This window comes from Kineococcus sp. NPDC059986 (assembly GCF_040702905.1).
GTDB lineage: Bacteria > Actinomycetota > Actinomycetes > Actinomycetales > Kineococcaceae > Kineococcus.
In genome coordinates, this window is the sequence record NZ_JBFBND010000015.1 from 1 (window position 1) to 109,148 (window position 109,148).

General features: G+C 73.3%; 97 protein-coding genes, 1 tRNA gene and 1 riboswitch. Of the genes, 65 read left to right on the forward strand and 33 right to left on the reverse strand.

All coding sequences use genetic code 11. The annotated features are described in order from the left end of the window. Window positions 1-170 precede the first annotated feature (170 nt). Window positions 171-539 carry an MmcQ/YjbR family DNA-binding protein gene (locus AB0637_RS12890; RefSeq protein ID WP_366172714.1) on the reverse strand — a complete coding sequence of 123 codons (369 nt, stop codon included), beginning with the start codon at window positions 537-539 and terminating at the stop codon, window positions 171-173. Window positions 540-577: 38 nt separating this feature from the next. Here AB0637_RS12890 and AB0637_RS12895 point away from each other — a divergent pair, with 38 nt between their 5' ends. The 7 genes from AB0637_RS12895 to AB0637_RS12925 all read left to right on the forward strand — a co-directional run bounded on the left by AB0637_RS12895 (window position 578) and on the right by AB0637_RS12925 (window position 6,109). Then, complete coding sequence (locus tag AB0637_RS12895; RefSeq protein ID WP_366172716.1) at window positions 578-1,021, forward strand: SRPBCC family protein; 444 nt, start codon at window positions 578-580, stop codon at window positions 1,019-1,021. Between the two features lie 18 nt (window positions 1,022-1,039). Then, the gene (locus AB0637_RS12900) at window positions 1,040-1,903 is read left to right on the forward strand and encodes a uracil-DNA glycosylase (protein WP_366172718.1); all 864 of its coding nucleotides are present in this window, start codon (window positions 1,040-1,042) and stop codon (window positions 1,901-1,903) included. A gap of 9 nt (window positions 1,904-1,912) precedes the next feature. Beyond that, entirely contained in the window at window positions 1,913-3,232 is a 1,320-nt protein-coding gene (locus tag AB0637_RS12905) for an FAD-dependent oxidoreductase (RefSeq protein ID WP_366172720.1), read from the forward strand. Between the two features lie 88 nt (window positions 3,233-3,320). Further along, a tRNA-Leu gene (locus AB0637_RS12910) sits at window positions 3,321-3,404 on the forward strand. Window positions 3,405-3,524: 120 nt separating this feature from the next. Then, complete coding sequence (locus AB0637_RS12915) at window positions 3,525-4,349, forward strand: Bax inhibitor-1/YccA family protein (RefSeq protein ID WP_366172722.1); 825 nt, start codon at window positions 3,525-3,527, stop codon at window positions 4,347-4,349. Between the two features lie 11 nt (window positions 4,350-4,360). Next, window positions 4,361-4,708 carry a hypothetical protein gene (locus tag AB0637_RS12920; RefSeq protein ID WP_366172723.1) on the forward strand — a complete coding sequence of 116 codons (348 nt, stop codon included), beginning with the start codon at window positions 4,361-4,363 and terminating at the stop codon, window positions 4,706-4,708. Window positions 4,709-4,744: 36 nt separating this feature from the next. After that, window positions 4,745-6,109, forward strand: coding sequence for a cystathionine beta-synthase (locus AB0637_RS12925; protein ID WP_366172725.1), 1,365 nt, complete (start codon window positions 4,745-4,747; stop codon window positions 6,107-6,109). Between the two features lie 31 nt (window positions 6,110-6,140). Here the strand turns inward: AB0637_RS12925 and AB0637_RS12930 are convergent, their stop codons facing one another. Continuing rightward, window positions 6,141-7,169: a LacI family DNA-binding transcriptional regulator gene (locus tag AB0637_RS12930; protein WP_366172727.1), complete on the reverse strand. Its 1,029-nt coding sequence runs from the start codon at window positions 7,167-7,169 to the stop codon at window positions 6,141-6,143. Between the two features lie 134 nt (window positions 7,170-7,303). Between AB0637_RS12930 and AB0637_RS12935 the strand changes: the two genes are divergently transcribed. The 6 genes from AB0637_RS12935 to manD all read left to right on the forward strand — a co-directional run bounded on the left by AB0637_RS12935 (window position 7,304) and on the right by manD (window position 14,197). Further along, a complete protein-coding gene (locus AB0637_RS12935; protein WP_366172729.1) occupies window positions 7,304-8,380 on the forward strand; it encodes a Gfo/Idh/MocA family oxidoreductase in 1,077 nt (358 codons plus the stop codon). Next, a complete protein-coding gene (locus tag AB0637_RS12940; RefSeq protein ID WP_366172731.1) occupies window positions 8,377-9,546 on the forward strand; it encodes a Gfo/Idh/MocA family oxidoreductase in 1,170 nt (389 codons plus the stop codon). Before AB0637_RS12935 ends, AB0637_RS12940 begins: the two co-directional genes overlap by 4 nt. A gap of 159 nt (window positions 9,547-9,705) precedes the next feature. Beyond that, window positions 9,706-10,668, forward strand: coding sequence for a sugar ABC transporter permease (locus AB0637_RS12945; protein WP_366172733.1), 963 nt, complete (start codon window positions 9,706-9,708; stop codon window positions 10,666-10,668). After that, on the forward strand, window positions 10,661-11,563 hold the full coding sequence (locus AB0637_RS12950) for a carbohydrate ABC transporter permease (protein ID WP_366172735.1): 903 nt from the start codon (window positions 10,661-10,663) through the stop codon (window positions 11,561-11,563). The genes AB0637_RS12945 and AB0637_RS12950 overlap by 8 nt, the downstream gene beginning before the upstream one ends. Before the next feature lie 61 nt (window positions 11,564-11,624). After that, window positions 11,625-12,983: an extracellular solute-binding protein gene (locus AB0637_RS12955; RefSeq protein WP_366172737.1), complete on the forward strand. Its 1,359-nt coding sequence runs from the start codon at window positions 11,625-11,627 to the stop codon at window positions 12,981-12,983. After that, entirely contained in the window at window positions 12,980-14,197 is a 1,218-nt protein-coding gene (gene manD, locus AB0637_RS12960; protein WP_366172852.1) for a D-mannonate dehydratase ManD, read from the forward strand. The genes AB0637_RS12955 and manD overlap by 4 nt, the downstream gene beginning before the upstream one ends. Window positions 14,198-14,212: 15 nt before the next feature. Here the strand turns inward: manD and AB0637_RS12965 are convergent, their stop codons facing one another. The 4 genes from AB0637_RS12965 to AB0637_RS12980 form a co-directional block, all read right to left on the reverse strand. Next, window positions 14,213-15,445, reverse strand: coding sequence for an ABC transporter permease (locus AB0637_RS12965; RefSeq protein WP_366172739.1), 1,233 nt, complete (start codon window positions 15,443-15,445; stop codon window positions 14,213-14,215). After that, a complete protein-coding gene (locus AB0637_RS12970; RefSeq protein ID WP_366172741.1) occupies window positions 15,445-16,200 on the reverse strand; it encodes an ABC transporter ATP-binding protein in 756 nt (251 codons plus the stop codon). Before AB0637_RS12970 ends, AB0637_RS12965 begins: the two co-directional genes overlap by 1 nt. Beyond that, complete coding sequence (locus AB0637_RS12975) at window positions 16,197-17,258, reverse strand: efflux RND transporter periplasmic adaptor subunit (RefSeq protein ID WP_366172743.1); 1,062 nt, start codon at window positions 17,256-17,258, stop codon at window positions 16,197-16,199. Before AB0637_RS12975 ends, AB0637_RS12970 begins: the two co-directional genes overlap by 4 nt. Before the next feature lie 126 nt (window positions 17,259-17,384). Further along, window positions 17,385-18,161, reverse strand: a complete 777-nt coding sequence (locus AB0637_RS12980) for a TIM barrel protein (protein ID WP_366172745.1) — start codon at window positions 18,159-18,161, stop codon at window positions 17,385-17,387. Between the two features lie 80 nt (window positions 18,162-18,241). On the opposite strand from AB0637_RS12980, the gene AB0637_RS12985 reads away from it, so the two are divergent. Further along, on the forward strand, window positions 18,242-19,390 hold the full coding sequence (locus AB0637_RS12985) for a Gfo/Idh/MocA family oxidoreductase (protein ID WP_366172747.1): 1,149 nt from the start codon (window positions 18,242-18,244) through the stop codon (window positions 19,388-19,390). Between the two features lie 53 nt (window positions 19,391-19,443). After that, on the forward strand, window positions 19,444-20,598 hold the full coding sequence (locus AB0637_RS12990; RefSeq protein WP_366172854.1) for a dihydrodipicolinate synthase family protein: 1,155 nt from the start codon (window positions 19,444-19,446) through the stop codon (window positions 20,596-20,598). A 21-nt stretch (window positions 20,599-20,619) separates the two neighbouring features. Here the strand turns inward: AB0637_RS12990 and AB0637_RS12995 are convergent, their stop codons facing one another. The 4 genes from AB0637_RS12995 to msrA all read right to left on the reverse strand — a co-directional run bounded on the left by AB0637_RS12995 (window position 20,620) and on the right by msrA (window position 24,724). Beyond that, complete coding sequence (locus AB0637_RS12995) at window positions 20,620-21,759, reverse strand: hypothetical protein (RefSeq protein ID WP_366172749.1); 1,140 nt, start codon at window positions 21,757-21,759, stop codon at window positions 20,620-20,622. Next, entirely contained in the window at window positions 21,756-23,036 is a 1,281-nt protein-coding gene (locus AB0637_RS13000; RefSeq protein WP_366172751.1) for an ATP-binding protein, read from the reverse strand. The genes AB0637_RS12995 and AB0637_RS13000 overlap by 4 nt, the downstream gene beginning before the upstream one ends. Window positions 23,037-23,051: 15 nt before the next feature. Continuing rightward, the gene (locus AB0637_RS13005) at window positions 23,052-23,792 is read right to left on the reverse strand and encodes a response regulator transcription factor (RefSeq protein ID WP_366172753.1); all 741 of its coding nucleotides are present in this window, start codon (window positions 23,790-23,792) and stop codon (window positions 23,052-23,054) included. 260 nt (window positions 23,793-24,052) lie between these two features. Further along, entirely contained in the window at window positions 24,053-24,724 is a 672-nt protein-coding gene (gene msrA, locus AB0637_RS13010) for a peptide-methionine (S)-S-oxide reductase MsrA (protein ID WP_366172755.1), read from the reverse strand. Between the two features lie 60 nt (window positions 24,725-24,784). Between msrA and AB0637_RS13015 the strand changes: the two genes are divergently transcribed. Then, window positions 24,785-25,984 (forward strand): cystathionine gamma-synthase, encoded by a 1,200-nt coding sequence (locus AB0637_RS13015; protein ID WP_366172757.1) that lies wholly within the window; start codon window positions 24,785-24,787, stop codon window positions 25,982-25,984. 26 nt (window positions 25,985-26,010) lie between these two features. On the opposite strand, the gene AB0637_RS13020 is transcribed toward AB0637_RS13015, so the two are convergent. Both AB0637_RS13020 and AB0637_RS13025 read right to left on the reverse strand, forming a co-directional pair. Then, a complete protein-coding gene (locus AB0637_RS13020) occupies window positions 26,011-27,267 on the reverse strand; it encodes an MFS transporter (protein WP_366172759.1) in 1,257 nt (418 codons plus the stop codon). Window positions 27,268-27,496: 229 nt separating this feature from the next. Next, window positions 27,497-29,512, reverse strand: coding sequence for a hypothetical protein (locus tag AB0637_RS13025; RefSeq protein ID WP_366172760.1), 2,016 nt, complete (start codon window positions 29,510-29,512; stop codon window positions 27,497-27,499). Between the two features lie 272 nt (window positions 29,513-29,784). Between AB0637_RS13025 and AB0637_RS13030 the strand changes: the two genes are divergently transcribed. The 3 genes from AB0637_RS13030 to AB0637_RS13040 are packed head-to-tail and all read left to right on the forward strand — an operon-like array spanning window position 29,785 to window position 32,322. Beyond that, complete coding sequence (locus AB0637_RS13030) at window positions 29,785-31,275, forward strand: CoA-acylating methylmalonate-semialdehyde dehydrogenase (RefSeq protein ID WP_366172856.1); 1,491 nt, start codon at window positions 29,785-29,787, stop codon at window positions 31,273-31,275. Between the two features lie 16 nt (window positions 31,276-31,291). Then, window positions 31,292-31,621 carry a hypothetical protein gene (locus AB0637_RS13035; RefSeq protein ID WP_366172762.1) on the forward strand — a complete coding sequence of 110 codons (330 nt, stop codon included), beginning with the start codon at window positions 31,292-31,294 and terminating at the stop codon, window positions 31,619-31,621. 59 nt (window positions 31,622-31,680) lie between these two features. Beyond that, entirely contained in the window at window positions 31,681-32,322 is a 642-nt protein-coding gene (locus AB0637_RS13040; protein WP_366172764.1) for a rhomboid-like protein, read from the forward strand. Between the two features lie 56 nt (window positions 32,323-32,378). On the opposite strand, the gene AB0637_RS13045 is transcribed toward AB0637_RS13040, so the two are convergent. Beyond that, the gene (locus tag AB0637_RS13045) at window positions 32,379-33,806 is read right to left on the reverse strand and encodes a sigma 54-interacting transcriptional regulator (protein ID WP_366172766.1); all 1,428 of its coding nucleotides are present in this window, start codon (window positions 33,804-33,806) and stop codon (window positions 32,379-32,381) included. Between the two features lie 127 nt (window positions 33,807-33,933). Between AB0637_RS13045 and AB0637_RS13050 the strand changes: the two genes are divergently transcribed. After that, window positions 33,934-35,127, forward strand: coding sequence for an AI-2E family transporter (locus AB0637_RS13050; RefSeq protein ID WP_366172768.1), 1,194 nt, complete (start codon window positions 33,934-33,936; stop codon window positions 35,125-35,127). A 70-nt stretch (window positions 35,128-35,197) separates the two neighbouring features. Here the strand turns inward: AB0637_RS13050 and greA are convergent, their stop codons facing one another. Both greA and AB0637_RS13060 read right to left on the reverse strand, forming a co-directional pair. Next, the gene (greA, locus tag AB0637_RS13055) at window positions 35,198-35,695 is read right to left on the reverse strand and encodes a transcription elongation factor GreA (RefSeq protein ID WP_366172770.1); all 498 of its coding nucleotides are present in this window, start codon (window positions 35,693-35,695) and stop codon (window positions 35,198-35,200) included. A 123-nt stretch (window positions 35,696-35,818) separates the two neighbouring features. Beyond that, the gene (locus AB0637_RS13060; protein ID WP_366172772.1) at window positions 35,819-36,247 is read right to left on the reverse strand and encodes a DUF4307 domain-containing protein; all 429 of its coding nucleotides are present in this window, start codon (window positions 36,245-36,247) and stop codon (window positions 35,819-35,821) included. Window positions 36,248-36,382: 135 nt separating this feature from the next. Between AB0637_RS13060 and mca the strand changes: the two genes are divergently transcribed. Both mca and AB0637_RS13070 read left to right on the forward strand, forming a co-directional pair. After that, window positions 36,383-37,267 carry a mycothiol conjugate amidase Mca gene (gene mca / locus AB0637_RS13065; protein WP_366172773.1) on the forward strand — a complete coding sequence of 295 codons (885 nt, stop codon included), beginning with the start codon at window positions 36,383-36,385 and terminating at the stop codon, window positions 37,265-37,267. After that, window positions 37,264-37,539, forward strand: a complete 276-nt coding sequence (locus AB0637_RS13070; RefSeq protein WP_366172775.1) for a hypothetical protein — start codon at window positions 37,264-37,266, stop codon at window positions 37,537-37,539. Before mca ends, AB0637_RS13070 begins: the two co-directional genes overlap by 4 nt. Here the strand turns inward: AB0637_RS13070 and AB0637_RS13075 are convergent. Next, complete coding sequence (locus AB0637_RS13075) at window positions 37,530-38,501, reverse strand: Gfo/Idh/MocA family oxidoreductase (RefSeq protein ID WP_366172777.1); 972 nt, start codon at window positions 38,499-38,501, stop codon at window positions 37,530-37,532. The two genes, AB0637_RS13070 and AB0637_RS13075, sit on opposite strands and share 10 nt — an antisense overlap. 58 nt (window positions 38,502-38,559) lie before the next feature. On the opposite strand from AB0637_RS13075, the gene AB0637_RS13080 reads away from it, so the two are divergent. Beyond that, on the forward strand, window positions 38,560-40,608 hold the full coding sequence (locus tag AB0637_RS13080; RefSeq protein WP_366172779.1) for a thioredoxin domain-containing protein: 2,049 nt from the start codon (window positions 38,560-38,562) through the stop codon (window positions 40,606-40,608). A 4-nt stretch (window positions 40,609-40,612) separates the two neighbouring features. Here the strand turns inward: AB0637_RS13080 and AB0637_RS13085 are convergent, their stop codons facing one another. Both AB0637_RS13085 and AB0637_RS13090 read right to left on the reverse strand, forming a co-directional pair. Next, window positions 40,613-41,314 (reverse strand): hemolysin III family protein, encoded by a 702-nt coding sequence (locus AB0637_RS13085; protein WP_366172781.1) that lies wholly within the window; start codon window positions 41,312-41,314, stop codon window positions 40,613-40,615. An 82-nt stretch (window positions 41,315-41,396) separates the two neighbouring features. Continuing rightward, window positions 41,397-42,728 (reverse strand): extracellular solute-binding protein, encoded by a 1,332-nt coding sequence (locus tag AB0637_RS13090; RefSeq protein WP_366172783.1) that lies wholly within the window; start codon window positions 42,726-42,728, stop codon window positions 41,397-41,399. A 204-nt stretch (window positions 42,729-42,932) separates the two neighbouring features. On the opposite strand from AB0637_RS13090, the gene AB0637_RS13095 reads away from it, so the two are divergent. The 3 genes from AB0637_RS13095 to AB0637_RS13105 all read left to right on the forward strand — a co-directional run bounded on the left by AB0637_RS13095 (window position 42,933) and on the right by AB0637_RS13105 (window position 46,645). Continuing rightward, entirely contained in the window at window positions 42,933-43,694 is a 762-nt protein-coding gene (locus AB0637_RS13095) for an isoprenyl transferase (protein WP_366172785.1), read from the forward strand. 438 nt (window positions 43,695-44,132) lie between these two features. Next, entirely contained in the window at window positions 44,133-45,482 is a 1,350-nt protein-coding gene (locus AB0637_RS13100) for a PhoH family protein (protein ID WP_366172858.1), read from the forward strand. Window positions 45,483-45,928: 446 nt separating this feature from the next. Further along, complete coding sequence (locus tag AB0637_RS13105) at window positions 45,929-46,645, forward strand: lytic transglycosylase domain-containing protein (RefSeq protein ID WP_366172787.1); 717 nt, start codon at window positions 45,929-45,931, stop codon at window positions 46,643-46,645. A 74-nt stretch (window positions 46,646-46,719) separates the two neighbouring features. On the opposite strand, the gene AB0637_RS13110 is transcribed toward AB0637_RS13105, so the two are convergent. Further along, window positions 46,720-47,568, reverse strand: a complete 849-nt coding sequence (locus tag AB0637_RS13110) for a DUF2470 domain-containing protein (RefSeq protein ID WP_366172789.1) — start codon at window positions 47,566-47,568, stop codon at window positions 46,720-46,722. Between the two features lie 212 nt (window positions 47,569-47,780). Between AB0637_RS13110 and rpsD the strand changes: the two genes are divergently transcribed. After that, on the forward strand, window positions 47,781-48,389 hold the full coding sequence (gene rpsD, locus AB0637_RS13115; RefSeq protein WP_366172791.1) for a 30S ribosomal protein S4: 609 nt from the start codon (window positions 47,781-47,783) through the stop codon (window positions 48,387-48,389). Window positions 48,390-48,467: 78 nt separating this feature from the next. On the opposite strand, the gene AB0637_RS13120 is transcribed toward rpsD, so the two are convergent. Then, window positions 48,468-50,066 (reverse strand): cation:proton antiporter, encoded by a 1,599-nt coding sequence (locus AB0637_RS13120; protein ID WP_366172793.1) that lies wholly within the window; start codon window positions 50,064-50,066, stop codon window positions 48,468-48,470. Between the two features lie 37 nt (window positions 50,067-50,103). After that, a complete protein-coding gene (locus AB0637_RS13125; protein WP_366172795.1) occupies window positions 50,104-51,528 on the reverse strand; it encodes a class II fumarate hydratase in 1,425 nt (474 codons plus the stop codon). Between the two features lie 196 nt (window positions 51,529-51,724). On the opposite strand from AB0637_RS13125, the gene AB0637_RS13130 reads away from it, so the two are divergent. The 5 genes from AB0637_RS13130 to AB0637_RS13150 all read left to right on the forward strand — a co-directional run bounded on the left by AB0637_RS13130 (window position 51,725) and on the right by AB0637_RS13150 (window position 57,704). Then, window positions 51,725-53,026, forward strand: coding sequence for an extracellular solute-binding protein (locus AB0637_RS13130; protein ID WP_366172797.1), 1,302 nt, complete (start codon window positions 51,725-51,727; stop codon window positions 53,024-53,026). An 8-nt stretch (window positions 53,027-53,034) separates the two neighbouring features. After that, complete coding sequence (locus AB0637_RS13135; RefSeq protein WP_366172860.1) at window positions 53,035-53,979, forward strand: sugar ABC transporter permease; 945 nt, start codon at window positions 53,035-53,037, stop codon at window positions 53,977-53,979. An 8-nt stretch (window positions 53,980-53,987) separates the two neighbouring features. Then, the gene (locus tag AB0637_RS13140; protein WP_366172862.1) at window positions 53,988-54,821 is read left to right on the forward strand and encodes a carbohydrate ABC transporter permease; all 834 of its coding nucleotides are present in this window, start codon (window positions 53,988-53,990) and stop codon (window positions 54,819-54,821) included. Window positions 54,822-54,841: 20 nt separating this feature from the next. Continuing rightward, entirely contained in the window at window positions 54,842-56,104 is a 1,263-nt protein-coding gene (gene ugpC, locus AB0637_RS13145) for a sn-glycerol-3-phosphate ABC transporter ATP-binding protein UgpC (RefSeq protein ID WP_366172798.1), read from the forward strand. A 238-nt stretch (window positions 56,105-56,342) separates the two neighbouring features. After that, complete coding sequence (locus tag AB0637_RS13150) at window positions 56,343-57,704, forward strand: GNAT family N-acetyltransferase (RefSeq protein ID WP_366172799.1); 1,362 nt, start codon at window positions 56,343-56,345, stop codon at window positions 57,702-57,704. On the opposite strand, the gene AB0637_RS13155 is transcribed toward AB0637_RS13150, so the two are convergent. The 3 genes from AB0637_RS13155 to glpX are packed head-to-tail and all read right to left on the reverse strand — an operon-like array spanning window position 57,663 to window position 60,500. Next, window positions 57,663-58,496, reverse strand: coding sequence for a PrsW family intramembrane metalloprotease (locus tag AB0637_RS13155; protein ID WP_366172801.1), 834 nt, complete (start codon window positions 58,494-58,496; stop codon window positions 57,663-57,665). The two genes, AB0637_RS13150 and AB0637_RS13155, sit on opposite strands and share 42 nt — an antisense overlap. A gap of 19 nt (window positions 58,497-58,515) precedes the next feature. After that, a complete protein-coding gene (locus tag AB0637_RS13160) occupies window positions 58,516-59,445 on the reverse strand; it encodes a carbohydrate kinase (protein ID WP_366172802.1) in 930 nt (309 codons plus the stop codon). A gap of 11 nt (window positions 59,446-59,456) precedes the next feature. Next, entirely contained in the window at window positions 59,457-60,500 is a 1,044-nt protein-coding gene (glpX, locus tag AB0637_RS13165; RefSeq protein WP_366172803.1) for a class II fructose-bisphosphatase, read from the reverse strand. 120 nt (window positions 60,501-60,620) lie between these two features. Here glpX and AB0637_RS13170 point away from each other — a divergent pair, with 120 nt between their 5' ends. Next, the gene (locus AB0637_RS13170) at window positions 60,621-61,244 is read left to right on the forward strand and encodes a DUF4245 domain-containing protein (protein ID WP_366172804.1); all 624 of its coding nucleotides are present in this window, start codon (window positions 60,621-60,623) and stop codon (window positions 61,242-61,244) included. Window positions 61,245-62,345: 1,101 nt separating this feature from the next. Continuing rightward, window positions 62,346-65,627, forward strand: a complete 3,282-nt coding sequence (locus AB0637_RS13175; protein ID WP_366172805.1) for a SpoIIE family protein phosphatase — start codon at window positions 62,346-62,348, stop codon at window positions 65,625-65,627. A 142-nt stretch (window positions 65,628-65,769) separates the two neighbouring features. On the opposite strand, the gene AB0637_RS13180 is transcribed toward AB0637_RS13175, so the two are convergent. Then, window positions 65,770-66,003: an exodeoxyribonuclease VII small subunit gene (locus AB0637_RS13180; RefSeq protein WP_366172806.1), complete on the reverse strand. Its 234-nt coding sequence runs from the start codon at window positions 66,001-66,003 to the stop codon at window positions 65,770-65,772. Between the two features lie 34 nt (window positions 66,004-66,037). Continuing rightward, window positions 66,038-67,288 (reverse strand): exodeoxyribonuclease VII large subunit, encoded by a 1,251-nt coding sequence (gene xseA / locus AB0637_RS13185; RefSeq protein WP_366172807.1) that lies wholly within the window; start codon window positions 67,286-67,288, stop codon window positions 66,038-66,040. A 125-nt stretch (window positions 67,289-67,413) separates the two neighbouring features. Between xseA and AB0637_RS13190 the strand changes: the two genes are divergently transcribed. Continuing rightward, window positions 67,414-68,451, forward strand: a complete 1,038-nt coding sequence (locus AB0637_RS13190; RefSeq protein ID WP_366172864.1) for a 4-hydroxy-3-methylbut-2-enyl diphosphate reductase — start codon at window positions 67,414-67,416, stop codon at window positions 68,449-68,451. A gap of 16 nt (window positions 68,452-68,467) precedes the next feature. Here AB0637_RS13190 and AB0637_RS13195 read toward each other — a convergent pair whose 3' ends face one another. Further along, window positions 68,468-69,664: a DNA recombination protein RmuC gene (locus tag AB0637_RS13195; protein WP_366172808.1), complete on the reverse strand. Its 1,197-nt coding sequence runs from the start codon at window positions 69,662-69,664 to the stop codon at window positions 68,468-68,470. 94 nt (window positions 69,665-69,758) lie between these two features. Here AB0637_RS13195 and ychF point away from each other — a divergent pair, with 94 nt between their 5' ends. From ychF to AB0637_RS13240, 9 genes are all read left to right on the forward strand, one after another. After that, the gene (ychF, locus tag AB0637_RS13200) at window positions 69,759-70,844 is read left to right on the forward strand and encodes a redox-regulated ATPase YchF (protein WP_366172809.1); all 1,086 of its coding nucleotides are present in this window, start codon (window positions 69,759-69,761) and stop codon (window positions 70,842-70,844) included. Between the two features lie 654 nt (window positions 70,845-71,498). Further along, a complete protein-coding gene (locus AB0637_RS13205; protein ID WP_366172866.1) occupies window positions 71,499-73,094 on the forward strand; it encodes an ABC transporter substrate-binding protein in 1,596 nt (531 codons plus the stop codon). A gap of 147 nt (window positions 73,095-73,241) precedes the next feature. Continuing rightward, a complete protein-coding gene (locus AB0637_RS13210; RefSeq protein ID WP_366172810.1) occupies window positions 73,242-74,168 on the forward strand; it encodes an ABC transporter permease in 927 nt (308 codons plus the stop codon). Beyond that, window positions 74,161-75,141: an ABC transporter permease gene (locus tag AB0637_RS13215; protein WP_366172811.1), complete on the forward strand. Its 981-nt coding sequence runs from the start codon at window positions 74,161-74,163 to the stop codon at window positions 75,139-75,141. Before AB0637_RS13210 ends, AB0637_RS13215 begins: the two co-directional genes overlap by 8 nt. Further along, a complete protein-coding gene (locus AB0637_RS13220; protein ID WP_366172812.1) occupies window positions 75,138-76,877 on the forward strand; it encodes an ABC transporter ATP-binding protein in 1,740 nt (579 codons plus the stop codon). The genes AB0637_RS13215 and AB0637_RS13220 overlap by 4 nt, the downstream gene beginning before the upstream one ends. Window positions 76,878-76,972: 95 nt before the next feature. Further along, window positions 76,973-77,131 (forward strand): hypothetical protein, encoded by a 159-nt coding sequence (locus AB0637_RS13225; protein ID WP_366172813.1) that lies wholly within the window; start codon window positions 76,973-76,975, stop codon window positions 77,129-77,131. A gap of 115 nt (window positions 77,132-77,246) precedes the next feature. Beyond that, entirely contained in the window at window positions 77,247-77,885 is a 639-nt protein-coding gene (locus AB0637_RS13230; RefSeq protein WP_366172814.1) for a DUF3105 domain-containing protein, read from the forward strand. After that, complete coding sequence (locus tag AB0637_RS13235; protein WP_366172815.1) at window positions 77,885-78,526, forward strand: DUF305 domain-containing protein; 642 nt, start codon at window positions 77,885-77,887, stop codon at window positions 78,524-78,526. Before AB0637_RS13230 ends, AB0637_RS13235 begins: the two co-directional genes overlap by 1 nt. A gap of 22 nt (window positions 78,527-78,548) precedes the next feature. Further along, entirely contained in the window at window positions 78,549-78,962 is a 414-nt protein-coding gene (locus AB0637_RS13240; RefSeq protein WP_366172816.1) for a (deoxy)nucleoside triphosphate pyrophosphohydrolase, read from the forward strand. Between the two features lie 75 nt (window positions 78,963-79,037). Here AB0637_RS13240 and AB0637_RS13245 read toward each other — a convergent pair whose 3' ends face one another. Continuing rightward, window positions 79,038-80,738 carry a BCCT family transporter gene (locus tag AB0637_RS13245; protein ID WP_366172817.1) on the reverse strand — a complete coding sequence of 567 codons (1,701 nt, stop codon included), beginning with the start codon at window positions 80,736-80,738 and terminating at the stop codon, window positions 79,038-79,040. Between the two features lie 251 nt (window positions 80,739-80,989). On the opposite strand from AB0637_RS13245, the gene typA reads away from it, so the two are divergent. The 6 genes from typA (at window position 80,990) to AB0637_RS13275 (ending at window position 90,416) form a co-directional block, all read left to right on the forward strand. Beyond that, window positions 80,990-82,882: a translational GTPase TypA gene (gene typA / locus AB0637_RS13250; protein WP_366172818.1), complete on the forward strand. Its 1,893-nt coding sequence runs from the start codon at window positions 80,990-80,992 to the stop codon at window positions 82,880-82,882. A 362-nt stretch (window positions 82,883-83,244) separates the two neighbouring features. Next, window positions 83,245-84,312 carry an N-acetyl-1-D-myo-inositol-2-amino-2-deoxy-alpha-D-glucopyranoside deacetylase gene (gene mshB, locus AB0637_RS13255; protein WP_366172819.1) on the forward strand — a complete coding sequence of 356 codons (1,068 nt, stop codon included), beginning with the start codon at window positions 83,245-83,247 and terminating at the stop codon, window positions 84,310-84,312. 168 nt (window positions 84,313-84,480) lie between these two features. Beyond that, a complete protein-coding gene (locus AB0637_RS13260) occupies window positions 84,481-86,508 on the forward strand; it encodes an AAA family ATPase (protein ID WP_366172820.1) in 2,028 nt (675 codons plus the stop codon). A gap of 244 nt (window positions 86,509-86,752) precedes the next feature. Beyond that, window positions 86,753-86,864, forward strand: a riboswitch (SAM riboswitch). A gap of 65 nt (window positions 86,865-86,929) precedes the next feature. Further along, window positions 86,930-88,207, forward strand: a complete 1,278-nt coding sequence (locus AB0637_RS13265; RefSeq protein ID WP_366172822.1) for an acyl-CoA dehydrogenase family protein — start codon at window positions 86,930-86,932, stop codon at window positions 88,205-88,207. A 38-nt stretch (window positions 88,208-88,245) separates the two neighbouring features. Beyond that, window positions 88,246-88,908, forward strand: a complete 663-nt coding sequence (locus AB0637_RS13270) for a response regulator transcription factor (protein ID WP_366172823.1) — start codon at window positions 88,246-88,248, stop codon at window positions 88,906-88,908. Window positions 88,909-89,066: 158 nt separating this feature from the next. After that, entirely contained in the window at window positions 89,067-90,416 is a 1,350-nt protein-coding gene (locus tag AB0637_RS13275; RefSeq protein WP_366172824.1) for an MFS transporter, read from the forward strand. A 44-nt stretch (window positions 90,417-90,460) separates the two neighbouring features. On the opposite strand, the gene AB0637_RS13280 is transcribed toward AB0637_RS13275, so the two are convergent. Further along, complete coding sequence (locus AB0637_RS13280; protein WP_366172826.1) at window positions 90,461-91,483, reverse strand: GNAT family N-acetyltransferase; 1,023 nt, start codon at window positions 91,481-91,483, stop codon at window positions 90,461-90,463. A gap of 98 nt (window positions 91,484-91,581) precedes the next feature. Between AB0637_RS13280 and fdxA the strand changes: the two genes are divergently transcribed. The 3 genes from fdxA (at window position 91,582) to AB0637_RS13295 (ending at window position 94,481) form a co-directional block, all read left to right on the forward strand. Next, window positions 91,582-91,908 carry a ferredoxin gene (gene fdxA / locus AB0637_RS13285; protein WP_366172827.1) on the forward strand — a complete coding sequence of 109 codons (327 nt, stop codon included), beginning with the start codon at window positions 91,582-91,584 and terminating at the stop codon, window positions 91,906-91,908. A gap of 1 nt (window position 91,909) precedes the next feature. Next, window positions 91,910-93,091 carry a succinyldiaminopimelate transaminase gene (dapC, locus tag AB0637_RS13290; RefSeq protein WP_366172828.1) on the forward strand — a complete coding sequence of 394 codons (1,182 nt, stop codon included), beginning with the start codon at window positions 91,910-91,912 and terminating at the stop codon, window positions 93,089-93,091. 103 nt (window positions 93,092-93,194) lie between these two features. Continuing rightward, window positions 93,195-94,481: a citrate synthase gene (locus AB0637_RS13295; RefSeq protein WP_366172829.1), complete on the forward strand. Its 1,287-nt coding sequence runs from the start codon at window positions 93,195-93,197 to the stop codon at window positions 94,479-94,481. Window position 94,482: 1 nt separating this feature from the next. Here AB0637_RS13295 and AB0637_RS13300 read toward each other — a convergent pair whose 3' ends face one another. Together AB0637_RS13300 and dapD are read right to left on the reverse strand one after the other, a co-directional pair. Then, complete coding sequence (locus AB0637_RS13300) at window positions 94,483-95,346, reverse strand: hypothetical protein (RefSeq protein WP_366172830.1); 864 nt, start codon at window positions 95,344-95,346, stop codon at window positions 94,483-94,485. A gap of 94 nt (window positions 95,347-95,440) precedes the next feature. Then, window positions 95,441-96,430: a 2,3,4,5-tetrahydropyridine-2,6-dicarboxylate N-succinyltransferase gene (gene dapD, locus AB0637_RS13305; protein WP_366172831.1), complete on the reverse strand. Its 990-nt coding sequence runs from the start codon at window positions 96,428-96,430 to the stop codon at window positions 95,441-95,443. Window positions 96,431-96,536: 106 nt separating this feature from the next. Between dapD and dapE the strand changes: the two genes are divergently transcribed. From dapE to AB0637_RS13340, 7 genes are all read left to right on the forward strand, one after another. Further along, entirely contained in the window at window positions 96,537-97,634 is a 1,098-nt protein-coding gene (dapE, locus tag AB0637_RS13310; protein ID WP_366172868.1) for a succinyl-diaminopimelate desuccinylase, read from the forward strand. Beyond that, window positions 97,631-98,248, forward strand: a complete 618-nt coding sequence (locus tag AB0637_RS13315; RefSeq protein WP_366172832.1) for a TIGR00730 family Rossman fold protein — start codon at window positions 97,631-97,633, stop codon at window positions 98,246-98,248. The genes dapE and AB0637_RS13315 overlap by 4 nt, the downstream gene beginning before the upstream one ends. Then, window positions 98,245-98,526: a DivIVA domain-containing protein gene (locus AB0637_RS13320; RefSeq protein ID WP_366172833.1), complete on the forward strand. Its 282-nt coding sequence runs from the start codon at window positions 98,245-98,247 to the stop codon at window positions 98,524-98,526. Before AB0637_RS13315 ends, AB0637_RS13320 begins: the two co-directional genes overlap by 4 nt. An 8-nt stretch (window positions 98,527-98,534) precedes the next feature. Further along, the gene (locus tag AB0637_RS13325) at window positions 98,535-99,032 is read left to right on the forward strand and encodes an SRPBCC family protein (RefSeq protein WP_366172835.1); all 498 of its coding nucleotides are present in this window, start codon (window positions 98,535-98,537) and stop codon (window positions 99,030-99,032) included. Further along, the gene (locus AB0637_RS13330) at window positions 99,029-100,270 is read left to right on the forward strand and encodes a hypothetical protein (RefSeq protein ID WP_366172836.1); all 1,242 of its coding nucleotides are present in this window, start codon (window positions 99,029-99,031) and stop codon (window positions 100,268-100,270) included. Before AB0637_RS13325 ends, AB0637_RS13330 begins: the two co-directional genes overlap by 4 nt. Before the next feature lie 155 nt (window positions 100,271-100,425). Then, complete coding sequence (locus tag AB0637_RS13335; RefSeq protein WP_106210338.1) at window positions 100,426-100,593, forward strand: DUF3117 domain-containing protein; 168 nt, start codon at window positions 100,426-100,428, stop codon at window positions 100,591-100,593. A 103-nt stretch (window positions 100,594-100,696) separates the two neighbouring features. Further along, on the forward strand, window positions 100,697-102,253 hold the full coding sequence (locus AB0637_RS13340) for a leucyl aminopeptidase family protein (RefSeq protein WP_366172837.1): 1,557 nt from the start codon (window positions 100,697-100,699) through the stop codon (window positions 102,251-102,253). A gap of 10 nt (window positions 102,254-102,263) precedes the next feature. Here AB0637_RS13340 and AB0637_RS13345 read toward each other — a convergent pair whose 3' ends face one another. Further along, window positions 102,264-102,920: an O-methyltransferase gene (locus tag AB0637_RS13345; protein ID WP_366172838.1), complete on the reverse strand. Its 657-nt coding sequence runs from the start codon at window positions 102,918-102,920 to the stop codon at window positions 102,264-102,266. Between the two features lie 241 nt (window positions 102,921-103,161). Here AB0637_RS13345 and sigE point away from each other — a divergent pair, with 241 nt between their 5' ends. Genes sigE through AB0637_RS13365 form a run of 4 tightly spaced genes read left to right on the forward strand, consistent with a single transcriptional unit; the run spans window position 103,162 to window position 106,345 of the window. Next, entirely contained in the window at window positions 103,162-103,881 is a 720-nt protein-coding gene (gene sigE, locus AB0637_RS13350) for an RNA polymerase sigma factor SigE (protein WP_366172840.1), read from the forward strand. Continuing rightward, window positions 103,878-104,489 carry a hypothetical protein gene (locus AB0637_RS13355; protein ID WP_366172842.1) on the forward strand — a complete coding sequence of 204 codons (612 nt, stop codon included), beginning with the start codon at window positions 103,878-103,880 and terminating at the stop codon, window positions 104,487-104,489. The genes sigE and AB0637_RS13355 overlap by 4 nt, the downstream gene beginning before the upstream one ends. Then, a complete protein-coding gene (locus AB0637_RS13360; protein ID WP_366172844.1) occupies window positions 104,486-105,946 on the forward strand; it encodes a trypsin-like peptidase domain-containing protein in 1,461 nt (486 codons plus the stop codon). Before AB0637_RS13355 ends, AB0637_RS13360 begins: the two co-directional genes overlap by 4 nt. A 9-nt stretch (window positions 105,947-105,955) precedes the next feature. Continuing rightward, the gene (locus tag AB0637_RS13365) at window positions 105,956-106,345 is read left to right on the forward strand and encodes a Sec-independent protein translocase TatB (protein ID WP_366172846.1); all 390 of its coding nucleotides are present in this window, start codon (window positions 105,956-105,958) and stop codon (window positions 106,343-106,345) included. 38 nt (window positions 106,346-106,383) lie between these two features. On the opposite strand, the gene AB0637_RS13370 is transcribed toward AB0637_RS13365, so the two are convergent. After that, complete coding sequence (locus AB0637_RS13370) at window positions 106,384-107,538, reverse strand: P-loop NTPase (RefSeq protein WP_366172848.1); 1,155 nt, start codon at window positions 107,536-107,538, stop codon at window positions 106,384-106,386. A gap of 122 nt (window positions 107,539-107,660) precedes the next feature. Here AB0637_RS13370 and AB0637_RS13375 point away from each other — a divergent pair, with 122 nt between their 5' ends. Then, a complete protein-coding gene (locus AB0637_RS13375; RefSeq protein WP_366172850.1) occupies window positions 107,661-109,040 on the forward strand; it encodes a Gfo/Idh/MocA family oxidoreductase in 1,380 nt (459 codons plus the stop codon). Window positions 109,041-109,148: the final 108 nt, after the last annotated feature.

Below are 109,148 nucleotides of genomic sequence, written 5' to 3' on the forward strand. Positions count from 1 at the left end.
TGCCTGGCCAACCGCACCCGGCCCGCGGACGTCCTGCGCGCCGTCGAGGAGGTCGCCTCGACCGGGGCCGCCGTCCTCGTGATGACGTACTGGCCCACCGGTCGACGCCGTAGCGGCTCGTAGGTCGAGCCGGATGCGTCAACGATCCCACCCCCCCCGCGGAGCGCGGGTCAACGGTCGGGCAGGAGGGCGCGGAGGTGGTCGGGGAGGGCGAGCTGCAGGCGCTTGCCGGCCGTGCGCCGCCACGCCTCGAGCACGACCGAGCGCAGTTCGACGGGGTCGGCGGAGGCCAGCCGCACCTGCACCCACCCGAACCGGCCGACGTGCGAGGCGATGCCGTAGGTGTGCGCGTCGCCGGCGATGAGCTCGGCCTGGTCGGCCTGCGACGCCTTGACCGACGCCGTGCCACCACCGTCCTCCTCGCGCAGGATGACGAAGACCTTCCGCCCCACCCGGAAGGTCGCGGCGCCCCACGTCTCCTCCTCGTGGGTCCCGGGCGGTTCGAGGGCCCAGGTGCGCAGCGCGCCGCTCGTCACCATGCCCGGAAGCCAACCGCAGTTCTGGCAGGCTGGGAAGCATGAGCACCGTGACCGCCACGACCACTCGACGCATCGACGCGCCCGCGAGCCGCGTCCTCGCCGCACTGGCCGACTACCGCGGCACGCGGCCCCGCCTCCTGCCCGAGCAGTTCACCGACTACGAGGTGGTCGAGGGCGGTCAGGGGCCGGGCACGCAGGTGCGGTGGAAGCTGCACGCGACGAAGAAGCGGGTCCGCGACGTGCACGCCACTGTCAGCGCGACCGACCGGCACGCCCTCGTCGAGAGCGACGGCAACTCCACGCTCGTGACGACCTGGCGGGTCGAGGACGACGGTCCCGACGCCTCCGAGGTCGTCGTGACGAGCGAGTGGAAGGGCGCCACCGGCATCGGCGGCTTCTTCGAGCGCACGTTCGCCCCGCGCGGGCTGGACCGGATCTACGGCGAGCTGCTCGACAACCTCGCGGACGCCGTGGCCCGGTGACGCACCCGTGAAGCACCGGTGAGCGTGCACCCCGGGACGGGGGAGCCCTTCGACTCACCCGTCCCGCCGGGCGCCGGGTGGCCGGGGGACCCGTCGTCCCCGGCGACGCCCGTGGCCCACGACGCCGGGCAGGTCCGCGAGCTCGCGCGGACCGACCTCGCCGAGCTGTCCGCGCGGACGTGCGTCTGCCGCGCCTGCCCACGGCTCGTGCAGTGGCGCGAGGACGTGGCCCGGACGAAGCGGCGCGCCTTCCGGTCCGAGCCGTACTGGGGTCGCCCGGTCCCGAGCCTGGGTGTCGAGGCGCCGCAGGTCCTCGTCTGGGGGCTGGCCCCCGCGGCGCACGGGGGCAACCGGACCGGCCGCGTCTTCACGGGCGACCGCTCCGGCGACTGGATCGTGCGGGCGCTGTTCCGGGCGGGGCTGGCGAACCAGGCGACGTCCGTCCACGCCGCCGACGGCCTCGAGCTGCGGCGCACGCGCATCGTCGCCCCCGTCCGCTGCGCGCCGCCGGACAACGCCCCGACGCCCGCCGAGCGCGACACGTGCGCGGGCTGGCTGGACGCCGAACTCGCCCTCGTCGCCCCCGACCTGCGGGTGGTGCTGGCCCTGGGGGGCTTCGCCTGGGCCAGCGCCCTGACCGCGGCCCGCCGTGCGGGCTGGGACGTGCCGCGGCCGCAGCCGCGGTTCGGCCACGGCGCCGAGGCCGTGCTGGGTGGCCCGCACGGCCCGGTGCTGCTGCTCGGCAGCTACCACGTCAGCCAGCAGAACACCTCGACCGGCCGGCTCACCGAGGCGATGCTCGACGCGGTCGTCGCCCGGGCGGCCGCGGTCGGCGCGGCGCCGGGGGGCGCGGAGCGCACCCGTCGAGGGACCCGCTCGTAAGCTGCGGCCGTGCCCCCGACCGCCCCCACTCGCGTCCTCGTGGTCGGCGGCGGTCACGTCGGGCTCACGACCACCCTGCGGCTGCTGCGCCGGGCGCGCGCCGGTGAACTGCGCGTCACGCTCGTCGACCCCCGCGGGTACATGACCTACCACCCGTTCCTGCCCGAGGCGGCGGCCGGCTCCATCGACGCCCGCAACGTCGTCGTGTCGTTGCGGCGCAGCCTGTCCGGTGTGGGGGAGGGGGCAGAAGTCGTCACGGGCGACGTCGTCGCGCTCGAGCACGCCCACCGTCGCGCCACCGTCCGCACGGCCGACGGCGTCCAGCGGGACCTCGCCTACGACGTCGTCGTCCTGGCCCCCGGGTCGGTCGCGCGGACGGCGCCCGTGCCGGGGCTGGCCGAGCACGCCGTGGGGTTCAAGACCGTCGAGGAGGCCGTCCACCTGCGCGACCACGTCCTCGGCCGCCTCGACCTCGCCGAGACGGCGGCCGACCCGTTCGCCCGCGCCCGGGCGCTCACCTTCGTCTTCGTCGGGGGCGGGTACGCCGGGGTGGAGGCCATCGCCGAACTCGAGGACATGGCCCGGTACGCCCTGCGGCTGCACCCCGGCCTGTCGGCGGGTGACCTGCGCTTCGTCCTCGTCGAGGCGACCGGTCGGATCCTGCCCGAGGTCGGCGAACGGCTCGGGCGCTACGCCCTCGACGTCCTGCGGGACCGGGGGATCGAGGTGGCCCTGGAGACGACCATGACGTCGTGCACCGGAGGTCGGGTCGTCCTGTCCGACGGGCGCGTCCTGGAGGCGGGCACCGTCGTGTGGACGGCGGGGGTCAAGGCGCACCCCGTGCTGGAGGCGACGGACCTGCCGCTGGACGGGCAGCGCCGGCTGCGGGTGCGCCCGGACCTGGGCGTCGACGGCGTGCCGGACGCCTGGGGCGCCGGGGACAGCGCCGCCGTGCCCGACCTCACCCGCCCCGGCGCGACGTGCGCGCCGAACGCCCAGCACGCCGTGCGGCAGGCGCGGTGCCTGGCCGACAACGTCCTGGCCGTCGTCCGCGGGGCCCGACCGCGCGAGTACCGGCACGCCGACGTCGGCTCCGTCGCCTCCCTCGGCCTGCACCAGGGCGTCGCCGAGCTGCGCGGCCTGCGCGTGCGGGGGTACCCCGCGTGGCTCGTGCACCGGCTCTACCACCTGTCCAAGGTGCCGACCGCGAGCCGGAAGGCGGGGGTGCTGCTCGGGTGGGTGCAGGCCGCGCTGTTCCACCGCGAGGCCGTCGCGATGACGGCGCTGTCGCACCCGTTCGCCGAGTTCGAGCGGGCCGCGCGGTCCTGACCGCCCCGCCGAGGCGCACCACGCGTGAACCCCCGAGCCGTTCGCGGCGTCCCGGCTGAGAGGATCGGCCTCGCGGTGGTGGGCGTGAGCCCGGGTGGCGTAACTGGTAGGCGCACGGGGCTTAAACCCCCGGGCCGTTCGCGGCGTGCGGGTTCGATCCCCGTCCCGGGTACCCACCGCGGGGGCCGTCCCATCGTGATGATGCTGTGACCCTCCTCCGGCCCCTTGTCCGGAACCGTTCCAGGGTCCGGGGCGTTGGCACCGTCAACAGCATCCGCTCCGGAGGGGAGCCATGGAGAGCAAGAACCCGGTCTTCGCACGCAGCAACGAGTGGAAGCGCAACGGTTACGCGACGTTCGACGCACCCAGCTCGGGGCAGCGGCGTCCCGCCGACGCGTCGGCGCACACGCTCGAGGACTGGTACCAGAAGCCGTCCGCCACCGCGGCGCAGTCGCGCCGCATGACCCTCGACGACGTCGTCCTGCGCACGGCGTCGCTCTTCGCCGTCCTGCTCGTCGGAGCGGGCGTCGGGTACCTCGGTGTCCGCAACGGCATGGGCTTCGGGCTGGTCATCGTCCCGGCCCTGGTCGCCATGGTCCTCGGGATCTGGGCGCAGGTGTCCAAGAAGGTCCGCCCGGGCGTCATGTTCGCCTACGCGGCTCTCGAGGGCGTCTTCGTCGGTGCCATCTCGACGTTCTACGCGTTCCTCTACGACGGGATCGTCCAGCAGGCCGTCCTCGGCACGCTGGCCGCGTTCGCCGGCATGCTCCTCGCCTACAAGACGGGGATCATCCGCAACAGCCCGCGCTTCACCAAGATCCTGCTCATCGCGGGTGTCGGGTACCTCGTCTTCGGGCTCGTGAACCTGGTGGCCTCGCTCGCCGGGTTCGGCAGCGTCTACTCCGGCGGTGGTCCGCTGGCCATCCTCGTGAGCGCTTTCGGCGTCGTCCTGGCCTCGCTGTTCCTGGTCCTCGACTTCGACTACATCGAGCAGGGCATCCGCAACGGCCTGCCGGTCAAGGAGTCCTGGCGCGCCGGGTTCGGCCTCATGGTGACGCTGGTGTGGCTGTACCTGGAGATCCTGCGGCTCATCGCCATCCTGCGCGGCAACGACTGACGCTCCGCAGCGTGAGCACCACCGACGAGCTCGGTGCGCCGGACCCCCGGCGCACCGAGCTCTCGCGTCTCCTGGCCCTGCAGACCGACCGCATCCGGGGGCTGCCCCTGACGCGCCTGGACCGCGTCCGTCCCGGCGGGGACACCTCTGCCGCCGACGTCGTGCGCGCGGGGGCGCAGGAACTCGCCGACCTCGCAGCCGACGCCGAGGGGCAGCCGCACCGTCCGCTGCCCCGCCTGGCCACCCACGGCCTCGGGGACCAGCTCGCCGTCGTCGGCGCCGACGTCGTGCGCCACGGGGACGACGCGGCGCTCGCCGCCGCCCACGACGTCCTCCTCCGGGTGCGCTCGGCCCTGTAGTGCCGAGCGCGCTCCCGCGCCTGGGATGATGGGCCCATGCGCTACGCCGAGACCGTCGTGGACCTCGTGGGCGGAACCCCGCTGGTCAAGCTCAACAAGGTGACCGAGGGCCTGGCCTGCACCGTCCTGGCGAAGGTTGAGTACCTCAACCCGGGCGGCTCCGTGAAGGACCGCATCGCCACCCGCATGATCGACGCCGCCGAGGCCGACGGCTCCCTCACGCCGGGCGGGACGATCGTCGAACCGACGAGCGGCAACACCGGCGTGGGGCTCGCCCTCGTCGCCCAGCAGCGCGGGTACAAGTGCGTGTTCGTCTGCCCCGACAAGGTCAGCGTCGACAAGCGCAACGTCCTCAAGGCCTACGGCGCCGAGGTCGTCGTCTGCCCGACGGCCGTGCCGCCGGAGGACCCGCAGTCGTACTACTCCGTCTCCGACCGCCTCGTGCGGGAGATCGACGGCGCCTGGAAGCCCAACCAGTACGCCAACGTGCACGGCCCGCGCAGCCACTACGAGACGACCGGCCCGGAGGTCTGGGCCGACACCGACGGCAAGGTCACGCACTTCGTCGCGGGGGTCGGCACGGGCGGGACGATCACCGGCACCGGCCGCTACCTCAAGGAGCAGGGCCCGGTGCGCGTCGTCGGCGCCGACCCCGAGGGTTCGGTGTACTCCGGCGGGACCGGCCGGCCGTACCTCGTCGAGGGGGTGGGGGAGGACTTCTGGCCCTCGGCCTACGACCCCTCCGTCCCGGACGAGATCATCGCCGTCTCCGACGCGGACTCCTTCCAGATGACGCGCCGCCTGGCCCGCGAGGAGGGTCTGCTCGTCGGCGGGTCCTGCGGCATGGCCGTCGTCGCGGCGTTGCGCGCGGCGAAGGACCTCGGCCCCGACGACGTGGTCGTCGTGCTGCTGCCGGACTCGGGCCGCGGTTACCTCGGGAAGATCTTCAACGACGACTGGATGTCGTCCTACGGCTTCCTCGACTCCGAGGAGGGCGGCACCGTCGGCGACGTGCTGCGGCAGAAGACGGCCGGGCTGCCCGCGCTGGTGCACACGCACCCGACGGAGACCGTGCACGACGTCATCGGGATCATGCGCGAGTACGGCGTCTCGCAGCTGCCCGTCGTCGGCGCCGAACCCCCCGTCATGGCCGGGGAGATCGCCGGGTCGGTCAACGAGCGGGCCCTGCTGGACGCCCTGTTCACGGGCAAGGCCAAGATGTCGGACGCCGTGAGCGCCCACATGGGACCGTCGCTGCCGCTCGTGGGGGCCGGTCAGTCCGTCACGGACGCCCGTGAGGTGTTCTCCACCGCCGACGCGGCCGTGGTGGTCGAGGACGGAAAGCCCGTCGGGGTCATCACCCGGCACGACCTGCTGGCCTACCTCGCCCTCTCGCACTGACGTCCTGACGGGGTGAGGTGCCCCCGCCGGCTCAGCCGTGCGGGGGCCGCAGCCGCGGACGCTTCAGCGGTGCCGGGCCGATCGACTCGCGCGGCAGGAACGTGTGCAGCGAGCGCAGGTCGGGGGCGGGCGGTTCCTCGCCGCGGATGAGGGCGATGAGCCGCTGCGCCGCCTCCCGGCCCTGGCGTTCGACGTCGTTGGCCACGGTCGACAGGCTCGGGGTGCTGAACCGGCCGCAGTCGTGGTCGTCCCAGCCGAAGACGCTGAGGTCGCGCGGGACGCGCCAGCCGCGTTCGACCGCCGCCCGCACCGCGCCGAGGGCCGAGTGGTCGTTGCCCGCGACGACGGCGGTGATCGGGGTGTCCCGCGGAAGTCCCATCACGGCGTCGTGGCCAGACCGGCCCTTCCAGTCGCCGTGGACGACGGTCGCCGACAGGCCCAGCTCCGCCGTCGTGTCGAGGAAGACCTGCTGGCGGTTGCGGGCGGAGGCGTACTCCGGTGGCCCGCTGACGTGCAGGAAGTGCTCGTGGCCGAGGTCGGCCAGGGTCCGCACGATCTGGCCGCAGGCCGCCCCGTCGGCGAGGGCTCCCCGGGTGCGCAGGTCGTCGTCGTAGTTGGACACGGCCACGACGGCCGTCGTGCCGGTGGCCTGCGGGGTGTGCGGGCCCGACCCCAGGGTGAGGATGCCCTCGAACTCGCCCGAGTCGGCGACGGCCTGCCAGTGGTCGGCGCCTCCCGCGGCGCCCTCGCGGCCGATGAGGTCGACCCCGTACCCGGCGTCGTGCGCGACGGACACCACCGCGGAGATGAGCCGCAGCGGCAGACCCGTCGTGGAGGGGACGAGCATGGCGATGCGGCCCGTCCGGCGCGTGCGCATGGACCGCGCGATGAGGTTCGGCCGGTAGTTCAGCTCACCGATCGCCGCTTGGACGCGTTCGGACGTGTCCGGTCGCAAACCACCGGTCCCGCGCAGGTAGCGGGAGACCGTCTGGTGGGAGACACCGGCGAGGGCCGCCACCTCGTAGATGGTCGCCTTCTTGGTCTGCGTGCTCTCTCGCACCACGGCCCACCTCTCGGGAAACCGCTTCCCGAATGTCGTTGACACCCCGAGTGATCGATAACTACAGTACCGGCAGTCAACGAAGATTATCGATCACTCTGTGATCGCCGTCGCCTCTCGAGAGGGGTTCCCCGGTGAGCACACCTCCCACCGGACGACCTGCCGCACCCGACCGGCCCGTGCGCTTCGCGGCCGTCGGTCTCGACCACCCCCACGCCCTCGGGCAGATCGCGGGCCTGCTCGGGCAGGACTGCGAACTCGTGGGTTTCGCCTCCGACGACCCCGCGGCCGCCGTCGCCCGCGCCGTCGCCGAGCGCTGGCCCGACGTGCCGTGGCGCGCGGTCGACGACCTGCTGACGGACCCGACGGTCGACGTCGTCGTCACCGCGGCCGTCCCCGACCGCCGCGGCCCCATCGCCGTCCAGGCCCTGCGGAACGGCAAGGACGTCGTGGCCGACAAACCCGGCTGCGTGAGCCTCGACCAGCTCGAGGAGGTCGAGAAGGCCGTCGCGGAGTCCGGTCGGTTCTGGTCGGTGACGTTCTCCGAACGGTTCGAGGTCCGGGCCGCCGTCAAGGCCGGAGAACTGGTGCAGGACGGCCGCATCGGCCGGGTCGTGCAGACCATCGGCCTCGGTCCGCACCGCGAGGGCGACCGCGCCCACCTCGCCGGCGGCGCCGGCCGGCCCGAGTGGTTCTACGACCGGAACCGCACGGGCGGGATCCTCACCGACATCGCCAGCCACCAGATCGACCAGTTCCTCTTCTACACCGGGTCCAGCACGGGGGAGGTCGTGGCCAGCACGGTCGCGAACTACACCCACCCCGACTCCCCGGGCATGCAGGACTTCGGTGAGATCACCCTCGCCTCCGACCACGCCCACGGCTACGTGCGCGTCGACTGGTACACGCCGCAGGGCCTGCCCACGTGGGGTGACGGCCGGACGACCATCCTGGGCACCGAGGGGTTCATCGAACTGCGCAAGTACGTCGACCTCGCCGGGCGCGAGGGCGGGGACCACCTGTTCCTCGTCGACGGTGAGACGACCCAGCGGATCGACTGCTCCGACGTCGTCCTGCCGTACTACCCGGCCCTCGTGCACGACGTGCGGAACCGCACCGAGACGGCCTGCCCGCAGGCGCACACGTTCGAGGTCATGCGGCTGGCCCTGGTCGCGCAGCGCGACGCCCGCCTCGCCGGGGCCGCGAAGTGACCGGGAACCCCGACGTCCTGCGCGTCGCCATCGTGGGCTGCGGCGGGATCGCCCGCTCGCACGGCCGGGCCTACGCGGCCGACCCGCGCGTCGAACTCGTCGCCGTCCACGACGTCTCACCCGCTGCGGCGCAGGCGTTCGCGGACGAGGTGGGGGCGACCGCCATCAACTCCCTCGCCGACCTGGCCGCCCTGGACGTCCAGCTCGTGTCGGTCTGCACGCCGCCCGGCACGCACACCGACACCACCGTGGAACTCCTCGGCCTCGGCGTCTGCGTGCTCCTGGAGAAACCCCCGACGGTGAACCTCGCCGACATGGACCGGATCGCGCAGGCCGAGGCCGTCGCCCCCGGTTCGGTGTTCGTCGTGTTCCAGCACCGCCACGGTTCGGGTGCCAAGCGCGCCCACCGCCTCCTGGCCGACGGGTCCCTCGGGGTCCCGCAGGTCGCCGTCTGCGAGACGCTCTGGTACCGGCCCGACAGCTACTTCGACCCGGAGTGGCGCGGGAACTGGGTCGGGGAGGGTGGCGGTCCCACCCTCGGGCACGGCATCCACCAGATCGACCTGCTCCTGCACCTGCTGGGGGAGTGGAGCACCGTCGACGCCGTCGCCGCCCGGGTGGCGCGCCCCGTGGAGTTCGAGGACGTCTCGACCGCGTCGGTGACGTTCACCAGCGGGGCGGTCGCCTCGGTCACGACGAGCCTGCTGTCCCCGCGCGAGACCAGCCGCATCCGGATCGACACGACCGGTGGGACGCTCGAGGTCGAGCACCTCTACGGGTACGCCGACGCGGACTGGTCCTGGTACCCGCTGCCGGACGCGCGGACCGCTGCGGCCAACGGCCAGGACCCCGGCGCCGGCCGGCGGAACGCCGACCACGACGGGTCCCTGCAGGACGTCTGGACGGCCTCGGCGGGCGAGGACGTGCCGTCCAACCACGCCGCGCAGATCCACGACCTCGTCGGGGACCTGCTCGCCGGCCGCCCCCACCCGACGACGCTCGCCAGCACGCGTCCGACGATGGAGTTCGTCACCGCGCTCTACGCCTCCTCCCTGGAGGGTGGGACCGTCGCGCGCGCCGACCTCACCCCCGACCGGCCGTTCTACCGCAGCCTCGACGGCGGGCTGTCGGCCCAGCGGGTCTCGGCCCGCCTCACCCGCGCCTGACCGTCCTCCCACGGTTCCACCCGCAGGACCTGCAGCACCCGCGCCCAGCACCACCCCTCGACTCGACGACGACCGGAGAGGTGTGTCCATGTCCCACAGTCGGTTCCCGCGACGGACGGCGCGACCGTCCGACCTCCCGCACCGCGGGAGGCACCAGCCGTGAGCGCGATCTCCGAACTCTCCACCCTGCGGACCGGCCGCGGCCGGGCCCGCACCCCGGAGGAGAAGAAGGCCCTGCGCCGGGAGAACGGCCGCGACAACAAGGCCGCGTACCTCTTCCTCGCACCGTGGTTCCTCGGCCTGGCCGTCATCACCATCGGGCCGATGCTCGCCAGCCTGTACCTGTCCTTCACCCAGTACAGCCTGTTGCAGCCGCCGTCGTGGATCGGCATCCAGAACTACGTCGAGATGCTGAACGACGACCGGCTGCACCACTCGCTGCAGGTGACGTTCACGTACGTCGTGGTGGGCGTGCCGCTGCAGCTCGCCTTCGCGCTCGTCGTGGCGGTCGTCCTGGACCGCGGCATGCGCGGGCTGGCGCTCTACCGCTCGATCTTCTACCTGCCCTCCATGCTGGGCGGGTCGGTCGCGATCGCGCTGCTGTGGCGGCAGATGTTCGGCACCGAGGGGCTGGTGAACCAGCTGCTGGGTGCGGTGGGGATCCAGTCCTCGATCGGGTGGGTCTCCGACCCGAGCTACGCGCTCTGGACGATCATCCTGCTGCACGTGTGGACGTTCGGGTCCCCGATGGTCATCTTCCTCGCGGGCCTGCGGCAGATCCCCGTCATGTACATGGAGGCCGCGGCCGTCGACGGGGCGACGCGGTGGACCCGGTTCCGCCGCATCACCTTGCCGCTGCTGTCGCCGATCATCTTCTTCAACCTCGTGCTGCAGCTCATCAACGCGTTCCAGTCGTTCACCCAGGCGTTCGTCGTCTCGGGCGGGACGGGGGGACCGGCGGACTCCACGATGTTCTACTCGCTGTACCTGTACCAGAAGGGCTTCGGCCAGTTCGAGATGGGGTACGCGGCCGCGATGGCGTGGCTGCTCGTCCTCATCGTCGGGGTGCTGACGGCCCTCAACTTCCTGCTCTCGAGGTTCTGGGTGTTCTACGATGACTGATCTCCAGGAGAGCCCCGCCCCGCTCGCGGCGGTGCCCCGGCCGACCACCGTGCGACGCCGTCCGGGCCGGTCGCTGGCCCGTTCCACCGTGAAGCACCTCGTGCTCATCGCGGTGAGCGTCGTCATGGTCTACCCGTTGCTGTGGCTGCTCGTCTCGAGCTTCCGACCCACCGAGGTCATCTTCCGCACGCCCGGGTTGTGGATCAACGACCTCGTGCTGCAGAACTACACGGGTGGCTGGACCGCGCTGGCGCAGCCGTTCGGGCACTACATCGTCAACTCGGCGATCGTCGTCGTCGGGGCCGTGGCGGGGAACCTCTTCGCCTGCTCGCTGGCGGCGTACGCGTTCGCCCGCTGCCGGTTCCGGTTCCGGACGTTCTGGTTCGCGATCATGCTCATCACGGTCATGGTGCCGATCCACGTCGTGCTGGTCCCGCAGTACATCCTCTTCAACAACCTCGGCTGGGTGAACACGTTCGTCCCGCTGATCCTGCCGAAGTTCCTGGCGACGGACTCCTTCTTCATCTTCCTCATGGTCCAGTTCATCCGCGGGATCCCGCGCGAGCTCGACGAGGCCGCCCGCATCGACGGTTGCGGCCACGGCCGGATCTTCCTGCGGGTGATGCTGCCGCTCATGGGGCCGGCACTGGCCACCACGGCGATCTTCACCTTCATCTGGACGTGGTCGGACTTCTTCACCCCGCTCATCTACCTGACCGACCCCAACGCCTACACGGTGCCGGTCGCCCTCAAGCAGTTCCTGGACGCCACGAGCGGCAGCAACTGGGGCGCGATGTTCGCGATGTCCATCGTGACCCTCGTCCCGCTGTTCCTCGTCTTCCTCTTCGGTCAGCGCTTCCTCGTCAAGGGGATCGCGACCACCGGCGGCAAGTGACCTCCCGCTCGTACCCACCACCACCGCACCGCTCACCCTCGACGAGAACGGCCTCGCTGACATGAACGACGTGCCCCGCACCCCTCCGCTCCCGACCTCCCTCTCGGCCTCCCTCCCGGCTCTGGCCCCGAGCCGGCGCCAGGCCGTCACGGCCCTGGCCGCGGCCGGGTCCCTCACGGCCCTCGCGGCCTGCGCCCCCGGCAGCTCCGGTGGCTCCTCGGCCTCCGGCGGCGGCACCCTGCGCGTCTCGACCTGGGGCAACGACTCCCGCCTCAAGCTGACGCAGCAGGCCGCCGCGGAGTTCGAGAAGGCGAACCCCGGGATCAAGGTCTCGGTGGAGAACTCCGAGTGGACGTCGTACTGGGACAAGCTCGCGACGAGCACCGCCGCCAACGACTCGCCCGACGTCATCCAGATGGACGAGGCCTACATCGCCGCCTACGGCACTCGCGGCGCGCTGCTGGACCTCGGCAGCGTCAAGGACGACCTGGACCTGTCGGCGATGGACAGCAAGGTCCTGGACACCGGCAAGGTCGACGGCAAGCTCGTGGGCGCACCCATCGGGGTCGGGAACTTCTCCGTCGGCGTCAACCCCGTCCTGCTCCAGCAGGCCGGGATCGCGATGCCCGACGACAAGACGTGGACCTGGGAGGAGTTCCGCGACACCGCGGCGCAGGTCTCGGCCAAGCTCGGCGCCCAGGGCGTCGTCGGCTTCGACGGCTACGGCTCGGGCACCGCAGAGGTCGGGGCCTGGGTGCGGCAGTTCGAGCAGGAGATCTTCCCGCGCAAGGACGAGAAGGAGGCCGACGAGGCGAACGTGCGCAGCTACTTCGAGTACGCCGACGCGCTCATGTCCTCCGGTGCGACGCCCGCGGCCTCGGTGCAGAGCGAGAACAGCACCGCGGCGCTGGACGCCTCCCTCTTCGCGACGAACAAGTCCGCGTTCCACCTGCAGTTCCACACGCAGATCTCGGCCTTCGCCGCCGCCAGCGGCAACGAGCTGAAGCTGCTGCGGCTGCCGGCGCAGAAGACGGGCGAGTCGCCCCGCATGGTCAACAAGGCCTCGATGTACTGGTCCGTCTCGGCGCGCAGCAAGCAGAGCGCGGCGGCCGCCAAGTTCATCGAGTTCATGCTGACCAACCCCGCCGCGACCAAGATCCTCACCACCGAGCGCGGCATCCCCGCGATCCCGAAGGTGCAGGAGGACATCGCGTCGGTGCTCACGCCGCAGTCGAAGATCGCCCTGGAGTTCTCCCAGGCCATCGCCTCGGAGGTCGTCGACCCGCCGCAGGTCACCCCGGCCGGCGCGTCGGCCTGGAACACCGAGTTCACGACGATCGGCACCGAGCAGCTGTTCGGCCGGAGCAAGCCGGCCGACGCGGCCGCGCGCACCCTCTCGACGGCCAAGGGGATGCTCTGACCGCGCGCATCACCGACGCGCGCGTCGTCGTCAGCTCACCCGGGCGCAACTACGTCACGCTCGTGGTCGAGACCAGCGACGGGCTCGTCGGGGTGGGCGACGCGACCCTCAACGGGCGCGAGCTGGCCGTCGCCAGCTACCTGCGCGACCACGTCTGCCCGCTGCTCGTCGGCCGCGACCCCGCCCGCATCGAGGACACCTGGCAGTACCTCTACAAGGGGGCCTACTGGCGGCGGGGTCCGGTCACGATGACGGCCGTCGCCGCGGTCGACGTGGCGCTGTGGGACCTCAAGGGCAAGACCGCCGGGCTGCCGCTCCACCAGCTGCTCGGCGGTGCGTCCCGCGACCGGGTGCTCGTCTACGGGCACGCCGACGGCCGGGACGTGCCCGAACTCCTCGACCGCGTCGCCGAGCACCTCGAGCAGGGGTACCGGGCCGTGCGGATCCAGGCGGCGGTCCCCGGGGTCGTCGGGACCTACGGCGTCAGCAAGCACGACGGACGGATCTACGAACCGGCCAGCGGGGCGCGGCCGGAGGAGACGACGTGGGAGACCACGTCGTACCTCGACTTCGCCCCGCGGGTCTTCGAGGCCGTCCGCGACCGGTTCGGGTTCGGCGTGCACCTGCTGCACGACGTCCACCACCGGCTGACGCCCATCGAGGCGGCCCGGCTCGGCAGGTCCCTCGAGCCGTACCGTCCGTTCTGGATCGAGGACGCCACCCCGGCCGAGGACCAGACGGCGTTCCGGACGATCCGCGCGCACACGACGACCCCGCTCGCCGTGGGCGAGGTGCTGAACTCCATCTGGGACGTCCAGACCCTCATCACCGAGCGGCTCGTCGACTACGTGCGCACCTCGGTCTCGCACACCGGCGGGATCTCGCACCTGCGCAAGGTCTACGCCCTCGCCGAGCTGTACGGCGTGCGCTCGGGTGCGCACGGGGCGGGTGACCTGTCGCCGGTCGCGCACGCGGCGGCCCTGCACCTCGACCTCGCGATCCCGAACTTCGGGATCCAGGAGCACATGGGCCACCGCGAACCGGCGGGGGAGGTGTTCCGCACGTCGTACTCCTTCGCCGACGGGTCCATGCACCCCGGCGACGCCCCCGGGCTGGGGGTGGAGTTCGACGAGGAGGCCGCGGCGCGGTTCCCGTACGAACCGCGGTACCTCCCCGTCGCCCGTCGCCTGGACGGCACGCTGCACGACTGGTGAGGTGCGGGCCGTCGCTCAGTAGCGGATCGCGTCGATGACCTTCGCCCGCACGGCCATCGTCGCCGGGACGAGCCCCGCGAGGGCCCCGACGGCGGTGGCCGCCAGCAACCCCTCCACGGCCGCGGACACGGGGAACGGCGGCACGTCCTCGAGGGTGACCCCGGCGGGCAGGACGGCCTGCAGCGGGAAGTTCGACACGAGGATGATCGAGAGCATCACCGCGAGGAACCCCGCGACGAAGGTCGCAGCGACCGACTCGAGCAGCACCGCGAAGAACACCCGGGCGCCCGTCGCTCCGAAGCTGCGGCGCACGCCGATCTCGCGGACCCGCTGGCGCACGGTGACGAGCCCGACGTTGAGGACGCCGATGCCCCCGAGCACGAGGGCGAAGACCCCGACGCCGCGGACGCCGTAGGCCAGCACCTTGTCCATGATCCCGAGTTCCTCGCCCGAGTCCTGACGCCACACCGACACCGAGTAGCCCGGCAGGCTCGCCTGGACCTCGGTCTGCAGCGCCGCCACGAGCGCGTCGGCGTCGGCGTTCGGCACCCACATCTCCAGGGTGGGCGGGGAGCCGTTCGCGGGGTCCCCCGTGAGGTTCCACCGGGCCACGTCGGCGTTGAGGACGTAGGCGCCGGGCGTCTGCGCGTCGTAGCTCGCCCCCGCCGAGATCCCCACGACCGTGGCCGTGACGGGCGTCTGGCCGCCCAGGACGACGGTCGGCGGCCGGGCCGGGTCGAACCCGCCGAGCTGGTCGGCGAACGCCTGGTTGACGACGAGGCGCGGCGAGAACGCCGTGGTGTCGGCGCCGGTGAACCAGCGGCCCTGGTCGGTGATGACGCGGTGCATCGTGCCGAAGCTGGGGTCGACCGCGGAGGCCTGCACGAGCTGGGTCCCGGCGGGGAAGCGGACGGTGAGCTGCCCGCCGCCCTGGGAGGTGAGCCCCCACCAGGCCGTCTCGTGCCGGACGGCGGCCTCGCGCAGCGCCGCCTGGGCCGTCGCCGTCGTCTCGGCCGACATCGTCCCGTTGGGGTAGGCGCTGACGTCCAACGTCGCCGGGCGGCCCGCCGCGCGTTCGTTGCCCTCGCCGACCATCTGGCGGGCCATGTTCCCGGCGGCGGTGATGGTGGTCATGGCGAACACCGCGAGGAACACCCCGACGAGGGAGAGCACCACGCGGACGCGGTGCACGCGGATCTCGCTCCACGCCTCGGTGACGGCCGCGAGCAGACCGGTCAGCGGGCCCATCAGAGCGTCTCCCGGTGCGCCGTCGCCGCGGCGAGGCGGTCGCGGGTGATCTCGGTCAGCACGCCGTGGTCGAGCCGGAACTGCCGGTCCGCACGCGCCGCGACCGACAGGTCGTGGGTGATCGTGACGAGGGTCGTGCCGTCGCGGCGGACGAGCTCCTCGAGCACGTCCATGACGGCCGAGCCGGTGTCGACGTCGAGCGCGCCCGTGGGTTCGTCGGCCAGCAGCACGCGGGGCCGGCGGACCAGGCTGCGGGCCAGCGCGACGCGCTGCTGCTCCCCGCCGGACAGCTTCTCGGGCATGGTGTCCAGCCGGTGCCCGAGCCCGACGCGTTCCAGCATCTCGCGCGCGGTGCGCCTGCGGTGCAGGAACTCCCGGCCCGTGCCGTAGAGCAGCGGGTTGGCGACGTTCTCCGTCGCGGTGCGGCCGGGCAGCAGGTTGAACTGCTGGAAGACGAACCCGAACGTCTGGCCGCGCAGCTTCGCCGTCCGGCGCGAGGACCGTCCCGTGACGGGCGCCCCGTCGAGGAGGTACTGCCCGCTCGTCGGCGCGTCGAGCAGGCCGACGATGTTCAGCAGGGTCGACTTGCCCGACCCGGACCGCCCGACGACGGCGACGTGCTCGCCACGGGCCACGTGCAGGTCGACGCCGGTGAGGATGTGCAGGTCCGTGCCGTCGGGCAGGCGGACCGAGCGGGAGACGTCCGTCAGCGAGACGACGGGAGCGTCGGTGCGGGGCAGGGGGGCCGTGCTCACGAGCCCATCCCGTACATGCCGCCCGGGTCGGTGGGGGTGTCGGTGCCCGGGACGAACTGCAGGACCTGCTGCCCCTCGGTCACGCCGCCGGTGATCTCGACGTTCTGCCCGTCGGTGAGCCCCAGGGTCACGGGCGTCTCCGTCGTGGCGCCGTCCTCGCCGACGGTCCAGACCTTCCCGTTGCCCACGGTGCCCTGGACGGCCGTCACGGGGGCCAGCAGGACGCCCTGGGCCTGGCCCGCCGTGACGTCGACGGCGGCCGACAGGCCGGCGAACACCTGGACGCCGGCCGGGACGGCGCACGTCACGTTCGCCCCCGTCATCGCGGTGGAGGGGTCGGCGGGCATGCCGGTGTACGGGTCGAACCCGCTGGGGGAGCCACCCGCGGACCCGTCCGTCCCCGTGCTCGGCGGGGTCCCCGTGCGCAGTCCCGTGCACTCGAAGGTGCCGGGGCCGCCGGGGACGGTGACCTGCGCGCTCGTCGGCGCCTTGAGCAGGCGGTACTGCTGGGCCTGGGTGAGCGGGGCGGACACGGTGAGCGTCCCGGGGCTGACGGTGGCGGCGGCCTGCCCGACGGTCACGTCCTGCCCCGCGAGGACGTCGAGCGTGGCCAGGGTGCCGGCGACGGTCGAGGTCACGGTGACGGTCTTCGTCGTGGCGGCGGGCGGCGTGGTCGGGGCGGCGGTGGGGTCGCCGGTCGTGGCGCCCGTGCCGCTCGTGGCCGGGGGTTCGACGGTCACGACGACGGTGAACAGCGGCGTGCCCTTCTCGACCGCCTGGCCGACCTCGGCCCGCACCTTGCCGACCTGCCCCGCGGCCGTCGCCTTGACGGTGGTGGCGGGGTCGGCCTGGATGGTCCCCTGCAGGGCGACGGTGTTGACGACGTCGCCCCGGGTGATCGAGGTGGCGGGCGGCTGGACGACCGCCGACGCGGTCGCGGCGGCGTCGGTGTCCCGGTTCCCCGTGCGGACGAAGGCGATCCAGAGCAGGGCGACGGCGATGAGCGCCCAGACCACCAGCCTGAGCGCAGGGAACACGACGGTGCGGACGACACCCACGGCGACACCTCATCTCGAGCAGCCGGGGGTCGCTGGTGCACGGTGCCTCTGCCGTTCCCCCGATCGGCTGGGCCGGAACGTAGCAGCGGCTGTGAGGCCGGTGGGGGAGGGACAGGGTGCCGGAAGTCAGCGAGTCGGCGGTCCCGCGCTCAACCACTCCCGCAGGGTCGCCGCCTCGCGGGCGAGGACGTCGGGGTCGTCGTCCGGGACGAACTCGAGCAGCACGTCGTGGTCACGGCCCGAGCGCGCGAGGACTCCGGCCACGCCGGTCCAGAGCGACTCCCTGCTGCGCAGGGGGTTCCGCGTCGTCCCCGGCCACCAGGAGAACGCGTGGACGGTGCTGACGCGGTCGAGGAGGAGGGTCAGTTCCCGAAGGGCCGCTTCGTCGGCGGCGTCCACCGTGGGCTGCCAGTACGTCGACAGGAGCGGACGTCCCACGAGGTCGTCGACGTCTGCCAGGAGGCGCTGGGTGGAGCGTGTCGTGTCCGTCAGCGTGCCGCCGTGCGACTCGGTGCCGATCTGCAGGCCGAGGTCGTCGGCGCGGTGGACGAGGTCGGCCAGGGCCCGCACGACGGGGCCGCGGTCGGGGGTGTCGGCCGACCCGGTGTCCCCGGCCCAGACCCGGACGCGGGGGGCGCCCAGGGCCCGGGCGGTGGCGAGGACCTCGTCCACGTCCGGTCCGCCGGGGACGCCGGCGCGCACGTAGGACCCGTAGGAGGCGACCGTGAGTCCGGCCTCGGCCGTGCGGGCCGCGACGTCGCGGGCCGCGACGAGGTCGCCGACCGGGACGTGCACGTCGGCGCCCCACTCGACGGTCGCGAGCCCGGCGCGGGCGGCGAGGGCGAGGACCGTGGGCGGGTCGAGTCGGCGGAAGGTGACCGAGCACAGCCCCGGGATCAGCACGCGGTCGATCCTTGCACGTTCGGCGTCCGCTGGCCTAGCCTCTGGAAAGCGCATTCCCAACGAGTCAGGAGGAGGCCGCGATGACGCAACGCCTCGGGGTGGTCATGAACGGCGTGACGGGTCGGATGGGGTACCGGCAGCACCTGCTGCGGTCCGTCCTGGCGATCCGCGAGCAGGGCGGTGTGGAACTGCCCGACGGTTCCCGCGTGCAGCTCGAACCGCTGCTGGTCGGCCGGTCGGAGGAGAAGCTGCGCGACATCGCCCGGCGCCACGACCTGGAGAACTTCACCACCGACGTCGACGGCGCCCTCGCCGACGACGACTACCCGCTGTACTTCGACGCGCAGCTGACGTCGGCGCGCGAGGTCTCGATCCTCAAGGCGATCGCGGCCGGCCGCCACGTCTACACCGAGAAGCCGACGGCCGAGACGCTCCAGGGCGCGATCGCCCTGGCCCGCGCCGCGACGAGCGCCGGGGTCAAGAACGGTGTCGTGCACGACAAGGTGTTCCTGCCCGGCCTCGTCAAGCTGCGCCGCCTCGTGGAGTCCGGGTTCTTCGGGGAGATCCTCTCGGTTCGCGGGGAGTTCGGCTACTGGGTCTTCGAGGGCGACTGGCAGCCCGCGCAGCGGCCCAGCTGGAACTACCGCGCCGAGGACGGCGGCGGCATCGTCGCGGACATGTTCTGCCACTGGAACTACGTGCTGGAGCAGACGATCGCCCCCGTCGAGGCCGTCACCGCGCGGGCCGTCACCCACCTGCCCGTCCGGTACGACGAGAAGGGCGAGGCGTACAAGGCCACGGCCGACGACGCCGCCTACGCCATCTTCGAGCTCGAGGGCGGCGTCGTCGCGCAGCTGAACTCCTCCTGGGCCGTGCGCGTCGACCGCGACGAACTCGTGGAGTTCCAGGTCGACGGCACGCTGGGCAGCGCCGTCGCCGGGTTGTTCGGCTGCAAGGTGCAGCCGCGGTCCGCCACGCCCAAGGCGGTCTGGAACCCGGACCTGCCCGAGACCCACCGGTACCGCGACGACTGGCTGCCCGTCCCGGACAACACGACGTTCGACAACGGGTTCAAGACGCAGTGGGAGCAGTTCGTCCGGCACGTCGTGGCCGACACCCCGCACCCCTACGACTTCCTCTCCGGTGCACGCGGTGTGCGGCTGGCCGAGGCGGGTCTGAAGTCCTCGGCCGAGGGCCGGCGCGTGGAGCTCGAGGAGATCGTGCTGTGACGGTCTCGAGCGTCGCGACGGCCGACCGGGCCCTGCTCGACGAGGTCGTCCGGCTGCCCCAGCGGTCGGCCTCGGGGACGGTCGAGCTCGTCGAGCACCGGGTCCACGCCCCCGTCGCGTGGGAGGTCCCGAGCGGTCCGGCGGTGTCCCGCACGGTGTTCGCGGCCGCCCACGTCGTGCCCCGGGTCGACGCGGAGAACGTCCCCGGTGCGCCGGCCGTCCTCGACTGGCACGCCACGCTGGCCTTCCGGCACCGCCTGTGGTCCCTCGGCCTCGGGGTCGCCGAGGCGATGGACACGGCGCAGCGGGGCATGGGGCTGGACTTCCCCGCGACCGCGGACCTGGTGCGGCGCAGCGCCGCCGAGGCCGCCGCGGTCGGTGGCCGGATCGCGGCGGGCGTCGGCACCGACCAGCTCGACCCCGGTCTGCACCCCCTGGCCGCGGTCCGGGCGGCGTACGAGGAACAGCTCGCCCTCGTCGAGGACGCGGGCGCCCAGCCGATCCTCATGGCCTCCCGGCACCTCGCGGCCGCGGCGACCGGTCCGGACGACTACCTCGAGCTGTACTCCGGGCTGCTCGCCCAGGTGCGCCGCCCCGCCGTCCTGCACTGGCTGGGGGAGGTCTTCGACCCGGCGCTGGCCGGGTACTGGGGGTCGCGCGACGTCGGTGCGGCCACCGACGCGTTCTGCGACCTGGTGCAGGCCAACGCCTCCCGGGTCGACGGGGTGAAGGTCTCGCTCCTGGACGCCGACCACGAGCGCGCCCTGCGGCGCCGGTTGCCCGCGGGTGTCCGGCTCTACACGGGCGACGACTTCAACTACCCCGACCTCATCGCCGGCGACGGGGAGTTCCACAGCGACGCGCTGCTGGGGATCTTCGCGGCCATCCCGCAGGTCGCCGCGGCCGGGTTGCTGCGGCTCGACGCGGGGGACACCGCCGGGTTCCGGGCCGCGCTCGACCCGACCGTCCCGCTGGCCCGGCACGTGTTCGGGGCCCCCACGCCGTACTACAAGGCGGGCATCGCGTTCCTGAACTGGCTCGACGGCCGGCAGCCGGGGTACGCGATGGTCGGGGGGCTGCACGCCGCCCGCAGCGCCGTGCACCAGGCGCAGACGTTCGTGCTCGCCGACCGGGCCGGCGTCCTGTCCGACCCGGCCGGGGCCGCCCGGCGCATGCGGCAGTACCTGGCCGTGCACGGTCTGGGCTGACCCCGCCACGGCCGGACGGCGTCACAGGGCCGGCTGCGGTCCCGTCCCCACGGGGGCGGGCCGCAGTTCGGCCCACAGCGAGCCGGCGCCGCCCTCGGTGTGCAGGTCGGTCTCGACGTCCACCCCGACCCCGCGCAGGTGCCCCATCCGCAGGGCGGCGGCCACGGCGTCCGCCTCGCGGGCGGACCCGTCCACCGACAACGTCGCCCACTGCCCCTGCGGCGGCAGGCGCAGCGTCACCCGCGCCGTGCCGCACGCGTCGAGCACGGGGGCCAGCAACGTCCGCAGTTCGGCCGTGAACCCGGCGGCGGGCAGGCGGTCGCCGGTGGGGCCGGCGGCGACCCGCCGGTCGTCGACGACGTCCACCTCGCAGCCCCGGTCGCGGGCACGGCGCAGCGCGGAGCGGACGTCCTCGTCGAGCAGGTCGCGGGCCCGCAGGTCGTCGCGCAGACGGCGCTCGACCGTGAGGGCCGCCCGGGAGAGCGTGGGCCAGGTGGGGACGCCGGGGTCGCTGAGGGCGACGCGCCGCAGCAGCGGGACGACGTCGTGCTCGAGGTCCTCCCGGCGCTGCCGCGCGCTGCGCCCCCGGGCCTCCGTCGCGGCCCGTCCCGCCACCGACGCGCCCTCGTCCGCCGCGTACCGGGCCACGTCGCGGGCTGTCCGGTCGAACAGCAGCCGCACCCCGAGGCTCGCGCTGAACCACACGATGGCCGGTTGGTTCAGCGCCGCGAAGACCACGGCCCGGTTGGGCAGGTCCGAGCCCGCGACGCACACCCCCAGCACGGCCGCGGAGGCGAGTTCGGCGCCGAGCGCGACCAGGGGCCGTCGGCGGACGACGAGCGCGGCCACGACGATCTGCGTCAGGCCCGGCCACCAGTTGCCGTAGGTGCGCCACAGGCTCTCGTCGAGGAAGGGCGTGACGGCCAGCCCGCTGAGGGGGACGACGAGCGCCATCGCGACGGCCGCGCGCCGCGACACCTCGATCGGTCCGCCCAGCAGGGGACGGACCGCCACCGCGCTCACCGCGAGGACGGCGGTGAGGGCGGTCACGGCCAGCCACGGCACCCGGTGCTGGTGCAGCGAGAGCAGCGCCACGAGGGGACCGTGCGAGAAGAGCCAGATGACGGTGCCGAGCAGGCACGCCCGCTGGACCCGGGTCACGACCGGATCCCCGAGACCGCGCCCCCGACCGCGGGAGCCCCCGACCCCGTCAGCGGGACGCTGAGGAGCACGACCGTGCCGACCCCCGGGGCCGACCGCACGAGGGCCCGGCCGCCGACGACGGCCGCCCGGCGCCGCACCGACACCGCCAGCCCCAGCCGCGGGGTCGCGCGGCGTGTGTCGAAACCGGCCCCGTCGTCCCGGACCTCGACGCTGAGCCGGCCCGCCGCGCCCCCGTTCCCCGTCGCGGTCGAGCGCACGCGCACCCGGACGGTCGGCGGGACGCCCTGCCGGGCCCCGTGGCGCACGGCGTTGCGGCAGGCCTCCACGGTCGCGGCCTGCAACGCCTCCAGCGCCTCGGCCGGCAGCAACGGCTCCGCCGCGACGGGTCCGGGGGAGGCGTCGCTCACGTGCTCGGACGCGGGGTCGAGGACCAGCTCGACCTGCGGGTGCTGCCCGCGCACCGCGTCGGCGATCCGCCGGACGGCGACGGGGACGCGCACCGGGGTCGAACCCGCCGGACCCCGCTCGGTCTCGCGGGCGATGCTCGTCAGCGCGCGGCCGGCCGCCTGCCGGGCCCGCTCGCGGTCGGCCTCGTCGCGCGCGTGCGCCGTCAGCGACAACGAGGCCAGCACGTCGTCGTGGACGATGCCGTCCCACCGGGAGTTCTCGCGCTCGACGGCCTCGGCGGCCGCGGCCTCGGCGGCGGCCCGCTCGGCCGCGCCGCGGGCCGACTCCAGCTGGCGCGCCGAACCGCGGACGGCGAGCACCGCCACGGAGACCGCGATCGCGATGACGACGAGGCCGATGGTCTCCAGGGCCATGACGTCGGTCGGGACCGTCCAGACCCCGGACAGCTGCAGCGCCAGGCGCAGCGCCAGGTGCACCGCCGTCAGCGCCAGCGCCCCCCACAGCGACGGCACGGCCACGGCACCGGCCCCGACCGTCACGGGGGACAGCGACAGGACCCAGGGCACGTCCTCTGCGGTGCCGCCGCTCACGGCCGGGAAGGTCGCCAGGGCCAGGTCACCGAGGACCACCAGACCCCACACGGGAACGTCCAGCCCGCGCGAGCCCGACGCGGAGTCGTTGCGCCGCAGGGCCTCCCGCAGCAGGCCGACCATCACGGCGGCGTACCCGAGCAGGACCGGGACCGTCCAGCCGGCCGGGGTGCCCGACCGGCCGCCCGCCACGTTCGTCGCCACCGTGGGCAGGACGGACACGACGGCCAGCGCCAGCACGAGGGCCAGCAGGCGCCGGACCCCGCGTTGGGTCACCGGCGGCCCCCCGCGTCAGTCGTCCGCACCGCGGGGGTGCTTCCCGGGGGACACCGTGGCGCCCGGTGCCGGCAGCGGGGCCAGGACGCCGTCCTCCACCGCACGCCGGTACAGCTCCATGCGCGTGTAGGCCGGCCGGTCGAGCGCGGCGTACTTCGCCCGGATGCGCTTGAGGTAGCTCTTCGCCGTCTCCAGCGTCACCCCCAGCCGCAGCGCGACCGAGCGGGCCGGCATCCCGCCGGCGTACAGCTCCAGGACGCGCCGCTCCTGCGGCGACAGGTGCGACGTGAGGTCCTCGTCGACCTGCAGCGCCGCGGCCGTCTCGGCGGAGGAGACCGTCTCGCCGTCCGCGACCGCGCGCAGCGCCTCGGCGACCGTGGCCACCGGGCGGTCCTTCAGCAGCACCCCCTGGGCCCCGGCCTGCAGGGCAGCGAGCGCCTCCTCGTGCTGCCGGCCCTCGGTGTAGACGAGGACCCGCGACCCGCCGTCGACCAGTGCGCCGACGTTGCCCGCCGGCGACGAACCGTCCCCGAGGCGCAGGTCCAGCAGCACGACGTCCGGCAGGGGCGTCCCGGCCAGCTGTGCCAGCAGGTCCGGCACGGTCGGGGCCGTCGCGACGAAGACGACGCCGTCGTCCAGCCGGGCGAGCTCGAGCTGCAGCCCGGCGAGCAGCGCGGGGTGGTCGTCCACGGCCGCGATGCGCAACGACGGTCGCGGCGCGACCGCACCCTCGTCGTGTCCTCCGGTGGGCGTCACTGGACCTCCTTCCCCCGAGGGGAGGGTAGCGAGGTCGGGGCCGTCCGGCGGCTCGGAGGGGCCGCGACCCGCCCCCGAAAGGGGGGTGGCGTCGCGGTGTCCCGCGCTCCGGGCGTCTGTCAGGATTCCTGTGGGCACCCCGCCGGGGGGACGGGTGGCCCGGCATGCGCTGGGGGGCGTAGGCAGGAGAGAGGGGACGGTGCCCACGGGCACCGTCCCCTCTCCGCGTCCCCGGCCGTTCCCGGCCGAGGCCGCGAGCCTCAGTCGTCGGTCGTGACGAGGCCGATCTGGCACGTCAGGCCGTTGGGGCCGTGGTTGCAGTAGCCGTTCGGGATCTTGTCCAGGTACTGCTGGTGGTACTCGTCCGCGTACCAGAACTGCCCCGCCTCGGCGGCCGGGCGGACCTCGGTCGTGATGCGGCCGTGGCCGTGCTCGGTCAGCTCGCGCTGGAAGGTCTCCTTCGTGCGCTGCGCCGCCTCGAACTGCTCGTCCGTCGTCGTGTAGACGGCCGAGCGGTACTCCGTGCCCCGGTCGTTGCCCTGGCGGTAGCCCTGCGTCGGGTCGTGGTTCTCCCAGAAGACCTTCAGCAGCTGCTCCGCGCTCGTCACCGTCGGGTCGTAGGCCACGAGGACCGTCTCGGCGTGGCCGGTGCGCCCCGTCGTCGACTCCTCGTAGGTCGGGTTCTTCGTGAACCCGCCCTGGAAGCCGACCGCCGTGGTGACCACCCCCGGCTGCTGCCAGAAGATGCGCTCGGCGCCCCAGTAGCAGCCCATCGCGAAGGAGATGGCCTCGGTGCCCTCGGGCCAGGGGCCCTCCAGCGGCGTCCCGAGCACGGTGTGGGTCGTCGGGACCTCGAAGCGGCGCGTCTCCGAGCCGCGCAGGGCCTCCTCGGCCGGGACCATCGTCGTCTTGTACGGGTTGCCGAACAGCATCCGTCGCTCCCTCCATCGGTGTCGGACAGGTCAACCACGGGCGGCCCCTCGGGCTTCCCGATGTGTGACAACCTTCCGTGCGTGACTTCCGACCAGCTCCCCGGCTTCTCCACCCGTGCCCTGCACGCCGGCCAGGAGGCGGACCCCGCCACCGGCGCCGTCGTGACCCCGATCTACCAGGTCTCCACGTACAAGCAGGACGGCGTGGGCGCGCTGCGGACGGGGCTGGGGACGGGGTACGAGTACTCGCGGTCGGGCAACCCGACCCGCACGTCGCTGGAGACGCAGCTGGCCTCCCTGGAGCAGGGGGCGGCCGGTTTCGCGTTCGCCTCGGGCCTGGCGGCCGAGGACGGGATCCTGCGCGCGCTGCTGAAGCCCGGTGACCACGTCGTCATCCCGAACGACGCCTACGGCGGCACGTACCGGCTGATCAAGCGGGTCTTCGAGCCCTGGGGCGTCGAGCACACCCCCGCCGACCTCGCCAGCGTCGACGCCGTCCGCGCTGCGCTGCAGCCGACCACGCGCCTGGTCTGGGTCGAGACGCCGACGAACCCGCTGCTCACGGTGGCCGACATCGCCGCGCTCGCGGAGCTCGCGCACTCCGTCGGCGCCCTGCTCGTCGTCGACAACACGTTCGCGACCCCGTACCTGCAGACGCCGCTGACCCTCGGCGCCGACCTCGTCGTGCACTCCACGACGAAGTACGCCGGCGGGCACTCCGACGTCGTCGGCGGCGCGGTCGTCGTGCGCGACGGCGAGGACGGCCGCGGGAACTCCCTGGCCGAGCGGATCGGGTTCCACCAGAACTCGATGGGCGCCGTCCCGGGGCCGTTCGACTCCTGGCTCGTGCAGCGGGGCCTGAAGACCCTCGCCGTCCGGATGGAACGGCACTGCGACAACGCCGAACGCGTCGTGGAGTTCCTGCAGTCGCACCCGCGGGTGACGTCGATCCTCTACCCGGGGCTGGCCGAGCACCGCAACCACGACGTCGCGACGCGGCAGATGAAGCGCTTCGGCGGCATGATCAGCTTCCGCCTCGCCTCCGTCGAGGACGCCCTGACGGTCTGCAAGGCCACGGAGCTGTTCACCCTCGGTGAGTCCCTCGGTGGTGTGGAGTCCCTCGTCGAGCACCCCGGGAGGATGACGCACGCCTCCGTCGCCGGGTCGCTCCTGGAGGTGCCGGACGACCTCGTCCGGCTGTCCGTCGGCATCGAGGACGCCGACGACCTCGTCGCCGACCTCGCGCAGGCGCTCGGCTGAGACCGACGAGGACCCCCGGCGCCGGCTCACGCGGGCGCCGGGGCGTCCTCCGGCTCGTCGGCGTGGGCGACGTGGCGCAACGAGCGCCAGACGAGGACGACGAACACCGCCGAGCCGGCGAAGGCGAACCAGAACGGCGCGGTCACGCCGTGCTGCTGGGCGAGCACCCCGCCGACGCCGCTGCCGACGGCGAGACCGCCGAACGTCCCGACGGTGTTGACGGCGCCGACCCGCCCCTGCAGGGCGTGCGGGACGGCGCGCTGGCGCACCGTGATCGACGTCGACCCCCAGACGAAGGCGTGCGCGCCGAAGACGAAGAACACCGGCAGCGCGAGCCAGGGCGAGCGGACCAGGGCCAGGGCGAGGTGGGTCAGCGTCTCCACGACGAGACCGATCCGCAGGAGGTTGCCCAGCGAGACGTGCCGGGTGATCCAGCCGTAGGCCAGCACGCCGACGATCCCGCCGAGGGCACCCGTCGTCGTCACGAGCCCGAACCCCACCGACCCCAGGCCGAGCCGCTGGGTCGCGTAGAGGACGAGGACCGACCAGGCCGCGCCGAACGTGATGTTGAAGATGAAGATCGTCGCGACGAGCACGCGGACGGCGGGGTGACGGGCGGTCCAGCGCACCCCTTCGAGCACGTCGTGCCAGGGCGTCGTCGAGGCGCGCCCGCCCTCGAGCGGGGGCAGGCGCAACCGGCTGACGAAGACGGCGGCCAGGGCGCACAGGCCGGCCTGCGCCGCGAACGGCGTCCCCGCGCCGAGGGTGAAGAGGGCGGCGCCCAGCGGGGGACCGGCGAGCTGGTTGACCGTCACGAACCCCGTCTGCACGCGGGCGTTGGCGACCGCGAGGTCGGCCCGGGCGACGAGCATCGGCGTCAGCGTCGAGGCCGTGTTGTCGGCGAACACCTCGGCCGTGGCCAGCAGGAACAGCGCCCCGAGGACGAGCGGGACCGTCGCCGCCCCCGCCAGCACGACCGCGGCGAGCCCGGCCAGCAGGACGGCCCGCACGACGTCGACGACGAGGACGATGAGCCGCCGGTCGACGCGGTCGGACAGCACCCCGGCGCTGAGCCCGAAGAGCAGCGGCGGCAGCCACGACGCCAGCGCCGCGAGCGCGACCGGCAGCGGGTCGCGGGTGAGGGAGGCGACGAGCAGGGGGCCGGCCGCCAGCGCGAGGCCGTCGCCGAGGTTGCTCGCCCAGCTGGAGGCGATGAGCCAGCGGAAGCCGGTCCCGAGCCGCCGGGGCAGGACGGCCTCGACGACCCGGGCGGCGGTGCTCACCCGGGCACGCTGCCACACCCCGTCCCCGCCCGGCCACGCCGTTTCCGTGGTCCCGGGGGTTCGGATCGTTGGCACCTCGCTGTCGATGAACGAAAGCGAAGTGCCAACGATCGTCGACGCGGGGCGGTCCGGGGTGAGCATCGTTGGCACCTCGCTACCGATGAACGAGAGCGAGGTGCCAACGATCCCCCACCCGCCGCAGGCGCCGGTGAGCCGGGAGCGGGGCGGGTCAGGAGGCGCGGCGCCCGCGGCGACCGGTGCGCGAGCGCAGGTAGTCGTCGACGACGTACTGCCCCAGCCGGTCCGGGCTCGGGGACAGGACGCGACCGCCGTTGCGGCGGGCGACGGCCTCGACGAACCGGCGCAGCCCCGGGTCCTCGCCCAGCATGAACAGGTTGATCGTCGCGCCGAACCGGGTGAGCAGGTCGACCTCCTGGACCGTCGCCCGGATCGTCGCCGGCGTCGGGGGCCACTGGAAGAACGACTCGGTGGCGTCGCGACCCTCGACGAGGTGGGCCGTGGGTTCGCCATCGGTGATGACCAGGACGACGGGTTCGAGGTCGGGGTGCCGCCGCAGGTGCCGGCGGGCGATGCTCAACGCGTGCTGCAGGTTCGTCCCCTGGACGAAGTCCGGTTCCACCTCGGCCAGTTCCCCGACCGTCATGGGCAGGGCGTGCAGGCCGAACCCGATGATCTGCAGCTCGTCGTAGGGGAACTTCGTCGAGATGAGGTGCGACAGCGCGAGAGCCGTCTCCTTCATCGGACCCCAGCGGCCCTCGGCCGCCATCGAGAACGACAGGTCGACGCACAACGCGACGGCCGCCCCCGCCCGCCGTTCGGTCTCGACGACCTCGAAGTCCTCCCAGGACAGCCGCACGGCGCCCGTCGCGCCGTTGGCCGCCCCGCGCTGCAGCGCGTTCGACACCGTCCGGACGACGTCGAGGGGCTGCTCGTCGCCGAACTGCCAGCGCCGGGTCGCCCCGGTCGGTTCCCCGCCCGCGCCCGCGTCGGTGTTCTCGTGGCTGCCGCGGCCCCCGGTGTCCAGGCGGCCCAGCACCTCCCGCAGCGCGGTCTGGCCGAGCCGGCGCAACGCCTTGGGGGACAGGGTGAGTCCGTCGGCGGACCGGGACAGCCACCCCTGCCGCTGGAGTTCGCGTTCGAGGTCGCGCAGCCGCTGCAGCTCGTCGGCGGCGCCGCGTCCGAGCTGCCGTTCCAGGGCGTCGACGTCGACGTCGTCGAGGGTCGCTCCGGGGTGCTCCTGCCCCAGCTGGTCCAGGAGGTCGTCGAGTTCGGAGATGTCCTGCAGGGCGTCGGCGGCCTCGCCGTACCCGAGGGGTTCGCCCTGCCCGCGCACGCGTTCGCCGCGGCTGGAGTCGAGGTCGGGCCGCAGGGCGCGCAGGTTGTCGCCCAGCTGCGCCATCTGGGCCTGCAGGTCGAGGTCGCCGCCCAGGGCCTGCTGCATGAGGGAGGACAGTTCCTCGCGCTGCTGCGGCGAGAGCGAGCGCATGAGCCGCGAGGCCGCCGCGGCCCGGCGGGCGAGCGCGTCGACGAGGTCGTCGAGGGTCTCCACGCCCTCCTCGCCCAAGGTGTCGCCGTGCTTGGCCATGAACTGCGCGAAGTCCTCGGGGGTGTCCTGGCCGCGCGCCTTCTTCGCCAGGAGCTCGTTGAGGTCGCCCATCATCTCCTTGAGCGCCTGCATCGTCTCCGGGCTGCCGCTCTGCAGCGCGTCCTTCATGCCCTTGAACTGCTGGCCGACGACGTCGTCGCGCAACCGGTCGAGGATCTGCTGGTACTGCTGCCGCGCCTGCTCGCTGGCCCAGCGGTAGTCCTCGAGGTCGCGGACGGCCTGGGCGGTGGAGCGGGGCAGGGCGTCCAGGCGCGTCTCGGCGAAGCGGGCGTCGTCGTCGTCCCGGCCGGCGAGCTCGTCGCGTTCGGCGGCGAGGGCCTGGTCGAGCTGGGCCCGGGCCTGGGTGAGGGCGCCGTCGAGGTCACCGCGGCGGGCGGCCTCGCGGCGCAACCGGGCCGCCCGGGCCCGCAGCTCGTCCAGGCCGGAGCGACCGTCCGGGCCGTTGCGCAGCATGTCCCGCAGGGCGTCGCGCAGCGAGCCGCCGGACAGCACCTCGCGTCCCACGCGGTCCAGGGCCGAGCGCACGTCGTAGGGCGGGGCCAGCGGGTCGGGGCCGCCCGCCCACTCCCCGTACCGGTACCGGCCACCCCGTCGCCTGCTCCACGCGTCTCGAGCCACGTCCGCACGCTACGTCGCGGGTCCGACAGGCGCCACGGCTCCTCGCGCCGGATGCGTCCGGCGACCGCCGGAGCGTCGGCCCGGTCGACGCAGGCATGACAGTTTGTCTGGACAAACAGGGTCCGTCGGGTGGCATGATGACCCCGACGAACCCCGGTGGGCAGCGGCCCGCCGACCAGCTCGCGTCAACGACGTCCGAGGAGGGCAATCCCGTGACCACCACCACCGCCAGCACCGAAGCCGCCGCTGGTGCCACCGGCTCGACCGGGCAGCTGCCGCACGTCGAGCACTGGATCGCCGGTGCCGGCACGGCGGGTTCCGGTGACCGGTCGGCGGACGTGTACGACCCGGCCACGGGCAAGCGCACCAAGACCCTCGCCCTGGCCTCGCAGGCCGACGTCGACGCCGCCGTCGCCGCGGCCAAGGACGCCTTCCCGGCCTGGCGGGACACCTCCCTGGCCCGCCGCACGACGATCCTCTTCGCGTTCCGCGAGCTGCTGAACCAGCGCAAGCCCGAGCTGGCCGAGATCATCACCGCCGAGCACGGCAAGGTCCTGTCCGACGCCCTCGGCGAGGTCTCGCGCGGCCAGGAGATCGTCGAGCTGGCCTGCGGCATGAACCACCTGCTCAAGGGCGCGTTCAGCGAGAACGCCTCCACCAAGGTCGACGTGTACTCCCTGCGCCAGCCGCTCGGCGTCGTCTCGATCATCTCGCCGTTCAACTTCCCCGCGATGGTCCCGATGTGGTTCTTCCCGCTCGCCATCGCGGCCGGGAACACCGTCGTCCTCAAGCCCAGCGAGAAGGACCCCTCGGCCGCGAACTTCATCGCGCAGCTGTGGAAGGACGCCGGGCTGCCCGACGGCGTCTTCAACGTCCTGCACGGCGACAAGGTCGCGGTCGACGGCCTGCTGACCCACCCCGACGTCGCGTCGGTGTCCTTCGTGGGGTCCACCCCCATCGCGCAGTACGTCTACGAGACCGGGACCAAGCACGGCAAGCGCGTGCAGGCCCTGGGCGGGGCGAAGAACCACATGCTCGTCCTGCCCGACGCCGACCTCGACCTGGCCGCCGACGCCGCCGTCAACGGTGGGTTCGGGTCCGCGGGGGAGCGCTGCATGGCGATCTCCGCCCTCGTCGCCGTCGACTCCGTCGCCGACGAGCTCATCGCGAAGATCAAGGAGCGCGTGGCGACGCTGCGCACCGGCGACGGCCGCCGCGGCTGCGACATGGGCCCCCTGGTCACCGGCCCGCACCGCGACAAGGTCACGGGCTACGTCGACGCCGGCGTGTCCGAGGGCGCCGAACTCGTCATCGACGGCCGCGAGGTCGTCCCGGACGGGGACGCCGACGGGTTCTGGCTGGGCCCCACCCTCTTCGACAAGGTCGGCACCGACATGTCGATCTACACCGACGAGATCTTCGGGCCCGTCCTGTCCGTCGTGCGCGTCGAGTCCTACGCCGAGGGCCTGGACCTCATCAACCGCAACCGGTACGGCAACGGCGTGGCGATCTTCACCAACGACGGCGGCGCGGCGCGCAAGTTCCGCAACGAGGTGCAGGTCGGCATGATCGGCATCAACGTGCCCGTCCCGGTGCCGGTCGGCTACTTCTCCTTCGGCGGCTGGAAGCAGTCGCTGTTCGGGGACACCCACGCCCACGGCGTCGAGGGCGTGCACTTCTTCACCCGCGGCAAGGTCGTCACCGAGCGCTGGCTCGACCCCTCGCACGGCGGGCTGAACCTCGGGTTCCCGCAGAACGACTGAGACCGGTCCCCGTGGGGTGACCACCGACCGGGAGGGCCTGCTGGCCCGGTACCGCGAGCTCGTCGGGCACGACCTGCCCGACGCCGCGGCCCGTGGTCGGTGGACCCTGCGGGCGAACCACTGCTTCGGCCGCGTCCTGCTGGACGCGGCCGTCGGTGCGTGCTGGTACGACGTCCTGGACCGCCGGGCCGGCCCCGCGTACCGCCAGCTCGACGACGACCGCCTGACGGCGGCCGTCGCCCTCGGTGAACGCGTCCTGGTCGAGGGGGACGGGCTGCTGCGCGAGCTCGACGCGCAGTCGCTGCGCTGGCGCGGGAAACCGCCGAAGAGCCCCCGCCGGTCGTGAGGGCGGGGTGGGGGAGCGCTCGCCGGGTGCGCGCGGAGCCGGTGATCGACACTGTCCCGGTGCGCACCCCCTCGTGGTGGCGCGGCCGGTCCCACGGGGTTCCCCGCGGCGTCGACCTCGCCGTCCTCTACGTCCTCGTCGTGCTGGGCGTCTTCATCGCCCTGCACACCCAGTCCCACGCCGACCGGGCGCGCTTCGTGCAGGAGTCGAGCACCAACCTCGTGAACCTGCGGCGCTCGCCGTTCCGGGTGATCGTGCTGTCCTCGGTCGTCGTGCCCGGGAAGACGGGCCTGCTGATCCTCGTCCCGCTCGCGGCGGGGCTGGTCGTCCTGCAGCGCTGGCTCGGGCGGTTGGCGACGATCGTCGCCTTCGGGTTCGGGCACGTGGGCGCCACGCTCGTCGTCGCGACCGTCTTGGCGGCGGGCCTGACCCACGGCCGGCTGGACCCGTCGGTGGCCCGCGCACCCGACGTCGGGGTCAGCTACGGGCTGGCCTGCATCGTGGGCCTGCTCGTCGCGCGCGTGCCGCGGTGGGCGAGGGTGCCGTGCGCGCTGCTGCCCCTGGCGGGTCTCGGCGCGGTGCTGCTGCTGGAACCGGACTTCACGGCGCTGGGCCACATCGTCGCGCTGGTCATCGGGTTCGGCCTCGCGGTGCTCGTGCACCGCGGGGCCGATCCCGCTGCGACCGTGCGGACGACCTGACGCCTCCGACGGGTCAGCGCCGACGGGTCAGCGCCGACGGGTCGGCTGCCGACGGGTCAGCTGCCGTAGACCGTCCGGCCGTCGTCGAGGACGAGCTTGTCGAGACGGCGCGTCAGGTGCAGCGCCTCGAGGACGAACTCCACCCCCGCGGCGGCCCGGCCCGGGGTCGCGTCGGCCAGCCCGAGGCGCTCGAGGACCTGCGCGAGCCCCGCCACCGTCCCGACCTGCTCCAGCAGCCGTTCCGCGGGCACGAGGTCACCGGTCTCGATCGTGCGGCCCTCGGTGACGAGCTCGGAGAAGCCCGACAGCTCGGCACCGCCGAGCAGCGAGCGGTACGTCTCGGCGATCGCCGTGCGCAGAAGGTGCTCCAGGACCTCGACCTCGCGGCCCTCCTCGCCCTGCTCGAACTCGACCTTGCCGCCGAGGACGCTGACGACCGTGTGCAGGTCACCGACGCGGGCCACCGGCTCGGTCACCTCCCCGGACAGCGCGTGCCGGCGCAGCGCCGCCGCCGAGACGGTCTCGGCCGCCGCGATGGAGAAGCGGGCCGACACCCCCGAGGCGGGGTCGACGGACGGGGACTCGCGCACGCCGCGGGTGAAGCGGGCGATGACCTCCAGCAGGTGCTCGGGCACCTCCGCGACCGTCGCGGCCTCCTGGCGGACGAGGTCCACCTCGAGCGAGAGCTCCAGGGGGTAGTGGGTGCGCACCTCGGCGCCGAAGCGGTCCTTCAACGGGGTGATGATGCGCCCGCGGTTGGTGTAGTCCTCCGGGTTGGCGCTCGCCACGAGCAGCAGGTCCAGCGGCAGCCGCAGCTGGTAGCCGCGGACCTGGATGTCGCGCTCCTCCAGCACGTTGAGCAGGGCCACCTGGATGCGCTCGGCGAGGTCGGGCAGCTCGTTGATGGCGAAGACGCCGCGGTTGGTGCGCGGGACGAGGCCGAAGTGGATCGTCTCGGGGTCGCCCAGGGTGCGGCCCTCGGCGACCTTGACGGGGTCGACGTCCCCGATGAGGTCGCCCACGGAGGTGTCGGGCGTGGCGAGCTTCTCGCCGTAGCGCAGCGAGCGGTGCAGCCAGGCCACGGGCAGTTCGTCGCCGTCGGCGACGACGCGGCGCCGGGACGCGGGCGTCAGGGGTGCGTAGGGGTGCTCGTTGAGCTCGGAGCCCTCGATGACGGGGGTCCACTCGTCGAGCAGGCCGACGAGGGAGCGCAGCAGGCGCGTCTTGCCCTGGCCGCGTTCGCCGAGCAGGACGACGTCGTGCCCGGCCAGGAGGGCGCGCTCGAGCTCGGGGGCGACGGTGTCCTCGTAGCCGACGACACCGGGGAAGCGGTCCTGTCCGGCGCGCAGGCGCGCGACGAGGTTGGCCCGCAGCTCCTCCTTGACGGAGCGGTGCTCGTGGCCGGAGGCGCGCAGGGCGCCGAGGGTGAGGGGCAGGTCGGCGGGGGGTTCGAGGGGGAGCGGGGGAGTCTCGCGAGTGCTCACACGGCCGAACCTACGTCGGCCCGCGCCGATCGGCTACGGGTGCCGTTGCTCCTGTGGGCGGCGACGCGGACGGCGGCGGTCCCACCACGTCGCGCCCCGGGGGGTCGGGACGGGCAGGATGATCCCCGTGCGACCGCCGCCCTCCTCCCAGCGCCCCTACGTCAGCCCCGCGATGCGGCTGTCCGCGGAGTGGTCCTGGCGCTTCATCGTCGTCGTCGCCGGGGTCGTGCTGCTGGCCTACGGCCTGAGCTTCGTCTCCGAGATCGTCATCCCGGTGCTCATCGCGATGCTCATCACCGCGCTGCTCTCGCCCTTGGTGAACCTGCTGAACACGCGGGCCCGGTTCCCGCGGGGTCTGGCAGTGCTCGTGACGATGCTCGTGGCCGCGGGCGTGGTGAGCGGACTCGTGACGATCGTGGGGTCCCAGGCCTCCGAGCAGTTCCCCCAGCTGCAGAAGCAGGCCGTGCAGGGCGTCACCGAGGTCGAGAACTGGCTGTCCACCGGACCGCTGCACCTGACCTCGACGGCCATCTCGGACTACGTGCAGCAGGCCGAGAACGCGATCTCGGCGAACCGGGAGACGCTCATCGCGGGGGCGACGGGCGTCGTCTCGACGGCCACGCACGTCATCGCGGGCTTCTTCATCTGCCTGTTCGCCACCTTCTTCTTCCTGCTGGAGGGGCGGCGGATCTGGTCCTGGCTGCTGCACCTGCTGCCCGTCCCGGCGCGCGACCCCCTCGACGGTGCGTCCCGGCAGTCGTGGATCACGCTCACGCACTACATGCGGGCGACGATCATCGTGGCGTTCACCGACGGGCTCGGCGTGGCCATCGGTGCGGCGGTCCTGCAGGTGCCGCTGGCCACCTCGCTGGGGCTCATCGTCTTCCTCGGTGCCTTCATCCCCATCGTCGGGGCGCTGCTGTCCGGGACGGTCGCCGTCCTGGTCGCTCTCGTCTCCCACGACTTCGTGACCGCGCTCATCATGCTCGGGGTCGTCATCCTCGTGCAGCAGATCGAGAGCCACCTGCTCCAGCCGTTCCTCATGGGCCGGGCCGTCGCGGTGCACCCCCTGGCGGTGATCCTCGCGGTGGCCGGGGGGGCGTCGGTGTTCGGGATCGTCGGCGCGCTGTTCTCCGTGCCGACCGTCGCCATGCTGAAGTCCGGCATCTCCTCGCTGGCCCGCGGGGGCCGGCCGGACGGGCCGACGGCCCAGATCGCGGACTCCGACGCGCCACTGGCTCCGGACGAACCGGCCCCCAACGACGCGACCGAGCACGAGCAGGTCGAGGGGGGCACGGAGGCCGACCCCGTCACGCGCTGAACGGGCCCGTGGTCCGGGCGGCGGCGGTGCGTCCGGACCACGGGACGCGGGTCCGGACGCCGGCCGCTCGTCAGCCGGTGTAGGGCTTGGTGTCCACGACCTTGACCGGGAACTCCTTGCCGCTGGGCGCCGTGTAGGCGACCTCGTCGCCCGGCTTCTTGCCCATGATCGCCGAACCCAGCGGCGACTTCTCGGAGTACACGTCGAGACCGGCGGCGTCGCCCATCTCGCGGCTGCCGAGCAGGAACGTCATCTCGTCCCCGGCCAGCTCGACCGTGACGACGTGGCCGAGCCCGACCTCGCCGGACGCGGTGACGGGGGCGTCGCCGACCTGCGCGGTCTCGAGCAGGTGGCGCAGCTGGCGGATGCGCAGCTCCTGCTTGCCCTGCTCCTCCTTGGCCGCGTGGTAGCCGGCGTTCTCCTTGAGGTCGCCTTCCTCGCGCGCCTGCTCGATGCGCTTGGCGAGCTCCGTGCGGCCCTCACCGGAGAGGTGCTCGTACTCGCCCTTGAGCCGGTCGTAGGCGTCCTGGGTCAGCCACGTGGTGCTGCCGGTGGTCGTCTCGCTCACGGTCTGCTCCCTGTCACGTACCTGTCGGGGTGCCTCCTGCGCCCCGGCGCAAAAAACCGAGTCGCCCGGCCCCGCGACCGCGGGAGCGAGCGACTCGAAACGCCAAGCCTAGCTCCGGAACGCTCAGCGCTCCACCGCTGAGCACGACTCGACGCCCACGGTGACGGCCCGCGAGGTGGTCCTGACCTGCACCGACTCCTGCACGTCCGTGGCCGAGGAGGCCGGCACGTCGACCTGGACGACACCCACCTCGGAGGAGGACTCGTCCAGCGCGTGCACCTGGCAGCGCACCTCGGTCCCCGCGTCCCGCGTGACGTTGAAGCGGATCTCCGCGGTCCGGTCGTCGAGGACCTGGTGGCTGATCTCGGTGAACGAGGGCCCCTGCGACTGCGACACCGCCAGCCAGCCGCCGTAGGCCAGCACGAGCGCCCCGCCGACGACGGCCGCGGCGAGCCGGACCGGGCGGCGGTACCAGGGGCGGTCGGCGCGCGGGCGGCGTCCGTAGCGCTGCGCCAGCACGTCGGCCGGTACGTCGGACCGGGACGGACTCACAGGGCGGCTCCGGAGGTGCAGGGCGGTGCGGGCGAGGCGCCGCGGATCGGCGAGGATGGTCGGTGGAGAATCGACACCGATGGTCGCACCCCACGCCGGGGGGTCGCGACGTCGGAGAGTGTGAGAGGAGCCACGGTGGCGGAGACGTTGCGGCTCATGGCCGTGCACGCCCACCCGGACGACGAGTCCAGCAAGGGTGCGGCGTCCATGGCCAGGTACGTGGCCGAGGGCGTCGAGGTGCTCGTCGTGTCCTGCACGGGGGGTGAGCGCGGTGACGTGCTCAACCCGCGGCTGAAGGAGAACGCCCAGCTGAAGCGCGACATGGGGGAGTACCGGCGCCACGAGATGGCCGAGGCCGCGCGCATCCTCGGGGTGCAGCACCGCTGGCTCGGCTACGTCGACTCGGGCCTGCCGGAGGGCGACCCACTGCCCCCGCTGCCGGCCGGCTGCTTCGCGCTGACGCCGGAGGAGTTCACGGTCGACGCGCTCGTGCACGTGGTGCGGGAGTTCCGCCCGCACGTCATGACGACGTACGACGAGTCCGGTGGCTACCCCCACCCGGACCACATCATGACCCACACGGTGTCCTTCGCGGCCTTCCACGCCGCGGCCGACGCCGACCGGTTCCCGAACGCGGGGCCCGCGTGGCGGACGTCGAAGCTCTACTACCACGCGAGCTTCTCCCGCGACCGGATGAAGACCTTCCACGAGGCGCTCCTCGCGCAGGGCAAGGAATCGCCCTTCGCGGAGTGGATGAAGCGGATCGCCGAGGAGGAGCCGGGCAAGCGCCGGGAGCTGGAGATCACCACGCGGGTGCAGTGCGGGGAGTTCTTCGAGACGCGCGACCAGGCCCTGCTGGCGCACGCCACGCAGATCGACCCCGACGGCTGGTTCTTCGGCGTCCCGCTGGAGCTGCAGCGGGACCTGTGGCCGACCGAGGACTACCACCTCGCCATCAGCCACGTCCCGACGACCGTGCCCGAGGACGACCTGTTCGCCGGTCTGCGGGAGGACGCGTGATCACGGCGCTCCTGCTCGCGGCGACACCGACGCCGACGAGCACCGCGAGCACGACGCCGAAGGTGGACGCCGACCTGGTGACCCCCGGGCTGGCGGGTTTCGTCATGCTGTTCGTGCTGGCCGTGGCCGTGTACTTCCTGGGCCGCAGCATGGCGCGACGCATCCAGCGGGTGAACCACCGCGCCCGCCTCGAAGAGGAGGAGCGGGCAGGAGCCCAGGCCGGTGCGCCCTCCGGCGCCGGGACCCCGGAGGACCCGCCCGGTCAGCCCTGAGCGACCACCACGGCGGTCGTGCCGTCGGGGCGCTGCAGGTGCGCCTCGACGGCGGCCAGGACCGCGACGGCGTCCCGGCCGTTGCGCACGTCGAGGGCGTCGGGGACCCCGGTGGCCGCCGCCGTCCGGAGCCGGTCGACCGCGCGGGCGAAACCCTCCGCCGCCGTTCCGTGGAACCGGGGCAGGTCGTGCCGGCCGCCCGGGCCCCACACCGTGGCGAAGGACCCGCCCGTGCCCTCCGGCGCGGTGAGCGTCAGCGACAGCGTCGTCCCCGCCCCACCGCGGTGCTGCAGCGCGACCCCCACCGCGTCGCGCGGGCCGCGGGCGGCGGCCACCGCCTCGACCTCGCCGAAGAGGGACCGCACGATCGACAGGGCGTGCGGTCCGGTGTCCCACAGCCCGCCGCGTTCGCGCCGCCAGCGGGACCCGGCGTAGGGGTTGCCGGGGGTGTCGATCGACCCGGCCCAGCGGAACACCCCGCCCTCCCACGGCCCGTGCCGCTCGGCCAGCTCCGTCAGCTCCGCGAGCCACGTCGTGATCTCGGGCATGAACAGGTAGGTCAGGAACTCCACCGACGCGGTCCCGTTGCGCCGCACCGCCTCCACCAGCCGGTCGGCGGCCGCGAGGTCGGTCGCGACGGGTTTGTCGAGCAGCACGTGGACGCCGGCGTCGCTGGCCCGGACCGCGAGGTCGGCCTGGACGTCCGGGGGCAGCGCCAGGCTCACGGCATCGACCCGCGCGAGCAGGTCGGACAGGCCCTCCTCCCCGCTCCAGGAGTCCACGCCGAACTCCGCCGCGGCCGTCGCTGCGTGCTCGCCGTCGCGACCCCAGAACCCCGCGAACTCGACGTCGGGGTGGTCGGCCAGGGCGCGGGCGTGCGTCGTGCGGGCCCAGTGGCCCGTGCCGAGCACGGCGAACCGGGTGGGAGCGGTGGCGGACCGGGGCGTCGGGTCGGTGGGCACGGCGGGACGCTACCGGTCCCGGGCAGCCCGTGTCGGAGGTCCGTGGCACGGTGACGACGTGCCGAACCGACTCGCCCGGTCCACCAGCCCGTACCTCCTGCAGCACGCCCACAACCCCGTCGACTGGTTCGAGTGGGGCCCGGAGGCGTTCGAGGAGGCGCGGCGGCGGGACGTGCCCGTCCTCGTCTCGACGGGGTACGCGGCGTGCCACTGGTGCCACGTCATGGCCCACGAGTCGTTCGAGGACCCGACGACCGCGGCCGAGATGAACGCGGGGTTCGTCTGCGTCAAGGTCGACCGCGAGGAACGGCCCGACGTCGACGCCGTCCACATGGCCGCGACGACGGCCATGACCGGCCAGGGCGGCTGGCCCATGACGACGTTCTGCACCCCGGACGGCGAGGTGTTCTACGCGGGCACCTACTTCCCGGACCGTCCGCACCCGCAGCTGCCGTCCTTCCGCCAGCTGCTGGCGGCGATCGGTGACGCGTGGCGCGAGCGGCGCCCCGAGGTGCTCGCGTCCTCGGGCCGGATCGCCGCCGCGCTCGGCGCGGTGGCCCCGCCGGCCGGGGACGTCCCCGACGCCGCGGCGCTGGAGGCGGCCGTCGCGGCGCTCGCGGCCGAGGAGGACACCGTCCACGGCGGGTTCGGCGGGGCCCCGAAGTTCCCGCCGTCGATGGTGTGCGAGTTCCTGCTGCGGCACGCGGCGCGGACGGGGTCGCAGCAGGCGGCCGGGCTCGCCGGGCGCACGTTGACGGCGATGGCCCGCAGCGGGACGGCCGACCAGGTCGGCGGGGGGTTCGCCCGGTACGCCGTCGACGCCGGCTGGGTCGTGCCGCACTTCGAGAAGATGCTGTACGACAACGCGTTGCTGGCCCGCGTCTACCTGCACTCCTTCCGAGCGACCGGGGACGCCGAGCACCGCCGGGTCGCGGAGCTGACGTGCGAGTTCCTGCTGCGCGACCTGCGCACCCCGCAGGGCGCGTTCGCGGCCTCCCTCGACGCCGACACCCCCGTGCCCGACGCGGACGGGAACCCGCACGCGGTCGAGGGTGCGACGTACGTCTGGACGCCGGGGGACCTCGTGGAGGTCCTCGGCCTCGACGACGGGCCGTGGGCCGTGGACCTGCTCGGGGTCACCGACGCCGGGACGTTCGAGCACGGCACCTCGACCGCCCGGCTCACCCGCGACCCGGGTCCGGAGCGCGAGCGCTGGGAACGGGTCCGCGAGCGGCTCGCCGCGGCGCGGGCGGACCGGCCCCAGCCGACCCGGGACGACAAGGTGGTGCTGGCGTGGAACGGGCTCGCCGTCGCGGCCCTCGCCGAGGCGGGGGCGCTGCTGGCCCGGCCGGACCTCCTGCTCGCCGCGCGCGAGGCGGCCCAGTTCCTGCTCGAGGTGCACCGGGTGGGGGACCGCTGGCGACGGGTCTCGCGCGACGGCGTGGTGGGCGCGCCCGCCGCCGTCCTGGAGGACCTGGCCGACCTGGCCGAGGGGTTGCTCGCGCTGCACGCCGCGACGGGGGAGGAGCGCTGGTTCACCGTCGCCGCCGAGCTCGGGGCGCAGGTCCGCGAGCGCTTCACCACGGCGGACGGTCTGGTCGACGTCGCCGACGTCGACCCCGCGCTGTCAGCCGCCCGGGCCGGGGCCGGATCGCCGTCGGACCCCACCGACGGGGCCACCCCGTCGGGGACGTCCGCCGCCGCCGGCGTGCTGCTCTCCCTGGCGGCGCTCACGGGCGACGGTGGTCTGCGGGACGCCGCGGAGCAGGCGCTGTCGGTGTGCGGCGCGGTCGCCGCCTCGGCCCCGCGCTTCGCCGGCTGGGGACTCGCGGTGGCCGAGGCGTTCGTCGACGGTCCGCAGGAGGTCGCCGTCGTCGGAGCCGCGGGGGAGGCCGGAACCGCTGCGCTGCACCGGACGGCGCTCGCAGGCACCGCGCCGGGGCTCGTCGTGACCCGCGGTGTGCCCGGGGCGGACGTGCCGGGACTGCTCGCGCACCGGGGGCTCGTCGAGGGTCGCGCGGCGGCCTACGTGTGCCGCGGGCAGGTCTGCCAGGCGCCCACGACCGACCCGGTCGAGCTGGCGGAGCAGGTCGGCGCCCGGACGTGAGCGGTCAGCGCAGGCGGAGGGTCGCGACGAGGATCGCGGCGACGTGGGCCGCGAAGCCGAGCACCGTGAAGGCGTGGAACACCTCGTGGAAGCCGAACCAGCGGGGGCTGGGGTTGGGCCGCTTCGTGCCGTAGGCGATCGCCCCGAGGGAGTACGCGAGGCCACCGGCCGCGACGAGCACCGCGACGGACGTCCCGCCGCCGCGGGCGAAGGCCGGGAGGTAGCCGACCGCCACCCAGCCCAGCGCGACGTAGACGGGGGTGTAGAGCCAGCGGGGGGCGCCGATCCAGAACACCCGGAAGGCGACGCCGGCCAGCGCACCGGCCCACACGAGCGTCAGCAAGAACCGTGCCCGGTCGCCCGGGAGGGTCGTCACCGCCAGCGGCGTGTAGGTGCCGGCGATGATGAGGAAGATGTTGCTGTGGTCCAGGCGCCGCAGGACCGCCGCCTGGGCGGGGGTCCACGTCCCGCGGTGGTAGAGGGCGCTCGTCCCGAAGAGGGCGGCGGCCGTGACGGCGAAGACGATCGCCGCGACCCGCGAGGCCGTCGTCGGGGCGAGGGCGACGAGCACGGCCCCCGCGGCCAGCGCCAGCGGGAACGTGCCCGCGTGCAGCCACCCCCGCAGCTTCGGCTTCAGCTGCGCCCCGGCCCCGGCCAGCGAGGGGGTCGCGGGCCGGGCGGCGTCGTGGGGCAGGTCGGACGACATGGCCCTGACGGTAACCGCCGGGACGGCACCGCCGGGAGCTACCGGGGTACCACGCGCACGCGGTACCCCGGTCCGGCGGAGCTCAGCTCGCCGTGATGGAGGCGTTCATGTTCTTCGCGAACTCCTCGGGGGTGATGGCCAGGCCGAACAGCTTCTCGATGTTGTCGAGCAGGGTCTCGGCCTGCGTCGGGGACAGGGCCTGGTCCCAGGACTGCTGGAACGACGTCGCCCCCGAGGCGGTGTCGTAGACGAACTGCAGCCACTCCTCGTCCTCGGACCCCTTGAACATGCTGTCGGACCCGTTGACGATCGGCACCGAACCGGACTCGACCCAGGCCTTGGTCGTGGCGTCCGTCACCAGCCCCTCGGCGAAGTACTTCTTGGCGGCCGTCTTGGCCTCGTCGCTCGCCTTGGAGGACAGCGCGTAGTAGGAGGACGGGTTCCCGACGGTGTCCGTCGGGTCGCCCTTGCCGCCCGTGACGGTGGGGAACGTCGACCAGGCCAGGTGCCCGCCGGTGACGAAGTCCCCGCCGTCGCTCTTCATCGACCCGTACGTCCACGCGCCGTGCAGCATCATGGCGGCCTTGTCGGTGTACAGGAGCGCCTGGTCGGCGTTGGAGTCGGCCGTGATGGAGGCGAAACCGGTGATGAACCCGTTGGCGCGCACGAGGTCCTGCACGGCCTTGAGGGCGGCGATCGAGTCCGGGTTCGACCAGGCGTCGGGCGTGCCCGCGTAGATCGACTGGAAGAGTTCCGCACCGCCGATGCGGTCGTAGAGGAACTCCAGCCACATCATGTTCGTCCACCGCGACTGCCCGCCGAGCGAGAACGGCGCGACCCCGGCCGCGTTGAACTTCGGCACCAGGGCCATGACCTCGTCCCAGGTCGTGGGGAGCTGCGCGCCGACCTTCTCGAAGAGCCGCTTGTTGTAGAACATGACGATCGGGGAGACGTTCTCGCAGGGGACCGCGTAGACCTTGTCGTCGACCGTGGCCGCCCCGAAGGCGCTCGTGAAGAGCTTGTCCTTCAGCGCCGCGTTGTCGGCGAAGAACGACGTGAGGTCCTCGACCTGGCCGTTCTTCACGTAGTCGCGCAGACCGCCGCCGCCCCACGTCCAGATGATCGTGGGGCTCTGGTTGGCGCCGATGGCCGTGCGGATCTTCGCCTTGAAGGCGTCGTTCTGGTAGCTCGACAGCGCCAGCTTCGAGTTCTCGTTCGCCGTGTTGAAGGCGTCCACCGAGTCGGTGCGGATCCCCTCACCGGGCTGGCCCGTGAGGATCCAGATCGTCGCCCCACCCCCGGAGCTGCCGGCGGGGCCGGAGTCGCCGCAGGCCGCGAGGACCGTGCCGGCGAGCGGGGCGGACAGGGCCAGCGCCAGGAGCGAACGGCGGGACGGCTGGGCGGTGCTGGTCATGGGTTCCTCCGGGGCGGGCCGCTCCGTCGCGGCGACACGGCCCCGGGCGTCGCCGGGACCACCGACGTCGTCGTCGGTGCCCTGACGGTAAGTAGAAGGTGGGACCGGGTCAAGGATGCCCGTGTCCGGTGCGTCCGTGCGTGTCGGACACCGCCGGGGAGCGGCCACCGGGCGGGCGCCGAGCCGGGTATACGGTGAGCGCCGATGGGCCTCCGCGATCTCCTCTACGGCGCGTACGGGCGGCGGCTGGAACGGTCGCTGGACCCGGACGTGCTGCCCCGCCACGTGGGGATCATCCTCGACGGCAACCGCCGGTGGGCCAAGGCGTTCGGTGCGTCCAGCTCGCACGGGCACCGGGCCGGCGCCGACAAGGTCGTCGAGGTCATGGGCTGGTGCGCCGACGAGGGCATCGAGGTCGTGACGCTCTACCTGCTCTCGACCGACAACCTCACCCGGCCCGCCGACGAGCTCGAACCCCTCATCGGGATCGTGCAGGACGCCGTCGCCCGCGTGGCGGCCACCGGCCGTTGGAAGGTGCACCCCGTCGGGGCCCTCGACCTGCTGCCCGAACCGACCGCCGGCCGCCTGCGCGCCCTGGCCGAGCAGACGGCCGAGATCACCACGGGCGTCGTCAACGTCGCCATCGGCTACGGCGGCCGGCAGGAGATCGCCGCAGCCGTCCGCAGCCTGCTGCGCGAGCACGCCGAGCGGGGAACGTCGCTCGAGGAGCTCGCCGAGGTGCTCGACGTCGAGCACATCGCCGCGCACCTCTACACCAAGGGCCAGCCCGACCCCGACCTCGTCATCCGCACGTCGGGGGAGCAGCGGCTGTCCGGGTTCCTCCTGTGGCAGTCGGCGCACTCGGAGTTCTTCTTCACCGAGGTGCTGTGGCCCGACTTCCGCAAGGTCGACTTCCTCCGCGCCCTGCGCTCCTACGCCGCCCGCGAGCGTCGCTACGGCGCGTGACCTGCGGCCTCCGGCCTGGAGGGATCGTTGTCCAACGCTTGGCGTCGGCTCCAGCTTCGCGCTCATCCTTCGAGCCCTCTGCGTCAACGAGCGCTCCCGCCGTGGGCACCGTCGGGCACGGAGGGTGAGGGTGGTGGAACAGGTCACCGGGATGTCACCCGTTCGTCACAGCAGAGCGCGTGTTCCTCACGTGGCACGGCGGACCTGCCGATAGCGTCGTCATCAGACGGGGAGCGTCCGCCCCCCGCTCGGGAGGTCGCCGTGCGAGCTGTCCAGTGCAGCGGGGAGACCCGGTCCCGGGTCGCCCGTGCAGGGCGTCCTGAGGTCCCGGTCCGCCGCTGAGGGGGGTCCGGACGCGGGCGCGTCCCGGGCTCCCGAGAACGGGAGACGTTCGTGGTCGACAACTCCAGCCGCGAGTCCAACCGCGAGTCCAGCAAGGTGAACACCCCGACCCCCGCCCGTGCGGGCGCCCTGCCGCCCGATCCCGACCGTCAGACCTTCGTCCTGGACACCTCCGTCCTGCTGTCCGATCCCGGAGCCCTCGTCCGGTTCGCCGAGCACGACGTCGTCCTGCCCCTCGTCGTCGTGAGCGAGCTGGAGGGCAAGCGGCACCACCCCGAGCTCGGCTACTTCGCCCGCGAGGCGTTGCGCCGCCTCGACGACCTGCGGGTCGAGCACGGCCGCCTCGACGCGCCGATGCCGATCGGGGAGGCCGGCGGGACGCTGCGCGTCGAGCTCAACCACTCCGACACCGCCGGGCTGCCGTCCTCGCTGCGTTCCGGGCCGCTGGCCACCGCGGGGGACACCCGGATCCTCGCGGTCGCCGCGAACCTCGCCGCGGAGGGGCACCGCGTCACCGTCGTCTCCAAGGACGTCCCGCTGCGCGTCAAGGCGTCGGCCATCGGCCTGACGGCCGACGAGTACCGCGCCGAGCTCGCCCCCGACACCGGGTGGACCGGGGTCGTGGAGCTGACCGCGACCGCCGAGGAGGTCGCCGCCCTCTACGACACCGGGTCGCTGGAGACCGACGAGCTGCGGGACCTGCCCGTCAACACCGGCGTCGTCCTGTCGTCCCCGCGCGGGCACGCGCTCGGGCGCACCGCCCCCGACAAGACGCTGCGCGTCATCAAGGGCGACCGGGAGGCCTTCGGCGTCCGCGGCCGCTCGGCCGAGCAGCGGATCGCGCTCGACGCGCTGCTCGACTCGACGGTCAGCATCGTCTCCCTGGGCGGCCGGGCCGGGACGGGCAAGTCGGCGCTCGCGCTCGCCGCGGGGCTCGAGGCCGTCATGGAGCGGCGCGAGCACCGCAAGATCGTCGTGTTCCGACCGCTGTACGCCGTCGGCGGGCAGGACCTGGGGTACCTGCCGGGCACCGAGGCCGAGAAGATGGGGCCCTGGGGGCAGGCCGTGTTCGACACCCTCGAGGCCGTCGTCGACCCGAAGGTCGTCGAGGAGGTCTTCGCGCGGGGGATGCTCGAGGTGCTGCCGCTGACCCACATCCGCGGCCGGTCGCTGCACGACTCCTACGTCGTCGTCGACGAGGCGCAGTCGCTGGAGCGCAACGTCCTGCTGACGGTCCTGTCCCGCATCGGCCAGGGGTCGAAGGTCGTCCTCACTCACGACGTCGCGCAGCGCGACAACCTGCGGGTGGGCCGGCACGACGGGGTCGCGGCCGTCGTCGAGGCGCTCAAGGGGCACCCGCTCTTCGCCCACGTCACGCTGACGCGGTCCGAGCGTTCGCCCGTCGCGGCGCTCGTCACCGAGCTCCTGGCGGACTTCGGCGCCTGACGACCCCGCCCCTCGGGTGCCCCCCGGGGCGGGTGGGACGGGAGGGTCCGGTTCCGGGTCGCGGCAGATCGCGGCCCGGATCCCGGAACCGAACCGGTGATCCTCGCGTCGAAGTCACGTCAGGACCCGCTCGCCGTGTGAGATGTTCCACAAAAGTCGACAGAACGTCGCCACTTCGTGACCTCACCGTGACGAAATGGGCTCTGGGCGTTTGCCCAGACCCCGTCCGGCGAGGCAGCGTGCCCTCCCGACAGCACCTCGAGGCCGTCACCGGAGCAGGACCGCGAACGACCGCCCAGGCTCCGGCGACGTCGACCGACCGGACGCACGCCGCGTCCGACGGGTCGTCCGGGTCCCACGGTGACGCTCCTGCGAGCGTCACGGCCCTGCCGACAGGTGGACGAGCTCGACCGGGCGTGGGCCGGGCGAACGTCGGAAGGCCCGGCTTGCCGCCCCACCGCACCAGCGAGCTCACGGACGAGCAGACCTCCCCCCAGAGCGCCTCGACCACCCCCTCCGGCCCGACCCGCCCCCGGCGGTCGCGCGGACGGTTCGTCGCCCGCCTCGCCGCCCCGGCCGTCGTGGCCGTCTCGGCGTCCGTCCTGGCCGGCGCCGCCCTCACGTCGGGTCCGGCCCCCGAGGCCGAGGCCGCCGTGCCGGACCGCCTCGTCCTGGCCGCCCAGGCCGAGCGCCAGCAGACGTCGTCGGCCGCCTGGTTCGACCAGGTCGGTGTCCGCGCCGCCGCGGACCAGCGCGTCGCCGCCGAGAAGGCGGCCGCGGACGCCGCCGCCGCCGCGGAGGCCGAACGACTGGCGGAGGAGGCCCGTCAGCAGGCCGCCGCCGAGGCCACCCGCAACGCCCAGCGCGACCCGCGCGGCATCGCGCAGATCATGGTCGCCCAGCGGGGCTGGAACGACGCGCAGTTCTCCTGCCTGGACTCCCTGTGGACCAAGGAGAGCGGCTGGGACTACACGGCCGACAACCCCGGCTCCAGCGCGTACGGCATCCCGCAGGCGCTGCCCGGCAGCAAGATGAGCTCCGTCGGGGCCGACTGGGAGACCAACCCCGTCACCCAGATCACGTGGGGTCTGAACTACATCGAGAGCCGCTACGGCAGCCCGTGCAGCGCCTGGTCGCACTCCCGGGCGAGCAACTGGTACTGAACCTCCGCTGACGCACGAGAGCGCCTGACCCCTCGTGGGCCAGGCGCTCTCGTGCGTCCAGAGGTCTCCGCGGCTCAGCCGGCCCCGGGGCCGGTGGCGCGGCAGGGGCAGCCGAAGACGGCGCACAGGGCGCGGACGACGTCGCGCGGCTCGCGCACCGGTTCGGGGAAGGAGGCGCGCAGGGTCGTCGTGCCCGACCCCACGGTCACGAGGACGTCGAGGCCGTGGCGGTCGGCGCCGACGACGGCGACCTCCCGCGTCTGCTGGGCGTCCTGCGCGGGCAGCGTGTCCAGGACCCAGCCGACGAGCGCGTCGCGGTGGTCGGCCTCCAGGTGGGCGACCAATCCGTCCTCGTCGTCGTACAGCGGGTCGGGGGAGGCGGCCGTGAACTCGTCGTCGGCGACGAGGTGGACGCCGTCGGCCGTCGTGACGCGCACGTCGGCGACCTCCAGGCGCCACACCGAGCGGGTGGTGCCGACGTCGAGGAGCGCGCCCAGCGGGCGGACGGCGGCGGCGGTCTGGGCCACGCGGCGCTGGTCGGCGGGGAGGATCGACTCGACCCAGCCGGTGACGCTGAGGCGGGCTCGCGGCAGCACGGCCTGCCCCGGCGGCACGTCGAGCACGTCGAGGACGACGGGCGCGCCGTTCCAGCGGGCGTCGGCCTCGAGCACCTTGAGGTGCGCCTGCAGCGGGGAGGCGTCCTCGACGAGCAGGAGCAGCCCGCCCCACGCGTCGGTGAGGTGCTGCACCGGGTAGGGCTGGGTCCGCGCCTCGGCCCCGCGACGGCTGCCGGGGGTCGCGCCGAGACCGTCGGCGTGCGGGCAGGCGTGGCTCTCCCGGGGCAGGTGCAACGTCCCGGTGACGGTCCCGACCGCCAACGTCCGCCCCCACTGGGCGGGGGTGGGCCGCCGCGGAGCGGGCACCGGCGCAGGGGCCGTGGTCGGGGGCACCCCTTCGGAGGCCGTAGGCTTGGACTCGGTGCGCTCCGTAGCCCCCGAACGTCGGGGGTCGGGTGCCGTGGCCCGTTCGATCCCCTGGATCCGGTGGTTCACAGTGCCTCCTCGGTGCGCGATCGTCCTAGCCGTTCGAGGTTCCTCGACTTTGGCTAGGCTCACCTTACGATCAGGAGAGTGGAATGAACAACGCCCGACCCAAGGTGCGCATCAGCCGCGCGCTCGGGGTGGCCCTCACGCCGAAGGCCGCCCGCTTCATGGACCGCCGTCCTTACCCCCCGGGCATGCACGGCCGCAAGCAGAAGAAGGCGTCGGACTACGCGACGCAGCTGCGCGAGAAGCAGCGTCTGCGCTACCAGTACGACGTGAGCGAGACGCAGCTGCGTCGCGCCTACGACCTCGCCAAGCGCAAGCCTGGCAAGACCGGTCAGAACCTGGTGCAGCTGCTCGAGACGCGTCTGGACGCCGTCGTGTGGCGTGCCGGCTTCGCCCGCACCATCTACCAGGCGCGCCAGATGGTCACGCACCGCCACATCGTCGTCGACGGTCGTCGTGTCGACCGTCCGTCGTTCCGCGTCGTCCCGGGCCAGGTCGTCGAGGTCGCTCCTCGCTCCAAGGCCAAGACGCCGTTCATCGTCGCCCGTGAGGGCGGCTGGAGCGACAACGAGATCCCGGGCTGGCTGTCCGTGGAGCGCGAGGACCTCACCGCCACGGTGAACGCCCTCCCGGTCCGCGAGCAGATCCCCGTGACCTGCGACGAGCAGCTCGTCGTCGAGTACTACTCGCGCTGAGCCTGCCGCACCACCAGCACCGCGCCACAGGGCGCCGGTCCCCGCGACGGGGCCGGCGCCCTGTGCCGTTCCCGCCCCTCACAGGCGCGAGGACCCCCGGTGCACGAGCGAGGCCTCGTCGAGGTCGAGCTGCTCCAGCGCCTCCCGCACCGCGTCCTCGTCGACGTCGCCGGTCTCCTCGGCCGCCACGAGCGCCTGCCGCTGCGCGACCAGCACCGCCCGGCGCAGCTCGACGGCGCGCCGGGCCCGGCTCGTGCGACCCTCGACCTCCTCGGCGTCCGCCGCCCGGTCCTGCGCGCTGCGGTCGGCGCGCGCCAGGACCGTGTCGACCCACCGGCGTTCGGCCTCGTCGGTCGTCTCCTCCCGGGCCGTCCGCAGGACCTCGACCATGCTCTCCCGCACGATGCGCTGCGCCTTGCGGTGCTCCGCCTCGCGCCAGGTCTCCTCGCGCGAGGTGTCGAGGTCGAGGTGCCGGATGAGCGCGGGCAGCGTCGCCCCCTGCAGCAGCAGCGTCCCGACGGCCACGACGAACGCGAGGACCTGCAGGTCGGCGCGGTGCGGGAAGTCCTCCGGCAGACCGGCCGCCGCGGCCAGGGTCACCACCCCCCGCATCCCCGTCCAGGCCAGCACCACGTCCTCAGCGGGAGTGAAGTGCCGTCCGCCGGGGGAGAGCCTGCCGTGCAACAGGTTCCGCATGACGAACCCGCCGGCGACGATCCACGCGAGGCGGACCAGGACGACCGCAGCCAGGACGACGACCCCCGCCACGAGCAGTTCCACCGCCCGCGCCCCGTCGGTCACGGCGTCGGCGAGCAGGAAGTGGAACTGCAGCCCGAGGTAGGCGAAGACGAACGCCTCGAGCAGCACGTCGAGGATGTTCCAGAACTCGCGCTCGGACAGGCGCGTCGCGTAGAGCGCGGCGAGGGAGTGCCGGGACAGCACGAAACCCGCCGTCACGACGGCGAGCACCCCCGACCCCTCGACGACCTCGGCGAGGCCGTAGGCGGCGAAGGGGAGCAGGACCGCGAACGCCGTCATGAGCGAGGCCTCGGTGAGCCGGGCCCGGACCCACGCCGCGACGTGCCCGAGGGCGAAGCCCACGGCGATGCCGATGGCCGACGTCGCGAGGAAGAACAGCACGGGGCTGCTCGGCAGGTGGTGCTCGCCCGTGGAGTGCGTCGCCGAGGCGACGGTGACCGAGAACAGCGTCAGCGCCGCGGCGTCGTTGACGAGGCTCTCGCCCTTGAGGGTGTTCAGGACACGGGACGGCAGGCCGAGGCGGCCCCCGATGGCCACGGCGGTCACGGCGTCGGGCGGGGAGACGACGGCGGCGAGCACGAGCGCCATCGGCAGCGTGATCCACGGGATGGCCAGGCTCGCGACGAGCCCGACGACGGCCGTCGTCACGACGACGAGGACGACGCCCAGGTTGGTGATGGAGCGCCAGCGGCGCACGAAGCCGGTGAGGGAGAAGTCCTGCGTCGTGGAGAACAGCAGCGGGGGCAGGACGACGGAGAGGATGACCTCCGGCGACAGCTCGACGCGGGGTACCCCGGGGACGAACGACACCCCCGCCCCGGCGACGGCCAGCAGCAACGGGGGCTGCCAGCCGCGCCGGGAGGCGACGATCGTCAGGGCGAGGGCGGCGAAGACGACGACGAGGAGCTGGGCGAACACCCGGCCCAGTGTCGTCCGTGCCGCCCCCGGACCCGGGTCAGGGGTGGGTCATCGACATGACGTCGAGGGCCGTGTCGAGCTGCGCCTCGGTGACCTCGCCGCGCTCGACGAAGCCGAGGTCGACGACGGCCTCGCGCACGGTCGAGCCCGTCGCCACGGCGTGCTTGGCGACCTTGGCGGCCGCCTCGTAACCGATGACGCGGTTCAGCGGCGTCACGATCGAGGGGGAGGACTCCGCGAACCGGCGGCACGCCTCGACGTCGGCCTCGAGGCCGTCGATCGTCCGGTCGGCCAGCAGGGTGGAGGCGTTGCCCAGGAGCCGCGCCGACTCGAGGACGTTGCGCGCCATGACGGGGATCTGGACGTTGAGCTCGAAGGACCCGCTGGCCCCGGCCCACGCCACGGTCGCGTCGTTGCCGACGACCTGCGCGCACACCATGAGCGTGGCCTCGGGCACGACGGGGTTGACCTTGCCCGGCATGATCGAGGACCCCGGCTGCAGGTCGGGCAGCCGCAGCTCGCCCAGACCGGTCCGCGGGCCCGACCCCATCCAGCGCAGGTCGTTGCAGATCTTCGTCAGGCTCACGGCGACGACCTTCAGCGCACCGGACAGCTCGACGAGGGCGTCGCGGGCGCCCTGGGCCTCGAAGTGGTCGGCGGCCTCGGTCAGCGGCAGCCCGGTGTCCGCGGCCAGCAGCTCGATGACGCGCTGCGGGAACCCGGGCGGGGTGTTGATGCCCGTGCCGACGGCGGTCCCGCCGAGCGGGACCTCGGCCACGCGGACGACGGTGGCCTCGACGCGCTCGATGCCGCGCGTGAGCTGCGCGGCGTAGCCGGCGAACTCCTGGCCGAGGGTCACCGGGGTCGCGTCCATGAGGTGCGTGCGCCCCGACTTCACGACGTCGGCCCACTCGGTCGCCTTGCGCTGCAGGGAGTCCCGCAGGTGCGTCAGGGCGGGGACGAGGTCGTTGACGACGGCCGAGGTCGCGGCCACGTGCACCGACGTCGGGAAGACGTCGTTGGAGGACTGCGAGGCGTTGACGTGGTCGTTGGGGTGCACGGGGGAGCCGAGGCGCTCGGTCGCCAGGGTCGCGATGACCTCGTTGGCGTTCATGTTCGAGCTCGTGCCGGACCCGGTCTGGAAGATGTCGACGGGGAACTCGCCGTCCCAGCGGCCCGTCGCCACCTCCTCGGCGGCGTCGGCGACCGCCTGCGCCAGGTCCCGGTCCAGGACGCCGAGCTCGGCGTTGGCCAGGGCCGCCGCCTTCTTGATGCGCGCGAGGGCCTCGATGTGGGCGCGCTCCAGCGGGGTGCCCGAGATCGGGAAGTTCTCCACGGCCCGCTGCGTCTGCGCGCGGTACTTCGCGGCCGCCGGGACCCTGACCTCCCCCATCGTGTCGTGCTCGATGCGGAACTGCGCCTCGCCGGGCGCGTCGGTCTGGGTGGGGGCTTCACTGGCCATGGGCCACATCCTGCCAACAGCCCCGCACGGGCGGGGCACCCGGTGGCGCGGATCACGGATCCGATCACGGTCCTCCAACGATCCGCCGGACGGGTCCCGCTCGGCGTGCGTGCTGTGGAGGAGCGGTGTAGCCATGGTCACCAGCAAGGTCACGAGCAAGGTCACGAGCAAGGACGACGGAGTCGAGGGAGGGCCTGTGGCTGGCCGATGGCGGACCCGGCTGGGGATCCTGAGCGCTGCGACGGTGCTCGCGAGCGGTCTCACAGCGTGCGGCGGATCGAGCACGGCGTCGGGGACACCGACGCTCAACTGGTACATCAACCCGGACAACGGCGGTCAGCAGAAGATCGCCGCGCAGTGCAGCGCCGCCTCGAACGGCGCCTACGACATCAAGGTCTCGATCCTGCCGAGCGACGCGGCCGCCCAGCGCGAGCAGCTCATGCGGCGCCTGGCGGGCAACGACTCCTCGATCGACCTCATGAGCCTGGACCCGGTGTTCGTGCCGGAGACGTCCGAGGCGGGGTTCCTGGCGAAGGTTCCGGCGGACCTGCAGCAGCAGTGGTCGAACGGCGTCGTCGACGGGGCGGTGCAGGGTGCCAGCTGGAAGGGTGAGCTGGTGACGGCGCCGTTCTGGGCGAACACGCAGCTGCTCTGGTACCGCAAGAGCGTCGCCCAGGCCGCGGGCCTGGACATGACGAAACCGGTGACGTGGGAACAGGTCATCGCCGCGGCCAAGGCGGAGGGCACCGCGATCGGGGTCCAGGGCCAGCGCGCGGAGTCCATGACGGTGTGGGTCAACGCGATGATCGCGTCGGCGGGCGGGAAGATCATCGAGAACCCTGACGCCAAGGGGCCCGACATCCGCCTCGGCATCGACTCCGAGGCGGGCAAGGCGGCCGCCAAGGTCATGCAGGACATCACGGCCGCGGGTGTCGGCGGGCCGGGCATCGACAACCGCGACGAGGCCGCGACGGCGAACCTGTTCCAGCAGGGCGGCGCCGACTTCATGGTGAACTGGCCGTTCGTCTACGCGCAGGGGAAGTCCGCGGCCGAGGAAGGCACGATGGACAAGGCGATCTTCGACGACTACGGCTGGACGACCTACCCCGAGATGACCGCGGGGCAGGAGGCGAAACCCCCGCTGGGCGGGATCGACATCGGGGTCAGCGCGTTCAGCGAGCACCGGGACCAGGCCTTCCAGGCGGTCTCCTGCATCATCTCGGAGAAGAACCAGGCGGCCTACATGGTCTCCGACGGCAACCCCGCCGCGCTGGAGTCGGTCTACGACGACCCGACGGTCCAGCAGGCCTACCCCATGTACGACACGATCCGGAAGTCCCTGCAGGCCGCGGCACCGCGCCCGCAGACGGCCTACTACAACGAGGTCAGCCAGGGCATCGCCGACCGGTGGCAGCCGGTCTCCTCGGTCACCCAGGACACCCCGGCCGCGTCCCAGAAGTACATCACCGAGGTTCTCCGAGGGGAGAAGCTGCTGTGAGTTCCCAGATGGAGACCCGCTCCGCGGGGGACGTGGCGGTCTCGAAGCCGGCGGCCCGGCGGGGCCGGGGGTCGGACAAGGCCCGGGCCGAGGCCCGCCTCGGCTGGTACCTCGCCGGTCCGGCGTTCGTCATCCTCGTGGCCGTCACGGGGTACCCGATCCTGCAGGCCCTGTACGAGTCGCTGTTCAGCTACCGGCTCACGGCGCCGGGCGACCGCGAGTTCATCGGGCTGAAGAACTACGGCGTCATCCTCTCCGACAGCCTGTGGTGGGGAGCGCTGGGCAACACCGCCCTCATCACCGTCGTCACGGTTGCCGTCGAACTCGTCATCGGGTTCGCGCTGGCGATGGTGATGCACAAGGTGCTCGGGTGGCTGCGCCCCATCGTCCGCACGGCGATCCTCATCCCGTACGCGATCATCACCGTCGTCTCGGCCTACGCGTGGCAGTACGCCTTCGGCCTGACGACAGGGTTCATGAACAGCCTGCTGGGCCTGGGGGACTTCGACTGGTTCGCCAACAAGTGGTCGGCGCTGTTCGTCATCTGCCTGTCGGAGATCTGGAAGACGACACCGTTCATCTCCCTGCTCCTGCTCGCCGGTCTGGCCCAGGTCCCCGCCGACATGACGGAGGCCGCCAAGGTCGACGGCGCGACGGCGTGGGAGCGGCTGTGGAAGGTGACGCTGCCGAACATGAAGGCGTCGATCATGGTGGCACTGCTGTTCCGTGCCCTGGACGCCTTCCGCATCTTCGACAACGTCTACATCATGACCAACGGCGCGGCGGGCACCGAGACCGTCTCGTCGCTGGCGTACAACCAGACGATCAGCCGGCTGGAGATCGGGCTGGGGTCGGCCGTGTCGGTCCTGCTCTTCGTCTGCGTCCTGCTGATCTGCTTCATCGCCATCAAGGTGTTCAAGGTCGACCTGGCCCGAGCGAGGGGTGAAGGCTGATGGGCGCGATGACGCGCAAGGAGAAGACGCTCTGGTACGTGGGGGCGCTGGTCATCGTGCTGTACGCGGTGGTCCCGGTCGCCTACATCGTCTCGATGAGCTTCAAGTCCGAGGCGGCGCTGTCGGACAAGCAGTTCTTCCCGTCCCAGTGGACCTGGGCGAACTACGACGGCATCTTCCGCGGCAACGGTTCGGACCTGTTCCTGCCGGCGCTGCGGAACTCGATCGTCACCTGCCTCGCGGCGACGCTCATCGCGGTCGTCCTGGCGATGTTCGCGGCCTACGCCATCGCCCGGCTGAACTTCCCGGGCAAGCGCATGGTCCTCACCAGCGCGCTGGCCGTGGCGGTGTTCCCCGTCATCACGATGGTGACGCCGCTGTTCAACCTGTGGCGGCAGATCGGCCTGTACGACACGATCCCGGGCCTCATCATCCCCTACCTCGCGCTGACGCTGCCGATCTCGATCTGGACCATGTCGGCGTTCTTCCGCGGCATCCCGTGGGACATGGAGCAGGCGGCCCAGGTCGACGGGGCCACGAGCTGGCAGGCGTTCCGCAAGGTCATCGTCCCGCTCGCGGCGCCCGGGGTGTTCACCACCGCGATCATCGCGTTCTTCATCGCGTGGAACGACTTCGTCTTCGGCATCTCGCTCACGTCGACCTCGCGGGCCCAGCCCGTCCCGGCGGCGCTGTCGAGCTTCACCGGGTCGAGCTACTTCGTCCAGCCGACGGGGGCCATCTCGGCGGCCGCCGTCATCGTCACCATCCCCGTCGTGCTCCTGGCGCTGGTCTTCCAGCGCCGCATCGTCGCGGGTCTCACCAACGGCGCGGTCAAGGGCTGACGCAGGAAAGGGTTCCGAACATGGCTCGCATCGAACTCAAGAACATCGTCAAGAAGTACGGCGACGGCTTCCCGGCCGTCAACGACGTCAGCCTCGACATCGCCGACGGCGAGTTCGTCATCCTCGTCGGCCCGTCGGGGTGCGGGAAGTCGACGCTGCTGCGGATGATCGTCGGACTGGAGGACATCACCGACGGGGACCTGCTCATCGACGGCAAGCGCGTCAACGACCTCGCCCCGCGCGACCGCGACCTGGCGATGGTGTTCCAGAACTACGCGCTCTACCCGCACCTGACGGTGGGGGAGAACATCGCCTTCCCGCTGCGTCTGAACCACTCCAAGGTCCCCGAGAGCGAGATCAAGGAACGCGTCCAGCGCGCGTCGGACATGCTCGAGCTCAACGAGCACCTCGACCGCAAGCCGGCGAACCTCTCCGGCGGGCAGCGCCAGCGCGTCGCGATGGGCCGTGCGATCGTCCGGGACGCCAAGGCGTTCCTCTTCGACGAACCGCTGTCCAACCTCGACGCCAAGCTGCGCGGCCAGATGCGCACCGAGATCGCGCGCATGCAGCGCTCCCTGGCCACCACCACGGTCTACGTCACCCACGACCAGACCGAGGCCATGACCCTCGGCGACCGCGTCGCCGTCCTGCGCAAGGGCGTCCTGCAGCAGGTGGCGAGCCCGCGCGAGCTGTACGAACAGCCCGTCAACCTCTTCGTCGCGGGCTTCATCGGCTCCCCGCCCATGAACTTCCTGCCGGCGCGGGTCTCCGGCACGACGCTGCAGCTGCCGTTCTGCGAGGTGCCGCGGCCCGAGGCGGTGGACGGGTCCTACGAGGGCAAGCTGCTCATCGTCGGCGTGCGGCCGGAGCACTTCGACGACGCCGAGGTCACCGACGCGCCCGAGGGCGCCGCCACGTTCCAGGCGGACGTCGACGTCACGGAGTGGCTGGGCAACGAGCTGTACGCCTACATCCCCTTCGAGGCGGCCGACGAGACGAAGCAGCAGCTCGCCGAGCTCGACCGCGAGCTCGACGGCGAGAGCCTGCGCTCCCAGCTCGTCGTGACGCTCGACGCCATGAGCGGCGTGCGCGACGGCGACACCGCGACGCTGTGGTTCGACCCGAAGCGGATGCACGTCTTCGACCCCACGACGGGTGTGAACCTGACGCGCGACGAGGCCAAGGCGAAGAAGATCGGGGAGCAGTCCGAGGCGCTGCGCAAGCGGTCGCTGGAGCGGGCGCAGTCCAACGAGGGCCGCACGCCGGCGCACGCCGCCTCCTGACGGGTCGCTCGCGGGGGGACCTCGTTGACGCATCCGGCTCGTTCTACGAGCCCGATGCGTCAACGAGCCCACCCCCGGAGGGCGACGCAGAAGCGCTGCGTAGACCCGTTGTGACGCTGCGTCGACGGCGCGACGGCGAGGGGGGGAGGATCCCCGGTCCTGTCCGACGTCCCGGTTAACGTACGCGCACGAGTCCTCCACACGGTCGGCTCGAGGCGCGAACGGGTGGAGGTGGGTGGTGACGGACCTCGTCGTGCCCGCCGCCGGTCCGTCCGACCACGCCGAGGGTTCCGCGACGACCAGTGCGCCCAGCGACTCCGGGCTCGCCCTCGTCCACGACCCGGCCCACGGCCTGACGGTCACCGTCCGACGCCACCTCGACAACGCCCCCGTGCCGGAGTGGCGCGCCCTCGTCCAGCAGGCCGGGCAGCCGCCGTTCACCGGCCCTGACTGGCTGCGGGCCGTGCACGCCCACGTCGGACGGGGTGAGCCGCTGCTCGTCAGCGTCCGCAGCGACGGCCGGTTGCTCGCCTTCGGGGCGTTCGCGCTCCTCGGCGGCCCGCGTCCCCTGCTGACGTTCCTCGGCGCGGGCGGCAGCGACTACGCGGCGGTCCTGACCGACCCCGACGCGGACGTCCCCGCCGTCCGGCTCGTCGCCGCCGTCCTCGACGCCGCGGTCCGCGAGGCGCCGGGGGCGTTCCTCGACCTCGAGCAGGTGCCCGCCGCGGGGGAGCTGACCGGTCACGTGGACGCGTGGGCGCAGGCCCGTGGGTACCGCGTCCGGGCGCTGCCGCAGGCGACCGTGCACAGCGTCCGTCTGCCGGCGACGGTCGAGGAGTACGACGCCGCGCTGGGGCGGCACGCACGGCACGAGGAGCGTCGGCAGTGGCGGCGGCTGGCCGAACTGGGCGAGCTCGTCGTCGCCGACGACCTCCTGGAGACCGTCACCGCGCTGCGCGCGCAGGACCCCGAAGCCGCCGCCGACCGGCTCGAGGAGCTGGTGACGGAGCTCGCCGAGGTGGACGACGCCCACCCGCACGCCGAGCACCGCCGCCGCCCCTGGCGCGGGGCGTCGGGCCGCACGCTCACCGAGGTGCTGTGGACGGCCCCCGCCGGCACGGTCCAGCTGTCCGGGCTGCGCGTCGACGGCGAGCTCATCGCCTACGCCTTCTGCCTGGCCGGTCCGGTCGCGCTGCACGGCTACGTCCAGAGCTACCGCGGGCGGTTCGCCCCGACGGGGCCGGGGACGCTGCTGCTCCTGCGGCTGTGCCGCCGCGCCGTCCTCTCGGGGTACCGGGAGCTGGACCTGCTGCGCGGGGACGAGGCCTACAAGCGCCGGTTGCGGCCGGTGCCGCACACGACCGTGCGGCTCGTCCTGACGCCGTCCGGGCGGGACGCCCTGCCCGCCCTGGCCGACCGCTTCGCGCTGCTGCGCCGGACCTACCGCGACGAGGTGCGCCGCTCCGAGCGCCTGGACCGGTCGTGGACGGCGCTGGCCGGTGCCGTGGAACGGTTCCGCGACGACGTGGGTCGCCGGACGGTCCGGGCGCGGGTGAAGCTACCCGCCCCACGCCTGCCGCGGGGCCGCCGCGGCCGGTGACAGCGGCGGCCGCCGGTGCGCCTTGACGAGGAAGACGAACAGCACGACGAGCCCGACGACGGCGACCACGAGGTGCACGAGGTCGCTGCTGGAGGAGTCCCACGTCGCGTGCAGCGCGACGGCCAGGACGTAGGCGCCGAGGAACGCCCACACGGCCCGGCCGCGGCGCCGCGCCGAGGGGATGCGCCACAGCATCGCGACGGTCATGCCGGTCCAGGCGATGTGGCAGGCCGGGGAGAGCAGTCCGCGCAGCAGCAGCTCCTCGTCCACGGCGGCGATGCTGCGGGCCCGCAGGAGCTCCTGGAAGCCGTACCCCATCGTCTCCAGCGTCGCGAAGCCCATGCCGGAGGCGACCCCCACGACGACGCCACCGCGCGGGTCGCGGGGTCGCAGGACGAGGAAGATCACGAGCGGCACGAGCAGCTTCGCGAACTCCTCGATGATCCCCACGAACAGCATGGGGATCGCGCCCAGGGTCCGCAGGGTGTCGAACTCCAGCGTCCCGGCCGTCACCGTGCCGACGATGCCGCCGGCGATGGCGACCGAGGCCACGAGCCAGCCGCGGACGGCCGGACCCCGGGCGCCCGCCTCCGCGAACGCGAGCACGCTCACCGGGACGGTGATGGCTCCGATGAGCAGCAGCGAGGGGAAGAAGTTGAGGTTCTCCGTCCGCACCATGACGCGGAGCACGACGACGTAGGCGACGACCCCCGCCACGAGCACCCCCAGCCACGCCAGCCGTGCGAGGCGGCGGAACCGCGGGGACGCTGGGGGAGCGGCGGAGGGCGACACGCCCGACAGCGTGGCGCAGCTACGCGCGCGCTGACAACTCGGCCCTGGTCGGCGGGTTGGCGCCCGCCCGCGAGCACGTGATGGACGCCGAGGCCACGGCTGTGCGGACGAGGGACTCCAGCGTTCCGAGCCCGAGGTGGCGCAGCCGGGGCAGCGCCTCGCCGCCCAGGAGGTCGTGCTCGGCCAGGGCGTGCAGCAGCCCGGACATGAAGGCGTCGCCCGCGCCCACGGTGTCGACCACGTCGACGCGGGGGGCCGGGACGTGCAACGTGCCCGCGCCGGACACCGCGACGGCCCCGGCGCCGCCGCGCGTCACGACGACGAGGGCCGGGCCGCAGCCCTGCCACCGGTGCGCGACCTCCTCGACGTCCTGACCGGGCAGCAGCCACTCCAGGTCCTCGTCGGAGGCCTTGACGACGTCGGCGGCCGCGACGAACTCCTCGACGCGGGCCAGCGCCGCGGCGGGGGAGTCGAAGAACGCGGGGCGCACGTTCGGGTCGTAGCTCGTCGTGGCCCGCCCCCGCACCGAGCGCAGCAGCTCCAGCGCCGTCGTGGCGCCGGGGTCGACGGCAGCGCCGATGGACCCGGTGTGCAGCAGGGCCAGGTCCGCCGGCAGGGGGGTCTCCGGCACCCGCCACACGAGGTCGAACTCGTAGGAGGCCTTGCCCTCGGCGTCCACCTCGGCCCGCGCCACCGGCGTGCGGTCGGCGTCGACGGCGCCCGGCAGCAGCCGCACCCCGCCCTCGGCGAGGTGCTCGGACAGCAGCTTCCCGTGCGCGTCGTCGCCGAACCGCGTGAGCAGTGCGACGTCGTGCTCCAGGCGGCCCAGCCCGTAGGCGACGTTCAGCGGCGATCCGCCCGGGTGCTCGGTGCTGCTGTCCTCCCCGGCGCGGTGGACGACGTCGACGAGGGCCTCGCCGAGGACGACGGCGGACCGGTGGGACGCCACGGGTGCCGCCATCAGCGCGGCCCGGTGAAGTCGATGGCGGAGTAGGCCTGCAACTTGGACAACCGGTGCTCGCTCTCGACCTTGCGGATGGTGCCGGACTTGCTGCGCATGACGATGCTCGACGTGGAGATCGTGTCGCCGCGGTAGCGGACGCCGTCGACGAGCTCACCGTCGGTGATGCCTGTGACGACGAAGTACACGTTGTCGCTGGCCACGAGCGTGGCGGTGTCCAGGACGGCGTCGAGGTCGTGACCGGCGTCGATCGCCTTCTGCTTCTCGACGTCGTCGCGCGGCCACAGCCGGCCCTGGATGGCGCCGCCGAGGCAGTGCATGGCGCAGGCCGTGATGATGCCCTCCGGTGTGCCGCCGACACCGAGGAGCAGGTCGACGCCCGTGCCCTCGCGGGCGGCCATGACGGCACCGGCGACGTCGCCGTCGGAGATGAACTTGATGCGGGCGCCCGCGTCGCGGACCTCCTGGGCCAGCTGCGCGTGCCGCGGCCGGTCGAGGATGCAGACCGTCACGTCCTCAACCCAGCGCTTCTTCGCGCGGGCCAGCCGGCGGATGTTCTCGCGCACGGGCAGCCGGATGTCGACGACGTCCGCGGCCTCGGGCCCGACGGCGAGCTTGTCCATGTAGAACACGGCGCTCGGGTCGTACATCGTGCCGCGCTCGGCGACGGCGAGGACGGCGACCGCGTTGGGCATGCCGCGGGCCGTGAGCGTGGTCCCGTCGATCGGGTCGACGGCGACGTCGCAGTCGGCGCCGCTGCCGTCACCGACCCGCTCGCCGTTGTAGAGCATCGGGGCGTTGTCCTTCTCACCCTCGCCGATGACGACCGTGCCGTTCATCGAGACGGTGCCGATGAGCGTGCGCATGGCGTTGACGGCCGCACCGTCGGCCTTGTTCTTGTCGCCCCGCCCCACCCAGCGGCCACCGGCCATGGCGGCGGCCTCGGTGACCCGGACCAGTTCCATGGCGAGGTTGCGGTCGGGGGCCTCGTCGGCGACGGCGAGGGCGGGCGGCAGTGAGGTGTGGGACGTGTTCTGGGCCATGGCGTGGGACCTCCTGGGCGACGTGGAGCTACGGGTCGGCGCTGCGGGATCCGGTGCCCCCGGGCGGGCGGCCGGCGACGCTCGGAAGCGTCGGGCGACTCTATCCGTCACCATGGGGGCGTGAGCACGACCGGTCAGCCCTCCGAGAGTCCGTCCGTCGCGCCGGGGGAGGACCCGCGCGGGGTGCCGCGGCAGCGCCACTCCGGCGGCAACGTGCGCTCCATGGTCATCTCGATGGCGCTCATCCTCGCGATGGTGCTCGTCGTCGTCTGGCTCATCCCGCGCCCCAACGCGATCGAGCAGCCCGCCGTCGACGTCGCCAACGCCGCCGAGGGCGCCGCCTCGCAGCTGCCCTTCGCCCCCCTCGTCCCCGACGGCCCGCAGGGCTGGACCCCGACGTCGGCGAACGTCAACCGCTCCACCGACGGCGTCGTGACGTGGCACATCGGCTACCGCACCGACGACGGGAAGTACCTGGCCCTGGAGACCGCGCGCGACACCACGCGCACCTGGCTGCGGGCCCAGACCCAGAGCGGCGACGCGCAGGGTGAGCAGACCATCGACGGCCAGTCGTGGCAGCGGTACCTGCAGCCGGACCGCGAGCGCTACAGCCTCGTGCGCACCCAGGACGGGCAGACGCTGCTCGTGACGGGGGAGGGCGGTTACGGCGTGCTCACCGAGCTCGTGCAGGCCGCCGAGGCCGGTTGGACCAAGGCCGGGACGCCCTGGGGCGTGCGCTCGTAGGACCGTCACCGGGTGGCGGCGCCTCGGCCCCCCCCGGGACGCCGTGGAGGCGGTGCACGCGGACCGTCGTCGTCGAGGCCGCGTCCTGACCTCCGCGGTCGTCGAGGACGGAGCCGACGGTGACTGCGACGCGGACCGTCTCCGCGGAGAGGTCCCCACTGCTCCCGAGGTGATCGACCTCGAGGTGGTTCCTGGAGGCCAACAGCCGTTGCCCTGACGCGACGACGTCGTGGTCATCTCGCGGACAGAGCGGGCTTCGAGTCGTCCGTTCGTCTGCAGCGTGGTTCCGGCCCCCGGCACCGTCCTCGTGTCGACGGCCGCGGCGGCACCGTCCGCTGGAGTGGCACGTTCCAACCCACTCGTCTGCTCCTGACGGATTGCAACGCACCACTTCCCGGGGCGGCGCGGTCCGCGTGGTGACCTCGCGGTCGAGCGCCAGCCCCAGCACGACAGGGGATGCACCGCCTGCTGACGCCAGCATGCGTGGAGCGGTCACGACCTGCTGTCGTCGTCCTGGTGTGACGTCGACGTCTGGGCAGGAGGGGCCACGGAAGACACTGGGGTGGCTTCGACACGGAGGGTGATGCGGACCCAGGCCTTGCCGGGGAGGACCTCGACCACCTGCGTGGGCTCTCCCAGCAGGTGGAGGTCCTGCTGCTGCGCCTGCCGGCGCAAGAGGGCGTGAGAGGCACGCACCACGCCGAGGCGGTCGTTCTGCCACCGGGCGCGAGCAACCGTGCTGGCCACTACGAGGTGTCGTTCGTCGCTCATGAGCTGCTCTCGGTCAGAGCGTCGGTGATCACTGACCACTCGTGCGCGCAAGGAGCAGCGCCACGTCTGACGACCGTTCCGCAGAAGCGACACGCTCATCATCCACCGCCGGTACCTGAACCGCCCGTCCGTGTGCTCGTCGTCGAGCAGACGCAAGACCACGACCTCCGCCTGCGCCGTCGAGGGCATCGAGGACGAGCTGGGCCGGGAGCCGGGCATGGTGCACCCCTGACGTGAACCGCGGTCGTCGAGCAGCCCCTGTCCGGGTCTGGCAACCTGTCGCTCTAGACATGACGAGCGGGTCTGATCAGCCCTGGAGAGGATGCGCGCGTGGAGTCCGCGGACCCGTCCACCCAGCGGCTGAGCGAGTCCCCCCTCGGCCACTTGCCCACCCAGCTGCCGCCGGAGGTTCCCTTCGCGGACGAGCCCGACGAGGTCTTCGACCGCTACGCCCGCCTGGTCCGCGCCGCGCTGGGCGTGCCCGTGGGTCTGGTCAGCCTGGTCAGCACCGACGGGCAGGCCTTGCCCGGAGCCGAGGGACTGCCGGCCTTCTGGCAGCGGGTGCGCTGCACCGGCCTGTCGCACTCCTTCTGCCAGTACGTGGTCGCCCACGACGCTCCTCTGGTGGTGCGGGACGCGCGTGAAGATCCCGTCCTGGCCGACAACCTCGCCATCGACGACCTCGGCGTCATCGCCTACGCCGGCTTCCCCCTGCACGACCCTGACGGCAACCCCGTCGGGTCGTTGTGCGCCATCGACACCCAGCCCCGGGACTGGACCCGCCACGAGCTGGACATCCTGGCCGACCTGGCCGCCACCGCCTCCCGGGAGCTGACGCTGCGCCGGGCGACCCTGCAGGTCGGCACGTCCCGGCACGCCGAGCAGGCAGCGACCGAGCAGGTCACCCAGATCATCGAGTCCATGGCCATGGGCTACCTCCTGATGGACCACGACTGGCGCATCGACTACGTCAACACCCAAGGACGACGGATCCTGGGTGCCGCCGGTCAGGATGTCGCCGGTCAGGTGCTGTGGGAGCTGTTCCCCGCCACCACCGGCACCCTCTACGAGACCAACTGCCGCCGAGCGGTGCAGACCGGTCGGGTGGTGTCCTTCGACGCCTACCACCCCGCTCCGCTGAACACCTGGTTCGAGGTCCGCGCCACCCCCACGCCCGGTCCGGCGGGTACGGGTATGGCGCTCTACTTCCTCGACGTCAGTGCCCGCCACGACGCCGAGGCCGCCGCCCGGCGCTCCGAGGAGCGGCTGTCCGCGCTCGGGCAGGTCGCCCTCGCCCTGGCTCAGGGCGAGGACATCGACGACCTGGTCACCACCATGGCCGAGCGGGGCCTGACCGCCTTGGGCGCCGACGGGGGCTCGGTGGCCGTTCCCGACCCCGAGGACGCCGACCAGCTGTTGTCCTACATCACCGCCAACGTCGGTGAGGGCACCCGCGCGGACTTCGGTCGCCTGCCCCTCACGGCCCCGGCGCCGGTGACCCTCGCCGCCCGCACCGGTGAGCGGGTGCTGCTGCGCGACGCAGCGGAGTGCGCGGCGATGTCGCCGCTGGTGCTGGCCTCCAACGCCGCGACCGGCTGCCAGGCGTGGGCCTCCATCCCCCTGCGCGCCGACGACGAGGTCATCGGGGTGCTGACCGCCGGCTGGGCGCAGGCGCAGACCTTCCCCCCGGAGCAGCTGGAACTGCTGGACACCTTCGCCGCCCAGTGCGCGCAGGCCCTGCAGCGGTTGCGTTCCCGCGACGCCGAACGGGCCTCCTCGCAGGTCGCCCGTGTCTCGGCCGAGCGTCAACAGGCCCTGGTCGTCATCGCCCACGCCCTGGCCAGTGCCCAGGACCAGGACGCGGTGCTGGCCGTCTTGGGAGAGCAGGGCCGCGACCTGTTGGAGGCCAACGGCTGCGGGCTGTGCCTCCTCGAGGACGACAGCACCCACGTCGTCACTCTCACCACCGACAGCTACGCCGAGGTCCGCACCACCGTCCAACGGGTGCCGGCCGACTTCCCCCTGCCCGCCATCCGCAGCGCGGCGACCGGGGTCAGCTACTTCCTGTCCGACCGGCGCCAGACCGAAGCGGCCTTCCCCGGCTCGGAGCGGATCTACACCGGTGCCGGGGTGCAGGCCTCCGCGGCCGTACCGCTGGTGGTGCGTGGGTACCTGCTGGGGTGCTTGTCCGTGGGCTTCGCCACCGAACGCACCTGGACCGAGCCGGAGCAGGCCCTGCTGGAGGCCTTCGCGGCCCTGACCGCTCAGGCCCTGGAGCGCATCACCGCTCACGAGGCCGAGGTGGCCGCGAGCACCGAGGTCGCCCGCTTCTCCGAGACCCTGCAGCGGTCCCTGCTGACCAGCCCACCCGAACCCGACCACCTGCACATCGCGGTGCGCTACTCGCCCGCCGGGCAGGAAGCCCAGGTCGGCGGGGACTGGTACGACGCGTTCATCACCGCCGACGGTGCCACCAGTCTGGTCATCGGCGACGTCACCGGCCACGACCGCGTCGCGGCCGCAGCGATGGGGCAACTGCGCAACCTGCTGCGCGGTATCACCTACGCCGCCAGCGACCCACCCGCAGCGATCCTCACGACCCTCGACCACGCCGCCCACGACCTGGACGTGGACACCACCGCCACCCTCGTCCTGGCCCGCATCGAGCAGACCCCCGAGCAGCGGCGCACCGGGGAGCGGCTGCTGCGGTGGTCCAACGCCGGCCACCCGCCCCCGCTGCTGGTCCACCCCGACGGCACCGTGGCCTTCCTGGAGACCCCGGCGGACCTGATGCTCGGCGTGGCGCCCGAGACCGCCCGTCACGACCACCAGGTGGTCCTCGAACCTGGCTCCACGCTGCTGCTCTACACCGACGGGCTCATCGAACGACGCGGTTCCACGCTCCCGGAAGGGATGGACTGGCTCGCGGGGGCGGTCACCGGGCTGGCTGACGTCAGCGTCGACGAGCTCTGCGACGAGCTGCTGGCCCGGGTCGGGAACCAGGTCGAAGACGACGTCGCCCTGCTCGCCGTCCGGGCCTACCCCGAAGATCGACCACGCCCGGTGGAAGCCGGACCTGGGTACGACCCGCGCGAAGCCCCGACCGTGGACCTCGCCGCCCCCGGAACCACGTCCCGGCCGGCCACCGCGGGTTCCACCTCGGGCGATCCCGTGGACCCCGTCCTCACCGACGCCGAGGAGACTCAGCCGGACTCAGGGGACTCGGGTGAGCACCACCGCCGGGCCGTGCTGCTGCTGGATCCCGAACCGGCCGCCGTCGGGCGGGCGCGGAACTTCGTGCACGACCACTGCTGTCGGCTGACGGAGTGCGGAGACCTGTGCGACACCCTGACGCTGCTCGTCAGCGAGGTGGTGACCAACGCGATCCTGCACGGGCGCAGTCAGGCCCGACTGCTGGTCGAGGCCACCTCGCGGACGGTGCGGGTCGAGGTCAGCGACGACAACTCGCGCCACCCGGTGCTGACCGCCAGCGATCCCGATGCCCTGGACGGGCGCGGTCTGGCCATGATCGACATGCTGGCCACCGCGTGGGGCGTCCGCGACGAGCAGGTCGGCAAGACGGTGTGGATGGAGCTGCACGCCGACGGATGACCGCCTCACACCGCTGCACCTGACGACGCACGTCGCCACGGCACGACTCCACGGTCGTCCCGCGTGGTGCGCGAGAGCCCCACAGCACCACCGCGGCAGTCCGACGGCCGGGCGGGCCCCGACCTCGAGGGGCGGGAGCGGCTCACTCCTCGTCGGCGTCGCTCCCGCGGGCCGCGTCGAGGCGCTCGCGGGCGCCGTCGAGCCACTGCTGGCAGCGGTCGGCGAGGGCCTCGCCGCGTTCCCACAGCGTCAGGGCCTCCTCCAGGCCGGTGCCGCCGGTCTCGAGGCGGCGCACGACGTCGACGAGTTCGTCGCGGGCCTGCTCGTAGCTCAGCTGGTCCGCGGGCGTGGTGGTCGCGGTCGTCTCCTCGGGCACCCCGGGAGGTTACCCAGCGCCACCGGTGGACCCGTCACCCCGCGGTCGCCGCGACCTCGCCGTCGGCCAGCCGCAGGCGCAGCGCGGTGCCGGCGGGGGCGTCGGCGGGCTCGCGCACGAGGCTGCCGTCCGCACGCTGCACCACGGCGTAGCCCCGCAGCAGCGTCGAGCGGGGCGACAGGGCCCGCACGCTCGTCCGCAGGTGCTCGACGTCGACCGCGGCCCGGTCCAGCCGGGCGCCGAGGGCGCGGCGGCCGCGCTCGCGCAGCCCGTCGACCTCGGCGGCGCGGGTGTCGAGCAGGACGTGCGGCGCGGCCAGGACGGGCCGGCTGCGCAGGGCGGCCAACGCGTGCTCCTCCCGCTCGACGCGCCCCGTGACCGCGCGCCGCGCCCGCGAGCGCAACTGCCGGACCCCGGCGAGCTCCTCGACGACGTCGGGCACGACGAGGCGCGCCGCGTCGGTGGGGGTCGAGGCGCGCACGTCGGCGACGAGGTCGACGAGCGGGGAGTCGACCTCGTGGCCGATGGCCGAGACGACGGGTGTGCGCGCGGCGGCGACGGCCCGCACGAGGGCCTCGTTGCTGAACGGCAGCAGGTCCTCCACGCTGCCGCCGCCGCGGGCCAGCACCACGACGTCGACGGCGGGGTCCGCGTCCAGCTCGGCGAGCGCGGCCACGACCTCCGTCACGGCGTTCGGTCCCTGCACGGCGACCTCGCGCACCTCGAAGCGGACCGCGGGCCAGCGCAGCCGCGCGTTCTCCACGACGTCGCGCTCGGCGGCCGAGGCGCGGCCGCAGACGAGGCCGACCGTGCGGGGCAGGAACGGCAGCGCCTTCTTGCGGTCGGCGTCGAACAGACCCTCGCTGCGCAGCACCCGCTTGAGGTGCTCCAGGCGCGCCAGCAGCTCCCCGACCCCGACGGGCCGCACGTCGTCGGCGGCCAGGCTCAGGGAGCCGCGCTTGGCGAAGAACTCGGGCCGGGCGTGGACCACGACGCGGGTGCCGTGCGCCAGACCGTCCGGGAGGGCATCGCGCAGGCGGGCCAGCACGCGACGGGCGATCGTCACGGGCAGCGACATGTCGGTGTCGGCGTCGCGCAGGGTCACGAAGACGACGGAGGAGCCGGGGCGGTCGGAGACCTGGACGACCTGGCCCTCGACCCACGTCCACGGCATCTTCGCGATGTACGCGTCCATCTTCGCGGCGAGCAACCGGACGGGCCACGGGTTCTCGGCCGTCGTCTCCCCGGCGGTCGTGGGACGGCGCGGCGGCGGATCGGTGGGCACGGTCGGCATCCTCTCCCGCGCCGGGCGCCGCGGGTGAGCCGACCTACCATGGGGCCGTGAGCCAGACCGCGCAGACCACACCCGTCCTCGACGCGACCGACGGGGACGACTGCAACGACACCTCGCTGCTCGGCGCCCCGGCCGAGCGGGCGGCGTGGGACGGCGGCAAGCGCGTCCTGCTCGCTGCCCCGCGCGGCTACTGCGCTGGCGTGGACCGCGCCGTCATCGCCGTCGAGAAGGCCCTCGACCTCTACGGCGCCCCGGTCTACGTGCGCAAGGAGATCGTCCACAACAAGCACGTCGTGCAGACCCTGCAGCAGCGGGGCGCCGTCTTCGTCGACGAGACCGACGCCGTCCCCGAGGGCGCCCACCTCGTCTTCTCCGCCCACGGGGTGAGCCCCGCGGTGCGCGAGGCCGCCGCGGCCCGCTCGCTGCAGACCATCGACGCGACCTGCCCCCTGGTGACCAAGGTCCACAAGGAGGCCGTCCGCTTCGCCTCCCAGGACGCCCGGATCCTCCTCATCGGCCACACCGGCCACGAGGAGGTCGAGGGCACCGCGGGGGAGGCCCCCGAGCACATCACCGTCGTCGACAGCCCCGAGGTCGCCGACACCATCGAGGTCGAGGACAACGGCAACCTCGTCTGGCTCTCGCAGACGACGCTGAGCGTCGACGAGACGATGGAGACGGTGCGCCGGTTGCGCGTCCGGTTCCCGCACCTGCAGGACCCGCCGAGCGACGACATCTGCTACGCCACCTCCAACCGCCAGGTCGCGGTGAAGAAGATCGCCCCCGAGGCCGAACTCGTCATCGTCGTGGGCAGCGCGAACTCCTCGAACTCCGTACGGCTGGCCGAGGTGGCCCTGGACGCCGGAGCCCTTGCGGCGCACCGGGTCGACAACGCCGGCGAGGTCGACTACGCCTGGTTCGAGGGCGTCACGACGGTCGGGCTGACGTCGGGCGCCTCGGTGCCCGAGGTCCTCGTCGAGGAGGTCCTCGCGCTGCTGGCCGACCGCGGCTACGGCGCGGTCGAGGAGGTCACCACGGCCATGGAGGACCTGCAGTTCGCCCTGCCGACCGACCTGCGCCGCGACCTCAAGGCGGCCGGGACCGCCGCCACGACCGCGGGCGGTCGCCGCTCGCTGCCCGTCACCCCCGTCTGAGCGGACTCGGGCCGGATCAGTCGCGCCGGGCCCGCAGCGGGACCACCTGGTCGTCCTGCAGGTCGTCCTGCAGGTCGTCCTGCAGGTCCTCCAGCAGCTCCGGGGCGGTCAGCGGCCGCACGGCGTCCTCGAGCGGGACGAGCGTGGGCAGCGCCTCGTCGGCCAGGTCGAGCTCGCGGATCCGGCGGGCCGAGACGAGGACGCGCCGTTCCAGCGTCCCCACGAAGCGGTTGTAGTCCTCCACGGCCCGGTGCAGCGTCCGGCCCAACGACGTGGTGTGCCCGCCGAGGGTGCCGAGCCGCTCGTAGAGCTCGCGGCCGACGTCGAACAGCTCGCGGGCGTGCCCGGCGACGGCGTCCTGCTGCCACGTCAGCGCCACCGTCCGCAGCAGGGCCAGCAGCGTCGTCGGCGTCGCCAGCACCACCCGGCGCGACATGGCGTGCTCCAGCAGCGTCGGGTCCGCCTCGCACGCCGCCGCCAGGAACGCCTCCCCGGGCACGAAGCAGACGACCACGTCGGGGGAGTCCTCGACCGCGCTCGGGTACTCCTTGGCCGCGAGCGCGTCGACGTGGCCGCGGACGGCGCGGGCGTGGGCGAGCAGCTCGCGGCGGCGCTCGCCGTCCTCGGCGGCCTCGCCCGCGCGCAGGAACGCGGCCAGCGGCGCCTTCGCGTCGACGACGACGTGCTTGCCGCCGGGGAGGTTGACGACGAGGTCGGGGCGCACGGTCCGGCCGCCGCGGGTGGTGAGCGTCGTCTGCTCCTCGAAGTCGACGCGGTCGAGCATCCCGGCGTGCTCCACGACGCGGCGCAGCTGCACCTCGCCCCAGGACCCGCGCGAGCTGGAGGCGCGCAACGCCCCGGCCAGGGACGCCGTCTGGTCGCGCAGGGCGTCGGTGCCCGCGGCGACCGAGCGCAGCTGCTCGGACAGGCGCGCGTACTGCTGGACCCGGTCGCGCTCCAGCGCCGCGACCTGCGCCTCGACCCGCTGCAGCGTCGCCGCGACGGGGGTGACCGTCGCCGTCAGCTCGTGGCCGGCGCTGACGCGGTCCTCCAGCTCCTCGACGCGGTCGCGCAGCAGGTCCCGCTCGGTGCGCAGCGCGGCCTCCACGGGCGCGGCCCGGCCCCGCAGGACCCACCGCAGCAGCAGCGCACCCGCGACGAGCCCCACGAGGAGACCGACGAGCAGACCGAGCACCAGCGAGACCGCGTCCATGCCGGGGACTGTGCCAGTCCCCTCCGACACCGCCTCGCACCCCGCCCCCTCGGGCACGGGGGTGCCGGGCCCGGGCGGGTAGGCTCCCGTTCCCGTGGCTCTCACCATCGGCATCGTCGGACTGCCCAACGTCGGCAAGTCCACGCTCTTCAACGCACTGACCGAGAACGACGCGCTCGCGGCGAACTACCCGTTCGCCACGATCGAGCCGAACGTCGGCGTCGTGGCCCTGCCCGACCCGCGGCTCGACCGGCTCGCGACGGTCTTCGGCAGCGAGAAGACGGTCCCGGCCACCGTGTCGTTCGTCGACATCGCCGGGATCGTCAAGGGGGCCAGCGAGGGCGAGGGCCTGGGCAACAAGTTCCTCGCCAACATCCGCGAGGCGGACGCGATCTGCCAGGTCACGCGCGCCTTCGCCGACCCGGACGTCGTGCACGTCGCCGGCGCGGTCGACCCGGCCGACGACATCGAGACGGTGCACACCGAGCTCGTCCTGGCCGACCTGCAGACCCTCGAGCGGGCCGTCCCGCGCCTGGAGAAGGAGGTCAAGGGCAAGAAGGCCGACCCGGCCGTGCTCAAGGCCGCCGTCGCCGCGCAGGCCGTCCTGGACTCGGGCCGTCCCCTGTCGGCCGCCACGGCCGCCGACGACGTCGACGTGCCGCTGCTCAAGGAGCTCGGCCTGCTGACGACCAAACCCTTCCTCTACGTCTTCAACGTGGACGAGACCGTCCTGGGCGACGAGGCCCGCAAGGAGGAGCTGCGCGCGCTCGTCGCCCCGGCCGAGGCCGTCTTCCTCGACGCCAAGCTGGAGTCGGAGCTCGCGGAGCTGTCGGCCGAGGAGGCCGCCGAGCTGCTGGAGTCGGTCGGCCAGACCGAGTCGGGCCTGGACCAGCTCGCCCGGGTCGGCTTCGACACGCTGGGGCTGCAGACGTACCTGACGGCGGGTCCGAAGGAGTCGCGCGCCTGGACGATCCACCGCGGCTGGACGGCGCCGCAGGCCGCCGGGGTCATCCACACCGACTTCCAGCGCGGCTTCATCAAGGCCGAGGTCGTCTCCTTCGAGGACCTGCTGGCCGCCGGGTCGATGGCCGAGGCGAAGGCCGCGGGCAAGGTCCGCATCGAGGGCAAGGAGTACGTCATGGCCGACGGGGACGTCGTGGAGTTCCGCTTCAACGTCTGACCAGACGTCTGAACCGCCCCGGAACGGTCCGTTCCTGTCCGTCGTGAAACACGACGGAAACACTCAGGACCCGTGCTGGAAACGATTCTGTCTCGATTCTCCCACGAAGGCCGGAACGGCTGGGTCGAAGGCGGGGAGTGCGCCATGCTCGGGGGGCGGTGAGGTCGACGGGGATCTCACCGCTCAGACGTCTCCTGGCCGGTCGACCGCGCGGACGAGGTCCCGCGGTGGCCAGACCGACACCACATCGTTACCTCGGGGTCCGTTCCCGGGGGTCACGCCCCTGACCTGCGACAACGTGTCATCCTGAGGGCACGGTCGGTGATGGCTGGGGGTGTGCAGTGCCCCCGCGGGGGAGGAGACTGGGGGTGCCCCACGCTTTCGGCGTCCCCCGCCGTTCACGGACGTCCGGAAATGCGTTGACCGGGTGTTAACGTGCTGCCCGACCTGTAGAGGTGGACATCCTGCTCGTCAGGAGTCGCCGTAGATGGGCAACCTGCCCACCCAGTTCCGCTTGCGAGGAGGAGTTCCACCTTGAGCAGCTTCGAGAAGGACGAGCGCCGGGCCGTCGAGCGCATCGGTGTCGTCACCGGCGGCGTGCAGTCCCCGTTCAGCCGCCGCAACGGCCTCAAGGGCGCCCTGGGCATCGCCGCCCTGACGACCCTCGCGGCCTGCGGTGGCGGCAACGACGACGGCAGCGGCTCGGGTGACAACGCCTCCGGCGCGACGGGTGGCGCGGTCGTCGTCAACGGCACGGAGCCGCAGAACCCGCTCGTCCCGACCAACACCAACGAGGTCGGTGGCGGTCGCCTGCTCGACTCGCTGTGGGCCGGGCTCGTCTACTACAAGGCCGACGGGACCCCCGAGAACGACGTCGCCGAGTCGATCGAGTCGAGCGACGCGCAGAACTACACCATCAAGATCAAGTCGGGCCAGAAGTTCTCCGACGGCACCGCGGTGACCGCCAAGTCCTTCGTCGACGCGTGGAACTACGGCGCCCTGGGCACCAACGCGCAGCTCTCGAGCTACTTCTTCGAGCCCGTCGAGGGCTACAAGGAGGTCCAGAGCGAGCCGCCGACCGCCCAGACCCTGTCCGGCCTGGCGGTCGTCGACGACACCACCTTCACCGTCAAGCTGGTGCAGCCGGAGTCCGACTTCCCGCTGCGCCTGGGCTACTCGGCCTTCTACCCCCTCCCGGAGTCCGCCTACGCCGACATCAAGGCGTACGGCGAGAACCCGGTCGGGAACGGGCCGTACAAGCTCAAGGAGAAGGGCGCCTGGCAGCACAACGTCCGGATCGACTTCGTCCCGAACGACACGTACACCGGGCCCCGCAAGGCGGCGAACGACTCGCTCGCCTTCGTCTTCTACGAGACCTACGACGCGGCCTACTCGGCGCTGCAGGGCGGGGACCTCGACGTCCTCGACAACATCCCCAGCTCCGCGCTGCTCACGTACACCGACGACCTCGGCAAGCGCGCCGTCAACCAGCCGGCCGCCGTCTTCCAGTCCTTCTGCATCCCCGAGGGCCTCGAGGGCTTCGGTGGCGACGAGGGCAAGCTCCGCCGCCAGGCGTTCAGCTACGCGTTCGACCGCGCGCAGGTCTGCAAGGCCGTCTTCAACGACACCCGCACCCCGGCCAAGGACTTCACGTCCCCGGTCATCGCGGGCTACTCCGAGACGGTCGCGGGCAACGAGGTGCTGTCCTACGACGCGGCCAAGGCCAAGCAGCTGTGGGAGCAGGCCAACGCCATCAAGCCGTGGAACGGCAGCACGTTCACCATCGCCTACAACAGCGACGGCGACCACCAGGCGTGGGTCGACGCGGTGACCGCGAGCATCCGCCAGGTGCTGGGCATCCAGGCCGAGGGCAAGCCGTACCCGACCTTCGCGCAGATCCGCACCGAGATCACCAACCGGACGATCAAGGGCGCCTTCCGCACCGGCTGGCAGGCCGACTACCCGGGTCTCTACAACTTCCTGGCACCGCTCTACGCCACGGGCGCCGGCTCGAACGACGGGGACTACTCGAACCCGCAGTTCGACGCGCTCCTCGACAAGGCGGCCGGCACGACCGACCAGGACGCGGCCAACAAGATCCTCCAGCAGGCGCAGACGATCCTGTTCGCCGACCTGCCCGTGATCCCGCTGTGGTACTCCAACGCCAGCGGCGGCTACGGCGAGAAGGCCCAGAACGTGGAGTTCGGCTGGAACAGCGTTCCGCTCTACTACCAGGTCACCAAGTCCTGACGTGAGGTCCGGGGGTGGGTCGTGCCGAGCGCGACCCACCCCCGTTCGCGCGCCGGGACGGCGTCGCGACACTGTGTTCGATCGTGAAGCGCTCGACCGTGAAGGCGGGGGCGGCCACGGAAGGTCGTCCCCCCGAGGAGGCTCGTGATGGGTTGGTACATCGGGCGCCGTCTGTTGCAGATGGTTCCCGTCTTCTTCGGAGCGACGCTCCTCATCTACGCCCTGGTGTTCCTGCTCCCCGGGGACCCGATCCTGGCGCTGTTCGGGGACAAGCCGGTGAGCGAGACCGCGCGGGCGACGCTGACCGCGCAGTACAACCTCGACAAGCCGTTCATCGTGCAGTACCTGCTCTTCCTCAAGGGCATCTTCACCCTCGACTTCGGGCAGTCCTTCTCCGGACAGCCCGTCATCGACCAGATCACCCGGGCCTTCCCGGTGACGATCAAGCTCGCGGTCGTGGCGTTCGTCATCGAGGCCGTCTTCGGCATCGCGTTCGGCTTCATCGCCGGGCTGCGCCGTGGCGGGATCTTCGACTCGACGGTCCTCTTCCTCTCGCTCATCGTCATCGGCATCCCGGTGTTCGTCCTCGGTTTCGTGGGCCAGTACTTCGTCGGCGTCAAGTGGGGCATCGTGCGCTCCACCGTCGGCGGTGACCCCTCGCTCGTCGACCTGCTGCTGCCGGGGACCGTGCTCGGGGCGCTGTCCTTCGCCTACGTGCTGCGGTTGACGCGCAACTCCGTCGCCGAGGGCCTGTCGGCCGACCACGTGCGCACGGCGACGGCCAAGGGGCTGTCGCGGCCGCGGGTCATGACGGTGCACGTGCTGCGCAACTCGCTCATCCCCGTGGTGACCTTCCTGGGCACCGACCTGGGAGCGCTCATGGGGGGTGCCGTCGTCACCGAGGGCATCTTCAACGTGCCGGGGGTCGGGAACCTGCTCTACCAGTCCGTCATCCGGCAGGAGGGTCCGACGGTCGTGTCGGTCGTGACGATCCTGGTGCTCATCTACCTCGTCGCGAACCTCGTCGTCGACCTCCTGTACGCCGTCCTGGACCCGAGGATCCGCTATGTCTGAGCCCACCACCGGACGTCACGCCCAGCCCGGCGGCGCCGTCGTGCGACCCGGCCAGGAGCGCTTCGTCGCGCCGCTGGAGGAGACCCCGCTCGCGGCCGTCGACGCCGTCGACGAGTCCGCGCCCACGGGGGGCCTGTTCTCCGACGCCTGGAAGCAGCTGCGCAAGCGGCCCATCTTCATCGTCGCGAGCTTCATCATCCTGGTGCTCGTCGTCGTCTCGCTGTTCCCGTCGTGGTTCACGTCGACGAACCCGCGCTTCGTGGACCTGTCGGTGGCCCTGCAGGGTCCGTCCGCGGCTCACCCCCTCGGCGTCACGCGGGGCGGCACCGACGTCTACGCCCGGCTGATCTACGGGGCCCGCGCGTCGGTGAGCGTGGGGATCCTCACGACGATCATGGTCGTCGTGTTCGGCGGGGTCGTCGGAGCGCTGGCCGGCTTCTACGGCGGCTGGCTCGACGCGATCCTGTCCCGCATCGCCGACATCTTCTTCGCCCTGCCGCTCATCCTCGGCGCGATCGTGCTGCTGCAGACCATCAAGAGCCGCAACGTCGTGACGGTCGCCCTCACCCTGGCCCTCTTCGGCTGGCCGCAGGTCGCGCGCATCATGCGCGGGGCCGTGCTGCAGGTGCGGTCCAACGAGTACGTCACGGCCGCGAAGTCGCTGGGCCTGTCGCGGATGGCGACCCTCGTCCGGCACGTCGTCCCGAACGCCCTCGGGCCCGTCATCGTCGTCGCGACGATCTCGCTCGGGACGTTCATCGCCGCCGAGGCGACGCTGTCCTTCCTGAGCCTGGGCCTGCCGCCGAACATCGTCTCGTGGGGTGGGGACATCTCCAACGCCCGCGCCACCCTGCGCACCGACCCGATGATCCTGCTCTGGCCGTCGATCGGGCTCTCGATCACGGTCCTGTCCTTCCTCATGCTCGGTGACGCCCTGCGCGACGCCCTCGACCCGAAGGGCCGGACCCGATGAGCCCGCAGAACGCCCCGTCCGCTCCGGTCGACCGGTCCAAGCCGCTCCTGGAGGTCCGCGACCTCGAGGTCGACTTCACCTCCGGCGGTCGGGCCGTCCACGCCGTGCGCAAGGCGAACTTCACCGTGTACCCGGGCCAGACGGTCGCCATCGTCGGGGAGTCCGGGTCGGGCAAGTCGACGTCGGCGATGGCCGTCATCGGCCTGCTGCCGGGGTCCGGCAAGGTCGTCGGCGGTCAGATCCTCTTCGACGGCAAGGACATCGCGCACGCCTCCCACCGGGAGTACGTGTCGCTGCGCGGCACGCACATCGGCATGGTCCCGCAGGACCCGATGTCGAACCTGAACCCCGTGTGGAACATCGGGTTCCAGGTCAAGGAGGCCATCGAGGCCAACGGCATCGCCAAGGGGGCCGCGGCCAAGAAGCGGGCGATCGAGGTCCTCGGCGAGGCCGGCCTCGGCGACGCCGCGCGCCGCTACCGGCAGTACCCGCACGAGTTCTCCGGCGGCATGCGCCAGCGCGCGCTCATCGGCATCGGCCTGGCCTCGCGGCCGCGGCTGCTCATCGCCGACGAGCCGACGTCCGCCCTCGACGTGACCGTGCAGCGGGGGATCCTCGACCACCTCGACTCCCTGACGGCCGACCTCGGCACGGCGGTGCTGCTCATCACGCACGACCTCGGCCTGGCCGCCGAACGCGCCGAGCACCTCGTCGTCATGTACAAGGGCCAGGTCGTGGAGTCGGGCCCGGCGCTGGAGATCCTGCAGGACCCCCGGCACCCGTACACGCAGCGGCTCGTCGCGGCGGCCCCCTCGCTCGCCTCGCGGCGCATGCAGTCCAGCCACCGCGCCGCGATCGTCGAGCAGGCCGAGGTCCGCGCCGAGCAGGTCCACGAGCAGGTCGCGGCCGCGACGCCCGTGGCGGTGCCGGACGCGCCGACGTCCGACGTCATCGAGGTGCAGGGGCTGACGAAGGAGTTCGTCATCCGCGGGGCCGGCGTGCGCGGGGAGAAGCTGCGCGCGGTCGACGACGTCAACTTCGCCGTCCGCCGCGGCACGACCCTGGCCGTGGTGGGGGAGTCCGGTTCGGGCAAGTCCACCGTGGCGCAGATGGTCCTCAACCTGCTGCCCGCCACGTCCGGCAAGGTGCTCTTCGACGGCGTCGACATCACGACGCTGGACCGCAAGCAGCAGTTCGCCTTCCGGCGCCGCGTCCAGCCCATCTTCCAGAACCCGTACGGGTCGCTGGACCCGAGCTGGAGCATCTATTCCTCCGTCGAGGAGCCGTTGCGCGTCCACGGCGTCGGCGACGCCAAGAGCCGGGAGGCGCGCGTGCGCGACCTCCTGGACAAGGTGTCGTTGCCGCAGAGCTCGCTGCGCCGGTACCCCAACGAACTGTCCGGCGGCCAGCGCCAGCGCGTGGCGATCGCCCGCGCCCTGGCGCTGCAGCCCGAGGTGGTCGTCTGCGACGAGGCCGTCTCGGCGCTCGACGTGCTCGTCCAGGGTCAGATCCTGCGGCTGCTCAACGACCTGCAGGCCGAGCTGGGCCTGACGTACCTCTTCATCACGCACGACCTCGCCGTCGTGCGGGAGATCGCCGACGACGTCGTCGTCATGCAGAAGGGGCGGCTCGTCGAGCACGCCAGCGTCGACCAGGTGTTCACCTCGCCGCAGCAGGAGTACACGAAGGCCCTGCTCGAGGCGATCCCCGGCGGCTCGCTGCAGCTGGGGGCCTGACCGCCCGCGCACCCCACCCGGACGGCTCCTGGGAATCCCCCCAGGAGTCGTCCGAGGGGCTGTGCTGCAGCGCCTTCGAGGTCTACGGTGGTCCGATGCACTACATCGCTGTGGTCGTGCTGGCCATCGTCGTCGGCTGCGCCGTCGTGTACTGGCGGACGAGTCCGCGCCACCGGGTGGCGGCCGTCGCCCGCGGTGACCACGGGGACCGTGCGCGGCGCGCCCGTGAGGCGGCCCGACACCACGAGGTGTGACGCTCCTCACCCACGGTGAGCAGCGTCGCGGTGAACGTTCCCGTCGCCGGCGTCGTTGGAGACGATGAGGCCACGAGGTGCCACTCGAGGCCCCACGACGGGAAGGACCAGCACGTTGAGCCAGACGCCGTCCCCGGCGCCCGAGCCCTCCAAGGACCGCGCCGACCGCGCGGCCCGCGTGGCCGCCATGAAGAAGGCCGAGAAGGCGCACGCCCGCCGGCGGCGGATCCTGCTCGTCGCGATCCCGACCGTGGCCGTCCTCGCGGTGGTCGGCGGGGTGACGACGGTGTTCCTCAACCGGCCCCAGCCGCCCTCGCTCGACGCCGTGAAGGTGTACCAGTACGGCGCCGGCGAGCACGTCCAGACGCCCGTGCAGTACAAGGAGAACCCGCCCGTCGGTGGGCAGCACAACCCCGTCTGGCTGAACTGCGGCGTCTACGACAAGCCCGTCGCCAACGAGAACGCCGTCCACAGCATGGAGCACGGCGCCGTCTGGATCACGTACCGGCCGGACCTGCCGACCGCCCAGGTGGACCGCCTGAAGTCGGACGTGTCCGGTGAGTCCTACACCGTCCTGTCCCCGTACGACGGTCTGCCCGCACCCGTGGTGCTCTCGGCGTGGAACCACCAGCTGCCCGTGCAGTCCGCCGACGACCCGCGCATCGAGGCGTTCCTCGCCAAGTACGTCCAGGGTGCCCAGACCCCCGAGCCGGGTGCGCTGTGCTCCAACGGGGTCGGGACGCCGACCGGCTGATGCGTGGGCTCACGGCCCGGCAGGTCCTGCTCGCGGTGGGGGGCCTCGTGGCGGTCCTCGTGCTCGGCGTCCTCGCCGGGCGGGCGCTGCCCACCGCCCCAGGCGCGAACTCCGTCGACGTCGGGTTCTCCCGGGACATGGCCACCCACCACGGGCAGGCCGTCTCGATGTCCTACACGGCCATCCAGCGCGCACCGACCCCCGAGGTGCGCCAGCTCGCCGTCGACATCGCCTCCACCCAGGGCAACCAGGCCGGCCGGATGCAGCAGCTGCTCCTGTCCTGGGACCAGCCGCTGTCGTCCGCGGGGCGTCCCGTCATGGGCTGGATGGCCGGCACCGACCTGCACGCCCGGCACGAGGTCGAGCAGGCGCAGGGGCGGATCATGCCCGGGATGGCGACGGCCGCCGAGATGGCACGGCTGAACTCCGAGACCGGGGAGGCGTTCGAGGTGGACTTCCTGCAGCTCATGCTGCGCCACCACCGCGGGGGCATCGAGATGGCCCAGTTCGGTGCCGCGCACGCCACCACGCCCGAGGTGCGGGACCTGGCGCGGGCCATCGTCGCGAGCCAGGAGGCCGAGTCGCAGCTGTTGACGTCGTACCTCGGTGCGCGGGGCGCGGCCCCGCTGCCGGCCTCGTGAGTCTCCTCGCGGGGGGCCGGCGGTGAGGCTCGTGGTCGGCGCGGCCGTCGTCGACGACCTCGGCGCGCCCACCCGGCTGCTCGCGGCGCGACGCAGCGCACCGCCGGAGCTGGCCGGGAAGTGGGAGCTGCCCGGCGGCAAGGTCGAGGTGGGGGAGACCCCGCAGGAGGCCCTGCACCGCGAGCTCTCCGAGGAGCTCGGCGTCACCGTGCGGTTGGGGGCGGAGGTCGTGCACCCCGACGGCGCGTGGCCGCTGACGGCGGCGCTGCAGATGCGCGTGTGGTGGGCGGTCCTGCTCACCGGGACGCCGGAACCGCTGCAGGACCACGACGAGCTGGGCTGGCTGCAGCGGGGGAGCTGGGCGTCCGTCGACTGGCTGCCGGGGGACGTGCCGCTCGTCGCCGCGATGGAGCAGCTCGCGCGGCTGGAACGCTGACCGGCTCCGGGGCGCCCGCCCCCTCCCCGGTGACGACGACCGTCACCGGGGAGCCGACGTTCCAGCGGGGCTGCGTCAGCGCGAGGCGTCGGCGCCGGGAGCGGGCGGCGTGGCCTCGACGTGCGTGGGGACGGGGCTGTCCCACTCGCGGTCGGCGGCCGTCACGCGCGGGTCGCGACGGTCGCCGCTGCGGCGCTTGGGCGAGGTGATCTTCGGGTCGCGGGCCAGGTCCTTGACGAGGGCGACGGCCATGAACGCCATGATCACCAGGAACGGCGCGGCCGCGATGATCGTGACGTCCTGCAGCGCCTCCAGGCCGCCGGCGAAGAACAGCACGATCGCCACGAGGCCCATGAGCGCACCCCACAGGGCGACGAGCCACTTCTGCGGTTCGTCGACGCCGTAGGAGCTGAGCGAGCCCATGACGATGCTCGACGCGTCGGCGCCGGAGACGAAGAAGATCGCCACGAGGACGACGACGAGCACGGACGTGAACCCGGCCCACGGGAACTGGCCCAGGAACGTGAACATCTGCGACTCCTGGTCGGAGATGCCCGCGATGTCGATGCCGCCGGTGCCGTCCACGAACTTGCGCTGCAGGTCGATGGCCGCGCCGCCGAGCACGGAGAACCACACGAGGCTCACGGCGGTGGGGACGAGCATGACGCCCACGATGAACTCGCGGATGGTGCGGCCCTTGGAGATCTTGGCCAGGAAGGCCCCGACGAAGGGCGTCCACGACACCCACCACGCCCAGTAGAAGAGCGTCCAGGCGCTGAGCCAGTCGGTCCCGCCGAAGGCGCCGGTCCGGGTGGCCATGGTCGGCAGGGCGCTGAGGTAGTTGCCCGCCGAGGCCGGGACGAGGTTGAGCATGAAGACGGTCGGGCCGACCACGAAGAGGAAGAACAGCAGGGCGAGCGCCAGCACCATGTTGGTGTTGGACAGCCACTTGATGCCGCGTTCGATGCCGCTGATGGCCGAGACGATGAAGCAGACCGTCAGGACGGCGATGATGAGGGCCTTGACGGACGTGGAGTTGGGCACGCCGAAGACCTCGGTGAGGCCCCCGTTCATCTGCGCGGCACCCAGGCCGAGGCTGACGGCCGAGCCGAAGAGGGTCGCGAAGATCGCGAAGACGTCGATCACGCGGGCCGCGCTGCGACCGCGGCGGCCGCGCAGCAGCGGGGCGAAGGCCGCGGAGAAGCCGCCGGCGCGCTCCTTGCGGTAGCTGGAGTACGCCAGTGCCAGGCCGACGACGGCGTAGATCGCCCAGGGGTGCAGACCCCAGTGGAAGAGCGAGTAGTTCATGGCCTCGGTCGCGGCGGCCTGGGACCCGGGGGTCTGGTCGTTCTGCGGGACGGTCATGAGGTGCGTCACCGGCTCGGTGACGCCGTAGAACATGAGGCCGATGCCCATCCCGGCGGAGAACATCATCGCGATCCAGGACGCCCGCGAGTGCTCCGGGCGGTCCTCGTCGCGGCCGAGGCGGATGCGCCCGAAGCGGCTGAAGGCGAGCACGAGGGCCAGGACCACGAAGCCCGTCGCGCCGAGGACGAAGGCCCAGCCGAAGTCGCCGACGACGACCTCGAGGGCGGCGTCCGCGCCGGACTTCAGCTGGGTCGGCCAGACCGTGCCGACGAGCAGGAACAGGACGACGACGCTCGCGGCGACCGCGAACGTCCGCTTGTCGACGGGCGGACGTCCGGCAGACCCCGCGAGCGGGGCGGATGAGGGGGTGGACGACGTGTCGGATCGGTGCTCAGGCGGTGCGGACATGGGGGCGAGGGTGGCACGGAATGGCTCGTCCGGGCCAGCCGGGGATGGTCACAACGGACCATCCGGACGGTGTTCCTGCAGGTCAGAGGGTCGTTCGGACGTGAAGGACCGTGTGGCCGTCCGGGGTGCCGCGCCGCGCGGATAGACTGTGGTGTCAACCCTCCCGACCCGGCCGCGCTCTCGACGGCGCAGCGGGGTGGAGCCCGTCGGGGAGCCGACGCCCAGACCACGAGAATCGGATCGAGAACCTGATGCCCCTGAGCACCCGCGAGGACCTGCGCAACGTCGCGATCGTCGCCCACGTCGACCACGGCAAGACGACCCTCGTCGACGCGATGCTCTGGCAGTCCGGCGCCTTCCGCGTGGGCTCCGACGTCGCCGACCGCGTCATGGACTCCGGTGACCTCGAGCGCGAGAAGGGCATCACCATCCTCGCGAAGAACACCTCGGTCCGGTACACCGGCCCCGGTGCTCCCGAGGGCGGCATGACCATCAACATCATCGACACCCCCGGCCACGCCGACTTCGGCGGTGAGGTCGAGCGCGGTCTGTCCATGGTCGACGGCGTCGTCCTCCTCGTCGACGCCTCCGAGGGCCCGCTGCCGCAGACCCGCTTCGTGCTCCGCAAGGCGCTCGCGGCCGGCATGCCCGTCGTCATCCTCGTCAACAAGGTCGACCGCCCCGACGCGCGCATCGCCGCCGTCGTGGAGGAGACGTACGACCTGCTGCTCGACCTGGCCGCCGACGTCGAGGGCATCGACGCCGACAAGCTGCTCGAGGTCCCCGTCGTCTACGCCTCGGCGAAGAACGGCCGCGCCTCCCTCAACCAGCCCGAGGACGGCGGCCTGCCGGACGCCGAGGACCTCGTCCCGCTCTTCCAGACGATCCTCGACACCATCCCGGCGCCGACGTACGACCCCGAGACGCCGCTGCAGGCGCACGTCACCAACCTCGACGCCTCGCCGTTCCTCGGTCGTCTCGCGCTGCTGCGCGTCTTCTCCGGTGAGCTCGTCAAGGGCCAGACCGTCGCCTGGTGCAAGCACGACGGCACCACCGAGCGCGTCCGCATCACCGAGCTCCTCGTCACCGAGGCCGTCTCGCGCGTCCCCGGCGAGAAGGCCGGCCCGGGCGACATCGTCGCCGTCGCCGGCATCGAGGGCATCACCATCGGCGAGACCCTCGCCGACCCCGAGGACCCGCGGCCGCTGCCGCTCATCTCCGTCGACGAGCCCGCCATCTCGATGGTCATCGGCACCAACACCTCCCCGCTCGCCGGGCGGGTCAAGGGCTCGAAGGTCACCGCTCGCCTGGTCAAGGACCGCCTGGAGTCCGAGCTCGTCGGCAACGTCTCCATCCGCGTCCTGCCCACCGCGCGTCCCGACGCGTGGGAGGTCCAGGGCCGCGGTGAGCTCGCCCTGGCGATCCTCGTCGAGCAGATGCGCCGCGAGGGCTACGAGCTGACCGTCGGCAAGCCGCAGGTCGTCACGAAGCGCGACGAGAACGGCAAGCTGCTCGAGCCCTTCGAGAACCTCACGATCGACTCCCCCGAGGAGTACCTCGGCGCGATCACCCAGCTCCTCGCCGCCCGCAAGGGCCGCATGGAGACGATGACGAACCACGGCACCGGCTGGGTCCGCATGGAGTTCTACGTGCCCTCGCGCGGGCTCATCGGCTTCCGCACCGAGTTCCTCACCGACACCCGCGGCACCGGCATCGCGCACGCCCTGTTCGCCAAGTACGACCACTGGGCCGGCGAGATCCGCACCCGTCAGTCCGGTTCGCTCGTCGCCGACCGCGCGGGGGCCGCCACCGCGTTCGCGATGACGAACCTGCAGGAGCGCGGCCAGATGTTCATCGAGCCCACCTCCGAGGTGTACGAGGGCATGATCGTCGGGGAGAACTCCCGCGCCGACGACATGGACGTCAACATCACCAAGGAGAAGAAGCTCACCAACATGCGCTCGTCGACGTCCGACGAGTTCGAGCGCCTCATCCCCCCGCGCCACCTCTCCCTCGAGCAGTGCCTGGAGTTCTGCCGCGAGGACGAGTGCGTCGAGGTGACGCCGGAGGCCGTGCGGATCCGCAAGGTCGAGCTCGACCAGACGCAGCGCGCTCGCGCCACGTCCAAGGCCAAGAAGGGCTGAGGCCCACCGCCTCCGCAGCGCTGCGCCCGGCCCGGGGCTTCTCGGGGCGGGTGGGGTGCCGGGCGCCGGGGCGGTCACCTCGTCGGATCTTCGTTCGCGCAGTCGTGTGCACAGCTCCCCTTCGTGGGGAGGGCGCTCACTCCGGACATCCGACGAGGTGACCGCCCCGGCGCCCTTCTGCGTCCCCGCCGGACATGCCCCGGGCCCCCTCGCCCGCCCCTTCACGCGCCCCCCGACGCGGGGGCGGAAAACACTCTTTCCGCCCTCAGGACGCCCTCCTGAGGGCGGAAAGAGTGTTTTCCGCCGGGGGGTGGGGGGTGGGTGTGATCGCGGGCGGGGGGCGGCCGGGCCAGGATGGGGGCATGACCACGACTCCTCCCGAACGGCCCGACGAGCCCGGGGCGGCGGTGGTCGGGCGGGATCCCCTCGAGGTCGCGGCCGACGTCGTCGAGGACGCGCTGGGGGAGCTGGACCCCGAGGCGCTGGCGTCCATGGACGCCCTGGACCAGCCGCGGCGGGTGCTCTTCGTCCACGCCCACCCCGACGACGAGACCATCGGCACCGGGGCGACGATGGCGCGCTACGCCGAGGCGGGGGCCTCCGTCACGCTGCTGACGGCGACGCGCGGGGAGCTGGGGGAGATCATCCCGGCCGAGCTCGCGCACCTGGACCCCGAGGCCCTCGCCGAGCACCGCACCCAGGAGCTCGCGACGGCCATGGAGGCCCTCGGCGTCACCGACCACCGCTTCCTGACGCGGCCCGACGGGTCGGGGTACCGCGACTCCGGGATGGTCTGGCTCGCGCCGGGCCAGGCCGCGTCGACGACGGTCGACGGCGGCGAGGTCGACCCTCGGGCGCTGACGGCCGCCGACCCCGAGGAGGTCGCCGCCCAGGTCGCGGCCGTCGTGCGGGAGGTGCGGCCGCAGGTCGTCGTCACCTACGAACCCGGGGGTGGCTACGGCCACCCCGACCACGTCCGGGTGCACGAGGCCACGGTCCGCGGGCTCGTCCTCGCAGCCGGTGACCAGCACGACGGCACGGTGCCGTGGCAGGTCGCCAAGGTCTACGAGATCGTCCAGCCCGAGTCGGCCGTCCGGGTGGCGTTGCGGGACCTCGCGACGACGGGGGCCGCCGGCGCGGGGGACCCCGAGGGACCGCTGCCGAGCGTCGTCGTGCCCGACGAGGAGGTGACGACCGTCGTCGACGGCACCGGCCAGCTGCCCGCCAAGCTCGCCGCGCTGCGCGCCCACGCCACCCAGGTGACCCTCGACCTCGACGCCGAGGTCCCCGTCATGCGGCTGTCCAACGGTGTGCCGCAACCGGTCTGGCCGAGCGAGCACTTCCGGCTCCGGCACGGGGTGCCGTCGGGCCCCTTCGACGCGGACGGCCGGGAGACCGACCTCTTCGCCGGCGTCGCGCCGGCGGAGTAGCACACCGCGCCGCGGCGCGGGGGGTGATCGGGTCGACACGCTCCGTTGCGCCGGGCGGGTGAACGCGATCGTCCGAACGCGTCACGGTGGGTGGCCGGGCGTGAGCGGCCGGGGTTGGCTGGTCCCACGTCCGGAACCCGCCGGACGGGATCCGAGGAGGAGCGGCCCGTGGCCCACGTCCTGCGCGCCCCCGACGCCCGAGGCACGACCGACCCCGAGCGCCGACCCGGCGCACCCCGCGCCGGCCGCGACAGCGCCGACGTCGGTCGGCAGCGCGAACGCAACCGCCGTCGCCGGACGCAGACGCTGCTGCTCGTCGTCCTGGCGGCCCTGCTCGCCGTCGACGTCCGGCTCGCCACGGGCGGGTCCCTCGTCCCGTCCCTGCCCGCCGTCGACCCGCTGTACCTGATGGTCGGCGTCTTCTTCGCGTTCATGCTCGCGCTGATGCTCGGGCAGACGCTCGTCTCCGGACGCTCGCCGCACATCGTCTACCGCCCCGAGCAGATCGACGTCTCCCTCGACGACGTCAAGGGTCTGGACCCGGTCAAGGAGGACGTCGAGCGCAGCCTCGACCTGTTCCTCGCCTCGCGCACCTTCCGCACCCGGATGGGCGGTCGGCCGCGCCGCGGGCTCCTCTTCGAGGGCGCGCCCGGCACCGGCAAGACGCACATGGCCAAGGCCATGGCCCGCGAGGCCGGCGTCCCCTTCCTCTTCGTCTCCGCGACCAGCTTCCAGTCCATGTGGTACGGCGCGACGGCCCGCAAGCTGCGCTCCTACTTCAAGGCCCTGCGCAAGGCCGCCCGCCGCGAGGGCGGGGCCATCGGGTTCATCGAGGAGATCGACGCCATCGCCGGTGCCCGCGGCGGGATGAACTCCATGACCGCCGCGATGACCGCCGCGATGACCGGTGCGATGACCTCTGCGAGCACGGGGATCGTCGGCTGCGGCGGTCTGACGAACCTGCCCATGTCCCCGGCCACGTCCCTCGCCGGCTCCGGTCCCGCCGTCGGACACGCTGCGCTGCAGACCGAACGGCTCGCCTCCAGCGAGGGGGCCAGCGGTGTCGTCAACGAGCTGCTCGTGCAGATGCAGTCCTTCGACGAGCCCACGACGTCCGAGCGCCTGCGCGGCTGGTTCGTCGACGCCGCCAACCGCTTCCTGCCGGCGCACCGGCAGTTGAAGCGCCCCGTCAGCGAGCCCGTCGAGGTCCTGCTCATCGCGGCCACGAACCGCGCGGACGCCCTCGACCCCGCCCTGCTGCGCCCCGGCCGCTTCGACCGCCGCATGACGTTCGGCCTGCCGGACAAGACGGGCCGCCGCCAGCTCGTCGACCACTTCCTCGCCCGCAAGGCGCACGAGGCTCCGCTCGCCGACGCCGAGCGGCGCGACGCGCTCGCCGGCATCACCAACGGGTACTCCCCGGTGATGATCGAGAACCTCCTCGACGAGGCCCTCGTCAACGCGGTCCGCCGCGGTGCCGACGGCATGAACTGGGCCGACGTCGAGCACGCCCGCCTCGTCACCGAGGTCGGCCTCGGGCAGCCGGTGGCCTACACCGCGCACGAGGAGCGGCTCATCGCCACCCACGAGGCCGGGCACGCCGCGGTCGCGTGGCTCGTCGCCCCGCAGCGCCGCCTGGAGGTCCTCACGATCGTCAAGCGCGCCAACGCCCTCGGGCTGCTCGCCCACGGCGACGCCGAGGACGTCTACACCCGCTCGCGCACCGAGCTCGCCGGGATGATCAAGATCGCCTTCGGCGGTCAGGTGGCCGAGGAGCTGTTCTTCGGCGACGTCTCCACCGGCCCCGCCGGTGACCTGCAGTCCGCGACGTCGGTCGCGGCGCAGATGGTCGGCTCGGCGGGCATGGCGGGCACGCTCGTGTCCTTCGCGGCCGTCCAGCAGGGCGCCTTCGCCGACGGCAACCTCGTCTCCCGCGTGCTGGGCGACTCCGAGGGGCGCCGCCTGGTCGAGAACCTGCTGGGCGAGCAGAAGGAGGCCGTCCGCGAGCTCCTCGGCCGCAACCGCCACCTCGTCGAGGCCTTGCGCGACGCGCTGCTGGAGCGGCACGAGCTCATCGGTCACGAGATCACCGACGTCCTGGAGGCGGCCGCCGCGCGGCACGCCGACGGGACGGTCCAGGCGGCCACCGCGCCGCGGGTGATCGACCTGCGCGAGGGCGCCGACCGGCGCCTCTGAGACTCGTCGCGACCGGGACCCGGAGGGGAGTCCCGGTCGCGACGCACGGACCTCGCGACGGCACCGGAGCCGGGGGGCCGGCTCCGGGGGGCGGTCGTCGCGAGTGGGGCACGGGAGCGGGGCACCCCGGGGGGCTGGGGTGCACCGCTCCCGTCGCGGTCGGTCAGGTCGATCCCTGCCGTCCCGCGTCCGCACAGGGCTCCCGTCTTGAACCGGGGCGCTCTGTTCTGGTTTCCTGCTCCCAGGTCATGAGTGCCAGCGCGAAGCCCCGGCTCGCTGGCCGGCAACCCTCCTCGTCGTGGGGTGCCCCGGGTGACGACCAGACCCTGGTGCCCCGGCACGGGTAAGGACGAACGGTCGACGAGCCGGCCGGCCTCTCCCACCCCGGCGCACCGCCGCGTCCGCGACCGAGGAGACCCCGTTGAGCAGCGACACGCTGTCCGCCAGCACCAGCCCCGCCAGCACCAGCCCCGCCGAGCGGTTCGCCCCGCTCTTCGCCCGGTTCGCCGAGGGCGTCGTGGCGCGCGAGCAGGACCACGAGCTGCCCCGCACCCAGGTGCGCGAGCTGCTCGACGCCGGGTTCGGGCGGTTGCGCATCCCCGTCGCCGAGGGCGGCGAGGGGCTGGACCTCGTCGAGTTCGCCGACCTCCTCGTCGACCTGGCCGCCGCGGACTCCGCTCTGCCGCAGGTGTTCCGCGGGCACATCGCGTGGGTCGAGCAGGTGCTGAGCCTGCCGGCGGGGGAGTACCGCTCCCGCTGGATCGAGCGCATCGTCGCCGGCGAGCTCGTCGGCAACGCGTGGAGCGAGACCGGGGACGGGGTCACCGGTGAGCAGCAGACCGTCGTGACGACGACGGAGGGCCGGACCAGCATCAGCGGCCGCAAGTACTACACGACCGGCACCATCTTCGCGGACTGGACCGACGCGACCGCCCGCCGCGCCCTTCCCGACGGGGGCTTCGAGGTCGTCACCGTCCTCGTCCCCGTCCACGGTGCCGGGGCGAGCGTCTCGGACGACTGGGACGGCTTCGGTCAGCAGCTCACCGGCACCGGCACCCTCGTCCTCGACGACGTCGAGGTCGACCCCGCCGACGTCGCCCCGTTCACCGACCGGTTCCGCTACCAGACGGCGCTGTACCAACTCGTCCTGCTCGCCGTGCACGCGGGGATCGCCGCGGCCGTCGAGCGCGACACGGGGGCCCAGGTCCGCGCCCGCACCCGCAGCTACACCCACGGGCTCGCCCCGCTCGTCCGCCACGACGCGCAGGTCCTGTCGGTCGTCGGGGAGATCTCCGCGACCGCGTTCACGGCGCGCGCCCTCGTTCGCGCCGCGGCGCAGGCCGTCCAGGCGGCCGCCGACACCGCCCACCTGCCCGGGACGGCGGCCGACCGCGAGGCGAACGTGCTCGCCGAGATCCGCACCGCGCAGGCGCAGGTCGTGCTCTCGGAGTCCGTCCCGCGCGCGGCGACGCTGCTCTTCAACACCCTGGGCGCCTCCGGCACCTCCCGGGGCCGGGACCTGGACCGGCACTGGCGCAACGCCCGCACGGTCGCCTCGCACAACCCGGTGGTCTACAAGCAGCGGATCGTGGGCGACTGGTCGGTCAACGGCACCGAGCCGCCCTTCGTCTGGGACATCGGCACCCACGCGTCCGTCGACCCCGCCACCGTGCGGGCCCAGGAGGGCACGGGCCGCTAGCGGGTCCCGGCCGCGCCTCGCCGTCCTACGATCACCCGGTGCGGATCGCGGTGGTCGAGGACGACGACGGTGTCGGCGAGGCGCTCCTCGACGCCCTCAGCAAGGTCGGTCACACGCCGGTGCGGATGCGTCGCGGGTCCGAGCTCCTGCTCGGGCACCGCGACGTCGAGGTGGTCGTGCTCGACCTCGGGCTGCCGGACGCCGACGGCCTGACGGTCCTGCGGCAGCTGCGCGCGGTGGACGACGTGCCCGTGGTCGTGCTCACGGCCCGGGACGACGAGCGCTCCGTCGTCCGCGCCCTCCGGGCGGGCGCCGACGACTACCTCGTCAAACCCGCCCGGTTGCGGGAGCTCCAGGCGCGGCTGGAGGTGGTGGTCCGCCGGCGTGGGACCTCAGGACCCGCGGAGCCGACCACGGTGGTCGAGGCGGGGGACGTCGTCGTCGACCTCGGCGCCCGGAGCGTGAGGGTGCGGGACGAGGACGTCCCCCTCACCCGCAAGGAGTTCGAGGTCCTCGCGCACCTCGTCCGGCGGCGCGGTGAGGCGGTCAGCCGGCAGGAGCTCATGGACGCGATCTGGGGGGACGCCTACGTCACCGTCTCCCGCAGCCTCGACGTCCACATGACGTCGCTGCGGGCCAAGCTCGGGCTGCCGGACGCCATCGCCACCATCCGGGGGTTCGGCTACCGCTGGACCCTCTGACGGGTGGTGCGGCACCCCCGCCCGTCCTAAGGGAGTGTTCGGATCCGCCGCAGCACCTTCCTCCGGCACCCGCCGCCCCCCACCATCGGGAGCGACGACGACGAGGTCGGGCTCCACCCAGCGCCGACCCGATCGTCCCGAGCCAACGGAGGTCGGAAGTGATCGAGGAGAACAAGCTCCCACCGCACGCTGGGGCGCCCTCAGCGGCGGCGAACCGGCGCGCCATCGTCAACACGTTGCGCGGTTCGTCCGGGAACCTCGTCGAGTGGTACGACGTGTACGTCTACACGGTGTTCGCGTCGTACTTCGAGAGCCAGTTCTTCGACTCCGCGGACAAGAACTCGACGCTGTACGTCTACGGGATCTTCGCCGTCACCTTCCTGATGCGCCCCGTCGGTTCGTGGTTCTTCGGCCGGTTCGCCGACCGGCGCGGACGCCGGGCCGCCCTGACGTTCAGCGTCTCCCTCATGGCCGCCTGCTCCCTGGTCATCGCCGTCACCCCGGGGCGCGACAGCATCGGCGTGTGGGCCGCCGTCGTCCTGCTGCTGTGCCGCCTCGTCCAGGGTTTCGCCACCGGCGGTGAGTACGGCACGTCCGCGACCTACATGTCGGAGGCCGCCACCCGGGAACGGCGTGGGTTCTTCTCCTCCTTCCAGTACGTCACCCTCGTCGGCGGCCACGTGCTGGCGCAGCTGACCCTGCTGGTGATGCAGCTGTTCCTCGACGGGACGGAGATCGGGGAGTACGGGTACCGCATCGCGTTCCTCATCGGCGGCGTCGCCGCCGTCGTCGTGTTCTGGTTGCGGCGCAGCATGGACGAGTCGCTGTCCCCCGAGCAGATCGAGGCCGTCCGGCGGGGTGAGGCCCAGAGTTCCGGTTCGCTGCGGGAGTTGTTCACCCGGCAGTGGCGGCCGCTGCTGACGTGCTTCCTCGTCACCGTGGGCGGCACCATCGCGTTCTACACCTACAGCGTCAACGCGCCCGCCATCATCAAGTCGACGTACGCCGACGAGGGCATGACGGCGACGTGGGTGAACCTCGTGAGCCTGACGTTCCTCATGCTCATCCAGCCCCTCGGCGGCCACCTCAGCGACCGCGTCGGCCGCAAACCCCTGCTGGTGTTCTTCGGCGCGGGCGCCGTCGTCTACACCTCGGTGCTGCTCACGTTCCTGCCCCGGACCACGTCGGTGGCGACCTCGCTCACCCTCGTGTGCGTGGGGTACGTCATCCTCACCGGCTACACGTCGATCAACGCCATCGTCAAGGCGGAGCTGTTCCCCGCCCACATCCGCGCCCTGGGGGTCGGGCTCGGCTACGCGCTGGCGAACTCCGCGTTCGGTGGGACCGCGCCGCTCATCTTCCAGGCCGCCAAGGAGAGTTCGAACGTCACGGCCTTCACCGTCTACGTGACGGTCGTCGTCGCGGTCTCCCTGGCGGTGTACGTGTTCGTGCTGAAGAACAAGGCCGAGACCGTCCTGGACCGCGAACAGGGACGCGCGTTCCACTGACACCCCGGACCTGACACCCCGGACCGACGGCAGCGGTCCGGGGATCAGGGGCGGGGGGCCACCCGGTAGTGGTACGCGTGGTGGACGGCGAACCCCGCGCCCGCGTAGAGCGCCCGCGCGGCCGCGTTGTCGCCCTGGACCTGCAGGTACGTCGAGGCGGCGCCGCGGGAGCGGGCCCAGTCCGCGACCTCGGCGAGCACCCGCCGGCCCAGCCCGCGGCGGCGGTGCGAGGGCAGCGTCTCGACCGCCGTCACACCCGCCCAGCCGGGGGACAGCGACCCGCGCGCGATGGCCACGGTGGTCCCGCCGTCGTCCACCCCGCCGTCGTCCACGACGCGGACGAAGACCTGGTCGTCGGCCGAGACGAGGATCCGCCGCCCGGCCGGGGGGACGGTCGGCAGCCCCCGGTAGTGGTACCGCTCCAGCCACGCGTCGTCGGGTGCCGCGGCCGTCTCGACGCGCAGCCCCGCGGGCAGCGGGACCTCCGCGGCACCGGGCAGGTCGTCGGTCGCGGCCGTCATGACGACCGTGGGGGTGCGCACGGTCCAGCCGGTGCCGGCCAGCAGGTCCACGAGACCGGTCCCCTCGCCGAGCCCGCCGTCCGGGTGGGCGACCGCGATCAGCGGCTGCAGCCCGCGCGCGGTGTGGAAGGCGACGACGCGCTCGACGGCTTCGGGCAGCGGGACGCCCGGGTCCCCGAGGGCCAGGGCGGAGTTGGCCCGCCCCGTGAAGCCCTCGCCGGCCCGCAGCCGCCAGCCGCCGAGGTCCTCGCGCTCCAGCGGCCGCCAGTGCTCGGCCATGACCCGCTCGAGGTCGTCGGTCCCGATCGCGGTGTGCGGCGCGCCCTTGCGCGCCGGCGGGGGTGGGACGGGCTTGGCGGCCAGCACGTCGGCCCGCGCGACGACGACCTCGCCGTGCCGGGTGGCGATGCGCAGCGTGCGCTCGTCGGCGGCCAGCAGGTCGCCGAGGGCGTCCGTGGCCGAGCCGTCGGGCAGCCGGTGCCGCACGACGACGCGCCCACCGACGGTCAGCGGGCGCACGAGGTGTCGGGTCGAGGGGTCGGTCACTGGTCTCCCGGAGTGGTGCGTGTGCGGTGTCCCGCACGCGTCGGCGATACTACGGAGGGCGTCCCGGCCGCCCGCCCGCCGGAGGAGGAGGACATCCCGTGACCTACGTCATCGCGCAACCCTGCGTCGACGTCAAGGACAAGGCCTGCATCGAAGAGTGCCCCGTGGACTGCATCTACGAGGGCAAGCGGTCGCTCTACATCCACCCGGACGAGTGCGTCGACTGCGGTGCGTGTGAGCCGGTCTGTCCCGTCGAGGCCATCTACTACGAGGACGACGTCCCCGAGCAGTGGTCGGCCTTCACCGCGGCCAACGTCGAGTTCTTCGACACCGTCGGCTCGCCCGGCGGGGCCGCCAAGATGGGCCTCATCGACGCCGACCACGCGGTCGTCGCCGCGGTGCCCCCGCAGGCCGAGGGCCACTGACGTGAGCGCGCCGACCCGTCCCGAGCCGTCGACCGTGGCCCGCGGCCGGGTCGGCGCCTCGCTGCCCGACTTCCCCTGGGACTCCCTGGCGGCCGCCAAGGACCGTGCGCGGTCCCACCCCGGGGGTCTGGTCGACCTGTCGGTCGGAACGCCGGTGGACCCGACCCCGGCCGTCGTCGCCGACGCCCTGCGCTCGGCCGCCGACGCCCCCGGCTACCCCCAGACGCACGGCACGCCCCCGCTGCGCGAGGCCGTCGCCGCCTGGTTCGCGCGCCGTCGCGGCGTCCCGTCCCTCGACCCCGACGGCGTCCTGCCGACCGTGGGCTCCAAGGAGCTCGTCGCGTGGCTGCCGTTCCTCCTCGGTCTGGGGGAGGGCGACGTCGTCGCGCACCCGGCCGTGGCCTACCCGACGTACGACGTCGGGGCGCGGCTGGCCCGCGCCACCCCGCGGGGGGCCGACACCGTCGAGGAGCTGCAGTCCGCCTGGGCGGCCGGGGCGCGCATCCGGCTGCTGTGGCTGAACTCCCCGTCCAACCCGACGGGCGCGGTCCGCACGGCCGACGAGCTCGCCGCCCTCGTGGCGTGGGCGCGCGAACGCGACGTCGTCGTGGCCTCCGACGAGTGCTACGCCGAGCTGGGCTGGGCGCCCGCCCACGACACCACCGCGGGCGGCCTCGTCGCCTCGGTGCTGGACCCCCGCGTGTGTGGGAACGATCACACCGGACTGCTCGTGGCGTACTCGACGTCGAAGCAGTCGAACCTCGCCGGGTACCGGGCGGCCTTCGTGGCGGGCGACCCCGCGCTCGTGGCCGAGCTGCTCGAGGTGCGCAAGCACGCCGGGATGATCGTCCCGTGGCCGGTGCAGGTCGCCCTGCAGACCGCGCTCAGCGACGACGGGCACGTCGCCGCGCAGCGCGAGGTCTACCGCGGCCGCCGCGAGGTGCTGCGGAAGGCGTTGCAGGGCGCGGGTTTCCGCATCGACGCCAGCGAGGCGGGCCTGTACCTGTGGAGCAGCCGGGACGAGGGGTCGCGCCAGACGGTGGACCTCCTGGCCGACCGCGGGATCCTCGTGGCCCCCGGTGACTTCTACGGCCCGCCGGGTGCGCGGCACGTCCGCGTGGCCCTCACGGCGACCGACGAACGGGTGGCGCAGGTGGGGGAGCGGCTGGCCGACCTGGCCTGAGGAGGGCACCCTCCGGGCCCGGTCCCGGTGACCGGAAGGGCCCCCCGGCCCGTGTGACGGACCTGTGTCGCGCAGCGTCGATCGGGGCGGGTACGGTCGCCGCATGGCTGACTCCGTGACGCTGAAGCACGACGGTGGGGAACTGGACCTCCCCGTGTCCCCTGCCACCGAGGGCGCCGCAGGCTTCGGCATCGGCAGCCTGCTGAAGGAGACCGGGCTCGTCACCCTCGACGCCGGGTTCACCAACACCGCGTCCTGCACGTCCTCCATCACCTACATCGACGGCGACGAGGGGATCCTGCGCTACCGCGGGTACCCCATCGAGCAGCTGGCCGAGAAGTCCACGTTCGTCGAGACGAGCTTCCTGCTCATCCACGGGCACCTGCCCTCGGAGTCCGAGCTGGCCGACTTCACGGCCCGCATCCAGCGGCACACCCTGCTGCACGAGGACCTCAAGCGGTTCTTCGACGGCTTCCCGCGCGACGCGCACCCCATGCCCGTCCTGTCCAGCGCCGTCAGCGCGCTGTCGACGTTCTACCCGAACTCCCTCAACCCGTTCGACGCCGAGCAGGTGGAGCTGTCCACGGTGCGGTTGCTGGCCAAGCTGCCGACCATCGCGGCGTACGCCCACCGCAAGTCCCTGGGCCAGCCGCTGCTCTACCCGGACAACCGCCTCGGCCTCGTCGAGAACTTCACGCGGCTCGCCTTCGGGAACCCGGCCGAGGACTACGAGCTCGACCCGGTCCTCGTGCGGGCCCTGGACCAGCTGCTCATCCTGCACGCCGACCACGAGCAGAACTGCTCCACGTCCACCGTGCGGCTCGTCGGTTCGGGCCAGGCGAACCTCTTCGCCTCCGTCTCGGCCGGCATCCACGCGCTGTCCGGTCCGCTGCACGGCGGCGCGAACTCGGCCGTCCTCGACATGCTCGAGACCATCAAGAACTCCGACGACGACGTCGACACGTTCATGACCAAGGTCAAGAACAAGGAGAAGGGCGTGCGCCTGATGGGCTTCGGCCACCGGGTGTACAAGAACTACGACCCGCGCGCGGCCATCGTGAAGAAGACGGCCGACGAGGTCCTGTCCAAGCTCGGCAAGCGCGACGAACTCCTCGACATCGCCATGCGGCTGGAGGAGATCGCGCTGCACGACGAGTACTTCATCGAGCGCAAGCTCTACCCGAACGTCGACTTCTACACGGGCATCATCTACAAGGCGATGGGTTTCCCGACGAAGATGTTCACCGTGCTCTTCGCGCTCGGCCGGCTCCCCGGCTGGATCGCGCAGTGGCGCGAGATGATCAACGACCCGGCCACGAAGATCGGCCGCCCCCGCCAGGTGTACGTCGGCGAGGGCGCGCGCGACTACGCCCCGCTCGAGTCGCGCTGACCTACACGCCGAAGCGGACCTGGACGCCGCCCCGGGGCACCCCGGTGGCGGCGCCGGTCCAGCCGCGGCCGGACTGCTCGCGCGACCAGCGCGACCCCTCGACGCTGACCTCCGTCACGTCGTAGACCGAGGCGCTCGCGACCGACCAGCCCGCGACGGCCCAGGCCAGGCGTTCGGCGTCGTCACCGGTGAGCGTGAACTCCAGCGCCCGGCCCCGCGTGCCGGCCACCACCTGCGGCGACGCGGTGGTGACCTGCGTCGTCGCGGCGTCGGCGAAGCGCTGGGCGACGGGGGAGGGTTGCACGTCGTCCCCGGACTCCTGGGAGACCGGCGCCGGCCGCAGGTGGCAGGTGAAACCGCCCGGGGTGTACCCCGTCAGAGCCGAGGCCACGAGCCGCGCCTCGGGTTCGTGGTCGCCGTAGGCCAACGGGAAACCGCTGCGCTGCACGCGTTGCGCCGCGTCGGTGACGGGCAGGTCGCGGTAGCCCTCGACCTTGACGAGGGCGTCGTAGAACGCGTTCGTCGCGTACACCGGGTCCTGCAGCTGTTCCGGGGTGCCCCAGCCCTGCGACGGGCGCTGCTGGAACAGCCCGAGGGAGTCGCGGTCCCCGTGGTCGAGGTTGCGCATGCCGGACTCCTGGACGATCGTCGCGATCCCGATCGTCGCGGCCCGTGCGGGCAGCCCGCGGCGCACGGCGAGGCCGACGACCGTCGCGGCGTTCGCGGCCTGCTCGGGCGACATCGACGTGGACTCCCCGTCGACGATCGCGCGGCAGCGTTCGACGACGACGGGGGCCTCGGGGTCCCGGGTGAGCCACACCGCGCCCGCGGCCACGACGACGCCCGCCACGACGAGCGCCGTCACCCGCCGCAGGCGGCGGGTGTGCCGGGCGCCCGGGGACGGGCGACGTGGACGGGAACCGGATCGGCGACGCGGGCGCGGTGGGGTGCCGGCCACCTCAGTTCGCGTGCAGCGCGGGGTTCAGCTCGACCCGGACGCCCTTGCGCGGCAGCGCCTCGACCTGACCGGTCTGGGAGTTGCGGCGGAACAGCAGCCCGTCGGAGCCCGACAGCGTCCGCGCCGAGACGGTCTGCTGCACGGTGCCGTCCGCGCCCAGGAGGCTGACCTTCGTGCCGGCCGTGATGTAGGTCCCGGCCTCCACGACGCAGTCGTCGCCCAGGCTGATGCCCGTCCCGGAGTTCGCCCCGAGCAGCGTCCGCTCCCCGATGCTCACGACCTGCTTGCCGCCCCCGGACAGCGTGCCCATGATCGAGGCCCCGCCGCCGACGTCGGACCCGTCGCCCACGACGACGCCCGCGGAGATGCGGCCCTCGACCATCGAGGTGCCCGTCGTGCCGGCGTTGAAGTTCACGAAGCCCTCGTGCATGACCGTCGTCCCGGACGCCAGGTGCGCGCCGAGGCGGACGCGGTCGGCGTCGGCGATGCGCACGCCCGTGGGGGTGACGTAGTCGGTCATGCGCGGGAACTTGTCGATGCCGAACACCGTGACCGGCCCGACGTTCGCCTTCAGGGCCAGCCGCGTCCGCTCGAAGTCGGCGACGGCGCACGGGCCGTGGTTGGTCCACACGACGTTGGCCAGGACGGCGAAGATCCCGTCGAGGTTCGCACCGTGGGGCGCGATGAGCCGGTGCGAGAGCAGGTGCAGCCGCAGGTAGGCGTCGGCGGTGTCCTCCGGCGCGGCGTCGAGGTCGACGTCGACCGTCAGGACGCGCTGCTTCGTGCGGCGGTGGATGTCGTCGGTCTCCAGGGAGGCCAGCTCGGCCGGCACGCCGTAGGAGCTCGTGGTCGGCGCCGGGCCGAGGCCGGGGAAGGGGAACCAGACGTCGAGCACGGTGCCGTCCTCGGCGTAGGTCGCGAGGCCGTGGCCCCACGCCCTGCGGGGCTGCTCGGCGTCGTTCTGCGGGGACGGGGTGCTCGGCTCGCTCACGCGCCCGACCCTACAAGCGGGGCCGCTGGCTAGGGTGAGGTGCGTGAGCGTCCCCACCTCCACCCCGCACCCCGCGCACGCTCCGTCCACCGGCCCGGCGAGCGACCTGGGCGACCCGGCCCTCGACGTCGTCGAGCTCGTCCGGCGGATCTGCGACATAGCCTCGGTCAGCGGTGACGAACGCGCCCTCGCAGACGCCGTCGAGGCCGCGCTCACCGCCCTGCCGGGGTTCGAGGTCACGCGCGACGGCGACGCCGTCGTGGCCCGCACGACGCTGGGCCGCCCCGAACGCGTCCTGCTCGCCGGCCACCTCGACACCGTCCCGCTCACGGACCCGCCGAACCTCCCCGTCCGCCGCGAGGAGCACCCCGTCGACGGCGACGTGCTCGTCGGGCGCGGCACGTGCGACATGAAGGGCGGGGTCGGCGTGCAGCTGGCGCTGGCCCGCCGGGTCGCCGCGGCCGGCGCCGGCCTGCGCCGCGACGTCACGTTCGTCTTCTACGACCACGAGGAGGTCGAGGCCGCCCGCAACGGTCTCGGCCGGCTCGCCCGCAACCACCCGGACCTGCTCACCGCGGACTTCGCCGTCCTGCTCGAACCGTCGTCGGCCGTCGTGGAGGGCGGTTGCAACGGCACGCTGCGCGCCGAGGTCACGACGACCGGCAAGGCCGCCCACTCGGCGCGACCCTGGCGCGGGCACAACGCGATCCACGACGCCGCGCCCGTCCTGGCCCGCCTCGCCGCCTACGTCCCGCGCGAGGTCGACGTGGAGGGACTGGTGTTCCGCGAGGCGCTCAACGCGGTCCTCGTCAGCGGGGGCATCGCGGGCAACGTCATCCCCGACCGCTGCACCGTGACCGTGAACTACCGCTTCGCGCCGTCGCTGGACGCGGCCGGCGCCGAGGCCCACGTCCGCGAGGTCTTCGACGGGTTCGCCGTGACGGTGACCGACGTCGCCGAGGGCGCCCGACCGGGGTTGCACCTGCCGGCGGCCGCCGACTTCGTCGCCCGGACCGGGACGACGCCCCTGCCGAAGTACGGCTGGACGGACGTCGCCCGCTTCTCCGCCCTCGGGGTGCCGGCCGTGAACTACGGCCCCGGCGACAACGCCACGGCGCACGCCGACGACGAACGGTGCCGCACGGTCGAGGTCGAGCAGTGCCTCGACGTCCTCACCGGCTGGCTGCTGGAGGGGGCCCGGTGAGCACGATCTGCCTGTACGGCAGCGCGTCCGGCGGCATCGACCCCGCCCACGTCGAGCTCGCCGCGACCGTGGGCCGGCGCATCGGCGAACGCGGCCACGACCTCGTCTACGGCGGCGGCGGGACGTCGGTCATGGGGGCCGCCGAGGCCGCCGCCCGCGCCGCCGGGGCCCGCACGACGGGCGTCATGCCGCAGGCGTTGCTCGACCTCGAGCTGCCGCCGCCGGGGCTGGGTGAACTCGTCGTCACGAGCGACATGCGCGAGCGGAAGGCGCAGATGGACGTCCGCTCCGACGCCTTCATCGTGCTGCCCGGTGGCCTCGGCACCCTCGAGGAGCTCTTCGAGATCTGGGTCGCCCGGACCATCGGCCTGCACACCAAACCCCTCGCCGTCCTCGACAGCGCGGGCCACTACGCCGGGCTGAAGACGTGGCTGGAGACGCTCGTGGACTCCGGCTTCGCCCGCCCCCTCGTCTTCGACTGCGTCTGCTGGACCGACGATCCCGAGGAGGCCCTGGACCACCTCGAGAGCGCTCCGCGGGAACGGGTCCAGCTGCCGAGCTCGGAGATCGTCGGGTCCTTCGCCGTCTTCCCGACCGACGGGGAGGACGAGTGACCCTGTTCCTGCTCGTCCTCGTGCTGCTCGCGGTCGGCGCCGTCGTCGCGGTCGTCACCGGCCGCATCGGCGGGGGCCTGGGCCCGGCCACCTCGACGCGCCCGCACCGCGGACTGCCGGAGGGGCCGGTGCTGGCCTCGGACGTCGACGCCGTGCGGTTCTCCCTCGGCCTGCGCGGGTACCGGATGGACGAGGTCGACGCGGTGCTGGACCGGCTGCGCGAGGAGATCCGCGAACGCGACGAGGAGCTGGCGGCGTGGCGCACGGCCGAGGAGTGAGCGCAGGGGTGGACGGGGGACGGGTCGTGGAGTTCACGGCGTCGGCCGTCGTCACGGGGCGCGTCGGGCACGTCTTCGACGTCCTCACGGACTGGCCGCGGCAGAGCGCCTGGGTGCCGGCCACCGTCGTGGCCCGTGCGCAGGACAGCCCCGTGGCCGCCGTCGGGGAACGGTTCGTCGGCACGACGACGCTCGGCCCGTTCGTCCTCGTCGACGCCATGGAGGTCGTCGAGCGCCGGGCGCCGGAGCGCACTGAGGGACCGGGGTCGCGCGGACGCGTCCGCATCGTCAAGACCGGTGACGTCCTCGGCGGTGACGTCGTGATCGTCGTCGCCCCCGCGGGGTCGGGCCGGGTCCGCGTCGAGTGGACCGAGCGCATCGTCGTCCGGCCGCGCTGGCTGGCCCGGCTCGCCGCCCTCGGCGGACCGCTGCCGGGGTTCGTCGGCAAGCTCGCCTTCGAGGCGGTGCTGCGGACCGCCTCGGACGACCTGCGCGGTCCCTCGTGACGGCCCTGGACGCCGGCGGCGGCACGCGCCTGTCCGTGCGCCACCGGGTGCTGCTGCGCTGGCTGCGGCTGCCCGTCGCCGTGCGGGTCCTGGCCGTCTACGCGCTCGCCCGGTTGTTCTCCGCGCTGGTGCTCGCGGAGGTTGCGCGCTTCCAGTCCGCGAGCACGTGGACGCCCGAGCACCCGGGCTACGGCGACATGCTCGGCCTCTGGGACGCGACCTGGTACGAGAAGATCGCCACCGAGGGGTACCCGAGCGCGGTGCCGCTGGGGTCGGCGGGCGACCCGCAGCAGTCGGCGCTCGCGTTCTACCCCGTGGCGCCGCTGCTGGCGCGGCTGCTCATGACGACGGGGCTGTCCTTCCCGGCGGCCGGTGCGCTGGTGTCCCTCCTCGGCGGCGCCGCGGCCGCGGTCGGGATCGAGGCCCTGCTGCGCCGCGTCCTGCGCGAGCGCGTCAGCGCGACCCTGGCCCGCCGCGGGGCCTGGAGCGCTGCGGTCCTCTTCTGCGTGACGCCGCCCTCCCTCGTCTACCAGGTCCCGTACACCGAGGGGCCGGCGCTGGCCCTGCTCGTGGCCTTCCTGCTGTGCCTGCACCGGCGCCGCTACCTGCCGGCCGCGCTGCTCGCGCTGCTGCTGGGCCTGACGCGGCCCGTCGCGGTCCCGCTGTCGGTCGTCGTCGTGGTGCACCTCGTCGTGCGGGCGTGGGCCGGGCACCGGGCCGGCGCCGTCCTGGGCGGGCGCGAGGCCGTGCGCAGCCTCGGCCTGCTCGCGGCCTCGGGGACGGCCGGCCTGCTGTGGCCGTTCCTGGCCTGGCAGCTCACGGGGCAGCCGGACGCCTACACGGCGACCATGGGGGCCTGGCGGGCCGGCGGCGAGGTCGTGCCGCTCGAGCCGTGGTGGGGCATCTCGCAGTACGTGCTCGGTCCTTTCGGGCCCCTCGTGCTCGTCGCGGCGGTGGCCGTCTACAGTGTCTGGCTGCTCTCGCGTCGCACCCGGGCCCTGGGGCCGGAGCTGCGGGCGTGGTGCCTGGCGTACGTCGGGTACCTGCTGCTCGTGCTCGACCCGTTCACGAGCCTGTTCCGCTACCTCGTCTTCCTCTTCCCCCTCGGTGCGCTCGTCGCGCTGCGCCCCGGCCGTCGCGTGCCGCTCACCGGGTGGGTGGTCTGCTGCCTGGCCCTGCAGGTGGTCTGGACCGCGTGGCTGTGGCGCTTCTCACCGCCCGCCGACTGGCCACCGTGACCGGTGTGCACCCGCACCGTGACCTGTCGGTGATCCTCCGGCGAGCCCCTGCGCCCGTCGTGCCGCTCCGGTGGGGGATGATGTACGTCAACACGTTGTCCGCGGCACCCGGCCGCGACTGACGCGCGCACGCGACGACGAGAAGGAGCACGCCGATGGCGGCCATGAAGCCGAGGACCGGAGACGGTCCGCTGGAGGTCACCAAGGAAGGACGTGGCATCGTCCTGCGGATGCCGCTGGAGGGTGGTGGCCGGCTCGTGGTGGAGATGACGCCCGACGAGGCCAAGGCCCTCGGGGAGGCCATCACCTCGGTCGTGGGCTGAGGGACGGAACGGGGCGGGTACCGGACGGGTACCCGCCCCGACCCGTCTCCCCGCCCGACCGCACCGCGCCCCCGCCGTCGCCCGCGAGAGTCAGGAACCCCCTGTGAGCACCGAGACCGTGACCGCCGCCGCCCCCGAGCTGCGCCGCTGGAGCCCGCCGACCGTCGAGGTGCGCCGCGGCGGGGTCGTGGGTGCGGACCTCGCAGGGGTCGACGTCCTGGCCGTGCCCGTCGCCGCGGGGGAGGGGGTCGACGCCCCGCTCCAGCCGCGGCCCGGCGCCGCCGACGCCGCCGTCCGGTACGGGATCGACCTCGCGGCCGTCTGCGCCGCCGAAGGGGTCACCGGCCGGGCCGCGCAGGCGACGCGCCTGCCCGTGCCCGCGCCCGACGGCAGCCCCCGACGGCTCCTCGTCGTCGGCGTCGGCGACTCCTCGCCCACGGCGCTGCGCCGCAGCGGGGCCGCCCTGGCCCGGGCCAGCGCCGGCGCGGCTGCGGTCGCGACGACCCTCGCGGACGGGACGGGCAGCGCGGGCACGCGGGCGTTCGTGGAGGGCTTCCTCCTCGCCTCCTACGCCCCGCCCGTGAGCGGCAAGCGGGCCGCGACCGAGCCGGCCGCGCGCCGGCTCGTCCTGCTCGGCGCGGTCGAGGCCGCCGACGTGCGGCACGCCGAGGTGAGCGCCGGGGCGACGGTGCGCACGCGCGACCTCGCGGCCACGCCGTCCAACCTCAAGGACCCGCAGTGGATGACCGCGCAGGCCCTGGAGATCGCCGCCGGGCTGCGCCTGAAGGTCGACGTCCGCGACGAGGACCGGCTGCGGCGCGAGGGCTTCGGCGGTCTCCTCGCCGTCGGCGCGGGCTCGTCGTCCGCCCCCGCCCTCGTCCAGGTCGGGTGGACGCCGCGGGCCCGCCCCGACGTCCCGCACGTCGTCCTCGTCGGCAAGGGCATCACCTACGACACCGGCGGTCTGGGCATCAAACCCCGCGAGTCGATGGTCGCCATGAAGACCGACATGGCCGGTTCGGCGGCCGTGCTGGCGGTCGTGGCCGCCGCCGCGCAGCTCAAGCTGCCCGTCAAGGTCACGGGGCTGCTCGCCCTGGCGGAGAACGCCTTCGGGGCCGACGCCTACCGCCCCGGTGACGTCGTGACCCACTACGGCGGGCGCACGACCGAGGTCAACAACACCGACGCCGAGGGCCGGGTCGTCCTCGCGGACGCGCTGGCCTACGCCGACGCCGTCCTGCGCCCCGACGTCCTCGTCGACGTCGCCACCCTCACGGGCGCGGCGACGCTGGGCCTTGGCAAGCGGCACGCCGCGCTGTACTCCGCCGACGCCGAGCTCGTCACCCAGCTCGAGGCGGCGGCCGCGGCCTCGGGGGAGCGCGTGTGGCACATGCCGCTCGTCGAGGACTACGTGGCCGCGCTCGACTCCGACGTCGCCGACGCACGTCAGGTGACGACGACCCCCGGGCTCGGGGGCGGGTCGATCGTCGCCGCCCTCTTCCTGCGGCCCTTCACGGGCGGCCGGCGCTGGGTGCACCTCGACATCGCGGGCACCGGACGGGCCGACGGCCCGGAGCACGAGGTCGTCAAGGGCGCCACGGGCTACGGCGCGCGCCTGCTCCTGGAGTGGCTGGAGACGTCGGTGGCCGCCGGCCGCTGACGCGGCGCGCTCAGCTGTTCTTGACGGCCAGCAGCAGCCCGTCGCCCGAGGGCACGAGCGTGGGGAACCAGTGGCCGTCCTCCAGGACGACGCGGGCCACCTCGCGCTGGGCGACGGTCGAGGCGTCGCGGGCGGCGGGGTCGACGACGCGCCCCTTCCAGAGGGCGTCGTCGACGACGAGCAGGCCGCCCGGGCGCAGGAGCCGGTGCGCCTGCTCCAGGTAGGCGCTGTTCTCGCGCTCGTCGCCGTCGAGCAGGACGAGGTCGTAGGCCGCGTCCGTGAGGCGGGGCAGGACCTCCAAGGCCCGGCCGTTGATGAAGCGGGCGCGGTTGCTGCGGATGCCGTCGTCGGTGACGGCCTCGCGCGCCGCGCGCTGCGCCTCCCCGTCGGGGTCGATGGTCGTGACGACACCGTCCTCGCCCGTGCCGCGCAGCAGGCTCAGCAGGGCGACGCCCGTGCCGGTGCCGACCTCGACGACCGTGCGGGCCCGGCTCGCGGCGGCGAGCACGGTCAGGGTGGCGGCGACACCGGGGGAGACGGGCTCGACGCCCAGGTCGGCGGCCCGGGCCCGGGCCCGCTGCAGCACCTCGTCCTCGGGGACGAACTGCTCGGCGTAGGCCCAGCTGGCGGGCTGCTTGCTGGACGGGCGAGACGGGGGCGTCGGCACGTGCGCACTGTAGAGCACCCGCCCCGTGACGCCTGGTGGTCGTTCCGTGGCTCGTCGTGACCGGGGCGTGTGGCGGTGCGTCCGGGGTGCCGGGAGTGCGCAGGAGCTGTGCAGGTCACCCGGCCGGCGGTTCGGGGGGTCGATACGGGAACCGCGCAGGTCAGACCTCCGTTGGACCCTTCGACGCCGACCGGCTGGACCTGCCGGGGGTGACTGGCCGAGACGTTGGGAGTGGGAGACGATGGGTGCAGTGGCGGTGCCGTTCGCGGCTCCCTTCCCCGCCCGTTCCAGGAGGAACCCCGTGAGCGACGACACCGGCGACACCGCCGGTCGCCCGGCACCCGTGGTGCCCGGGCTGCCGCACGTCGAGGACCACGCGACGCTGTCCCCGGCGCTCGCCGCCTCGACCTGGGTCCCTCCGACGTGGGAGGAGGTCGTCCGCGACCACTCCGCGCGGGTCTACCGCCTCGCCTACCGCCTCACGGGCAACCGGCACGACGCCGAGGACCTCACGCAGGAGGTGTTCGTCCGCGTCTTCCGGTCGCTGTCGAACTACCAGCCCGGCACCTTCGAGGGCTGGCTGCACCGGATCACGACGAACCTCTTCCTCGACCAGGTCCGCCGCAAGCAGCGCATCCGGTTCGACGCGCTCGCCGAGGACGCGGGCGAGAAGCTCGCGAGCACGGACGTCGGCCCCGAACGGGCCTACGAGCACCGCAACCTCGACGACGACGTGCAGCGGGCGCTGGACGCGCTGCCGCCGGACTTCCGGGCCGTCGTCGTGCTGTGCGACATCGAGGGCCTGTCCTACGAGGAGATCGCGGCGACGCTGGGCGTGAAGCTCGGGACCGTCCGCTCCCGCATCCACCGCGGTCGTGCGCAGCTGCGCGCGGCCCTGGCCCACCGGGCCCCGCGTCCGGGCACGACCCCGCAGCTCGCCTACGGCGAGGAGCGACCGTGAGCGGACCGCACCTCGGCGCGCGGGTGACCGCACTCGTCGACGGGCGGCTCGCGGCGGACGCCGAAGCCCGCGCGCACGACCACGCCCGCGCGTGCGGGGACTGCTCCGACGCGCTGGAGGCCGAGCGCCTCGTCCGCGCCCGGCTGCACGCCCTCGGCCAGCCCGAGCTGTCCGACGACCTCGTCACGCGGTTGCTGGAGATCGGCGGTCCCTCCGGGCCGCTGCGTCCGCGCGACGCCCCGATCGCCAACCCCGCGCGCCCGGTCGTCGGGACGGCCCCGCCCTCGCGCACGGACCCGGTGCGGTCCGGCTCCTCGCGCGGTCCGGCAGGTCGTGCGGTCCGTCGCGTCCGCCGCCGTCCCGTGGCCGCCGCGCTCGCGGGCACGTTCTCGCTGCTCGGGGCGGGCATCGCCGGCGTCCTCGTCCTCGGCGGGCTCCCCGGGGGTGCCCAGGCGCCCGTCGCGGAGCTGCGGACCACCCCGTCGAGCGCCCCCGCGACCTCGGCTCCGCCGGTGTCCGGGACGACCCAGGTCAGCCACGTGACGACCTCCGGGCCGACGTCCGCGCCGGCCTCGCCGAGCGCGAGTCCGACGTCGACCGCTCCGTGAACGGTCCTCACGACGGGGACGGGTCCCGGCCCGACCCCGACGAGCGCCCCGCGGGCGCGACGGACCCCTGGGCCGCCCCCGGTCACGACGACCGCGCCTCCAGCGGGAGCTGGGCGGAGTCCTGGGGTCAGGGCAGCGGTGCCCCGGCGCAGCCCGCCGGGCACGACGCCTTCCCGCCGCCCTACGACCCGTACCGCGCCGGCCCCGGTGACGCCGGTCGCACCGAGGTGTTCCCGCCCTACCCCGGCCCCCCGCACCAGGACGCGTCGTCCGCCGGCAGCCCCTACCCCGGCAGCCCCTACCCCGGTGGCCCGTACCCCGGGTCCGCCGACCCCTCGTGGGCACCGTCCCCGCGCCCCCGCCGTTCTCCCGCGCGCTGGATCGGGGCCGGGTCCCTCGTCCTCGTCCTGGGGGTCGTCGGTGGCTTCGCGGGCGGCCTGCTGCAGGACGAGCTGTCCGACGCCGGCGGTGGCACGTACCCCGGTGTGTCGCTGCCCTCGCCCTCGGCCGGGTCGACGGACCGTCCCGCCGGGTCCGTGGCCGGCATCGCCGCCGCCGCGCTGCCGAGCGTCGTCGCGCTGCAGGTGCAGGGCTCGCAGGGGGCCGGCACCGGGTCCGGGTTCGTCCTCGACGCCCCGGCCGACGGTGGCAGCTTCATCCTCACGAACAACCACGTCGTCGCCGGGGCCTTCGCCGACGGCGTCGTCGTCGTCTTCCAGGACGGCCAGCAGGCGGCGGGCCGCGTCGTCGGTGCGGACGCGTCGTACGACCTCGCGGTGGTGCGCGTGGACCGGACCGGGTTGCGGGCGTTGCCGTTCGGCGACTCCGGCAGCGTCGTCGTGGGCGACCCCGTCGTCGCCGTCGGGGCACCGCTCGGCCTGCAGGGCACCGTGACGGAGGGCATCGTCTCCGCCCTCAACCGGCCGGTCACCGCGGGGGAGTCGCAGGACGACACCTCCTACATCCAGGCCATCCAGACCGACGCCGCGATCAACCCGGGCAACTCCGGCGGACCGCTGCTCAACGCCGCGGGCGAGGTCGTGGGGATCAACTCCGCCATCGCCGCCCTGCCGGGCGCCGGCGGACAGGCCCCCACCGGCAGCATCGGGCTCGGGTTCTCCATCCCCTCCGAGCAGGCGCGGCGCACCGCCGAGCAGCTCATCCAGACGGGCCGGGCCGTCCACCCCGTCATCAAGGTGTCCCTCGACGGCACCTACTCGGGTCAGGGCGTCCGCATCCTCGACCAGCCCGGGGCCGTCACGGCGGGCGGTCCGGGGGATCGGGCGGGCCTGCAGCCGGGGGACGTCGTCCTGGCCATCGACGGCCGTCCGGTGACCGAACCGTCCGAGCTCATCGTCGACATCCGGGCCCGCGAACCCGGCGAGACGGTGACCCTGTCGGTCCGCAGGAGTGGAGAGACCGTGGACGTTCCGGTCACCCTCGAAGCCGACGGTTAGGATCGCACCGTGTTCGGCATCAACGGGGGCGAGTTCCTCGTCCTCCTCGTCGTGGCGCTGGTGGTCCTCGGTCCTGAGCGACTCCCGCACTACGCCGAGCAACTGGCAGGTCTGGTCAAGTCCGCACGTCGCTTCGCCAAGGGGGCTCAAGCCCAGATGCGCGAAGAACTCGGACCCGAGTTCGACGACATCGACTGGCAGAAGCTCGACCCGCGGCAGTACGACCCCCGGCGCATCGTCCGCGAGGCCCTCACCGAGGCCTGGAACGACGACGACGACGAACCGGTCGTCAAGAAGTCGACGCCGGCGGCGGCCACGGGCGGTGGGGTCGACCTCGGCAAGAAGTCGGCCGAGCCGGCCACGGTCGCGCCCGCGCCGTACGACGAGGACGCCACCTGACGTCCCCCTAGGGCCGCCCCGGGCTGCGGGGTGGCCCCTCAGGCGACGCTGACGCCCAGGCGGCGACCCGCGAGGCCGCGGGGCCGCTGGGCCAGGGTCCGCGCGAGGTCGCGCAGGACCACCGCGGCGGGCGAGTCCGGGTGCGACAGGACGACCGGCATCCCCGCGTCGCCGCCCTCGCGCAGGACGACGTCCATCGGCACCTGCGCCAGCAGCGGCACGGGCGTCCCGAGGCGTTCGGTGAGCGACGTCGACACGGCCTGACCGCCCCCGGAGCCGAAGACCTCCAGGCGCTGCCCGTCCGGCAGCTCCAGCCAGCTCATGTTCTCCACGACGCCCACGACGCGCTGCTCGGTCTGGGAGGCCACCGACCCGGCGCGTTCGGCGACCTCGGCCGCCGCCACCTGCGGGGTCGTCACGACGAGGACCTCCGCCTTCGGCAGCAGCTGCCCGACGCTGATGGCGATGTCGCCCGTGCCGGGCGGCAGGTCCAGCAGCAGGACGTCGAGGTCGCCCCAGTGGACCTCGGAGGCGAACTGCTGCAGCGCACGGTGCAGCATCGGCCCGCGCCAGGCCACCGGCTGGTTGCCGGGGACGAACATGCCGATGGAGATGACCCGGACGCCGTGCGCGACGGGCGGGATGATCATGTCGGCGACCTTGGTCGGGGTGCCCTGAACGTCGAGCAGCCGCGGCACGGAGAAGCCGTGCACGTCGGCGTCGAGGAGGCCGACGCGCAGGCCGTCGGCGGCCATGGCGGCCGCGAGGTTGACGGTGACGCTGGACTTCCCGACCCCGCCCTTGCCCGAGGCCACGGCGTAGACGCGCGTGAGGTTGCCCGGGTCGTTGAAGGGGATCGTCGGGGCAGCCCCCGTCGTGCCCCGCACCTTCGCGGTGAGCTCCCGGCGCTGCTCGGGGTTCATCTCGCCGAGGTGGACGCGGATCGAGGTCACGCCCGCGACCGTCCGCGTCGCGCCCGTGACCTCGCGCGTCAGCGTGTCCTTCATGGGGCAACCCGCCGTGGTGAGGAGCACCCGGACGTCGACGTGCCCGGTCTCGTCGACGTCGACGCCGTCGACCATCCCGAGGTCGGTGATGGGGCGGTGCAGCTCGGGGTCGTCGACGGTGCGCAGGGCCTGCAGGACCTCCGCGCGCACGCTCTCGGGACCAGGTGCGGGCGGGGTGTCGGGCATGGGTCCAGGGTACGGGGGCACCTTGACCCCGACCCCCGGCGGTGGGAGGGTGTGCCGGAAAGCGCTTGCCCGTCGGGTCAGGCCCGCGCAGCCCGTGCCGACCCTCGTCGAGGAGGACGTCCGTGCCCACCCCCCGTCGCTACGCCCTGGTGGGCGCCGGTTCCCGCGCCACCATGTACGTCGACGCGCTCGCCGGACCGCACGCCGCCGACGGCGACCTCGTCGCGGTCGCCGACACGAACCCCGGCCGGGCCGCCCTGCACGCCCGCCGCTACGTCGACGCCGGCCGTCGCGCGCCCGAGCTGCTGGAGCCCGCGCAGCTGGCCGAGGCCGTGCAGCGCCTGGGCGTCGACCGGGTGATCGTCACCACGCCCGACCACACCCACGCCGACCTCGTCGTCGCGGCGCTCGACGCGGGCGCCGACGCCGTGGTCGAGAAGCCCCTCACGACGAGCCCCGAGGGGGTGCGCCGCATCGCCGAGGCCGTCGAGCGCACGGGACGCGACGTCCTCGTCACCTTCAACTACCGGTACGCCCCGCGGAACACCGCGCTGCGTCAGGTCATCGCCGACGGCGGCATCGGGACCGTCACGTCGGTGCACTTCGAGTGGGTCCTGGACACCGCCCACGGCGCCGACTACTTCCGCCGCTGGCACCGGCAGAAGGAGAACTCGGGCGGGCTGCTCGTGCACAAGAGCTCCCACCACTTCGACCTCGTCAACTGGTGGACGCAGGGCGTTCCGCAGCGCGTCTTCGCCAGCGGCGGCCTGCGGTTCTACGGCGCCGCGAACGCGGCCGCCCGCGGGCTCGGCCCGCGTCCGGAGCGCGGCACGTCCGAGGCCGGACGGGCCGACGCGTTCTCCCTCGACCTCGCCGCCGACCCCAAGCTGCGCGCCCTCTACCTCGAGAACGAGCAGCACGACGGCTACCTGCGCGACCGCGACGTCTTCGACGACGGCATCACCATCGAGGACAACCTCGCCCTCGTCGTCGACTCCGTCGTGCCCGGCGGGACCGCCACGCTGTCCTACGCGCTCAACGCGCACTCGCCGTGGGAGGGCTACGTCGTGGCCGTCAACGGCACCCTCGGCCGCGCCGAGCTGACCGTCGTCGAACGCGGCGAGGTGCCGTTGACCGAGGGACGCCGGCAGGTCGACCCGAGCATGCACCCCGAGGACGTCGCCGCCGGTTCAGGCGAGGGGTCGGAGAAGAGCGTCCGGCCCGTCTCCGAACGCCTCCTCGTGCAGCGGCACTTCGAACCGGCCCACGAGGTCGACATCCCGGTGGGGGAGGGCGGCCACGGCGGCGGCGACGCGCTGCTGCTGCGTGACGTCTTCGCCGGTCCCGTCCCGGACCCGTTGCACCGCACGGCGTCCTGGCGTGACGGGGTGCGGTCCGTCGTCGTCGGGATCGCCGGCAACCGGTCGCTGGAGACCGGGCAGGCCGTGCGCGTCGAGGAGCTCGACCTCGGCCCCGCCGTCGCGGCCCTCGCCCGCCCCTGACGTCCCCGGCCCCCTCGGACCGGGCGGCCACACTGCGTCACCCCCTTCGCGGAAAACACTCTTTCCGCCCTCCGGGATCGTTCCCGGAGGGCGGAAAGAGTGTTTTCC

Coding starts and splice junctions, on each gene's coding strand:
- AB0637_RS13090 (WP_366172783.1), bottom strand. CDS start 42,728: ATGACCAGCACCGCCCAGCCGTCCCGCCGTTCGCTCCTGGCGCTGGCC.
- AB0637_RS13335 (WP_106210338.1), top strand. CDS start 100,426: ATGGCGGCCATGAAGCCGAGGACCGGAGACGGTCCGCTGGAGGTCACC.
- AB0637_RS12950 (WP_366172735.1), top strand. CDS start 10,661: ATGACTGATCTCCAGGAGAGCCCCGCCCCGCTCGCGGCGGTGCCCCGG.
- ugpC (WP_366172798.1), top strand. CDS start 54,842: ATGGCTCGCATCGAACTCAAGAACATCGTCAAGAAGTACGGCGACGGC.
- AB0637_RS13095 (WP_366172785.1), top strand. CDS start 42,933: ATGGGCCTCCGCGATCTCCTCTACGGCGCGTACGGGCGGCGGCTGGAA.
- mshB (WP_366172819.1), top strand. CDS start 83,245: ATGACCACGACTCCTCCCGAACGGCCCGACGAGCCCGGGGCGGCGGTG.
- AB0637_RS13215 (WP_366172811.1), top strand. CDS start 74,161: ATGTCTGAGCCCACCACCGGACGTCACGCCCAGCCCGGCGGCGCCGTC.
- glpX (WP_366172803.1), bottom strand. CDS start 60,500: ATGGCCCAGAACACGTCCCACACCTCACTGCCGCCCGCCCTCGCCGTC.
- AB0637_RS13235 (WP_366172815.1), top strand. CDS start 77,885: ATGCGTGGGCTCACGGCCCGGCAGGTCCTGCTCGCGGTGGGGGGCCTC.
- typA (WP_366172818.1), top strand. CDS start 80,990: ATGCCCCTGAGCACCCGCGAGGACCTGCGCAACGTCGCGATCGTCGCC.
- AB0637_RS13210 (WP_366172810.1), top strand. CDS start 73,242: ATGGGTTGGTACATCGGGCGCCGTCTGTTGCAGATGGTTCCCGTCTTC.
- AB0637_RS13295 (WP_366172829.1), top strand. CDS start 93,195: ATGGCTGACTCCGTGACGCTGAAGCACGACGGTGGGGAACTGGACCTC.
- AB0637_RS12925 (WP_366172725.1), top strand. CDS start 4,745: ATGCGCTACGCCGAGACCGTCGTGGACCTCGTGGGCGGAACCCCGCTG.
- AB0637_RS12955 (WP_366172737.1), top strand. CDS start 11,625: ATGAACGACGTGCCCCGCACCCCTCCGCTCCCGACCTCCCTCTCGGCC.
- AB0637_RS12915 (WP_366172722.1), top strand. CDS start 3,525: ATGGAGAGCAAGAACCCGGTCTTCGCACGCAGCAACGAGTGGAAGCGC.
- AB0637_RS12895 (WP_366172716.1), top strand. CDS start 578: ATGAGCACCGTGACCGCCACGACCACTCGACGCATCGACGCGCCCGCG.
- AB0637_RS13140 (WP_366172862.1), top strand. CDS start 53,988: ATGACGCGCAAGGAGAAGACGCTCTGGTACGTGGGGGCGCTGGTCATC.
- AB0637_RS13225 (WP_366172813.1), top strand. CDS start 76,973: ATGCACTACATCGCTGTGGTCGTGCTGGCCATCGTCGTCGGCTGCGCC.
- AB0637_RS12985 (WP_366172747.1), top strand. CDS start 18,242: ATGACGCAACGCCTCGGGGTGGTCATGAACGGCGTGACGGGTCGGATG.
- AB0637_RS13135 (WP_366172860.1), top strand. CDS start 53,035: ATGGAGACCCGCTCCGCGGGGGACGTGGCGGTCTCGAAGCCGGCGGCC.
- AB0637_RS13085 (WP_366172781.1), bottom strand. CDS start 41,314: ATGTCGTCCGACCTGCCCCACGACGCCGCCCGGCCCGCGACCCCCTCG.
- AB0637_RS13015 (WP_366172757.1), top strand. CDS start 24,785: ATGTGTGACAACCTTCCGTGCGTGACTTCCGACCAGCTCCCCGGCTTC.
- AB0637_RS13125 (WP_366172795.1), bottom strand. CDS start 51,528: ATGGCCAGTGAAGCCCCCACCCAGACCGACGCGCCCGGCGAGGCGCAG.
- sigE (WP_366172840.1), top strand. CDS start 103,162: ATGGGTGCAGTGGCGGTGCCGTTCGCGGCTCCCTTCCCCGCCCGTTCC.
- AB0637_RS13245 (WP_366172817.1), bottom strand. CDS start 80,738: ATGTCCGCACCGCCTGAGCACCGATCCGACACGTCGTCCACCCCCTCA.
- AB0637_RS12965 (WP_366172739.1), bottom strand. CDS start 15,445: ATGGGCCCGCTGACCGGTCTGCTCGCGGCCGTCACCGAGGCGTGGAGC.
- rpsD (WP_366172791.1), top strand. CDS start 47,781: ATGAACAACGCCCGACCCAAGGTGCGCATCAGCCGCGCGCTCGGGGTG.
- AB0637_RS13370 (WP_366172848.1), bottom strand. CDS start 107,538: ATGCCCGACACCCCGCCCGCACCTGGTCCCGAGAGCGTGCGCGCGGAG.
- AB0637_RS12890 (WP_366172714.1), bottom strand. CDS start 539: ATGGTGACGAGCGGCGCGCTGCGCACCTGGGCCCTCGAACCGCCCGGG.
- msrA (WP_366172755.1), bottom strand. CDS start 24,724: ATGCTGTTCGGCAACCCGTACAAGACGACGATGGTCCCGGCCGAGGAG.
- AB0637_RS13220 (WP_366172812.1), top strand. CDS start 75,138: ATGAGCCCGCAGAACGCCCCGTCCGCTCCGGTCGACCGGTCCAAGCCG.
- AB0637_RS13195 (WP_366172808.1), bottom strand. CDS start 69,664: ATGGACGCGGTCTCGCTGGTGCTCGGTCTGCTCGTCGGTCTCCTCGTG.